This is a genomic window from Streptomyces sp. NPDC041191, from assembly GCF_055591945.1.
Window position 1 is genome coordinate 282,749 of sequence record NZ_JBVIZC010000001.1, and the last position, 105,427, is coordinate 388,175.

96 protein-coding genes and 2 riboswitches (1 of these 98 only partly in view) are annotated in these 105,427 nt (G+C 73.5%); of the genes, 45 read left to right on the forward strand and 51 right to left on the reverse strand.

Features of this window, described 5'->3' with window-relative positions; genetic code table 11:
- The 5 genes in view from ACZ6AQ_RS01245 to rsmH are tightly spaced (at most 16 nt apart) and all read right to left on the reverse strand, a layout consistent with a single transcriptional unit that may run on beyond the window.
- Nucleotides 1-16: the 5' portion of a UDP-N-acetylmuramoyl-tripeptide--D-alanyl-D-alanine ligase gene (locus ACZ6AQ_RS01245; RefSeq protein WP_468756585.1), read on the reverse strand. Its footprint begins 1,409 nt before the window's first position; 16 of the gene's 1,425 nt are visible here — the first part of the coding sequence; the start codon lies at nt 14-16; the stop codon falls past the left edge of the window.
- 4 nt (nt 17-20) lie between these two features.
- Entirely contained in the window at nt 21-1,721 is a 1,701-nt protein-coding gene (locus tag ACZ6AQ_RS01250) for a UDP-N-acetylmuramoyl-L-alanyl-D-glutamate--2,6-diaminopimelate ligase (RefSeq protein ID WP_468756586.1), read from the reverse strand.
- Between the two features lie 16 nt (nt 1,722-1,737).
- On the reverse strand, nt 1,738-3,726 hold the full coding sequence (locus ACZ6AQ_RS01255) for a peptidoglycan D,D-transpeptidase FtsI family protein (protein WP_468756588.1): 1,989 nt from the start codon (nt 3,724-3,726) through the stop codon (nt 1,738-1,740).
- A gap of 7 nt (nt 3,727-3,733) precedes the next feature.
- Nucleotides 3,734-4,198, reverse strand: coding sequence for a cell division protein FtsL (gene ftsL / locus ACZ6AQ_RS01260; protein WP_468756589.1), 465 nt, complete (start codon nt 4,196-4,198; stop codon nt 3,734-3,736).
- Nucleotides 4,195-5,151, reverse strand: a complete 957-nt coding sequence (rsmH, locus tag ACZ6AQ_RS01265; RefSeq protein ID WP_468756590.1) for a 16S rRNA (cytosine(1402)-N(4))-methyltransferase RsmH — start codon at nt 5,149-5,151, stop codon at nt 4,195-4,197. The genes ftsL and rsmH overlap by 4 nt, the downstream gene beginning before the upstream one ends.
- A 410-nt stretch (nt 5,152-5,561) precedes the next feature.
- Here rsmH and ACZ6AQ_RS01270 point away from each other — a divergent pair, with 410 nt between their 5' ends.
- The 4 genes from ACZ6AQ_RS01270 (at nt 5,562) to ACZ6AQ_RS01285 (ending at nt 11,055) form a co-directional block, all read left to right on the forward strand.
- Nucleotides 5,562-6,125 (forward strand): beta-class carbonic anhydrase, encoded by a 564-nt coding sequence (locus ACZ6AQ_RS01270; RefSeq protein ID WP_468756591.1) that lies wholly within the window; start codon nt 5,562-5,564, stop codon nt 6,123-6,125.
- Nucleotides 6,126-6,272: 147 nt separating this feature from the next.
- Complete coding sequence (locus ACZ6AQ_RS01275) at nt 6,273-7,292, forward strand: AAA family ATPase (protein WP_468756593.1); 1,020 nt, start codon at nt 6,273-6,275, stop codon at nt 7,290-7,292.
- Nucleotides 7,292-8,644: a DUF58 domain-containing protein gene (locus tag ACZ6AQ_RS01280; RefSeq protein WP_468756594.1), complete on the forward strand. Its 1,353-nt coding sequence runs from the start codon at nt 7,292-7,294 to the stop codon at nt 8,642-8,644. Before ACZ6AQ_RS01275 ends, ACZ6AQ_RS01280 begins: the two co-directional genes overlap by 1 nt.
- Nucleotides 8,641-11,055: a transglutaminase TgpA family protein gene (locus tag ACZ6AQ_RS01285; RefSeq protein WP_468756596.1), complete on the forward strand. Its 2,415-nt coding sequence runs from the start codon at nt 8,641-8,643 to the stop codon at nt 11,053-11,055. Before ACZ6AQ_RS01280 ends, ACZ6AQ_RS01285 begins: the two co-directional genes overlap by 4 nt.
- 353 nt (nt 11,056-11,408) lie before the next feature.
- Here ACZ6AQ_RS01285 and ACZ6AQ_RS01290 read toward each other — a convergent pair whose 3' ends face one another.
- The 3 genes from ACZ6AQ_RS01290 to ACZ6AQ_RS01300 all read right to left on the reverse strand — a co-directional run bounded on the left by ACZ6AQ_RS01290 (nt 11,409) and on the right by ACZ6AQ_RS01300 (nt 13,469).
- Nucleotides 11,409-11,813, reverse strand: a complete 405-nt coding sequence (locus tag ACZ6AQ_RS01290) for a DUF3040 domain-containing protein (RefSeq protein WP_388691387.1) — start codon at nt 11,811-11,813, stop codon at nt 11,409-11,411.
- A gap of 282 nt (nt 11,814-12,095) precedes the next feature.
- On the reverse strand, nt 12,096-12,884 hold the full coding sequence (locus tag ACZ6AQ_RS01295) for a class I SAM-dependent methyltransferase (RefSeq protein WP_468756597.1): 789 nt from the start codon (nt 12,882-12,884) through the stop codon (nt 12,096-12,098).
- 66 nt (nt 12,885-12,950) lie between these two features.
- A complete protein-coding gene (locus tag ACZ6AQ_RS01300) occupies nt 12,951-13,469 on the reverse strand; it encodes an SAV_6107 family HEPN domain-containing protein (protein ID WP_468756599.1) in 519 nt (172 codons plus the stop codon).
- Between the two features lie 141 nt (nt 13,470-13,610).
- Between ACZ6AQ_RS01300 and ACZ6AQ_RS01305 the strand changes: the two genes are divergently transcribed.
- The 4 genes from ACZ6AQ_RS01305 (at nt 13,611) to ACZ6AQ_RS01320 (ending at nt 19,195) form a co-directional block, all read left to right on the forward strand.
- Nucleotides 13,611-14,648: an ATP-binding cassette domain-containing protein gene (locus ACZ6AQ_RS01305; RefSeq protein WP_468756600.1), complete on the forward strand. Its 1,038-nt coding sequence runs from the start codon at nt 13,611-13,613 to the stop codon at nt 14,646-14,648.
- Nucleotides 14,620-16,707: a YhgE/Pip family protein gene (locus ACZ6AQ_RS01310; protein ID WP_468756602.1), complete on the forward strand. Its 2,088-nt coding sequence runs from the start codon at nt 14,620-14,622 to the stop codon at nt 16,705-16,707. Before ACZ6AQ_RS01305 ends, ACZ6AQ_RS01310 begins: the two co-directional genes overlap by 29 nt.
- Nucleotides 16,708-16,750: 43 nt before the next feature.
- Nucleotides 16,751-17,359, forward strand: a complete 609-nt coding sequence (locus ACZ6AQ_RS01315) for a TetR/AcrR family transcriptional regulator (RefSeq protein WP_388691373.1) — start codon at nt 16,751-16,753, stop codon at nt 17,357-17,359.
- A 399-nt stretch (nt 17,360-17,758) separates the two neighbouring features.
- Nucleotides 17,759-19,195 (forward strand): phytoene desaturase family protein, encoded by a 1,437-nt coding sequence (locus tag ACZ6AQ_RS01320; RefSeq protein ID WP_468756604.1) that lies wholly within the window; start codon nt 17,759-17,761, stop codon nt 19,193-19,195.
- A gap of 22 nt (nt 19,196-19,217) precedes the next feature.
- On the opposite strand, the gene ACZ6AQ_RS01325 is transcribed toward ACZ6AQ_RS01320, so the two are convergent.
- From ACZ6AQ_RS01325 to ACZ6AQ_RS01345, 5 genes are all read right to left on the reverse strand, one after another.
- On the reverse strand, nt 19,218-20,099 hold the full coding sequence (locus tag ACZ6AQ_RS01325) for a hypothetical protein (RefSeq protein WP_468756606.1): 882 nt from the start codon (nt 20,097-20,099) through the stop codon (nt 19,218-19,220).
- Nucleotides 20,100-20,153: 54 nt separating this feature from the next.
- Complete coding sequence (metF, locus tag ACZ6AQ_RS01330) at nt 20,154-21,071, reverse strand: methylenetetrahydrofolate reductase [NAD(P)H] (RefSeq protein WP_468756608.1); 918 nt, start codon at nt 21,069-21,071, stop codon at nt 20,154-20,156.
- 203 nt (nt 21,072-21,274) lie between these two features.
- Complete coding sequence (gene thiE, locus ACZ6AQ_RS01335; protein WP_468756609.1) at nt 21,275-21,952, reverse strand: thiamine phosphate synthase; 678 nt, start codon at nt 21,950-21,952, stop codon at nt 21,275-21,277.
- 95 nt (nt 21,953-22,047) lie between these two features.
- On the reverse strand, nt 22,048-22,413 hold the full coding sequence (locus ACZ6AQ_RS01340; RefSeq protein WP_388696615.1) for an Rv2175c family DNA-binding protein: 366 nt from the start codon (nt 22,411-22,413) through the stop codon (nt 22,048-22,050).
- A gap of 102 nt (nt 22,414-22,515) precedes the next feature.
- A complete protein-coding gene (locus ACZ6AQ_RS01345) occupies nt 22,516-23,736 on the reverse strand; it encodes an NAD(P)/FAD-dependent oxidoreductase (protein WP_468756611.1) in 1,221 nt (406 codons plus the stop codon).
- Between the two features lie 93 nt (nt 23,737-23,829).
- Nucleotides 23,830-23,942, forward strand: a riboswitch (TPP riboswitch).
- Between ACZ6AQ_RS01345 and thiO the strand changes: the two genes are divergently transcribed.
- From thiO to ACZ6AQ_RS01375, 6 genes are all read left to right on the forward strand, one after another.
- Complete coding sequence (gene thiO, locus ACZ6AQ_RS01350; protein ID WP_468756613.1) at nt 23,940-25,118, forward strand: glycine oxidase ThiO; 1,179 nt, start codon at nt 23,940-23,942, stop codon at nt 25,116-25,118. Its footprint overlaps the riboswitch before it by 3 nt.
- Nucleotides 25,115-25,375 carry a sulfur carrier protein ThiS gene (gene thiS, locus ACZ6AQ_RS01355; protein WP_468756615.1) on the forward strand — a complete coding sequence of 87 codons (261 nt, stop codon included), beginning with the start codon at nt 25,115-25,117 and terminating at the stop codon, nt 25,373-25,375. Before thiO ends, thiS begins: the two co-directional genes overlap by 4 nt.
- Nucleotides 25,376-25,380: 5 nt before the next feature.
- A complete protein-coding gene (locus ACZ6AQ_RS01360; RefSeq protein WP_388696603.1) occupies nt 25,381-26,175 on the forward strand; it encodes a thiazole synthase in 795 nt (264 codons plus the stop codon).
- An 88-nt stretch (nt 26,176-26,263) separates the two neighbouring features.
- Nucleotides 26,264-28,216, forward strand: coding sequence for a Stk1 family PASTA domain-containing Ser/Thr kinase (pknB, locus tag ACZ6AQ_RS01365; RefSeq protein WP_468756616.1), 1,953 nt, complete (start codon nt 26,264-26,266; stop codon nt 28,214-28,216).
- Nucleotides 28,217-28,223: 7 nt separating this feature from the next.
- Nucleotides 28,224-29,075 (forward strand): deoxyribonuclease IV, encoded by an 852-nt coding sequence (locus ACZ6AQ_RS01370; RefSeq protein WP_468756618.1) that lies wholly within the window; start codon nt 28,224-28,226, stop codon nt 29,073-29,075.
- A 68-nt stretch (nt 29,076-29,143) separates the two neighbouring features.
- The gene (locus ACZ6AQ_RS01375) at nt 29,144-29,767 is read left to right on the forward strand and encodes a DUF4396 domain-containing protein (RefSeq protein WP_468756619.1); all 624 of its coding nucleotides are present in this window, start codon (nt 29,144-29,146) and stop codon (nt 29,765-29,767) included.
- A gap of 20 nt (nt 29,768-29,787) precedes the next feature.
- Here the strand turns inward: ACZ6AQ_RS01375 and ACZ6AQ_RS01380 are convergent, their stop codons facing one another.
- Nucleotides 29,788-30,444 carry a sulfite oxidase-like oxidoreductase gene (locus ACZ6AQ_RS01380; RefSeq protein WP_468756620.1) on the reverse strand — a complete coding sequence of 219 codons (657 nt, stop codon included), beginning with the start codon at nt 30,442-30,444 and terminating at the stop codon, nt 29,788-29,790.
- Between the two features lie 183 nt (nt 30,445-30,627).
- Between ACZ6AQ_RS01380 and bfr the strand changes: the two genes are divergently transcribed.
- Nucleotides 30,628-31,104, forward strand: a complete 477-nt coding sequence (bfr, locus tag ACZ6AQ_RS01385) for a bacterioferritin (RefSeq protein WP_388696593.1) — start codon at nt 30,628-30,630, stop codon at nt 31,102-31,104.
- A gap of 42 nt (nt 31,105-31,146) precedes the next feature.
- On the opposite strand, the gene ACZ6AQ_RS01390 is transcribed toward bfr, so the two are convergent.
- Complete coding sequence (locus ACZ6AQ_RS01390; protein WP_468756622.1) at nt 31,147-31,404, reverse strand: (2Fe-2S)-binding protein; 258 nt, start codon at nt 31,402-31,404, stop codon at nt 31,147-31,149.
- Between the two features lie 122 nt (nt 31,405-31,526).
- Complete coding sequence (locus tag ACZ6AQ_RS01395) at nt 31,527-32,879, reverse strand: class II 3-deoxy-7-phosphoheptulonate synthase (protein ID WP_468756624.1); 1,353 nt, start codon at nt 32,877-32,879, stop codon at nt 31,527-31,529.
- A gap of 151 nt (nt 32,880-33,030) precedes the next feature.
- On the opposite strand from ACZ6AQ_RS01395, the gene ACZ6AQ_RS01400 reads away from it, so the two are divergent.
- From ACZ6AQ_RS01400 to ACZ6AQ_RS01410, 3 genes are all read left to right on the forward strand, one after another.
- Nucleotides 33,031-35,820: an N-acetylmuramoyl-L-alanine amidase gene (locus ACZ6AQ_RS01400; RefSeq protein WP_468756626.1), complete on the forward strand. Its 2,790-nt coding sequence runs from the start codon at nt 33,031-33,033 to the stop codon at nt 35,818-35,820.
- 90 nt (nt 35,821-35,910) lie between these two features.
- Entirely contained in the window at nt 35,911-35,967 is a 57-nt protein-coding gene (locus tag ACZ6AQ_RS01405) for a trp operon leader peptide (protein WP_468757054.1), read from the forward strand.
- A 101-nt stretch (nt 35,968-36,068) separates the two neighbouring features.
- Complete coding sequence (locus ACZ6AQ_RS01410) at nt 36,069-37,937, forward strand: anthranilate synthase family protein (RefSeq protein WP_468756627.1); 1,869 nt, start codon at nt 36,069-36,071, stop codon at nt 37,935-37,937.
- Between the two features lie 89 nt (nt 37,938-38,026).
- On the opposite strand, the gene ACZ6AQ_RS01415 is transcribed toward ACZ6AQ_RS01410, so the two are convergent.
- From ACZ6AQ_RS01415 to ACZ6AQ_RS01435, 5 genes are all read right to left on the reverse strand, one after another.
- The gene (locus ACZ6AQ_RS01415) at nt 38,027-38,821 is read right to left on the reverse strand and encodes a S1 family peptidase (protein ID WP_468756629.1); all 795 of its coding nucleotides are present in this window, start codon (nt 38,819-38,821) and stop codon (nt 38,027-38,029) included.
- A 53-nt stretch (nt 38,822-38,874) separates the two neighbouring features.
- Nucleotides 38,875-39,900, reverse strand: coding sequence for a 2-hydroxyacid dehydrogenase (locus ACZ6AQ_RS01420; protein WP_468756630.1), 1,026 nt, complete (start codon nt 39,898-39,900; stop codon nt 38,875-38,877).
- Nucleotides 39,901-40,079: 179 nt separating this feature from the next.
- Nucleotides 40,080-40,751: a response regulator gene (locus ACZ6AQ_RS01425; protein ID WP_468756632.1), complete on the reverse strand. Its 672-nt coding sequence runs from the start codon at nt 40,749-40,751 to the stop codon at nt 40,080-40,082.
- Nucleotides 40,748-41,959: a MacS family sensor histidine kinase gene (macS, locus tag ACZ6AQ_RS01430; protein ID WP_468756633.1), complete on the reverse strand. Its 1,212-nt coding sequence runs from the start codon at nt 41,957-41,959 to the stop codon at nt 40,748-40,750. The genes ACZ6AQ_RS01425 and macS overlap by 4 nt, the downstream gene beginning before the upstream one ends.
- 108 nt (nt 41,960-42,067) lie before the next feature.
- Nucleotides 42,068-42,814: a lysophospholipid acyltransferase family protein gene (locus tag ACZ6AQ_RS01435; protein WP_388696566.1), complete on the reverse strand. Its 747-nt coding sequence runs from the start codon at nt 42,812-42,814 to the stop codon at nt 42,068-42,070.
- Between the two features lie 200 nt (nt 42,815-43,014).
- Between ACZ6AQ_RS01435 and ACZ6AQ_RS01440 the strand changes: the two genes are divergently transcribed.
- Both ACZ6AQ_RS01440 and ACZ6AQ_RS01445 read left to right on the forward strand, forming a co-directional pair.
- A complete protein-coding gene (locus ACZ6AQ_RS01440) occupies nt 43,015-43,797 on the forward strand; it encodes an alpha/beta hydrolase (RefSeq protein WP_468756634.1) in 783 nt (260 codons plus the stop codon).
- Entirely contained in the window at nt 43,790-44,482 is a 693-nt protein-coding gene (locus ACZ6AQ_RS01445; RefSeq protein ID WP_468756636.1) for a hypothetical protein, read from the forward strand. The genes ACZ6AQ_RS01440 and ACZ6AQ_RS01445 overlap by 8 nt, the downstream gene beginning before the upstream one ends.
- 3 nt (nt 44,483-44,485) lie before the next feature.
- On the opposite strand, the gene ACZ6AQ_RS01450 is transcribed toward ACZ6AQ_RS01445, so the two are convergent.
- The 6 genes from ACZ6AQ_RS01450 to ACZ6AQ_RS01475 form a co-directional block, all read right to left on the reverse strand.
- A complete protein-coding gene (locus tag ACZ6AQ_RS01450) occupies nt 44,486-45,235 on the reverse strand; it encodes an endonuclease/exonuclease/phosphatase family protein (protein ID WP_468756637.1) in 750 nt (249 codons plus the stop codon).
- 87 nt (nt 45,236-45,322) lie between these two features.
- Nucleotides 45,323-46,264 carry an ROK family glucokinase gene (locus tag ACZ6AQ_RS01455; RefSeq protein WP_388696557.1) on the reverse strand — a complete coding sequence of 314 codons (942 nt, stop codon included), beginning with the start codon at nt 46,262-46,264 and terminating at the stop codon, nt 45,323-45,325.
- A gap of 66 nt (nt 46,265-46,330) precedes the next feature.
- Complete coding sequence (locus tag ACZ6AQ_RS01460; protein WP_468756639.1) at nt 46,331-46,771, reverse strand: DUF5304 domain-containing protein; 441 nt, start codon at nt 46,769-46,771, stop codon at nt 46,331-46,333.
- Nucleotides 46,772-46,847: 76 nt separating this feature from the next.
- Nucleotides 46,848-48,113 carry an ArsA family ATPase gene (locus ACZ6AQ_RS01465; RefSeq protein ID WP_468756640.1) on the reverse strand — a complete coding sequence of 422 codons (1,266 nt, stop codon included), beginning with the start codon at nt 48,111-48,113 and terminating at the stop codon, nt 46,848-46,850.
- A 77-nt stretch (nt 48,114-48,190) separates the two neighbouring features.
- Entirely contained in the window at nt 48,191-48,634 is a 444-nt protein-coding gene (locus ACZ6AQ_RS01470; protein ID WP_388696554.1) for an SRPBCC family protein, read from the reverse strand.
- Between the two features lie 115 nt (nt 48,635-48,749).
- Complete coding sequence (locus ACZ6AQ_RS01475; RefSeq protein ID WP_468756641.1) at nt 48,750-49,517, reverse strand: metallophosphoesterase family protein; 768 nt, start codon at nt 49,515-49,517, stop codon at nt 48,750-48,752.
- A gap of 324 nt (nt 49,518-49,841) precedes the next feature.
- On the opposite strand from ACZ6AQ_RS01475, the gene ACZ6AQ_RS01480 reads away from it, so the two are divergent.
- Nucleotides 49,842-51,638: an AMP-dependent synthetase/ligase gene (locus ACZ6AQ_RS01480; protein WP_388696552.1), complete on the forward strand. Its 1,797-nt coding sequence runs from the start codon at nt 49,842-49,844 to the stop codon at nt 51,636-51,638.
- A gap of 96 nt (nt 51,639-51,734) precedes the next feature.
- On the opposite strand, the gene ACZ6AQ_RS01485 is transcribed toward ACZ6AQ_RS01480, so the two are convergent.
- A complete protein-coding gene (locus ACZ6AQ_RS01485; protein ID WP_468756643.1) occupies nt 51,735-52,877 on the reverse strand; it encodes a glycosyltransferase family 4 protein in 1,143 nt (380 codons plus the stop codon).
- Between the two features lie 85 nt (nt 52,878-52,962).
- Between ACZ6AQ_RS01485 and ACZ6AQ_RS01490 the strand changes: the two genes are divergently transcribed.
- Nucleotides 52,963-54,249, forward strand: a complete 1,287-nt coding sequence (locus ACZ6AQ_RS01490) for a glycosyltransferase 87 family protein (RefSeq protein WP_468756645.1) — start codon at nt 52,963-52,965, stop codon at nt 54,247-54,249.
- Nucleotides 54,250-54,288: 39 nt separating this feature from the next.
- Here the strand turns inward: ACZ6AQ_RS01490 and ACZ6AQ_RS01495 are convergent, their stop codons facing one another.
- The 5 genes from ACZ6AQ_RS01495 to ACZ6AQ_RS01515 form a co-directional block, all read right to left on the reverse strand.
- Complete coding sequence (locus tag ACZ6AQ_RS01495) at nt 54,289-55,515, reverse strand: hypothetical protein (protein ID WP_468756647.1); 1,227 nt, start codon at nt 55,513-55,515, stop codon at nt 54,289-54,291.
- Nucleotides 55,516-55,645: 130 nt separating this feature from the next.
- Nucleotides 55,646-56,692: a C40 family peptidase gene (locus ACZ6AQ_RS01500; protein ID WP_468756648.1), complete on the reverse strand. Its 1,047-nt coding sequence runs from the start codon at nt 56,690-56,692 to the stop codon at nt 55,646-55,648.
- 195 nt (nt 56,693-56,887) lie between these two features.
- The gene (locus ACZ6AQ_RS01505) at nt 56,888-57,955 is read right to left on the reverse strand and encodes a C40 family peptidase (protein ID WP_468756649.1); all 1,068 of its coding nucleotides are present in this window, start codon (nt 57,953-57,955) and stop codon (nt 56,888-56,890) included.
- Between the two features lie 257 nt (nt 57,956-58,212).
- Nucleotides 58,213-59,577: an NYN domain-containing protein gene (locus ACZ6AQ_RS01510; RefSeq protein WP_468756651.1), complete on the reverse strand. Its 1,365-nt coding sequence runs from the start codon at nt 59,575-59,577 to the stop codon at nt 58,213-58,215.
- Between the two features lie 33 nt (nt 59,578-59,610).
- Nucleotides 59,611-59,853 carry a hypothetical protein gene (locus ACZ6AQ_RS01515; RefSeq protein ID WP_030205668.1) on the reverse strand — a complete coding sequence of 81 codons (243 nt, stop codon included), beginning with the start codon at nt 59,851-59,853 and terminating at the stop codon, nt 59,611-59,613.
- Between the two features lie 158 nt (nt 59,854-60,011).
- Here ACZ6AQ_RS01515 and ACZ6AQ_RS01520 point away from each other — a divergent pair, with 158 nt between their 5' ends.
- The gene (locus ACZ6AQ_RS01520) at nt 60,012-60,746 is read left to right on the forward strand and encodes a rhomboid family intramembrane serine protease (protein WP_468756653.1); all 735 of its coding nucleotides are present in this window, start codon (nt 60,012-60,014) and stop codon (nt 60,744-60,746) included.
- Entirely contained in the window at nt 60,743-61,024 is a 282-nt protein-coding gene (locus tag ACZ6AQ_RS01525; protein ID WP_468756654.1) for an Lrp/AsnC family transcriptional regulator, read from the forward strand. Before ACZ6AQ_RS01520 ends, ACZ6AQ_RS01525 begins: the two co-directional genes overlap by 4 nt.
- A gap of 70 nt (nt 61,025-61,094) precedes the next feature.
- On the opposite strand, the gene ACZ6AQ_RS01530 is transcribed toward ACZ6AQ_RS01525, so the two are convergent.
- The 6 genes from ACZ6AQ_RS01530 to ctaE form a co-directional block, all read right to left on the reverse strand.
- The gene (locus tag ACZ6AQ_RS01530; RefSeq protein WP_468756655.1) at nt 61,095-62,519 is read right to left on the reverse strand and encodes an aminotransferase class V-fold PLP-dependent enzyme; all 1,425 of its coding nucleotides are present in this window, start codon (nt 62,517-62,519) and stop codon (nt 61,095-61,097) included.
- A gap of 208 nt (nt 62,520-62,727) precedes the next feature.
- Nucleotides 62,728-62,844, reverse strand: a riboswitch (SAM riboswitch).
- A gap of 79 nt (nt 62,845-62,923) precedes the next feature.
- The gene (gene trpD, locus ACZ6AQ_RS01535) at nt 62,924-63,988 is read right to left on the reverse strand and encodes an anthranilate phosphoribosyltransferase (protein WP_468756657.1); all 1,065 of its coding nucleotides are present in this window, start codon (nt 63,986-63,988) and stop codon (nt 62,924-62,926) included.
- Between the two features lie 134 nt (nt 63,989-64,122).
- Nucleotides 64,123-65,748, reverse strand: a complete 1,626-nt coding sequence (gene qcrB, locus ACZ6AQ_RS01540; protein WP_468756658.1) for a cytochrome bc1 complex cytochrome b subunit — start codon at nt 65,746-65,748, stop codon at nt 64,123-64,125.
- Nucleotides 65,745-66,797, reverse strand: a complete 1,053-nt coding sequence (gene qcrA, locus ACZ6AQ_RS01545; RefSeq protein ID WP_388696523.1) for a cytochrome bc1 complex Rieske iron-sulfur subunit — start codon at nt 66,795-66,797, stop codon at nt 65,745-65,747. The genes qcrB and qcrA overlap by 4 nt, the downstream gene beginning before the upstream one ends.
- Nucleotides 66,794-67,603 carry a cytochrome bc1 complex diheme cytochrome c subunit gene (gene qcrC, locus ACZ6AQ_RS01550; RefSeq protein ID WP_468756659.1) on the reverse strand — a complete coding sequence of 270 codons (810 nt, stop codon included), beginning with the start codon at nt 67,601-67,603 and terminating at the stop codon, nt 66,794-66,796. The genes qcrA and qcrC overlap by 4 nt, the downstream gene beginning before the upstream one ends.
- 74 nt (nt 67,604-67,677) lie before the next feature.
- A complete protein-coding gene (ctaE, locus tag ACZ6AQ_RS01555; RefSeq protein WP_015033013.1) occupies nt 67,678-68,298 on the reverse strand; it encodes an aa3-type cytochrome oxidase subunit III in 621 nt (206 codons plus the stop codon).
- Nucleotides 68,299-68,500: 202 nt separating this feature from the next.
- On the opposite strand from ctaE, the gene ACZ6AQ_RS01560 reads away from it, so the two are divergent.
- The gene (locus tag ACZ6AQ_RS01560) at nt 68,501-68,902 is read left to right on the forward strand and encodes a hypothetical protein (RefSeq protein WP_468756660.1); all 402 of its coding nucleotides are present in this window, start codon (nt 68,501-68,503) and stop codon (nt 68,900-68,902) included.
- Between the two features lie 5 nt (nt 68,903-68,907).
- Here ACZ6AQ_RS01560 and ACZ6AQ_RS01565 read toward each other — a convergent pair whose 3' ends face one another.
- The 4 genes from ACZ6AQ_RS01565 to ctaC all read right to left on the reverse strand — a co-directional run bounded on the left by ACZ6AQ_RS01565 (nt 68,908) and on the right by ctaC (nt 73,365).
- Complete coding sequence (locus tag ACZ6AQ_RS01565) at nt 68,908-70,149, reverse strand: L,D-transpeptidase (protein ID WP_468756661.1); 1,242 nt, start codon at nt 70,147-70,149, stop codon at nt 68,908-68,910.
- A gap of 122 nt (nt 70,150-70,271) precedes the next feature.
- Nucleotides 70,272-70,670: a cytochrome c oxidase subunit 4 gene (locus tag ACZ6AQ_RS01570; RefSeq protein ID WP_388696513.1), complete on the reverse strand. Its 399-nt coding sequence runs from the start codon at nt 70,668-70,670 to the stop codon at nt 70,272-70,274.
- A complete protein-coding gene (gene ctaD / locus ACZ6AQ_RS01575; RefSeq protein ID WP_468756663.1) occupies nt 70,667-72,403 on the reverse strand; it encodes an aa3-type cytochrome oxidase subunit I in 1,737 nt (578 codons plus the stop codon). The genes ACZ6AQ_RS01570 and ctaD overlap by 4 nt, the downstream gene beginning before the upstream one ends.
- A complete protein-coding gene (ctaC, locus tag ACZ6AQ_RS01580) occupies nt 72,400-73,365 on the reverse strand; it encodes an aa3-type cytochrome oxidase subunit II (protein ID WP_388696508.1) in 966 nt (321 codons plus the stop codon). The genes ctaD and ctaC overlap by 4 nt, the downstream gene beginning before the upstream one ends.
- Before the next feature lie 429 nt (nt 73,366-73,794).
- Between ctaC and ACZ6AQ_RS01585 the strand changes: the two genes are divergently transcribed.
- Nucleotides 73,795-75,183 carry an aminotransferase class V-fold PLP-dependent enzyme gene (locus ACZ6AQ_RS01585; protein WP_468756665.1) on the forward strand — a complete coding sequence of 463 codons (1,389 nt, stop codon included), beginning with the start codon at nt 73,795-73,797 and terminating at the stop codon, nt 75,181-75,183.
- 52 nt (nt 75,184-75,235) lie between these two features.
- Here ACZ6AQ_RS01585 and ACZ6AQ_RS01590 read toward each other — a convergent pair whose 3' ends face one another.
- Nucleotides 75,236-76,210: a carbohydrate kinase family protein gene (locus ACZ6AQ_RS01590; protein WP_468756667.1), complete on the reverse strand. Its 975-nt coding sequence runs from the start codon at nt 76,208-76,210 to the stop codon at nt 75,236-75,238.
- A 130-nt stretch (nt 76,211-76,340) separates the two neighbouring features.
- Here ACZ6AQ_RS01590 and ACZ6AQ_RS01595 point away from each other — a divergent pair, with 130 nt between their 5' ends.
- Together ACZ6AQ_RS01595 and ACZ6AQ_RS01600 are read left to right on the forward strand one after the other, a co-directional pair.
- Nucleotides 76,341-76,547 (forward strand): hypothetical protein, encoded by a 207-nt coding sequence (locus ACZ6AQ_RS01595; protein WP_388696500.1) that lies wholly within the window; start codon nt 76,341-76,343, stop codon nt 76,545-76,547.
- A 74-nt stretch (nt 76,548-76,621) separates the two neighbouring features.
- A complete protein-coding gene (locus tag ACZ6AQ_RS01600; protein WP_468756669.1) occupies nt 76,622-78,133 on the forward strand; it encodes a hypothetical protein in 1,512 nt (503 codons plus the stop codon).
- A gap of 72 nt (nt 78,134-78,205) precedes the next feature.
- Here ACZ6AQ_RS01600 and ACZ6AQ_RS01605 read toward each other — a convergent pair whose 3' ends face one another.
- Nucleotides 78,206-78,562 (reverse strand): HesB/IscA family protein, encoded by a 357-nt coding sequence (locus ACZ6AQ_RS01605; protein ID WP_018848827.1) that lies wholly within the window; start codon nt 78,560-78,562, stop codon nt 78,206-78,208.
- Between the two features lie 235 nt (nt 78,563-78,797).
- Between ACZ6AQ_RS01605 and nadA the strand changes: the two genes are divergently transcribed.
- Nucleotides 78,798-79,997, forward strand: coding sequence for a quinolinate synthase NadA (nadA, locus tag ACZ6AQ_RS01610; RefSeq protein WP_468756670.1), 1,200 nt, complete (start codon nt 78,798-78,800; stop codon nt 79,995-79,997).
- Between the two features lie 111 nt (nt 79,998-80,108).
- On the opposite strand, the gene pspAA is transcribed toward nadA, so the two are convergent.
- Both pspAA and ACZ6AQ_RS01620 read right to left on the reverse strand, forming a co-directional pair.
- Nucleotides 80,109-80,387 carry a PspA-associated protein PspAA gene (pspAA, locus tag ACZ6AQ_RS01615; protein WP_468756672.1) on the reverse strand — a complete coding sequence of 93 codons (279 nt, stop codon included), beginning with the start codon at nt 80,385-80,387 and terminating at the stop codon, nt 80,109-80,111.
- Between the two features lie 61 nt (nt 80,388-80,448).
- Complete coding sequence (locus tag ACZ6AQ_RS01620) at nt 80,449-81,243, reverse strand: PspA/IM30 family protein (RefSeq protein ID WP_388696489.1); 795 nt, start codon at nt 81,241-81,243, stop codon at nt 80,449-80,451.
- A 271-nt stretch (nt 81,244-81,514) separates the two neighbouring features.
- Here ACZ6AQ_RS01620 and ACZ6AQ_RS01625 point away from each other — a divergent pair, with 271 nt between their 5' ends.
- From ACZ6AQ_RS01625 to ACZ6AQ_RS01635, 3 genes are all read left to right on the forward strand, one after another.
- Nucleotides 81,515-82,120 carry a DUF3043 domain-containing protein gene (locus ACZ6AQ_RS01625; RefSeq protein WP_388696487.1) on the forward strand — a complete coding sequence of 202 codons (606 nt, stop codon included), beginning with the start codon at nt 81,515-81,517 and terminating at the stop codon, nt 82,118-82,120.
- 107 nt (nt 82,121-82,227) lie between these two features.
- The gene (locus tag ACZ6AQ_RS01630) at nt 82,228-82,962 is read left to right on the forward strand and encodes a class I SAM-dependent methyltransferase (protein WP_468757056.1); all 735 of its coding nucleotides are present in this window, start codon (nt 82,228-82,230) and stop codon (nt 82,960-82,962) included.
- A 144-nt stretch (nt 82,963-83,106) separates the two neighbouring features.
- Nucleotides 83,107-84,186: a S1C family serine protease gene (locus ACZ6AQ_RS01635; protein WP_468756674.1), complete on the forward strand. Its 1,080-nt coding sequence runs from the start codon at nt 83,107-83,109 to the stop codon at nt 84,184-84,186.
- A 163-nt stretch (nt 84,187-84,349) separates the two neighbouring features.
- Here ACZ6AQ_RS01635 and ACZ6AQ_RS01640 read toward each other — a convergent pair whose 3' ends face one another.
- Complete coding sequence (locus tag ACZ6AQ_RS01640) at nt 84,350-84,556, reverse strand: hypothetical protein (RefSeq protein ID WP_388696482.1); 207 nt, start codon at nt 84,554-84,556, stop codon at nt 84,350-84,352.
- 91 nt (nt 84,557-84,647) lie between these two features.
- Between ACZ6AQ_RS01640 and ACZ6AQ_RS01645 the strand changes: the two genes are divergently transcribed.
- From ACZ6AQ_RS01645 to ACZ6AQ_RS01660, 4 genes are all read left to right on the forward strand, one after another.
- Complete coding sequence (locus ACZ6AQ_RS01645) at nt 84,648-85,850, forward strand: bifunctional adenosylcobinamide kinase/adenosylcobinamide-phosphate guanylyltransferase (RefSeq protein WP_468756675.1); 1,203 nt, start codon at nt 84,648-84,650, stop codon at nt 85,848-85,850.
- A 45-nt stretch (nt 85,851-85,895) separates the two neighbouring features.
- The gene (gene cobT, locus ACZ6AQ_RS01650; RefSeq protein ID WP_468756677.1) at nt 85,896-86,993 is read left to right on the forward strand and encodes a nicotinate-nucleotide--dimethylbenzimidazole phosphoribosyltransferase; all 1,098 of its coding nucleotides are present in this window, start codon (nt 85,896-85,898) and stop codon (nt 86,991-86,993) included.
- A gap of 107 nt (nt 86,994-87,100) precedes the next feature.
- Complete coding sequence (locus ACZ6AQ_RS01655) at nt 87,101-88,864, forward strand: phosphatidylglycerol lysyltransferase domain-containing protein (protein WP_468756679.1); 1,764 nt, start codon at nt 87,101-87,103, stop codon at nt 88,862-88,864.
- Nucleotides 88,861-89,586, forward strand: a complete 726-nt coding sequence (locus tag ACZ6AQ_RS01660; protein WP_468756681.1) for a hypothetical protein — start codon at nt 88,861-88,863, stop codon at nt 89,584-89,586. The genes ACZ6AQ_RS01655 and ACZ6AQ_RS01660 overlap by 4 nt, the downstream gene beginning before the upstream one ends.
- Here the strand turns inward: ACZ6AQ_RS01660 and ACZ6AQ_RS01665 are convergent.
- Entirely contained in the window at nt 89,526-90,293 is a 768-nt protein-coding gene (locus ACZ6AQ_RS01665) for a hypothetical protein (RefSeq protein ID WP_388696471.1), read from the reverse strand. The genes ACZ6AQ_RS01660 and ACZ6AQ_RS01665 overlap by 61 nt on opposite strands.
- 75 nt (nt 90,294-90,368) lie before the next feature.
- Here ACZ6AQ_RS01665 and ACZ6AQ_RS01670 point away from each other — a divergent pair, with 75 nt between their 5' ends.
- The 7 genes from ACZ6AQ_RS01670 (at nt 90,369) to ACZ6AQ_RS01700 (ending at nt 101,715) form a co-directional block, all read left to right on the forward strand.
- Complete coding sequence (locus ACZ6AQ_RS01670; protein ID WP_468756683.1) at nt 90,369-91,133, forward strand: adenosylcobinamide-GDP ribazoletransferase; 765 nt, start codon at nt 90,369-90,371, stop codon at nt 91,131-91,133.
- A 637-nt stretch (nt 91,134-91,770) separates the two neighbouring features.
- The gene (locus ACZ6AQ_RS01675; RefSeq protein ID WP_388696463.1) at nt 91,771-93,279 is read left to right on the forward strand and encodes a leucyl aminopeptidase; all 1,509 of its coding nucleotides are present in this window, start codon (nt 91,771-91,773) and stop codon (nt 93,277-93,279) included.
- A 338-nt stretch (nt 93,280-93,617) separates the two neighbouring features.
- The gene (gene lpdA / locus ACZ6AQ_RS01680; protein WP_468756684.1) at nt 93,618-95,006 is read left to right on the forward strand and encodes a dihydrolipoyl dehydrogenase; all 1,389 of its coding nucleotides are present in this window, start codon (nt 93,618-93,620) and stop codon (nt 95,004-95,006) included.
- A gap of 62 nt (nt 95,007-95,068) precedes the next feature.
- Nucleotides 95,069-96,883, forward strand: a complete 1,815-nt coding sequence (gene sucB, locus ACZ6AQ_RS01685; protein ID WP_468756685.1) for a 2-oxoglutarate dehydrogenase, E2 component, dihydrolipoamide succinyltransferase — start codon at nt 95,069-95,071, stop codon at nt 96,881-96,883.
- Nucleotides 96,884-97,015: 132 nt separating this feature from the next.
- Complete coding sequence (locus ACZ6AQ_RS01690) at nt 97,016-97,639, forward strand: GntR family transcriptional regulator (protein ID WP_467387057.1); 624 nt, start codon at nt 97,016-97,018, stop codon at nt 97,637-97,639.
- Between the two features lie 354 nt (nt 97,640-97,993).
- Nucleotides 97,994-100,708, forward strand: a complete 2,715-nt coding sequence (gene aceE / locus ACZ6AQ_RS01695) for a pyruvate dehydrogenase (acetyl-transferring), homodimeric type (RefSeq protein ID WP_468756687.1) — start codon at nt 97,994-97,996, stop codon at nt 100,706-100,708.
- A 41-nt stretch (nt 100,709-100,749) separates the two neighbouring features.
- Nucleotides 100,750-101,715, forward strand: coding sequence for a helix-turn-helix transcriptional regulator (locus tag ACZ6AQ_RS01700; RefSeq protein ID WP_468756689.1), 966 nt, complete (start codon nt 100,750-100,752; stop codon nt 101,713-101,715).
- Nucleotides 101,716-101,780: 65 nt separating this feature from the next.
- Here the strand turns inward: ACZ6AQ_RS01700 and ACZ6AQ_RS01705 are convergent, their stop codons facing one another.
- The gene (locus ACZ6AQ_RS01705) at nt 101,781-102,719 is read right to left on the reverse strand and encodes an SDR family oxidoreductase (RefSeq protein ID WP_468756690.1); all 939 of its coding nucleotides are present in this window, start codon (nt 102,717-102,719) and stop codon (nt 101,781-101,783) included.
- Nucleotides 102,720-102,899: 180 nt separating this feature from the next.
- Here ACZ6AQ_RS01705 and ACZ6AQ_RS01710 point away from each other — a divergent pair, with 180 nt between their 5' ends.
- A complete protein-coding gene (locus tag ACZ6AQ_RS01710) occupies nt 102,900-103,421 on the forward strand; it encodes a DUF4240 domain-containing protein (protein ID WP_468757057.1) in 522 nt (173 codons plus the stop codon).
- A gap of 150 nt (nt 103,422-103,571) precedes the next feature.
- Here the strand turns inward: ACZ6AQ_RS01710 and ACZ6AQ_RS01715 are convergent, their stop codons facing one another.
- The gene (locus tag ACZ6AQ_RS01715) at nt 103,572-104,366 is read right to left on the reverse strand and encodes an SDR family NAD(P)-dependent oxidoreductase (RefSeq protein ID WP_468756692.1); all 795 of its coding nucleotides are present in this window, start codon (nt 104,364-104,366) and stop codon (nt 103,572-103,574) included.
- A 118-nt stretch (nt 104,367-104,484) separates the two neighbouring features.
- On the opposite strand from ACZ6AQ_RS01715, the gene ACZ6AQ_RS01720 reads away from it, so the two are divergent.
- Nucleotides 104,485-105,183, forward strand: a complete 699-nt coding sequence (locus tag ACZ6AQ_RS01720) for a TetR/AcrR family transcriptional regulator (protein WP_468756694.1) — start codon at nt 104,485-104,487, stop codon at nt 105,181-105,183.
- The last annotated feature ends 244 nt before the right edge of the window (nt 105,184-105,427 follow it).

Here is a 105,427-nt window from a genome sequence, read left to right on the forward strand (position 1 = left end):
GGGAGAGGGCGATCACTGCTTCATCCCTGACTGTTCTGGTGAGTGGCTTCGGCGCCGCTGCCCGACGGAGCGGTCGGGGCGGGCGGGGCGTTCCGTTCGAGGATCGCGGCGCGCAGGACCTCGCGGTCGTCGAAGGGGCGGACGGTTCCGGCGGTCTCCTGGCCCTGTTCGTGGCCCTTGCCCGCGACCAGGACGGTGTCGCCCGGCCGGGCGCGGGCGACGGCGGCGGCGATCGCGGCGGCGCGGTCGGCGAGGACGAGCACCTCGCCGCGCTCGTCGGCGGGCACCTCCGCGGCGCCCGCGAGCATGGCGGTGAGGATGGCGAGGGGGTCCTCGGAGCGGGGGTTGTCCGAGGTGAGGACGGCGGTGTCGGCGAGCCGGGCCGCGGCGGCGCCCATCGGGCCGCGCTTGGTGGTGTCGCGGTCGCCGCCGCAGCCGATGACCACGTGCAGCCGGCCCTCGGTGACCTCGCGCAGGGAGCGCAGGACCGATTCGACGGCGTCCGTCTTGTGCGCGTAGTCGACGACCGCGAGGTACGGCTGGCCGGCGTCCACGCGCTCCAGGCGGCCGGGTACGCCGGGGACGGCGGCGACGCCCTCGGCGGCGGCCTTCGGGTCGAGGCCGGCGACGGCGAGGGTCGCGATCGCGGCGAGGGTGTTGGCGACGTTGAACGGGCCGGGCAGCGGGGCGGTGGCGGGAATCCGCTCGCCGCCGGGGCCGACGGCGGTGAACGTCGAGTCGTGGGAGCCCAGGACGAGGTCCTCGGCGCGCCAGTCGGCGTCGGCGCGGCCCTCGGCGGAGAAGGTGACGACCGGGACGCCGGCCTCCCCGGCGAGCCTGCGGCCGTACGCGTCGTCCAGGTTGACCACGGCCAGGCGGCTGCGGGCGGGCGTGAAGAGCCCGGCCTTGGCCCGGTAGTAGTCCTCCATGTCGGAGTGGAACTCCATGTGCTCCGGGCTGAGGTTGTTGAAGACGGCGACGTCGAAGACGCAGCCGTCGACCCGGCCGAGCACGAGGGCGTGGCTGGAGACCTCCATGGCGACGGCCTCCACGTCCCGCTCGCGCATGACGGCGAAAAGGGCCTGGAGGTCGGTGGCCTCGGGGGTGGTGCGCTCGGACTTGACGCGCTCGTCGCCGATCCGCATCTCGACGGTGCCGACGAGCCCGGTCCGCCGTCCGGCGCCGCGCAGTCCCCCCTCCACCAGGTAGGCGGTGGTGGTCTTGCCGGAGGTGCCGGTGATGCCGATCTTCAGGAGGCCGGCGCCGGGCCGTCCGTAGATCTCGGCGGCGAGTTCGCCCATCCGGCCGCGCGGGTCCTCGACGACCAGGACCGGCAGGCCGGTCGCGGCGGCGCGGTCGGCGCCCGCCGGGTCGGTGAGGATCGCGGCGGCACCGAGTCCGGCGGCCTGGGCGACGAAGTCGGCGCCGTGGGCGCGGGCGCCGGGCAGGGCCGCGTACACGTCCCCGGGGCGCACCGCCCGGGAGTCGTGCGTGATGCCCGTGACCTCGGCGGTCCCGGTGACGTCGGTCCCGAGCTGCGCGGCCAGGTCGCCCAGGGGTGTCGGGCGGACCCGTTCCGGCCGTGGCGGGGTGGTTCGGTACTGATCAGCGTGTGGCACGGCGGTGAGCGTACCGGGCGCACCCTGTGGGGGGCCAAAAGAGCCGGGGGTCTCGCCGGAGTTCGATTTCCGGTTCCCGGAATGGGGGGTGATCGTTGTCACTGGTGCTCCCGGAGTGTCACGGGGTGGGGTCGAAGGTGACCGGCAGTCGGGCGGGGGCGTCGCCGGTGGGGGCGACGTGGAGGGTCTTGAGGGAGAACTCCATGACCTTCTTGTAGACGGGTCCGCAGATCTGGCCGCCGAAGTGGCTGCCCCGGGTGGGGTTCTGGACGGCGCAGTAGACGGTGATCCGCGGTTTGTCGGCGGGGGCGAAGCCGGCGAAGGAGGCGGTGTAGCCCTTGTACCGGCCGAGTTCGGGATCGACCCGGTTGGCGGTGCCGGTCTTGCCCGCGACGCGGTATCCGGGGATGGCGGCCTTGGTGCCGGTGCCCTCCCGGTCCTCGACGACGGACTCCAGCATGGTGGCGAGGGTCCTGGCGGTCTTCTCGCTGACGACCCGTGACCGCTCGGGCTCGGGCGCCCGGGCGAAGCGTCCGTCGGGCCCCCTGGTGCCGCGGACGAGCGTCGGGGCGATCCGCACGCCTCCGTTGGCGATGGTGGAGTACACGGATGCGGCCTGGACGGCGTTGACGGAGAGTCCCTGGCCGAAGGGGATCGTGTACTGCTGCGAGGTCGACCAGTCCTGGGGTCTGGCGAGGATGCCGGAGGTCTCCCCCGGATAGCCGAGGCCGGTGGGGCTGCCGATGCCGAACCTGCGCAGGTAGGAGTGGAGGACCTTGTTGGACTCGGCCTGGGTGGGGCCGAGCCGGCCGGTGGCGAGGATGGTGCCGATGTTGCTGGACTTGGCGAGGACGCCGTTGAGGGTCAGGTACCAGGTGTCGTGGTCGACGTCGTCCTTGAAGAGCCGGTCGCCGCGGTGGAGCCGGTTGGGGACGGTGACGTGGGTGTCGGGGGCGGCTTTCCCCTCCTCCAGGACGGCGGCCATGGACATGACCTTGCTGGTGGAGCCGGGCTCGTAGGCGTCCTGGAGGGCGGCGTTGCCCATGGCGGCGGAGTTGGCGGCGGAGAGGTCGTTGGGGTCGAAGCCGGGGGCGTTGGCCAGGGCGAGGATCTCGCCGGTCGCGGTGTCCTGCACGACGACGTAGCCGCGGTCGGCCGCGGACTTCTCCACCTGTTCGGTGATGGCCCGCTGGGCGGCCCACTGGATGTCCCGGTCGATGGTCAGCTCGATGTCGGAGCCGGGGACGGCGGGGGTGCCCCGGGAGCCCGCGGTGGGCACCTGGCGGCCACCGGACTGGGTGAACCGGATGATGCCGTCCTTGCCGGCCAGCTCCGGGTCGAGCATGGACTCCACGCCGCCGGCGCCCCGGCCCTCGGCATTGACGTATCCCAGTATCCCGGCGGCGAGTCCGCCGTTCGGGTAGACGCGCTTGCTGCTGGGCTCGCTGAGGACGCCGCCGAGGAGGTTGACCCCCTTGCCGCCCGCGGAGGTCTGGGCCTTCTGGCCGTAGAACCTCTTGAGGTCCTTGATCTGGTTCCAGACCTGCGGGGTCTGCTTGCGGGCCAGCAGGGTGTAGCGGGACTTGGGGGTGCGGAGCTTCTTCGCCAGTTCGGCGGGCCGCTTGCCGAGGATCGGGGCGAGGAGGGCGGCCGCCCGCTCGGGGGCGTCCGCGGTTCCGCTCTCCTCGGGGGTGAAGAGCTTGGGGTCGGCGGTGATGTCGTACGCGTCGACGCTGGCGGCGAGGGCGATGCCGTTGCGGTCGGTGATCTCGCCCCGTTCGGCGGAGAGCGTGTACTCCTGGAAGCGGTACTTGTCGGCCTTGGCGGCGTACGCGCCGGCGTCGACGGCCTGGACCTGGAGCAGCCGGACGACGAAGACCAGCATGACGAGGGTCAGGCCCAGGGAGACCAGGCGCAGCCGGGGCCGGGGGTTGCCGAGCCGGATGGTGCGGGGCCGCCGGGCCGGGGGGCGGGGCGCGGTCCGGCCGGCGGCCGGGCGCGGCGCGGGGCGGGGTGCGCGGGTCCCGCCGGAGGCCGCGGCGGGCCGTGGCCGGGCGGGCCGGGCGGGGCCGGGGACACGGCGGCGCGGGGGCTCCTTGGGGGGCACTGCTCGGTCACCTGCCGGAGGTCGTCGGAGCGGTTGCGGGCGCGGTCGTCGTCGGGGCGGCGGGGGACCCCGCGGTGGGCGGGACCGTCGGGGCGGAGGTCGGCGCGGGGGCGGCGGAGGGCCTGCCGAGCACCTTGCCGTCCGGGCCGAGGAAGGCGGGGCTGCCGCCCGGGACCATGCCGAGTTCGCGGGCGCGCCGTTCCAGGGCGTCGGGGGCCGCGTAGTCGTCCACGGCCCGCTGGAGGGCCTGTTCCTCGTCGGTCAGTTCGGTGGTCTCGTTCTTCAGCTCGTTCAGCCGGAAGGAGCCCTGGTTGAGCGCCGAGTTCAGCAGGAGGAGGCTGATCAGGCCGCCGCCGAGCAGCACCACGACGAGCAGGACGAAGGGGGTGCGGGCGGGCGTGCCGGGCTCCGACGGCATGAGCCGCCCGAGCCGTTCGGCGCGCCCTTTGAGCGGCCCCTTCGCCGGGCTCACGGGACGTCTTTCCGGATGCGCTCGGCGCCCCGCAGCCGGGCCGGGGCGGCGCGCCGGTTCTCGGCGACCTCCTCCTCGGTGGGCAGCTCGGCGCCGCGGGTGAGCAGCTTCAGGCGGGGCTGGTACTTCTCGGGGACGACCGGCAGGCCGGGCGGGGCGGTGGTCGCCGCACCGGCCGCGAAGACCTGCTTGACGATGCGGTCCTCCAGGGACTGGTACGAGAGGACGGCGATCCGGCCGCCGAGGGCGAGGGCCTTCACGGCCGCCGGGATCGCCCGCTCGACGCTCTCCAGCTCGTGGTTGACCTCGATGCGCAGGGCCTGGAAGGTGCGCTTGGCCGGGTTGCCTCCGGTGCGCTTGGCGGCCTGGGGCAGGGCGTCACGGATGAGTTCGACCAGCCGGGCGCTGGTGGTGAACGGTTCCCGCTCGCGCTCGCGCACGATCGCGGAGACGATCCGCTTGGCCTGCTTCTCCTCGCCGTACGCGCGCAGGATGCGGACCAGTTCGCCGGGCGGGTAGGTGTTGAGGACCTCGGCCGCGCCGATGCCGGTCGACTGGTCCATGCGCATGTCGAGCGGGGCGTCCTGGGCGTAGGCGAAGCCCCGGTCGGTCTCGTCGAGCTGCATGGAGGAGACGCCCAGGTCGAACAGGACGCCGTCCACCTCGGCGATGCCGAGCCGGTCGAGGACCTCGGGCAGTTCGTCGTACACCGCGTGGACGAGGGTGGCGCGGTCCCCGTGGGGGGCGAGCCGTTCGCCGGAGAGGCGCAGGGCCTCCCTGTCCCGGTCGAGGGCGACGAGCCGCACCTCGGGGAACCGTTCCAGGAGGGCCTCGCTGTGGCCGCCGAGCCCCAGGGTGCAGTCGACGACGACCGCGCCGGGGCGCTCCAGGGCGGGGGCCAACATGTCCAGGCACCGCTGGAGCATCACCGGGACGTGTCGGTCGTTGCTCAACGCACCTTCTCGGGTCGGGCACGGGGCACGTACCGCCGGGTCCCCGCCCGCTCGCCGCCGGGGCGCCCCGGCTGAAGGGGAGGGTCGCCCGGCGCCGGAAGGGCGCGTCGGCCGACCGGCGAGCGGGAGGAGGCCGAGCCGTAGGTACCGCCGCACACACGGGGGAGAAACAGCGGAAACCGCTCGTCTTCTCCGTGAACTTCGCGTCACTTTAGTCCACCGGACCCGCCGGTCAATCAACCGGCTGGCGCGTCGCACGGCTCCGGTGCGCCGGAGGGACATTCCGGACGGGTCACCCGTTCGGGACGCGCCCCTCACCCTTGTGGATTACCTCACAACAAGGTTCATTGACGTTCTTTGTCCCTTGTCACGACGGGCCCCGGCGACCCGTGGCCGATAACGTCTGAACCATGTCGACCTCCGCACACCACTCCGCCGACGCCGTACGGACCGGCTCCACGGTCACCGACCGTCTCGTCGAGGCGAACGAACGCTACGCCGCCGGCTTCACCGATCCCGGAATGGACGCGCGCCCCGTGCTGGGCGTCGCCGTCGTCGCCTGCATGGACGCCCGTCTCGACCTGCACGCGGCCCTCGGCCTCGAACTCGGCGACTGCCACACCATCCGCAACGCGGGCGGCGTGGTCACCGACGACGTGATCCGCTCGCTCACCATCAGCCAGCGCGCCCTGAAGACGCGCAGCGTGGTCCTGATCCACCACACCAACTGCGGTCTGGAGTCCCTCACCGAGGAGTTCCGGCACGAGCTGGAGATGGAGGTCGGCCAGCGGCCGGCCTGGGCGGTCGAGGCGTTCCGCGACGTGGACCAGGACGTCCGGCAGTCGATGCAGCGGGTGCGGACCTCCCCCTTCCTGCTGCACACCGACGACGTGCGGGGCTTCGTCTTCGACGTGACGACGGGTCTGCTGCGCGAGATCGACCCGTCGGACGGCTCCCCCTCCGACCAGGTTTAACGGTCGAAACCCCGGCATATCCTCCGCACTTGCCGGCAGCCGAGTGACACGACCCGGCCGGGCCCACGAGAATGCCCGGGTGGACACCCCCCGAAGATCCCGCCGGGGGCAGGTGTCCGTGTGTTCCGGAAGGCCGAGGAGGGCCGGGTGACGACCTATGACGATCGAGCGAGCCTCACTGATCTGACCACCACCGTGGAGCGAATCCGCGGGTCGGTGGAGAGTGTGATCGAGGGCAAGCCCGAGGTCGTACGGCTTTCGCTGACCGTGCTGCTCGCCGAGGGGCACCTCCTCATCGAGGATGTCCCCGGCGTCGGCAAGACCATGCTGGCCAAGACGCTGGCCCGGTCCATCGACTGCTCGGTGCGCCGCATCCAGTTCACCCCCGACCTGCTGCCCTCGGACGTCACGGGCGTGTCGGTCTTCGACCAGCAGCGGCGGGAGTTCGAGTTCAAGCCCGGCGCGATCTTCGCCCAGATCGTGATCGGCGACGAGATCAACCGCGCCTCGCCGAAGACCCAGTCCGCGCTCCTGGAGTCCATGGAGGAGCGGCAGGTCACCGTCGACGGCCGGACGTACGAGCTGCCCGGTCCGTTCATGGTCGTCGCCACCCAGAACCCGGTCGAGATGGAGGGCACCTACCCGCTGCCCGAAGCCCAGCGCGACCGCTTCATGGCCCGGGTCTCCATCGGCTACCCGAGCGCCGAGGCCGAGTTCCGGATGCTCGACGCGCACGGTTCGGTCTCCCCGCTGGACGGGCTCCGGCCGGTGGCCCACGCCCACGACGTGCTCAAGCTGATCGAGGCGGTGCGCGCGGTGCACGTCGCCGACGCCGTGCGCCGGTACGCGGTCGACCTCGTCGCCGCCACCCGCGCCCATCCCGACCTGCGGCTCGGCGCCTCCCCCCGGGCCACCCTCCACCTGCTGCGGGCCGCCCGTGCCTCCGCCGCGCTCGACGGACGCGAGTACGTCCTGCCGGACGACCTCCAGGCCCTCGCCGCGCCCGTCCTCGCCCACCGGCTGCTGCCGACGGCGCAGGCCCGGCTGAACCGCCGCACCGCCGAGCAGGTCGTCCACGACATCCTCCAGAGCACCCCCGTCCCGGCCTCGGCCCCGTCCGCCGTCCCGCTCCACGGCGGGCAGCGGCCCGGCACCCGGCAGCCGTGATGACGGACACCGCCGTGCCGGACGGGCGGCGGGGCGAGGACGACCGGGGCGGGCTGCGGACCGCCCTGGGCGGCCTCACCACCCGGGGCCGTTCCTTCCTCGCCGCCGGGGTGGCCGCCGCCGTCTGCGCGTACGTCCTCGGCCAGGCCGACCTGCTGCGCGTCGGACTGCTGCTCGCCGTCCTGCCGCTGCTCTGCGTCCTGGTGCTGCACCGGACCCGGTACCGGGTCGCGACCTCGCGCCGGCTCACGCCCCGGCGCGTGGAGACGGGCACCGAGGCCCGGGTCGGGCTGCTGATGGAGAACGTCTCCCGGCTCCCCACCGGTCTGCTCATGCTCCAGGACCACGTGCCCTACACACTGGGCTCCCGTCCCCGCTTCGTCCTCGACCGGGTCGAGGCCGGCGGGCGGCGCGAGGTGTCCTACCGGGTCCGCTCCGACCTGCGCGGCCGCTTCCCGCTCGGGCCGCTCCAGATGCGGCTGGCCGACCCGTTCGGGCTGTGCGAGCTGACCCGCTCCTTCAGCTCGTACGACACCCTCACCGTCGTGCCCAGGACCGAGGCCCTGCCGCCGGTCGGGCTCCTCGGCGCGGCCGGCGGGTACGGCGACGGACAGCAGCGCTCGCTCGCCCTCGCGGGCGACGACGACATCATTCCCCGCGCCTACCGGCACGGCGACGACCTGCGCCGGGTGCACTGGCGCTCCACCGCCCGCTACGGCGAGCTGATGGTCCGCCGCGAGGAGCAGCCGCAGCGTGCCCGCTGCACCGTCCTCCTCGACACCCGCGAAGTCGCCCACCAGGGCGCGGGACCCGACTCCGCCTTCGAGTGGGCGGTCTCCGGCGCCGCCTCCGCGCTCGTCCACATGCTGGAGCGCGGCTACGCGGTCCGGCTGCTCACGGACACCGGCAGCGCCGTCCCCGGGGAGGGCTCCGAGGGCTTCGGCGGCCCGATGCAGGACCCGGCGGACTCGGCCGGGCTGATGATGGACACCCTCGCCGTGATCGGCCACTCCGAGGGCGCCGGCCTCTCGCGCGCCTCCGACGTGCTGCGGGCGGGCGGCGACGGGCTGCTCGTCGCCTTCCTCGGCGACCTGGACGAGGAGCAGGCCGCCCTGGTCGGCCGGATGCGCGGGCGCACCGGTGCGGCCGTCGCCTTCCTCCTGGACTCCGGCGCCTGGCTCACCGGCGGTTCCGTCTCCGGGGCGGTCGGGGACCGGGTGCGGCAGCTCCGCGAGGCGGGCTGGACGGCGCTGGCCGTGCCGCCCGGCGCACGGCTCGCCGATCTGTGGCAGCAGGCGGCCGGGGACGGCGCGGAAACCACCGCCGACACCCCTTACGGAGGATGGTCATGAGCGGGCCCGCACGGCTGGCGCTGGCCTCGTGGGCCGCCACCCTGATGGCGGCCGGGGCCCTGCTCCCGCTGGTCAGACCGGCGACCTGGATCTTCACGGCGGCCTTCGTGCTCGCCCTGGTGGGCGGAGCGGGCGCGCCGGCCCGGCGGATGCCGTCGGCCCGGTGGCCGGTCCTGGCGGTCCAGACCGCCGTCGCGCTGCTCGCGCTGACCGTGATCTTCGCGCGCGAGCGGGCGGTGCTGGGGCTGTTCCCCGGGCCTGCGGCGTTCGCACACGCCGCCGGGCTGTTCCGGGCCGGTGCCGAGGACGTCGGCCAGTACGCCGTTCCCGCGCCGGACACCGAGGGCATCCGGCTGATGCTGGTCGGCGGGGTGGTGGTGATCGGGCTCCTGGTGGACGCCCTCGCCGTCACCTTCCGCAGGGCGGCGCCGGCCGGTCTGCCGCTGCTCGCCCTGTACTCGGTGGCGGCCGGCCTCTCCGGCGGCGGCGCGGGGTGGCTCTGGTTCCTCCTCGCGGCCACCGGTTATCTGCTGCTCCTCCTCTCGGAGGGCCGCGACCGGCTCTCCCGGTGGGGGCGGGTCTTCGGCGGCGCCCGGCGTTCCGGCCGGCCCGGCTCCCCCGTCGGCGACGGCCCGTCCTTCGCCCCGACCCGGACCGGCCGCCGCATCGGGGCCGCGGCCATGGGGGTCGCGCTGGTGGTGCCGTTCGTGCTGCCCGGCCTGGACGGCGGCCTCCTCGGTGGCACCGGTGGGGGCGAGGGGACCGGGGGCACCGGCAAGGGCGGCACGATCTCCGCCGTCAATCCGCTGGTCTCCCTCCAGGACGACCTGCGCCAGCAGGAGGACCGGGAGGTCCTGCGCTACCGGACCAACGCCCCCGACAACAGCGGCATGTACCTGCGGCTCGTCGCGCTCGACCGGTTCGACGGCGTCTCGTGGAAGTCCTCGGTCCGCCCGATCGAGGACGTGCCCGAGCGGCTGCCGTGGCCGGAGGGGCTCGCGCAGGGCGTCCGGGTCACCGAGGTGACCACCAACCTCGTCGCCTCCGACGCGTACGAGCAGAAGTGGCTGCCGATGCCGTACCCGGCCGCCCGGGTGGACATCGACGGGCGCTGGCGCTACGAACCGGCCGGCCGGATGCTGGTCGGCGACGACGGGCAGACCACCCGGGGCGCCCGCTACCAGGTCACCAGCCTGGAGACGGAGCCGACGGCGGAGCAGCTCGCCGCCGCCCCGGCCGCCCCGGAGAAGCTGCGCCACGAGTACACCAGGGTGCCCGCGTCGCTGCCGCCCGACGTGCGGAAGACGGCCCTGGCCGTCACCGCGGGCGCGCGCAACGACTACGAGCGGGCCGTACGGCTCCAGGACTGGTTCGCGCGGGACGGCGGCTTCCGCTACGACGTCGACGTGGAGTCCGGCACCGGGGTGCAGGCGGTCTCCCGCTTCCTGAAGGACAAGGAGGGCTTCTGCGTCCACTTCTCCTTCTCGATGGCGGCGATGGCCCGGTCGCTCGGCATTCCGGCCCGGGTGGCCGTGGGCTTCATGCCGGGCACGACGCAGACCGACGGATCGGTGTCGGTCGGCATCCGGGACGCGCACGCGTGGCCCGAGCTGTACTTCGAGGGAGCGGGCTGGACGCGGTTCGAACCGACCCCGTCGCGGGGCTCCACCCCGTCGTACGCCCGGGAGGCCGCGCCGACGGGCGCCGCCACCGGGCCCGCCCAGCCGGGGCCGAGCGCGTCCGAGGCGCCGTCGGCCGCGCCGAGCGCGTCGGAGAGCTGCACGCCGCAGATGCGCCGGCTCGGCGACTGCGACCCGAAGGCGATGGCGGCCGGGGCGACCCCGGGCGGCTCCGGGCCGGACCCGCTGACGGTGGTGCTGCTGTCCCTGGCCGTGGTGGCGGTCCTCGTTCTGCCGCTCCTGCCGCTGTTCTGGCGGTCCCGGGTCCGTGCCCGGCGGCTCGGCTCCGCCGGGACGCGCGGCGCCGGGGAGACCGCGGCGCGGACGCTCGCGGTCTGGCGGGAGATCAACGACACCGCCTGGGACTACGGGATCGAGCCGGACGGCTCGCGGACGCCCCGGCGGACGGCGGAGCGGATCGTGCGTCTGGGCGGGCTGCGGGACGGGGCCGCGGAGGCGGTGCACCGGGTGGCGGGGGCGGTGGAGGAGGCGCTGTACGCGCCCCGGCCGCGGCCGGCCGCGGGCCTGGCCGAGGAGGCGGGCCGGGTCCGGGCGGGCTTCCACGCGGGTGCGAACCGCCGCACCCGTCTGCGCGCCCTCCTCGTCCCGCGCTCGGCGGCCCGGATCCGCCGGGCGGCCTCGGCCCGCTGGACGTCGACGGCGGCCGGGTGGTCGGACCGCCGCCGGGCGCTGACGTCCCGCCTGCGCCGGGCACCGCAGGGGACGGGCTGAGGGACGGGCGCGGGACCGGGGCCGGGCCCTGGTCCCGGTCCCGCGCCCGTCCGGTCCCGCGCCTGCCCGGTCCGGTCCTGCCCGGTCCGGTCCTGCCCGGTCCGGGACTCCCGGGCTGCGGGTTCCCGGGGGCGTGGACCAGGGGGCGGGGCCATGAGCAGGGGGCGTGATCCGGAGACCGTGGGAAGAAGGTCGTGAACCGGAGACCGTAAACCGGAGACAGTGAGCCGTGAGCCGTGAGCCGTGAGGAGCGTGGCCGCAGAACCTCGAACCCCGCGAGGCCGGCGCGCTCGGGGTGCGCGGCCTCGCGGGGTTCGGGTGCGGAAGGAGCGGGGGCGCCGCTCAGGAGGCCGTCAGTGGCCGCCGCCCTGCTGTTCGTCGCGGCGGCGCTGCCACCGCTCTTCCATCCGGTTCATCATGGAGCGTCGCTGCCGGGTCCGGCGGCCGACGGCCGCCGTTCCAGCCCCGGCCTGCTGCTCGCCCGGCTTCGGCGCCCTGCGCCAGCCGGTGACCGCCAGGACCGCGCAGCCCAGCATGACGAGGAACCCCACCACGCTGATCCAGATCTGCTGTGCGACCATTCCGGCCATGAGGAGCGCGATACCCACCAGGAAGCCGGCGACTGCCTGGTAGACCCGTCGCCGGGTGTACGTACGCAGTCCGCTTCCCTCGAGCGCTGTCGCGAACTTGGGATCTTCGGCGTACAGCGCTCGCTCCATCTGCTCGAGCATGCGCTGCTCGTGCTCCGAGAGCGGCACGGAGTCCTCCTAGTCGTCGGTCGCGGGGGCGACCGGTATGCGGCCCTTTCAGAATAGGCAGGGAATCGCCCCCGTGAAACCCGCCCACCATGCCGAGTAGCCAATCCTGCAACCGATCCGGGCCGCCGTGCGGATGGGTCGCCGAGTCGTTGATTCCCCGGCCCCCCGTCCGTCATGCCGGATGGTGTCCCTCGATCATACGGGGCCCGGGGCCGTGCCGGGCGGGCTGTGGCGTACTCCATGGAGCACGCCGGTCCGGGCCGCCGGACGGGTGGCCCCGGCTCAGTCCCGCTTCTCGCCGAGAACGTGCAACTGGGTGGCGACGGCGTGGAAGGCGGGCAGCTCGGCGGCGGCGGCCTCCAGCCTGAGCAGGGCCTCTGCGGCGTCCGGCTCGGTGTCCACGAGGACGCCGGGGACGAGGTCGGCGAAGACCCGGACGCCGTGCACGGCGCCGACGGCGAGACCGGCCCCGGTGGCCAGTCCGGCGAGCTGCTCGGCGGTGAAGCGCCGGGGCACGGGGTCGCCCGCGCCCCAGCGGCCCGCCGGGTCGGTGAGCGCGTGCCGGGCCTCGGTGAAGTGCCCGGCGAGGGCGCGGGCCAGGACCGCGCCGCCGACCCCGGCGGCGAGCAGGCTGAGGCTGCCGCCGGGGCGGAGCGCCGCGACCGCGTTCCGCACGCCCTCGGCGGGGTCGTCCACGTACTCCAGGACGCCGTGGCAGAGCACGGCGTCGTACTCCTCGCGCCCGACCACGTCGAAGAGGCCGCGGGCGTCTCCCTGGACGCCGGTGACGAGGTCGGCGACGCCGGCCTCGGCGGCCCGGCGCTCCAGCGCGAAGAGGGCGTTGGGGCTGGGGTCCACGACGGTGACCCGGTGGCCGAGGCCGGCCACCGGCACCGCGAAGTTCCCGGAGCCGCCGCCCGTGTCGAGGACGTCGAGGACGTCCTTCCCGGTGGCCTCGACCCGGCGGTCCAGGGCGTCCTTGAGGACGTCCCAGACGACGGCGGTGCGCAGGGAGGCGCGCGACGGGCGTGAGGTCGCCTCTCGTCCGAAGGCGGGGGAAGGGTCCGGCACGGCTGTTGACTCCTCGGTGACGGGTACGGACCTCCCCACCCTATGGCCTCGGTCCCGCCTTTCGGATCACCCGTCCGTGCCGCCGTCCGCAGGGTCGCGGGGCCGCACCGGCCGGAGGGCGAGCAGGCGCTCGACCAGCCGCAGGAAGTGCGCGGCGTCCCGGAGGAGGTCCTCGGCCTCCCGCCGGGTGACGGCGCTCGTGATGCCCGCCTCGGCGCGGGCCCTGCGCGGTGCGCCGGCGGCGAAGTGGTCGCCCCACTCGGCCAGCTCGGGCGCCAGTTCGGCCAGGAGCTCCCAGGCGCTGCGTATCCGCTCCCGCCGGGGGGAGCCGCTCTCGGGCCTGCCCCGGGCGGCGAGCACGGCGGCGGCCGCGCGCAGGGCGGCGAGGTGGGCGGTGGCGTACCGCTCGTGGGGGCGGTCGAGCGCGGCGGCCTCGTCGAGCCCGGCGCGGGCCTTGGCGAGGAGGTCGAGGGCGGCGGGCGGGGCGGCGGTGCGGCGGGAGACGGGGTGGATGTCGGACGCGGGTCCGGAGTGCGCGGGGACGTGGTGGCGCCGGGGCGTGGCTGCTGCGGATGGACGTGCCATGACGAGCCTCCTGTCGTCGCGTGACGGCACTGCTGCCGTATGTGTTCATCGTGCCCACTGCCACTGACAATCACGCTGACCTGCTCTTTTGCGAAGGCTCTGGCTCAGGGGTAGCTTTTGCACTGACTGGTCAGTTCAAAAATGGGGAATGGGGGTGGGTCCGTGGACGCGGAAACCGGGCGGCGGCCGCACGGCGCCGCCGTCGTCGCGGACGGCTTCGGAGTGAAGGGGCCCCGGGGCTGGGCCTTCCGGGAGGTCTCCTTCCGGGCGGAGCCGGGCGCGCTGGTGGCGATCGAGGGACCGTCGGGCTCGGGGCGCACCTGTCTGCTCCTCGCGCTCACCGGCCGGATGAAGGCCGCGGAGGGGCGCGCCGAGGTCGGCGGCCTCCCCCTGCCCCGGAAGATGGCCGCGGTGCGCCGGATCAGCGCGCTGGGCCAGGTGTTCGGCGTCAACGAGCTGGACCCCGCCCTCACGGTCGCCGAGCACCTGCGCGAGCGGGCGCTGCTCCAGCGCCGCTTCGACGGTTCCGTACGGTCGCTCCTGCGGCGCCCCGGTACGCGGGCGGCGGAGGCCCGGACCCGGATCGCGGAGGCCGTGGCCGGCGCGGGGCTCGACCTCGACGCCCTGCCCAGGGGCGAGCGGACCGCCGTGCGGGACCTGGAGCGGCCGGCGGCGCTGCGGCTCTCCCTCGCCCTCGCCCTGATCGGCCGCCCCCGGCTGCTCGCCGTGGACGACGTCGACCTGAAGCTCTCGGACGCCGACCGGGCCGGGACATGGGCGCTCCTGCGCTCCCTGGCCGCGTCCGGGACGACCGTCCTCGCCGTCTGCAGCGAGTCCCCCGCGGACGCCCTGCGGGTCCGCACCCTCCCCGTACCGGAAGAGACGCCGGAAAAGGAGAAGGAGGAGGAGGAGGAGGACGCAGCGGTGACGGCGGAGGAGCCGGAGGGGCCCGTGGAGGCGGCGGCCTCCCCCGGCGCCGGGCCCGGGGACGCGAAGCCCGGAGCCGCCGCGTCCGGGGACACCGGAAGCGCCCGGCCGAAGACCACCGCGGCCAAAAGCGCCGCCGCCGGGAACCCCGCGGACGGGGAGACCGGAACCGACCGCACCGAGACGGACACCACCGCGTCCACGACCGAGGAGGGGGCGGCCGATGCGCTCGCCGAAACTGGCCGCGCTTGAGCTGAGGCGCTTCGGCAGGGGGAAGCTGCCGCGCGCCGCGCTCGTCGCGATCCTGCTGCTGCCCCTGCTCTACGGCGCCCTCTACCTGTACTCGTTCTGGGACCCGTACAGCAGGCTCGACAGGATCCCCGTGGCCCTGGTCAACGAGGACCGGGGGGCCACCGCCGACGGCAGGGCGGTCAACGCCGGCGACGAACTCACCAAGGGCCTCCTGGAGAGCAGGACCTTCGAGTGGCACCGGGTGAGCGACGCGGAGGCGCGCCGGGGCGTCGAGGACGGGAAGTACTACCTGTCCCTGACGATGCCCCGCGACTTCAGCTCCCGCATCGCCTCCAGCTCCGGCGACTCCCCCGAGACCGGGGCCCTGCGGGTGCGGACGAACGACGCCAACAACTACATCGTCGGCCAGATCTCCCGGACCGTCTTCGCCGAGGTGCGCAGCGCGGCCTCGACCAAGTCCTCGCGCACCTTCCTCGACAAGATCTTCATCTCCTTCTCCGACATCCACGACGCCACCGAGAAGGCCGCCAAGGGCGCGGCCGACCTGAAGCAGGGCGTGGACAAGGCGAAGAAGGGCTCCGAGAGCCTGGAGAACGGCCTCACGAACGCGAAGACCGGCAGCGGCGACCTGGCCGCCGGCCTGAAGAAGCTCGACAAGGGCGCCAAGGACCTGGAGAGCGGCTCCCGCAAGGTCGCCGACGGCACCCAGGCCCTCGCCGACAAGGTGAACGGCACCGCCGACAAGATCCGCCCCTACCTGGCGAACAACGGCAGGTCGATCCGCGACACCGCGCGGCTGGTCTCCGACTCGGCCACCGCCGTCCGCCACAACCTCGACGTCCTGGTCGAGCGGGCCCCGCTGGTCCGCACCGCCGCCCACAAGGCCGACACCGACATGACCGCGCTGCACCGCGAGGCGTGCCTGGAGAACCCGGCGCCGGACGCCCGGACGTGCGAGGTCCTGAAGAGGGCCGCGGTCACCGCCGACGACGTGGCCGCCGTCGCGGACGACGTGCACGAGCTGACCAAGGACAGCGGGGGCGACCTGAAGACCCTGGACGCGCGGCTCGTCACGCTCAAGAAGCAGGCCGACGAGCTGGCCGCCCGCGCGCCGCACCTGGACGAGGACGTCGAGAGCGCCGTCCGGAAGATCAACGAGCTCAACGCGGGCGCCAAGAAGGTCGCGGCGGGCGCGGACAAGCTGCACACCGGCATCACCGGGGCGAAGAGCGGTTCGGTGAAGCTCGACACCGGGATCGGCAAGCTCAGGAAGGGCGCGAGCGACCTGGACGGCGGTCTGTTCAAGCTGGCCGACGGCTCCGGGGAGCTGGCCGGCGGGCTGCGCGACGGCGTCGGCCGGATACCGGACTACGACCAGCAGGACCGCGAGCGGCGCACGGAGGTCATGGCCGACCCGGTGCGGCTCGCCTCCCAGTCGATGCACAAGGCGCCGAACTACGGCACCGGTTTCGCCCCGTACTTCATCCCGCTCTCCCTCTGGGTCGGCGCGATGGTCGCGTACATGATCATCCAGCCGTTGAACCGGCGCGCCCTCGCGGCGGGCGGCTCCGCCTGGCGGATCGCGTTCGCGGGCTGGCTGCCGGTGGCGGCGATCGGCGTCCTCCAGGTCGCGGCCCTGATGTCGGTGCTGCACTGGGGGCTCGGCCTCCAGATGGCGCGGGCCGCCGGAACGGTCGGCTTCCTCACCCTGGTCACCTGCTGCTTCACCGCGATCGTGCAGTGGCTGAACGCCCGTTTCGGCGCGGCGGGACGCATCCTGGTGCTCGCGCTCCTGATGCTCCAGCTCACCTCGGCGGGCGGCACGTACCCCGTACAGACCAGTCCGGCCTTCTTCAACGCCGTCCACTCCTTCCTGCCGATGACCTACGTGGTCGAGGCGCTGCGCCGGCTGATCACGGGCGGCGGGACCGAGCCCGTCTGGCAGGCGTGCGCGGTCCTGGTCGCCTTCACCGCGGGCGCGCTGGCCCTGACGGCCCTCTCGGCCCGCAAGCGCCAGGTCTGGACGCTGGACCGGCTCCACCCCGAACTGACCCTGTGAGGCGGGACCGGTGCCGTCCGTCACACCTGTGAGAATCGACCCCATGGACAGCAGCAGCACCCGACGCCGGGCCACGCGCGCGAAGCTCTACGAGGCGGCCGTCACCCTCATCGCGGAACAGGGCTTCTCCGCGACGACGGTGGACGAGATCGCCGAGCGGGCGGGCGTGGCCAAGGGCACGGTCTACTACAACTTCAAGAGCAAGACCGAGCTCTTCGAGGAGCTGCTGCGGCACGGCGTGTCGCTGCTCGCCGCCTCCCTGCGCACGGCGGCCGAGGAGACCGCCGCGCGCGGCGGGAGCCGGGTCGACGCGCTGGACGCGATGATCCGGGCGGGCCTGGTCTTCATCGACCGCTATCCGGCCTTCACCCAGCTGTACGTGGCCGAACTCTGGCGCACCAACCGGGCCTGGAACTCCACGCTCCTGGTGGTCCGCCAGGAGGCGGTCGCGGTGGTCGAGGGCGTCCTGCGCGAGGGGATCGCGGCCGGGGAGCTGAACGAGGAGATCGACGTCCAGCTGACGGCGGCGGCGCTCGTGGGCATGGTCCTCGTGGCGGCGCTCGACTGGCAGGCGTTCCAGAGCGAGCGTTCGCTCGACGACGTCCACGCGGCGCTCTCCCGCCTCCTCCACGGCCGGGTGGGCGGCCGCTGACGCGGCGCGCGCACGGCAAGGCCCGCTCGCGCACGCGGTAGGGCTCCCGCACGCGGTGGAGCCCGTCCGCCGGACAGCCGTGCGCGCGAGGACGCGGAGAAGCCGGTGCGGAGAAGCTCGATCCCCCCGAGCCTCGCCGCACCGGCCTTTCACGCACCCCCGTACCGGTGAGGCGCGCGGTCCCGTTCCGCCGCCCCGTGCCGGCGGTCCGGGGCCGCGCCCCTTTCCGTGGACTCCACTCTCCCGTCCGGAGCGTGCCGGGCCCATCCGTGCGCCTACTCATCCCGGCGTCTGGGTACGGGTACTCAGTCCTGGTGCCGATCGCGGGCGTGTCCGCACCGTTCCCGGCTCCTCCCCGCGCGGCCGGCGGCGCCGCGGGGGCCGGATAGGCTCGCCGGCATGGCACGGATTGTGGTGATCGGCGCGGGACTCGGCGCCATGGCGGCGGCGGCCCGGCTGGCGGTGGCGGGCCACCGGGTGACGGTGTACGAGCGGGGGGCGACGTACGGCGGCGCGGTGGGCCGGTTCGCGCGCGACGGCTTCGCCTTCGACACGGGTCCGGGACTGCTGCACCTGCCCGCCGTGTACCGGGACCTGTTCGTGAAGACGGGCAAGGAGCCCCTGGAGGAGTGCGTCGCGCTGACGCAGGTCGATCCGGCGGGTCGTCACGTCTTCGCCGACGGCACGCGCGTGGACCTGCCGAACGCCTCCCGGGCCGGCACGGTCGCCGCCCTGGACGCGGCGCTCGGCGCGGGCGCGGGCGAGCGCTGGGGCGACTTCCTGACGCGGGCCCGCGAGGCGTGGGACCGCACCCGCCGGCCCCTCCTGGAGGAGCCGCAGCCGGCCGATCCGGCGCCGCTCGCCCGCGAGCCCTACCCGGCCCCGAGGGCCGGCCTGCTGCGGCGCCCGACGACGACGCTGGCGCAGGTGGGGGCGCGGGAGCTGCGCGATCCCCGGCTCGCCGCCCTCCTCGACGCGTACGCGTGGTCGTACGGCTTCGACCCGGCGACGGTCCCGGCCTCGGCCGCCGTCCTGCCGTACATGGAGCAGACCTTCGGCAGCTGGTACGTGGCCGGGGGCCTGCGCGCGCTCGCCGACGCGGTGTACGAGCGGTGCCGGAAGCGGCGGGTGGAGTTCGTCTTCGACGCGCCGGTGGTGGACGTCCTGGAGGAGGACGGCCGGGCGGCCGGCGTGCGGCTGGCCGGGGGCGAGGAGGTGGCGGCCGACCACGTGGTCTCCGGGGCGCCGGTGCCCGCGCTCCACCGCGAGCACGTCGTCGCGTGGGAGCGGAGCGACGGCGACGTGCCGCGCTTCCAGGACCTCGGCACCGGCCGGGTGACGGTCTGTCTGGCCCTGCGCGGGGCCCGGGAGGCGGACGCGGTCCACCGGACCGTCGTCCACGCGGAGGGCGGCCGGCCCCCGGTGACCGTGCTGCGGCCGGACGACCCGGCGCTGCGCCCGGACGCGGACCACGAGTCGGTGACGGTGACGGCGACCGTGCGGACCGGGCCCGGCCAGGACTGGGAGTCCTTCGCCGGCCGGATGGTGGAGGCGGCCGGGCGGGCGGTGCCGGACCTGCGCGAACGGCTGCTGTGGCGGCACGTCCGCACCCCCGAGGACGTACGGCGGGACACCGGATCGGCCGAGGTGCCGGGCCCGGCGCTCGCCGGGGCCGGGGGCCGGCTGCTCCCGGCCGCCAACCGCACGCCGCTCCCCGGCCTCCACTTCGCCGGCGGCTGGTCGCACCCGGGCGGCGGGCTCGCCCACGCGGGCATGTCGGGCGCGCTGGTGGCGGGGCTGATCGTGGAGGGCACGGACTTCCGCGGCTCGCGGTGAGCCCCCGGAGGTCCCGTGCGCCTCAGTGGCGGTACTGCCGGTCGTCCGGGTGCGGCTCGTGGCCGTACGGGCCGGGGACCCGCGGCTCCGGCTCGGTGTCGCGCTGCTGCGGGACCCAGACCCCGCCGGGCGGGGTGTCGTAGGCGTACGAGGGCGCGGAGGGGTCGCCGTAGTACGAGGTGTACTGCTGGCCGTCCGTGCCCGGACCGATGTACGGGTCGGAGTAGGCGGCGTACTGCTGCTGTCCGGCGCCGCCGTAGTCGTACGCCTGCTGGGGGGCGGGCTGCTCGTACCCGGCCCCGTACCCGGGCTGGTACACCGCCCCGTGCTCCGGCGCGTGTCCCTGCCCGTAGGGGTCGTGGAGCGGGTCGTATCCGGTGTCGGCGGCGTGGTGGCCGGCGTCGTGGACCCCGTACCGGCCGGTGTCGCCGGGTACCGGCAGGGGCTCGTGGACCGCCGTGGTCCCGAGGGCCGTCTCCGGATACGCCTCCGGTCCGTGCCCGGTGCCTGCCGCGTCCCCGGCCTCCTCGGGGTTCCTTGCGTCCCTCGCGTCTTCGGGGTTCTCGGTGCCGTACGCGAGCCCGGTGACCTCCAGGGTGGGACCGGACCGGTCCGGCGCGCCGGACCGGCGGCGGCGGCTCGCCCCGGGGTTGCCGCCGATCGCCCAGCCCGTGGAGAAGCCGCGGCGGAACGAGAGCGTCACACAGGTCTGGCCGACGGCGAAGGCGACCGCGCCGGCGATGATCACCGGGACCGAGGGGGCCAGGACGCCGAGGACCACGCCGAGGAAGCCGCAGAAGGCGAGCAGGCGCCAGCGCAGCCGCGCCTTGTACTGGAGGAGCACCTCCCCCAGCAGCCACAGCGCGACCACGCCGAACGCGATGTAGAGGACCGTCCACCCCATGCCCCGCCGCCCCTCTCCACGGTCACCGCCGCGGGTCGGGGCGGGTACGACCGGTCACGACTGCTGGTGCAGTCCGAGATTCTCGTAGATCTCGAGCGTCGCGGTGGAGTTGTTGAGCGTGATGAAGTGCAGTCCGGGGACGCCCTCGGACAGCAGACGCGCGCAGAACTCCGTCGCGAACTCGATACCGATGGAGCGTACAGCGGCGGGATCGTCCTTGACGGCGTGGATGCGGTCTTTCACGCGCGCCGGGAACGCGGCGTTGCTCAACTGGGGCAGCCGGCCGAGGGTCTTGACGTTCACGACGGGCATGACCTCGGGGATGATCGGGGTTTCGCAGCCCGTCTTCGCCACGCTGTCGCGCAGCCGCAGGTAGTTCTCCGGGTCGAAGAACATCTGGGTGATGGCGTAGTCGGCGCCCGCGCGGCACTTGTCCACGAAGTGCCGGACGTCGGTGTCCCAGTCGGTGGAGCGGGGGTGCATCTCCGGGAAGGCGGCGACGCCGACGCAGAAGTCTCCCGACTCCTTGATCAGCCGGACCAGGTCGGCGGCGTACCGGACCCCCTCCGGGTGCTCGACCCACTCGCCCAGCGGGTCGCCGGGCGGGTCGCCGCGGACGGCGAGCATGTTGCGGATGCCGGCGTCGGCGTACTGGCCGAGGACGTTGCGCAGTTCGGCGACGGAGTGGTCGACGGCGGTGAGGTGCGCGACGGGGGTGAGGGTGGTGTCGGAGGCGATCTTCTGGGTGGCCCTGACGGTGCCGCCCCGGGTGGAGCCGCCGGCGCCGTAGGTCACGGAGACGAAGCTGGGGCCGACCGCCTCGACGCGGCGCATGGTGTTCCAGAGGGCCCGTTCGCCCTTCTCGGTCCGGGGCGCGTAGAACTCGAAGGAGTACGACGTGCCGCCGGAGGCGAGGATCTCGCGGACCGTGCGCGCGCGGTCCGAACGGACGGAAGCGGTACCAAGGGCCATACGGGCAGGTTAGACGGGGGGCGACGGGCCGCGTACCCGGCGTCCGCGTACTGGACAGCTTTTCGGACACGCGGCGGAGGCCCGGGGCCGCTCCCGGAGACCGCCGGGGCGCTCCGGTCCCCGGTCCGGGCGCGTCCGGTTCCGGCCGGTCCCGGGTGTCCCGCTCCCCCGGCCGGACCGGGGCCTCCCGTGCCCGGCCGGGCTCAGGCGTCCGCGCGCTCGCGGACCCGCTCGGCGAGGGCGGCGGTCGCGGCGGCCGGGTCGTCGGCCTCGGTGATCGCCCGGACGACGACGATCCGGCGGGCGCCGGCGTCCAGGACCTCGTCCAGATTCGACTCGTCGATGCCGCCGATCGCGAACCAGGGCCGGTCCTGGGCCAGGCCGGCCGCGTACCGCACGAGGCCGAGCCCCGGCGCGTGCCGTCCGGGCTTGGTGGGGGTGGGCCAGCAGGGCCCGGTGCAGAAGTAGTCCACGCCCGGTTCGGCCGCCGCCGCGGCGACCTCGGCCTCGGCGTGGCAGGAGCGGCCGATCAGGACCCCGTCGCCGAGGATCGCGCGGGCGGCGGGGACGGGCAGGTCGCCCTGGCCGAGGTGGAGGACGTCGGAGCCGGTGGCGTGGGCGACGTCGGCCCGGTCGTTCACGGCGAGGAGTGCGCCGTGCCGGCGAGCGGCGTCGGCGAAAACGGCGAGGTGGTCCAGCTCCTCGGCGGCCTCCATGCCCTTGTCGCGCAGCTGCACGACGTCCACGCCGGAGGAGAGCACGGCGTCGAGGAAGTCCGGCAGGTCGCCCTGGCGTCTGCGGGCGTCGGTGCACAGGTAGAGCCGGGCGTCGGCGAGCCGCTCACGGAGTGTGAGCGTGGGTATGGGCGCGGGCGCGGTCATGCGGGGGTCCCCCGTCGTTGTCGCCGGCGTCGCGGCGGCCGGTCCGTGGGGACCGGCCGCCGCGACGCCGGCTGGTGGTGTCTTCGGTGTCCGCGTCAGACGGCGAGCGCCTGGGCGCGGCGCTTCACCTCCGTGCCGCGGTTCTCGCCGAGGGCCTGCGCGGGCGTGCCCGGCAGGCTCTCGTCCGGAGTGAACAGCCACTCCAGCATCTCCTCGTCGGTGAAGCCGTCGTCCCGCAGCAGCGTCAGGGTCCCGACGAGGCCCTTGACGATCTTGTCGCCCTGGATGAAGGCGGCGGGCACCTGAAGTGCGTTGTTCTCTCCGCGGCGCACGGCGACGAGCTGGCCCTCCTTGACCATCTGCCGCACGCGCGTCACCTCGACATCGAGCATCTCCGCGATGTCGGGCAGGTAGAGCCAGGCGGGGACGAGAGCATCGATCTTTGCGTCAATCTCGGTCACGGGACAAGCCTGCCATCCCGGACCGACAGCCGGTAGTCGGGTCCGCCGGACTGCCGCCTTCAGGGGGACGGGAACGCCCCCGGACCTGCCGGAACGCGGCCCTCACGCCGCCCGGACGGCCGCCTTCAGCGGTACGGACGGGTCGGCCGCCAGGGCCGGGTCGACCGGGACGGCGGCCTCGATCAGCTTCCGGCCCTGGGCCAGGTCGCGGGGGCGCCCGACCGCGAGGAGCGCCACCGGCACCCCGGCGCGCAGCCAGAGCACCGACCACGCCTCGTCCGCCGGGTCGCCGCGCCACAGCAACTCGTCCGCGCCCGCGTGGTGCCCGGCGTACTGGACGAAGCGCCCGAACTGCTCGGACCAGAAGTACGGCACGGGGTCGTACGGTCCGGTGCCGGCGCCCGTGATCGCCGCGGCGACCGCGCGGGGCCCCTGGAGGGCGTTGTCCCAGTGGTGGACGAGGAGCCGTTCGCCGTAGCGGGCGGAGGGGAAGGAGGCGCAGTCCCCCACCGCGTACACGTCGGGCAGGGAGGTGCGCAGCCGGTCGTCGGCGGCGACGGCGCCGTCCGGGCCGAGAGCGATGCCGGAGCCGGCGAGCCAGTCGGTGGCCGGGCGCGCGCCGATGCCGACGACGACGGCCCCGGCGGGCAGTTCGCGGCCGTCGGCGAGGACGACGCGGCCGGGTTCGACGGTCGCCACGCGTGCGCCGGTGAGGAGTTCGGCGCCGCTCCGTCCGTACCACTCGGCCATGGGGGCGGCGACCTCGGCGGGCAGGGTGCCGGCGAGGGGCAGGTCCGCGGCTTCCAGGACGGTGACGGCGCAGCCGGCGCCGAGCGCGGCGGTGGCGAACTCGGCGCCGATCCAGCCGGCGCCGACGACCACGACGGAGCGGCGGTGCTCCAGGACGGCACCGAGGCGCACGGCGTCGTCCAGGGTGCGGAGCAGGTGGACGCCGGGGACGCCCTCGGAGCCGGGCAGGGTGACCGGGTGGGCACCGGTGGCGATCACCAGGGTGTCGTACGGGACGGGTCCGGCCCCGGTGTCGATCTCGTGGTCGGCGGCGCGCAGTCCGGTGACGGCGACGCCGAGCCGGAGTTCGACGTCCAGCGCCTCGAAGTCGACCTCGAAGGCGGAGCCCTCGGCCTTTCCGAGGAGGACCGCCTTGGAGAGCGGGGGCCGGTCGTAGGGCTGGTGGGGTTCGGCCCCGATGAGGGTGACGGGGCCGGTGAAGCCCTGTTCCCGCAGGGCGACGGCGGTCTGCACGCCCGCCATTCCGGCGCCGACGACCACGACCTGCCGCTGGGTCTGCTGCTGCTCGCTCACCCGTCCACCTTACGCACCTGACGGAGCGTCAGGGCAGGGGGTGGCGGTGGCCCCCTCGTGGCGGGGACCGGGCGGAAGCTAGTCTGGCGGGCGTAAGGCACTCGCGGGAGTCCGGACGCACCGGACTGAGAGGGAGGCTGGGCGGCCTCCGACCGTACGAACCTGATCCGGGTCATGCCGGCGAAGGGAGGGGCTGGACGCCCATGCGTTCTTCCGGGGCCCGAGGGGCCGACGTCCTCGTGGTCGGGGGCGGTGTCATCGGCCTGGTCACGGCCTGGCGGGCCGCGCTGCGCGGACTGCGCGTCGCCGTCGCCGACCCCGAGCCGGGCGGCGGGGCCGCGCGGGTCGCGGCCGGGATGCTCGCCGCCGTCACCGAGCTGCACCACGGCGAGGAGACCCTGCTCGGTCTCAACCTCGCCTCCGCCGCGCGCTACCCGGCCTTCGTCGCCGAGCTGGAGGAGGCCACCGGCCTCGACGTGGGCCACCGCGCCTGCGGCACCCTCGCCGTCGCCCTCGACGCCGACGACCGGGCGCACCTGCGCGAACTGCACGCCCTCCAGTCCCGCTGCGGACTCGCCTCGGAGTGGCTGAGCGGCCGCGAGTGCCGCCGCCTCGAACCGATGCTGGCGCCCGGGGTGCGCGGCGGCCTCCGGGCCGACGGCGACCACCAGGTGGACCCGCGCCGGCTCGCCGCCGCCCTCGTCGTCGCCTGCGAGCGGGCCGGGGTGGTCTTCCACCGGGCCCTCGCGGAACGCCTGACGGTGGTGCGGGGCCGGGCGCGGGGCGCCCTCCTCGCCGGGGGCGAGGAGGTGGCCGCCGGGCAGACCGTGCTCGCGGCGGGCAGTCTCAGCGGACGGCTCGCGGGGGTGCCGGAGGAGGTGCTGCCGCCCGTACGGCCCGTGAAGGGGCAGGTCCTGCGGCTGCGGGTGCCGCCCGCGTACGCCCCCTTCCTCTCCCGGACCGTCCGGGCCGTCGTGCGCGGCAGCCAGGTCTACCTGGTGCCCCGCGAGAACGGCGAGCTGGTCGTCGGTGCCACCAGCGAGGAGCTGGGCTGGGACACGACCGTGACGGCGGGCGGGGTGTACGAGCTGCTGCGCGACGCCCACGAGCTGGTCCCCGGGATCACCGAGCTGCCGCTCACCGAGACCCTGGCCGGGCTGCGCCCCGGCTCCCCGGACAACGCGCCGCTGCTGGGCCCCAGTGCCCTGCCCGGCCTGCACCTGGCCACCGGGCACCACCGCAACGGGGTGCTGCTCGCCCCGGTCACCGGCGACGTCCTGGCGGACGTGCTCACCACGGGCGTGCTGCCGGACGAGGCGCGCCCCTTCTCCCCCCGCCGCTTCTCCCCCGCCCCTCCCGTACGACAGGAGCAGCCCGTATGAACGTGCCCGCCGACGTACCCGCGCGCAGGCCCGCCGACGTGTCCGCGAACGCGTGCGTGAACGTGTTCGTGAACGGGGAGCCGCGCGCACTGTCCGGCCCCGTCTCCCTCGACGCCCTCGTCGCGACCCTCACCACCGCCCGCTCGGGCGTCGCCGCCGCCGTCAACGAGGTGGTCGTGCCGCGCGGCGAGTGGGCCTCGACGCCCCTGGGCGACGGGGACCGGGTGGAGATCCTCACCGCGGTGCAGGGGGGCTGAGCGCGATGTCCGACGACGTGTTCGTCCTCGGCGGCGCGGAGTTCTCCTCCCGCCTGATCATGGGGACCGGCGGGGCGCCCAGCCTCGACGTCCTGGAGCGCTCCCTGGTCGCCAGCGGCACGGAGCTGACCACGGTCGCCATGCGGCGCCTGGACCCGACCGTGCGGGGCTCGGTCCTCTCCGTCCTGGAACGGCTCGGCATCCGGGTCCTGCCCAACACGGCGGGCTGCTTCACGGCCGGGGAGGCCGTCCTGACCGCCCGGCTCGCCCGCGAGGCGCTCGGCACCGACTGGGTCAAGCTGGAGGTCGTCGCCGACGAGCGGACCCTGCTGCCCGACGGGGAGGAGCTCCTGAACGCGGCGGAGACCCTGGTGGACGAGGGCTTCACCGTCCTGCCGTACACCAACGACGACCCGGTCCTCGCCCGGAAGCTGGAGGACGTGGGGTGCGCGGCGATCATGCCGCTCGGTTCCCCCATCGGCTCCGGGCTCGGCATCCGCAACCCGCACAACTTCCGGCTGATCACGGAGCGGGCCGGGGTGCCGGTGATCCTGGACGCGGGGGCCGGCACGGCGTCGGACGCGGCCCTCGCGATGGAGCTGGGGTGCGCGGCGGTCATGCTGGCGTCGGCGGTGACCCGGGCGCGGGAGCCGGTCCTCATGGCCTCGGCGATGCGGCACGCGGTCGAGGCGGGCCGGCTCGCCCACCGGGCGGGCCGCATCCCGCGCCGCCACTTCGCGGAGGCGTCGTCCCCGGCGGAGGGCCTCGCGCACCTGGACCCGGAGCGCCCGGCGTTCTGAGGACGGGCGCCCCGCCGCACGTCACAGGTCTGCTGCGGTGCGGGACGACCGGGCGGGGCGCCCGTCCGCGGCTCGTAGACTCGACGCCGTGGACACGACCCTTCAGGACCCCCTCGTCGGGCGGCTGCTCGACGGCCGCTACCGCGTCGACGCGCGCATCGCCGTCGGCGGGATGGCCACGGTCTACCGGGCCCTCGACACCCGCCTCGACCGCGTCCTCGCGCTCAAGGTGATGCACCCGCAGCTGGCGGCGGACGCCGCCTTCGTCGAGCGGTTCATCCGCGAGGCGAAGTCCGTCGCCCGGCTCGCCCACCCCAACGTGGTCGGCGTCTTCGACCAGGGCGCCGAGGGCGCGTACGTCTACCTGGCGATGGAGTACGTCGCCGGCTGCACCCTCCGCGACGTGCTGCGCGAGCGCGGCGCCCTCCCGCCCCGCGCGGCCCTCGACATCCTGGAGCCGGTGCTCGCCGCGCTCGGCGCCGCCCACCGGGCCGGGTTCGTGCACCGGGACGTGAAGCCGGAGAACGTCCTGATAGGGGACGACGGCCGGGTGAAGGTCGCGGACTTCGGCCTCGTGCGGGCCGTGGGCTCGGCGACCGCCACCACCGGCTCGGTCCTCGGCACGGTCTCCTACCTGGCGCCGGAGCAGATCGAACACGGCACCGCCGACACCCGCGCCGACGTGTACGCCTGCGGCGTCGTCCTGTACGAGATGCTGACCGGCGGCAAGCCCCACTCCGGCGACACCCCCGCCCAGGTCCTCCACCAGCACCTGAACACGGACGTGCCCGCGCCCTCGGCCGCCGTCCCCGGGCTCGCCCCGGAGCTGGACGGACTGGTCGCCGCCGCCGCGTCCCGCGACCCCGAAGCCCGCCCGCACGACGCCGTCGCCCTGCTCGGCCTGGTCCTGGAGGCCCGTGCCGCGCTCGGCGAGGAGCAGCTGGACGCGACGCCCCCGGGGGCCCTGTCCGGCGACCGGGACACCGCCGGGGACCGCACGAGCGTGATCGCCCGCGCCGTGCCGCCCGCCGGGGAGCACACCGGCGCGGCCGGCCCGCCCGTACCGGCGGGGGCCGTCGACCGGCAGGTGTCGCACACGAGCCGGCTGCCCGTGCCCGGGGCGCCGGCCGCCCCCGCGGCCGGCCGGCGCAGGCCCCCGCGCGGGCCGCTGCTCGTCGTCGCCGCCGTCCTGCTCGCCCTCGGCCTGGGCGCCGGGGTCTGGTACATCAATTCCGGCCAGTTCACCCGGGTCCCGGCCGTCCTCGGCCAGACCGAGGCCGTCGCGTCGAAGCGCATCACCGACGCCGGCCTGGCGGTCGGCACGACGGAACGCGCCTTCAGCGACGTGTACGAGCGCGGCACCGTCATGGCCGCCGATCCCGCCCCCGGCGAGCGCCTGCGGGGCAACGGCACGGTCACCCTCACCCTCTCCCGGGGCCCCCGGATCGTGAAGGTGCCCCGCCTGCGGGACAGGCCCCTCGCGGAGGCGAAGCGCGCCCTGGAGAAGGAGGGGCTGGTCGTGGGCGTCGTCACCCGCGAGTTCAGCGACTCCGTCGCCCGGGGGTCCGTGATCGGCTCCGATCCCGAGCCCGGCACCGAGCGGAGTCCGGACTCGGCCGTCGCCCTGGTCGTCAGCAAGGGGGCGCCCGTCGACGTGCCCGACGTCACCGGCGACGCCGTGCCCGACGCCACGGCCGCGCTCCAGGAGGCCGGGCTCACCGTCCGGGTCGCCCCGGAACGGGTCCACTCCCCCGAGGCCGCCGGCACGGTCGCCGCCCAGTCCCTCGCGCGGGGCAGCCGCGCCGCCGAGGGCGACACCCTCACCCTCACCGTCTCCAAGGGGCCCCGGCAGGTCGAGGTCCCGGACGTCACGGGCGAGTCGACGGCGGACGCGCGGGCGGCCCTGGAGGACGCGGGCTTCGAGGTGAAGGTGGACAAGACCTTCCCGTACCTCGGCGACACGGTCGCGGCCCAGTCCGTGGAGGGCGGCTCCACCGCGCCCGAGGGCTCCACGATCACCCTCACGATCAAGGGACTGTAGGGAACCGATGCGCAATCCCGTCGGCGGTCACGTCCCGGTGGCCGGTGGCCTCGCCAGGACCGGCCTCGCCTACGCCCGTGACCTCGGCGCCGAGGCCGTCCAGGTCTTCGTTGCCAACCCGCGCGGCTGGGCCACCCCGGTCGGCAACCCGGTCCAGGACGAGCGGTTCCGGGCCGGGTGCGCGGACGCCTCGATCTCGGCCTGGGTCCACGCCCCGTACCTGATCAACTTCGGCTCGGACACCGAGGCCACGGCGGAGAGGTCGGTGGAGTCGCTGCGGCACTCGCTGCGGCGGGCCCGGGAGATCGGCGCGAAGGGCGTGGTGGTGCACACCGGCTCCGCGACCGGGGGCCGCCCGCGCGAGGTGGCGCTCGCCCAGGTGCGGGAGCGGCTGCTGCCGCTGCTCGACGAGCTGACGCGGCCGGACGACCCCGACCTGCTCCTGGAGTCGACCGCCGGCCAGGGCGCCTCGCTCTGCTCGCTGACCCGGGACTTCGGCCCGTACTTCGACGCGCTCGACCACCACCCCCGGCTGGGCGTCTGCCTGGACACCTGCCACGTCTTCGCGGCCGGGCACGACCTGGCGGACCCGCGGGAAGCGGCGCGGACGCTCGACCTGCTGGTGGGGACGGTCGGCGAAGGACGGCTGAAACTGATCCACGCCAACGACTCGAAGGACGTCGTGGGCGCCCACAAGGACCGGCACGCGAACATCGGTTCCGGCCACATCGGTGAGGGCGCCTTCCGGGCGCTGCTGCGCCACCCGGCGACGGAGGGGGTACCGCTGGTCATCGAGACGCCCGGCGGCAAGGAGAAGCACCGGGCGGACGTGGACCTGCTGAAGGGACTTCGCCCTTGAGGAATACCCCTGGGGGGTATACGGTTCCTGTATCGACAGGAACCGTCACCTGACGTTGGGGGCCCCTCATGCGCCACGAAGCACACTCCCGTCACGAGCACGGGCACGGCGGGCACGGGCACGAAGAACACGGGCACGGCGAGCACGGAGAACACGCCGGGCACATCGGGCACTCCGGGCACTCCGGGTACGAGAAGCACACGGAGCACGGGACGCACGCCGGGCGCGGCCACGGACACCACGGCTCCCCCGGCGGGGTCACCTGGTCCGCCGCCGCCAGGGCGACCCTGCACTGCCTCACCGGCTGCGCCATCGGCGAGGTCCTCGGCATGGTCGTCGGGACCGCGCTCGGCTGGGGCAACACGCCGACGATGATCCTCGCCGTCGTCCTGGCCTTCTTCTTCGGCTACGCGCTCACGCTGCGCGGCATCCTGTCCGCCGGCGTCGACTTCCGGACGGCCTTCCGGGTCGCCCTCGCCGCCGACACGCTCTCCATCGCCGTCATGGAGGTCATCGACAACGGCGTCATCGCCCTCTGGCCCGGCGCCATGGACGCGCACCTCTCCGAGCCGCTCTTCTGGATCACCCTCGCACTGGCCCTGGCCGCCGCCTTCGTGATCACCACACCGGTCAACAAGTGGATGATCGGCCGCGGCAAGGGCCACGCGGTGGTCCACCAGTACCACCATTGAACGCCCCGGTCCGGCCCCGGTCAGAGCTCGGGGCCGTCCCCGGGCTCCTCCTGGTACGAGTAGCGCTGCTCCCGCCACGGGTCACCGAGGTTGTGGTAGCCGCGCTCCTCCCAGAACCCCCGCCGGTCGGCGGTCATGTACTCGACGCCCCGGACCCACTTCGGGCCCTTCCAGGCGTACAGGTGCGGGACGACCAGCCGCAGCGGGAAGCCGTGCTCGGCGGTGAGCAGCTCCCCGTCCTTGTGGGTGGCGAAGATCGTGCCCTCCGCGGCGAAGTCGGCGAGCCGCATGTTGGCGCTGTAGCCGTACTCGGCCCAGACCATCACATGGGTGACCCGGGGCGCGGGCGGGGCCAGCTCCAGGAGCGTACGGGCGGCGACACCGCCCCACTCGGCGCCGATCATGCTGAACTTGGTGACGCAGTGCAGGTCGGCCACGACCGTGGAGAACGGGAGGGCCGAGAACTCCTCGTGGTTCCAGCACCGCTTGTCGCCGTCGGCCGTCGCGCCGAAGACCCGGAACTCCCAGCGGTCCGGCTTGAACTTGGGTACGGGGCCGTAGTGCGTGACCGGCCAGCCGCGTTGGAGCCGCTGCCCCGGCGGAAGATCCGCCGGGAGGTCCGGCGTACGATCCGGCCGACCCTCTTCCCGGTGTGCTCCGCTCTCCGGCTGACCCATGTCGTCCATGGTGACAGACCGCAAGGGGTGGTCGCGACCAGGTGACCTCTCCGGCGCCGCCACGGGGACAACTCCCACTAAGCCTGCACTTACTGGACGCCCCCCATCACGGGTGCGAGGATGCGGCCATCCTGCCCAGTCATGGCGTAGACACCCAGCGTGGAAGTGGAAGGAGCCTTTGCGATGCAGGGCGACCCCGAGGTCCTCGAGTTCCTGAACGAGCAGCTGACCGGTGAGCTCACCGCCGTCAACCAGTACTGGCTGCACTACCGCATCCAGGACAACAAGGGGTGGACGAAGCTCGCCAAGTACACCCGTGAAGAGTCCATCGACGAGATGAAGCACGCGGACAGGCTGACCGAGCGCATCCTGATGCTCGACGGCCTGCCCAACTACCAGCGGCTCTTCCACGTACGGGTCGGCCAGACCGTCACCGAGATGTTCCAGGCGGACCGGCAGGTCGAGGTGGAGGCGATCGACCGCCTCCGGCGGGGGATCGAGGTCATGCGCGCCAAGGGCGACGTCACGTCCGCCAACCTCTTCGAGGAGATCCTCGCGGACGAGGAGCACCACATCGACTACCTGGACACGCAGCTCGAACTGATCGAGTCCCTGGGCGAGGCGCTGTACATCTCGACGCTGATCGAGCAGCCGAGCTAGACGCTTCCGGGCCGGACGGTCCTCCGGGCCGGGCCTTCCGCCCTAGGCGGCTTCCCCGAATCCGGCGACGGGCGCGGTGGTGACGGCCGCCGACGCGGGGGCGCCCCGGTCCGCGAGTGCGCGGCGGGAGCAGTCGCCGCGTCCGAGGAGGGCCTGGATGCGGCGGACGCAGGAACCGCAGTCCGTGCCGGCCTTGCAGGCGGAGGCGATCTGGCGGGGCGTGCAGGCGCCCGCGTCCGCGTGGGCCCTGACCTGCTTCTCCGTGACACCGAAGCATGAGCAGACGTACACGCGGCTCACCTCCCGCCGAGATCCATTAGGTTAACCTAACCTTACCCGGCGGGCCGGGGCCGTGAAAGGCCCGGAAACGACGATGGGGCGCGGATCACAGGAATCCGCGCCCCGCCGTCGTAGGAAGGCACCTACTGATCGCGGTACATCTCCGCCACCAGGAACGCCAGGTCGAGCGACTGGCTGCGGTTCAGACGCGGGTCGCAGGCCGTCTCGTAGCGCTGGTGCAGGTCGTCGACGAAGATCTCGTCGCCGCCTCCCACGCACTCGGTGACGTCGTCGCCGGTGAGCTCCACGTGGATGCCGCCGGGGTGGGTGCCCAGCGCCTTGTGGACCTCGAAGAAGCCCTTGACCTCGTCGAGCACGTCGTCGAAGCGGCGCGTCTTGTGGCCGGAGGCGGCCTCGAAGGTGTTGCCGTGCATCGGGTCGGTGACCCAGGCGACGACCGCGCCGGAGGCGGTGACCTTCTCGACCAGCTCGGGGAGCTTGTCGCGGACCTTGTCGGCGCCCATGCGGACGATGAAGGTCAGCCGGCCCGGCTCGCGCTCCGGGTCGAGGCGGTCGACGTACGTCAGGGCCTCGTCCACCGAGGTGGTCGGACCCAGCTTGATGCCGATCGGGTTGGCGATCCGCGAGGCGAACTCGACGTGCGCGTGGTCGAGCTGGCGGGTGCGCTCACCGATCCAGACCATGTGGCCGGAAGTGTCGTACAGCTTGCCGGTGCGCGAGTCGGTGCGGGTCAGGGCGCCCTCGTAGTCGAGCAGCAGCGCCTCGTGGGAGGCGTAGAACTCGACGGCCTTGAACTCGGCCGGGTCGGTGCCGCACGCCTTCATGAAGTTCAGGGCGTTGTCGATCTCGCGGGCGAGCGCCTCGTAGCGCTGGCCCGACGGGGACGACTTCACGAAGTCCTGGTTCCAGGCGTGCACCTGGCGCAGGTCGGCGTAGCCGCCGGTGGTGAAGGCGCGGACCAGGTTGAGCGTGGAGGCGGAGGCGTGGTACATCCGCTTCAGGCGCTCGGGGTCCGGAACGCGGGACGCCTCGTTGAACTCGAAGCCGTTGACGGAGTCGCCGCGGTACGTCGGCAGGGTCACGCCGTCGCGGGTCTCGGTCCCCTTGGAACGGGGCTTGGAGTACTGGCCGGCGATGCGGCCGACCTTCACCACGGGCACCGAGGCCGCGTAGGTGAGGACGGCGCTCATCTGGAGCAGCGTCTTGAGCTTGGCCCTGATGTGCTCGGCGGACACGGCGTCGAACGCCTCGGCGCAGTCACCGCCCTGGAGCAGGAACGCCTCGCCACGGGCGACGGCTCCCATCCGGGCGCGCAGCTGGTCGCACTCGCCCGCGAAGACGAGCGGAGGATACGACTCGAGGTCCGCGATCACATCGCGCAGAGCCTCGGCATCGGGGTACTCGGGCTGCTGCGCCGCGGGCAGGTCTCGCCAGGTCGCCCCGGCGACGGCGTGGGAATCAGCGTTCACGGTCACACCGACAACATTACGGGGTTCTTCGTCCGGTCCTGTCCCACCGACCAATGGCTGAGACGGCGACCGGTATGTCCGCCGCCGATCTTCACGCCGTCGGGTGGTGTTACCCTCAGCCCCGTTTCACAACATCACAGCGAACACAGGGGTGGGCGTGACGCAGGGACACCGCAGGGACCGCAAGAAGAAACGACTCCTGTACGGAGCGACGACCGCGGTCGTCGCCACGGCCACGATCGGCACCATCGCGGTCGCCTCGCCGGGTCTCCTCGGCGCGGCGGGGAGCGACGGGCCTGTGAGGGACGCTTCCCTCCAGGCCCAGTTCGCAAACGCGGCGCGCGAGTTCGACGTGCCGCAGAGCGTGCTGATGGCGGTGTCGTACCAGCAGACCCGCTGGGAGTCGCACGACGGCGAGCCGAGCACGAGCGGCGCGTACAACGTCATGGGGCTCACGAAGGTCGACCCCGAGGACGTCGAGCGGAAGGTCACCGACGAGCAGATCGACCACTTCAACGGCAGCGGGCGGCCGGAGGTCGAGAAGACCTTCGACCGCGAGAAGGTCCGCCGCATCCTGGAGAAGACGGTCGTCGACACCGACGACCCCCGGCTCCACACCCTGGACAAGGCCGCCGAGCTGATCGGCAGCTCCACCGAGACCGTGCAGAACGACACCGCGGCCTCGGTCCGGGCCGGCGCCGCGCTGCTCGCCGAGTACCAGAAGCAGGCGGGCGCCGAGCTGTCCGACGACCCGGGCGACTGGTACCCGGCCGTGGCGCGCTACAGCCAGTCCCCCCAGAAGTCGGGCGCCGACCTCTTCGCGAAGCGCGTCTTCGAGTCGATCAAGGAGGGCGAGCGGGCGGTCACCCTCGACGGCGAGCAGGTCGCCCTCCCGGCCGACCCCTCGGTCGAGCCGGTCAAGCCGTCGAACGTGCCGCTGGCCGCGACCCCCGCGAGCACCACGGCCGTCCCGGCCCCCGAGTGCCCCTCGGGCCTGAACTGCAACTTCGTGCCGGTCCGCACGGACCCCGCGAACCCGAACAAGCGCAACTACACCCTCGGCGACCGCCCCAACCAGGGCGTGGACATCCGCCAGATCGTCATCCACGACACCGAGGGCGGCTACGACGGCTCGCTCGCCGCGCTCACCAACCCGAACGTGCCGGGCAGCGCCCACTACCTGATCCGCGCCACGGACGGTCAGGTCACCCAGATGCTCGAGAACAAGCAGCTGGCGTGGCACGCGGGCAACTGGACGCACAACATGCACGCCATCGGCGTGGAGCACGAGGGCTTCGCCATGAAGGAGGGGAGCTGGTACACCGAGCCGCAGTATCGTTCCTCCGCGGCGCTGGTGAAGTTCCTGGCGAACAAGTACGGCGTGCCGATCGACCGTGAGCACATCATCGGCCACGACGAGGTGGCGCTCCAGACGGACGGCAGCCTCGACAAGCTCCACTGGGACGCGGGCCCGTACTGGGACTGGAACTACTACATGTCGCTCCTGGGCGCCCCCCAGGGCGACAAGGGCCCGGGCGGCCTGCTCCGGGCCGGCCAGGTGGTCCGGGTGGTCCCGCCGTTCACCACGGCGAACCAGCCGAAGCTGACCGTCGGCGGCACGGCCGCCTCCCCGCGCCCGTCGAACTTCGGCTACCTGTACACGTCGCCCTCGACGACCGCCACGATGCTGAAGGACCCCTACTTCAGCTCCCTCTCGACCGAGGGGTCGAACTACGGCAACAAGGTCCGCGCCGGCGGTCTCTACGTCGTCGCCGAGGCGCGGAACGACTGGACGGCGATCTGGTACGCGGGCCAGAAGGCGTGGTTCCAGAACCCGGGCGGTCAGTACACCGTGCCGGTGAACGGCGCCACGACCGTGAAGGTGAAGTCGGGGCTGACCTCGGCCAAGGTCTTCGGGCGCTCCTTCCCGGAGACCGCCGCCTACACCGCCGCCGGTCTCGAGGCCCCCGGTGACGAGAACGCCCCCCTGTCGAAGTTCTCGCTCGCCGCCGGCCAGGCGTACGTGAAGGCCGGCCCGGCGGTGAAGGGCGACGACTGGTTCGGCTCCGCCCAGAGGAACGTCGTCGGCAGCACGCTCTTCGTGCCGATCCGCTTCCACCACAAGATCACCTGGGTGAAGCAGTCCGACATCGTGGAGGCGCCCGGCGCCACGCCCGTCCCCACGGACAACCGCTACAACCTCCTCGCCCGTGACACCTCCGGCGTCCTCTGGCAGTACCAGGGCACCGGCAGCGCCGGCGCGCCGTTCCTGGCACGGTGGCGGGTCGGCGGCGGCTGGGGCGCCTACAACCTGATCACGCCCCTGACCGCGCTCAGGGCCGACGGCACGGGTGACGCCATCGCGCGGGAGCCCGGCGGCGCGCTCTGGTACTACTCGGGCAGCGGGAACCCCTCGACGCCGTTCAAGCCGCGTGTGAAGGCGGGCACCGGCTGGGGGATCTTCAACCAGGTGGTCGGCGTGCGGGACCAGACCGGCGACGGCAGGCCCGACGTGATCGGCCGGGAGAGCTCGGGCGTGCTCTGGCTGTACCCGGGCACCGGCAACCCGAGCGCCCCGCTCGGGCCGCGGCTGCGGGTCGGCGGGGGCTGGCAGGCGTACAACATGATCGTCAGCACCGGTGACCTCACCGGTGACGGCAAGGCCGACCTCATCGGCCGGGAGCCGTCCGGCGCGTTCTGGCTGTACAAGGGCACCGGCAACGCGGACGTGCCGTTCGGTCCCCGCGTCAGGATCGGCACGGGCTGGCAGACGTACAACAGCGTCGTCGGTCCGAGCGACCTGACGAAGGACGGCCGGGGCGACCTGATCGGCCGTGACGGCAACGGCGACCTGTGGTTGTACAACGGCACGGGCGCCGCGACCAAGCCGTTCGGCGACCGCGTCAAGGTCGGCGGCGGCTGGCAGATCTACAACATGGTCTTCTGATCGGATCACGGCTCCGTCGGGGCCCCGTCCGCACCGTCCACGGTGCGGACGGGGCCCCGTTTCCGTGTCCGGCCGGGTTACAGTGCTCACGTGCACGCGCCCCTGAACCAGAACTGGTGGTGGACCGCTCATCCGGCGGCCCACTGACCGCGTGTACACCGACACACGCGAAGGCCGCCCGAGGGGCGGCCTTTCCCGTATCCGGGGCCGTTCCTCTCCGCATCATCACGGAAGGAACGACGGACCCCATGGACCTCTCCCGTCTGCTCGACGACTCCTGCCCTCCCTTCGCCCTGCTGCGCAGGCGCACCCCGGGCCGTGACCACGACGCCGTCGAGGTGCTGATCGGCCCGGTCCACGAGGCCGAGCGCCTCGCGGACCTGCCCGTGGGCCCGGCCCCGGCGCTCGCGCTCGTGCCCTTCCGGCAGATCCGGGAGCGCGGCTTCGACGTGCGCGACGACGGCACGCCGCTCTCCGTGCTCGTCGCCGACGAGACGTACGAACTGCCGCTCGCCGACGCCCTGGAGCAACTGCCCGCGCACGCCGTGACCGTCGAGGGCGGCGGGTTCGACGTCTCCGACGAGGAGTACGCCGGGACCGTGCGACGGGTGATCGACGAGGAGATCGGTTCCGGCGAGGGCGCGAACTTCGTCGTCCGGCGCACCTACACCGGGGAGATCCCGGGCTTCGGGCGCGCCGACGCGCTGGCCCTGTTCCGGCGGCTGCTCGCGGGCGAGCGGGGCGCGTACTGGACCTTCGTCGTGCACACCGGGGAGCGGACGCTCGTCGGGGCCAGCCCCGAGGCGCACGTGCGGATGGCGGGCGGGACGGTCGTGATGAACCCGATCAGCGGCACGTACCGCTACCCGGCCGGCGCCGCCCCCACTCCGGAGGACCTGCTCGCCTTTCTCGGCGACCGCAAGGAGACCGAGGAGCTGTCCATGGTGGTGGACGAGGAACTGAAGATGATGTGCACGGTCGGGGACCGGGGCGGGGTGGTGATCGGCCCGCGCCTGAAGGAGATGGCGCACCTCGCCCACACCGAGTACGAGCTGCGCGGCCGGTCCTCGCTGGACGTGCGGGAGGTGCTGCGGGAGACGATGTTCGCCGCGACCGTGACCGGCTCGCCGGTGCAGAACGCCTGCCGGGTGATCGAGCGGCACGAGACCGGCGGGCGGGGCTACTACGCGGGCGCGCTGGCGCTGCTCGGCACGGACGGGAACGGCGCCCAGACCCTCGACTCCCCCATCCTGATCCGCACGGCCGACATCTCCCCCGGCGGGCGGCTGCGGGTGCCGGTCGGCGCGACGCTGGTGCGGCACTCCGACCCGGCGGGCGAGGTGGCCGAGACCCACGCCAAGGCGGCCGGCGTCCTCACCGCGCTCGGCGTGCGGGAGGGCAGGCCGGCGGCGGAGGCCCCGGCCGCGCCCCGGCTCGCCGACGACCCCCGGGTGCGGGCCGCCCTGGACGCGCGCCGGGCGGACCTCGCGCCGTTCTGGCTGAAGATGCAGGTCCGCTCGGCGGAGCTGTCGGGGCACGCCCTGGTGATCGACGCCGAGGACACCTTCACGGCGATGCTGGCGCACGTCCTGCGCTCCTCGGGCCTGGAGGTGTCGGTGCTCCGGTACGACGAGCCGGGGCTGCGGGAGCTGGCCCTCGCCCACGAGGGGCCCGTCGTCCTCGGCCCGGGGCCCGGCGACCCGTCGGACGCGTCCGACCCGAAGATGCGCTTCCTGCGCGGCCTGACCGCCGAGCTGGTCCGGGACCACCGGCACGGCCTGCTGGGCGTCTGCCTGGGCCACGAGCTGATCGCCGCCGAGCTGGGCCTGGAGATCGTCCGCAAGCGGGTCCCCTTCCAGGGGGCCCAGCTGCGGATCGACCTCTTCGGGCAGGAGCGGACGGTCGGCTTCTACAACAGCTTCACCGCCCGCTGCGACGACCGGACCGCGACCGAACTCGCGCTGCACCGGGTCGAGGTGAGCCGCGACCCGGAGACCGGCGAGGTGCACGCGCTGCGCGGGCCCGGGTTCGCGGGGGTGCAGTTCCACCCCGAGTCGGTCCTCACGACGGAGGGCGCGGAGCTGACGGCCTCGCTCCTCGCGGGCGTCCTGGTCTGAGCGCCGCACGCCGGTGCGGGTGCCATGGACCGGTGCGGGTGCCGCGCGCCGGCGCGGGTGCCATGAGCCGGTGCGAGCGCCGCGCGCCCTCACCCCACCGGCAGGCCCAGGTCCTTCGCGACCGCGCTCGCCCGGGTGAAGACGGAGACCGGGAACGTGTCGTCGCAGTACTTGTTGCCGGTGGAGACGATGCCGATGAGCTTCCCTCCGGCGGTCAGCGGGCCGCCGGAGTCGCCCTTGCAGACGCTGTCGTGGGCGCCCGGCGCCGGGATCCCGCACACCCGCAGGGCGGTGGTGTCGGTGGGGAAGGTGAAGGGGTCGCACTTCTTGAGCGGCGCGAGGCGCAGTTCGGCCGACTTGAGGCGGGTGGCCAGGCTGTCGGGGCCGGTGCGGCCCCAGCCCGTGATCGTCGCCTTCGTGCCGGAGGCGTACAGGGCCGTGTCCTTCGGTCCCGCGATCGGCAGCGGCTTGTAGGGCATGGCCCGGTCGAGGGTGAGGACCGCCGCGTCGCGGCCGAGCGTGGCCTGGTCGAACTTCGGGTGGACCTTGATCGAGGAGATGTGCCGGACCGTCCCCTTCCCGCTGCCCAGGGTGGTGCGACCGCCGATGACGACCAGCTCGCGCGGGTTCTCGGCGTCGGCCACGCAGTGCGCGGCGGTGAGGACCTTGGTGGGCGCCACCAGGGTGCCGCCGCAGAACTGCGTGCCGTCCGGGGTCTCGATGAGCATGGCGTACGGGTGGTCCGTCACGGAGGCGGAGCGGCCCCCGTGGACGGCGGCGGCCGGGGTCGCCACGGCCGCCACGCCCCCGGCGGCGGCGAGGACGGAGGCGGCGAGCGCGGCGGCGGCGCGGCGCCCGGCGGACGAGAACGGGTGATTCCCCACGGAAACGATTCCCCCACTGAGAAGGCGCGCGGCCCGGTGGCCGCGCGTACCGGTCACGCCTGAGGATGCGCGGACCGGCCGGACGGTTCCCGGGGGATCAGGACGTTCTCGCTGTGCCGGCCCGCCGTGAAGTCGTGGACGTTGCGGAGCGTGGCGTCGATGATCTGGCCGACCGCGTCCACGGTGTAGTACGCCTGGTGGGAGGTGACCAGCACCTGGGGGAAGGTGACCAGACGGGCCAGGGTGTCGTCCTCGACGGCCTCCAGCGACTTGTCGAGGAAGAAGAGTCCGGCCTCCGCCTCGTACACGTCCAGGCCGACGCCGGTGAAGCGGCCGGCACGCAGTTCGGCGACCAGGGCGTCGGTGTCGACCAGCCCGCCCCGGCTGGTGTTCACCAGGATGGCGTCGTCCTTCATCGCCCGGAGGGCGGCGGCGTCCACGAGGTGCCGGGTGGCGGGGAGCAGCGGCACGTGGAGGCTGATGAGGTCGGCCTCCGCGAAGAGGCGTTCCTTCTCGGCGTACGTCATGCCGAGGGCGGTGCAGGCCGGGTTCTCCACGGCGTCCCAGCCGAGCAGCCTCATGCCGAAGCCGTGGGCGATCCGGGTGAACGCCTCGCCGATCTTTCCGGTGCCGAGGACTCCGACGGTACGGCCCCGCAGGTCGCGGCCCATCAGCCCGTCGAGCCGGAAGTCGAAGTCGCGGGTCCGGTTGGAGGCGCGGACGATCCGGCGGTTGACGGCCGTGGCGAGGGTCCAGGCGAACTCGGCCACGGAGTGGGGCGAGTAGTGCGAGACCCGGGCGACGGTGAGGCCGAGCCGCTCGGCCTCCTCCAGGTCGATGTTGTTGAAACCGGTGGAGCGCTGGGCGATCAGCCGGGTCCCCCCGGCGGCGAGGATCCGCAGGACGCCCCGGTCGAGGACGGCGTTGACGCTGGTGGAGACGGCCTCGTGGCCGGCCGCGAGGGGGGCGGTGTCCTCGGTGAGGAAGACGTCCAGGCAGCGGAGGGCGTGACGGCCCCGGAACGCCTTCTCGAGGAGGGGCTTCTCGTCCGCCTGCACGCCGAATGCCAGGATTTCCACGAATGCTCCCTCATTGCGGTGAAGGGCCGCACAAGTGCGCCTCTGTGTACATACGTGCCTCTTGGGCGCGAATATACGGCCCTTCCCGGCGCCGCGCCGGGCGTCCACGGCCCGGAACGCGACCCCGAACGCGGCCGGAACGCGGCCGGAACGCGGCCGGGAACCGCACCCGCCGGGGCTCAGGCGTCGTCGAGACCGCGCTCGATGGCGTACCGGACCAGCTCCACCCGGTTGTGCAGCTGGAGCTTGCCGAGGGTGTTCTGGACGTGGTTCTGCACCGTGCGGTGCGAGATCACCAGGCGCTCCGCGATCTGCTTGTAGCTCAGGCCCTTGGCGACGAGCCGCAGGACCTCGGTCTCGCGCTCGGTCAGCCGCGGGGCCTTCGGCTCGTCCGCGCCGGCGGCCGGGACGGGCTCGGAGGCGAGACGGCGGTACTCGCCGAGGACCAGCCCGGCCAGGCCGGGGGTGAAGACGGGGTCGCCGACGGCCGTCCGCCGCACGGCGTCGATCAGCTCCTCCGTACTGGCGGACTTGAGGAGGTAGCCGGTGGCCCCGGACTTCACGGCCTCCAGGACGTCGGCGTGCTCGCCGCTGGCCGAGAGGACGAGGACCCGGAGGTCCGGCCGGACGCCGACCAGCTCCTTGCAGACCCGGACGCCCGGCTTGACCGGCAGGTTCAGGTCCAGGACGAGGACGTCCGGGCGGGCCGCCGCCGCGCGGCGCACGGCCTGTTCGCCGTCCCCGGCGGTGGCGACCACGTCGAAGCCCGCCTCCGCGAGGTCGCGGGCGACCGCGTCCCGCCACATCGGGTGGTCGTCCACGACCATCACCCTGATCCGCTGCTCGTTCATCTCTTCCCTGCCTTCCCCCGTGGAACCGTCAACTCGACCTCCGTGCCCTGCCCGGGGACCGAGATCACCTCGGCCGTACCGCCCAGGTCCCGCAGTCTCCCCCGGATGGAGAGGGCGACGCCCATCCGGCCCTCGTCCTCCGCCTGCGCGAGGCGGCCCTCCGGTATGCCCGGACCGTCGTCCCGCACGGTGACGACCACCTCGTCGGGCCAGTCCTCGATCAGGATCCAGGCGTGGGCGCCCTCGCCCGCGTGCGCCCTCACGTTGTCCAGGGCGGCGCCGACGGCGGCGGCCAGCTCACGGGCGGCGGGCGGCGGCAGCAGGACCGGGGCGCCCGGCTCGGAGAGGGTGGTCCGGGACCCGGCGCGCGGGGCGAGGAGCGCGCGCAGGTCGACGGGGGCGGAGGCACCGGCCCCGTCGTCCTCCTCCACGACCCGGACCACGGCGCCCTCGGAGGCGTCCTCGGACACCAGGCTGGGCCGGGCGATCCCGCCCGCCACCAGGGTGCGCAGGGCCACCTCCTGCTCGCCCGCCATCCTGCCGAGTTCGGCGGCCTCGCCGCCGAGCGCCGTGCCGCGCCGCTGCACCATGGCGAGGACCTGGAGGACGCCGTCGTGGATGTCGCGGGCGAGCCGTTCCCGCTCCCGGGTGGCGGCCTCGATCTCCAGGGCGCGGGCGAGGGTGCGCTCGGAGGCGCGGGCCACCTCCACGACGTATCCGATGGCGATGGAGGCGACCCAGACCAGGATCACGTTGTGGACGGTGTCCCGGGAGGGGTGGCCGCGCTCGACGATGTTGGCGACGGCGACGAGCGAGGAGGCGACGCCGGCCCAGCGCCAGCCGCCCTTGATGGCGTACGCGAGGACGGAACCGGCGGTCCATATGGAGGGCAGGGTGGGGCCGTCGACGGACTGGGCCTGGGCGTCCGCGAGCGGGGTGAGGAGGATGCCGGCGAGGGCGACGGTGAGGTCGGCGCCGAGGAAGCGCCGGGTGCAGCCGGCCTCGTTCGCCACCCTGGGGAGGGTGGCGAGGGTCCAGACGCACAGCACCGCCAGGTAGACGACGCCGATCCAGGGACGCTCGTACCGCTCCCGCCCGAAGGCGAAGACCAGGACCGCGTAGACCATGGTCAGGATGCGGTAACCGGTCAGCGCCCGCCACAGCGGCTGCTCGACCGACATGCGCACGACGCGCTCGCGCCCGGCCATCTCCCCCACCTCCGTACGCCCCTGACGGGACGTCTCCCCTCCCGGGGCCCCGTGCCCCGGCCCCTCCGCGGACCCGTGTTCCGGGCCCCCGCACCGGCCCCGCGGGACCTACGCCCCGGCCTCCTCGCGGGCGGCGATCTCGGCCCTGACGGCCTCCTTGGCCGCCTTCTCCGCCTCCGCGATCTGCCGCTTGGCCGCGGTCGCGTAGATGTCCACGTACTCCTGGCCGGACAGCTTCATGATCTCGTACATGACCTCGTCGGTCACCGAGCGGAGGATGAAGCGGTCGCCCTCCATGCCCTGGTAGCGGGTGAAGTCCAGCGGCTTGCCGATCCGGATCCCCGGGCGCATCAGCTTGGGGACGACCTTGCCGGGCGGCTGGATCTTCTCGGTGTCGATCATGGCGACCGGGATCACGGGCGCGCCGGTGGCCAGGGCGACCCGCGCCAGGCCGCCGGGCTTGCCCCGGTAGAGGCGCCCGTCCGGCGAACGGGTGCCCTCCGGGTAGATGCCGAAGAGGCCGCCGCCCTCGATGACCTCGATGCCGGCCCTGATGGCGGCCTCGCCGGCGCCCCGGGCGCCCGAACGGTCCACCGGGAGCTGGCCGACGCCCTTGAAGAAGGCGGCGGTGAGCTTGCCCTTCACCCCGGGCGTGGTGAAGTACTCGGCCTTGGCGATGAAGGTGACCTTGCGGTCCAGGACGGCCGGAAGGAAGAAGGAGTCCGAGAACGACAGGTGGTTGCTCGCCAGGATCGCGGGGCCCTTGGCGGGAATGTTCTCCAGGCCCTCCACCCAGGGCCGGAAGGCGAGCTTCAGAGAGCCCCCGATGGAGAACTTCATTGCGCCGTAGATCAACTCGCCATGCCTTCCGTGTGCCGTGGCCATGACTTTATCCCGTACCGGCGCACGCCCCCCGTTACGGCCCTGGTCGGTGTCGGCCCGGTCGCGTACGGTGAAGGTCCTTCCCCAACCTTTCCGTCGCTTCGGCGCACCGAGGGCGCACCCCGGGGCGCACCCGAAGACGGACGCGAAGCCGAGCGAACAGGAGACCCCCGGTGCCGGTCCTTCCCGGAGCCGAGCCGTACCGCCGCGAGGGCGGAGACGTCGGCGTCCTTCTCTGTCACGGATTCACCGGTTCCCCGCAGTCGATGCGCCCGTGGGCCGAGTACCTGGCGGAGCACGGCCTGACGGTGTCGGTGCCGCTGCTGCCGGGGCACGGGACCCGCTGGCAGGACATGCGGCTCACCACCTGGCACGACTGGTACGCCGAGGTGGACCGGGCGCTGCGCGAGCTGCGGGAGCGGTGCGGGACCGTCTTCGTCTTCGGCCTCTCCATGGGCGGCGCGCTGGCGCTGCGGCTCGCCGCCCGGCACGGGGACGCGGTGCGGGGGCTCGTCCTCGTCAACCCGGGCAACAAGGTGCACGGCCTGGCCGCGCACGCGCTGCCGGTCGTCCGGCACCTGGTCCCCACCACGAAGGGCGTCGCCAACGACATCGCCAAGGAGGGCGCGACCGAGGTCGGCTACGACCGGGTGCCGCTGCACGCGGCGCACTCCCTGCGCCGGTTCTTCCGCCTGGTCGACGGGGAGCTGCCGCAGGTCACGCAGCCGCTGGTGCTCCTGCACAGCACGCAGGACCACGTGGTGCCGCCCGCCGACTCGGCCAGGATCCTGAGCCGGGTCTCCTCGACGGACGTCCGGGAGGTCCTGCTGGAACAGAGCTACCACGTGGCGACGTTGGACCATGACGCGGAGCGGATCTTCGACGAGAGCCTGGCCTTCGTCGAGCGTCTCGCCCCGGAGACGGCCGGCGGGAAGGGAAGCAGGAGCGGTGGCTGAGCAGCAGGACGGCGGAGAGCGGGAGCCCCGGCCCGTCGACGAGGAGGCGGCCTGGGCCGCGATCGTCGCCGGGTACGGCGAGGAGCCCGCGGACCCCCCGGGGACGAGACCGTTCCGGACCGTCGAGAACCTGTCCCTGCCGGAGCCGGAGGACGGCGGGAGCGGCGGGCCCGGGAGCGACAAGGGCGACAAGTTCCGGCCCGGCGGCGCCTCCGCCCCGGTGGCGGACGGCGGCCCGGGGACGGGCGGGAGGCCCGCGGCGGACGGGGGCCCGGAGGCCGGGCCCGAAGCGGACGGGGGGTCCGGGCCGGGTCCGGAGGGGCCCGCGCTCGGCAGCTCGATCGTGTTCGCGCCCGGGGTGCGGCCCGCCGGGCCCCGGGACTACTCCCCCGCCGAACCCGACGCCCCGGACGGACCCGGCGACTCCGAGGAGGGCCACTTCGTCCCGCCGGAGCCGCCCCCGCTGCCGGAGGCGGACGCGACGGCCAAGTTCGCCTGGCTCGGCGTGGTCGGCGGCCCGGTGCTGCTGCTCCTGGCCGTCCTGCTCCGGTGGGACATGACCTGGTGGCTGACGACGCTGTGCGTGGGCGGTTTCCTGGGCGGTTTCGCGACCCTGGTCGCGCGCATGAAGCACGACGACGAGGACGACGGCTTCGACGACCCGGGTCGCGGGGCGGTCGTGTAGGGCTCAGCCGGAGGAGGCGGGCACGCGGACCGCCGCGAGCACCGGAAGGTGGTCGGTGGCGGCCCGCAGGTCCGCCGGGTCCGGGTCCGGCGGGACGCCGCAGCCCAGGAACTCGACGCCCGGGGTCGCGAGGACCGCGTCGATGCGCTGGTGCGGATCGCCGGGGGTGGAGGTGAACTCGCCGCCCCACGGGGCGACGGCCCAACCGTCCCGCAGCTCTCCGGTGAGCCGGGTGAAGGCGGGGCCGCCGGGACGCTCGTTGAGGTCGCCGGCGACGAGGACGTGCGGGGTGCCGAGCGCGGCGACCCGGTCGAGGACCATGCCCGCCTGGGCGTACCGCTCGTCCTTCCGCAGGCTCAGGTGACAGCTGATCAGCCCGACCCGGGCCCCGGCGAAGCGGACGACCGCGGTCGCCAGACCCCGGCGGTGCAGCCCCGGGGTGAGCGGCAGCAGGACGTCCTCGGTGCGTTCCACGGTGGCCCGCAGGGAGCAGAGGAGCAGCGGTCCCGCCGCGGTGGCGCCGCCGCTCAGGACGACGAGGTCGCTCCGGGCGGCGAGCCGGGCGGCGTGCTTGCGCCAGCGGAAGAAACGCGGGGCCTCCTGGACGAAGACGACGTCGGGGGCGCAGGCCCGGATCACCCGGACGAGGGCGTCCTCGTCGTCGCGCATCGAGCGGACGTTGTAGCTCAGCACCCGGAGGACGGCCGAACCGTCCTCCTCGGTGCGGGAGTTGGGCAGCTCAGTGATCGCCATGCCGGTCAACGTACGACAACCGCCCGCCGTGCCCCGGGGGGACGCGGCGGGCGGGCGTCGTACGGCCTTCACATGCCTTCGTACGGGTCAGCCCTGGCGGGCCAGGTCCGCCGCGCCGACCAGTCCGGCCTTGTTGCCGAGCCGGGCCGCGAGGACCTGCGCGTGCGGGCGCCACTGACCGCCGATCAGCCAGCGGCGGAAGGACTTGCGGATCGGGTCGAGGACGAGGTCGCCCTCGTCCGAGACGCCGCCGCCGACGATGAACGCCGAGGGGTCGAAGAGCGAGGCCAGGTCGGCGAGACCGGCACCGGCCCAGCGGGCCAGCTCGCGGAAGGAGTCCACGGCGACCGGGTCGCCGGCGCGGGCGGCCTGGCTGACGTGCCGTCCCTCGATGCCCTCGGGGGTGCCGTCGCCGAAGCCCAGCAGGAGTTCGGCGTTCTCCGGGGTGGCCGCGGCGCGCTGCCGGGCGTACCGGACGAGGGCGCGCCCGGAGGCGTACTGCTCCCAGCAGCCCTGGCTGCCGCAGCCGCACAGCAGGCCGTCCGGGACGACCCGGATGTGGCCGAACTCGGCCGCCACGCCGAAGCGTCCGCGGCGCAGCTTGTTGCCGATGATGATGCCGCCGCCGAGGCCGGTGCCGAGGGTGATGCAGATGACGTCCTCGTGGCCCTGGCCCGCGCCGAACCGGTACTCGCCCCAGGCGGCCGCGTTGGCGTCGTTCTCGACCACGACGGGCAGGCCGACGCGCTGCTCGACCTTGTCCTTCAGCGGCTCGTGCCGCCAGTCGATGTTGGGCGCGAAGAGGACGGTCGCCCGCTTGTCGTCCACGTAACCGGCGGCGCCGATGCCCACGGCCTCGATCGGGTGGCCCTTGCCGGCCTCGGAGACCGCCGTGCTGATCGCGTCGACGATGCCTTCGGGGGTCGGCGGGGTGGGCACCTTGTGCGTGTCGAGGATCGTGCCCTCCTCGTCGACCACGCCGGCCGCGATCTTCGTGCCGCCGATGTCGACGCCGATGGTGAGTCCCATGTGTCCCTCAGTTTTCGGTCGAGCCCCGCTAGGGCCCACCGTACCCGAGGGCGGGGCGCGCCCCGGTCAGTCCAGGTCGATGTGCTGCCCGGTCCCCGGGCCCCCGCCGTCCTCGCGGGGAGCCCCGGAATTCCGGGGCGGGGGGTCCGCGGGGGCGGCTGAGCCCCGGGTCCAGCGGCTCTCGTGGCCCTCCACGGCAGAGCGGTAGGCGGCGAGGAGTTCCCCGCCTGCGGCGGCGAGGTGGTCGAAGACCTGCGGGTTGCGCTCGACGACGGGTTCGACGGCGGCCTTCGCCCGGTCGACGAACCGCCGGACGGTCTGCTCGGCCCCGGCCGCGAGGAGCGGGTTCCCGATGCCTTCGGAGACCTTGTCCGCGACGGCCTCGAAGAGCCTGCGGAACTCCTCGGCGGCCGATCCGGGTCCGGCTCCCCGCTCGGCCCGGCGGCGGGCCTTCTCCGCCTCCAGGTCCTCGGCGCACGCCTCGGCCCAGGCGTCGGGATCGCTCATGGGGCACTCCTCGGTCGGCTGGTACTTCGACGGTACACGGGCGCGGGCGGGCGCGGGTGCCGTCGGCGGGCGCGCCTCACGGGGTGCGGGGCCAGAGTCCGGGGTCGGGCGTGAAGCGGACGCGGAGGTACCCGTCCACGAGCCCGGCGCCGGTGACGGAGCAGCGGCGCAGGACGGCGGGCAGGGGGACGTTGCGGCGGAACGGTCCCGCGCCCAGCAGCAGCTCGTCGCCGCGCCGGACGAGGGAGAGCTCCTCCTTGACGGCGCCGGGCAGGGCGAGGTGCCAGACGAGGACGCCGTCCTCCTCCCGCCGGTCCTCGACGTCCCACGCGGGTACGGGCATGGGCGCGGTACCGGTCGCGGCGGGGGCGAGGAGGGCGAGGTCGCCGGCCCCGCGCGGCGTCCGGCCGAGGTGCGGGAGTTCGTGCAGGACGTCGCCGGCGGCGGCGCGCAGCTCCTCCAGGTGCCGGTGCCGTTCGGCGGCCAGTCCGGCGAGCCAGGGGTCCCGGGAGCCGGCGGGCGGCAGCCGGTTGGCGACGACGGCTTCGAGGGGGAGCCGGTGGAGGGCGAGGCCGAGCCGGGCGGTGCGCAGGGCGCGGGTGGCGGCGGGTCCGGGTTCGAGGACGATCCGGACGGTGGTGGCGGGGTCCTCCACGACGGCCTGGACCGCGGCGAGTCCGGCCTCCCAGCGGGCGGTGGTCCCGTACAGCCACTGCGCGGGCATGGGGACCCCGGCGAGCTGGGCGAGCATCGGGCGCAGGGCGCGGGCGGCCTGCCGTTCCGGGGGCAGCAGCCGGCGCAGGTAGCGGCGGAGCTGTTCGGGCAGGGCGAGGGCGGCGAGGGCTTCGGGGAGCGGGGGCAGGTCGACGACGGCGAGGTCGTGGTCGCCCTCGGCGGCCTCGCGGAGGGAGCGGAGCAGGGCGAAGGCGCGGCTGCCGGGGAGTTCGGTGAGTTCGGCGTCCTCGAAGGGCGCGGCGCCGAGCAGGTCGAGGGCGGCGCCGGAACGGGCCTGGAGGGCGAGGAACTCGCGGCGGAAGTCGGCGGCGGGCGCGGGCCGCAGGACGCGGAGGCTCCCCCCGCCCGGAAGCCGCCCGGTCGGGAGCCCTCCGTCCGGGAGGCCGTCGTCCGGAAGGTCCGAGGTCCGGAACTCCACGGGCTCCGCAGGCTCCGCGGATTCCACGGGCTCCACGGCCTCCCCGTGCCCTCCGGGTCCCACGGCCTCCCCGGCGTCTTCGGAGACGAGCAGGACCCGGCGCCCGGCCCGCGCCTCGGCGAGGGCGGTCGCGGCGGCGACGGTGGTGCGCCCGGCGCCGCCGAGGCCGGTGACAAGGATGATCCGCATGCGAAGGACGCTACCGCCCGCCCGGACCGGCGGACGCCGGGGGCCGCGCCCCGCCGTACTCCCCCGCCGCGCGGCCCCTACGCGCCGGTCTCGACGCGCTTCTTCAGGCCGGCCAGGGCACGGTCGATGATGACCTTCTCGGCCTTGCGCTTGATCATGCCGAGCATGGGGATCTTGACGTCGACGGTCAGCTGGTAGGTGACCTCGGTGCGCCTGCCGCCGTCGAGCGGGGCGAGCCGGTAGGAGCCGTCGAGGGAGCGGAGCATCTGGGACCTGACCAGCGTCCAGTCGACCTCGTCGTCACCGGTCCAGGTGTAGGCGAGGGTGTGGTCGTCCTTGATCGCGCCCGCGTCGAGGAGCAGCCGGACCTTCTCCGCGCGGCCGGCGGCGTCCGTCTCCAGGACCTCGGCCTCCTTCACCTCGCCCGTCCACTCGGGGTAGCGGGCGAAGTCGGCGATCACGCCCATGACGTCGGCCGGCGCCGCCTCGATGGTGATGCTCGAGCTGGTGTGTTCGGCCATCGCGGTGGCTCCTCCACTGTGCGGTCCGGCGGAAGTCAGGGGCACAGACGTGCCGACGGAAGGCTATCGCGCCCGGGGCCGGGCCCGGCACGGGAAGAGGCGGGGCCGGGCGGGGTCACCACTCCAGGACGAAGGGCCGGCCGGTCGAGGCGAAGTGGCCGACGTTCACGCACTCGGTGGCGGCGATCCGCATCCGCCGGACCAGCGGCTGGTGGACGTGGCCGAAGAGGGCGTAGCGGGGCCGGGTGCGCCGGATCGCGTCGAGCAGGGCCCGGCTGCCGCGCTCGAAGCGGCGGGCCACCGTGTCGTAGGTCAGCTCGGCCACGTCCGGCGGTATGTGGGAGCAGAGGACGTCGACCTCGCCGAGGGCCTCGACCTTCGCCGCGTACTCCTCGTCGGAGATCTCGTACGGGGTGCGCATCGGGGTGCGCAGGCCGCCGCCGACGAAGCCGAAGACGAGGCCGCCGATCTCGGCCCGCCGCCCGTCGAGGACGGTCGTCCCGGGGCGGGCGAACTCGGGCCAGAGCCGGGGGAGGTCCACGTTCCCGTAGGTGGCGTACGTGGGGGTGGGGAAGGCCGCGAAGAGTTCGGCGTACTGGCGGCGCACGGCGGCCTCGACGGCGGTCTCGCGGTCGACGTCGAGCCCGGCCCAGAGGCGGCGGCCGAACGCGCGCGCCTCGTCGAAGCGGCGGGCGGTGCGCAGCTCGACGATCCGGTCGGCGTTCTCGGTGCCGAACAGGTCGGGGAAGATCCCCCGGGCGTGGTCGGCATAGTCCAGGAAGAGGACCAGGTCCCCCAGGCATATCAGGGCGTCGGCACCCTCTCCCGCCACGGCGAGGTCTGCGGAATTGCCGTGTACGTCACTGACCACGTGGACTCGCATGGACCCACCTTAGGGGGGCGTCCCGCGCAGCGGGCGGGGTCCGGCCGGACCCGGCCCGATCCGGTCAGCCGCACGGCTTCCGGCCGCCCTACCTGCGGTTACTTCCGAGTCGGGAACGCGGTGGATTACTGTGCGCAGAGCACCGTCACGGGTGTGTGACGCAGGGAACATCTGGCCGGGACCCCCTATCGGGAACCATGTACTGGTGGGTAACGTCCGGGCAGTCCAGTCGTGCTCACCCCCACTGAGCACCCGCCCGGACATGGACTACACCGGTGCATCACACAGAGCCGTGGCGCCGGCGCCCGATGAGGAGCAGCAGTCTTGCGCGAGTTCAGCCTTCCGGCCCTGTACGAGGTCCCCACGGACGGCAACCTGACGGATCTCATCCGCCGCAACGCCTCCCAGCACCCAGACGTCGCCGTGATGGGGCGCAAGACCGACGGCGTCTGGACGGACGTCACCGCCACGGAGTTCCTCGCCGAGGTCCGGGGCGCCGCCAAGGGACTGATCGCCGCCGGCGTGGAGCCGGGCGACCGGGTCGCGCTGCTCTCCCGCACGCGGTACGAGTGGGTGCTCCTGGACTTCGCGATCTGGAGCGCGGGCGCGGTGACCGTGCCGGTGTACGAGACCAGCTCGCCGGAGCAGATCCGGTGGATCCTGGGCGACTCGGGCGCGAAGCTCGTCCTGGTGGAGAGCGCGGCCCACGAGGAGGCGGTGGCCTCCGTCCGGGAGTACCTGCCGGAGCTCACGGGCGTGTGGCGGATCGAGGACGACGCCGTCGCGCGGCTCACCGCCGACGGGGCCGGCGTCTCCGACGAACTGCTGGACGGGCGCATGTCGGCGGCGACCGCCGACGACCCGGCGACGATCGTCTACACCTCGGGCACGACGGGCCGTCCCAAGGGCTGCGTCCTGACCCACCGGGCCTTCTTCGCCGAGTGCGGCAACGTGGTGGAGCGGCTGAAGCCCCTCTTCCGCACGGGCGAGTCCTCGGTGCTGCTCTTCCTGCCCGCCGCGCACGTCTTCGGCCGGCTGATCGAGGTGGCCTCGGTGATGGCCCCGATCCGCCTGGGCTGTCTGCCCGACATCAAGACCCTGACGGACGAGCTGGCCTCGTTCCGGCCGACGCTGATCCTGGGCGTGCCCCGGGTCTTCGAGAAGGTCTACAACTCGGCGCGGGCGAAGGCGCAGGCCGACGGCAAGGGCAAGATCTTCGACAGGGCCGCGCACACGGCCATCGCGTACAGCCGGGCGCTGAGCACCCCGCAGGGCCCCTCCTTCGGCCTGCGGCTGAAGCACGGGCTCTTCGACAAGCTGGTGTACGGGAAGCTGCGGGCGGTGCTCGGCGGGCGCGGGGAGTACGCGATCTCGGGCGGCGCGCCGCTGGGCGAGCGGCTCGGCCACTTCTTCCGGGGCATCGGCTTCACGGTCCTGGAGGGCTACGGCCTGACGGAGTCGTGCGCGGCGACCGCGTTCAACCCGTGGGACCGCCCGAAGATCGGCACGGTCGGCCAGCCGCTGCCCGGTTCCGTGGTGCGGATCGCCGACGACGGCGAGGTGCTGCTGCACGGCGAGCACGTCTTCTCGGGGTACTGGAACAACGAGGCGGCGACGGCCGAGGCGCTGGCGGACGGCTGGTTCCACACGGGCGACATCGGCACCCTCGACGAGGACGGCTACCTCGCGATCACCGGCCGGAAGAAGGAGATCCTGGTCACGGCGGGCGGCAAGAACGTCGCCCCGGCGGTCATCGAGGACCGCATCCGGGCGCACGCCCTGGTCGCGGAGTGCATGGTGGTCGGCGACGGGCGCCCGTTCGTGGGCGCGCTCGTCACGATCGACGAGGAGTTCCTCGGCCGCTGGGCCGCCGAGCACGGCAAGCCGGCCGGTTCGACGGCGGCCTCCCTGTGCGAGGACGCGGAGCTCCTGGCGGAGGTCCAGCGGGCGGTCGACGACGGCAACGCGGCGGTCTCCAAGGCGGAGTCGGTCCGCAAGTTCCGCGTCCTGCCCGCCCAGTTCACGGAGGAGGCGGGTCACATCACCCCGTCCCTGAAGCTGAAGCGGAACGTGGTGGCGAAGGACTTCGCGGACGAGATCGAGGCGCTCTACCGGGGCTGAGCCCGGACGCGACGCGGAGGAGGGGCCCGGGGCGAACGTTCGCCCCGGGCCCCTCCTCCGCGTGGTTCGCGCGCTTCTCGTGAGTTCGCGCCCGTCTCAGAGCAGCTCGCGCAGCCGCTCCGCCAGCAGGTCCCAGCGCCACCGCTCCTCGACCCAGGCCCGGCCCCGCTCGCCCATGCGGGCGCGCAGGCCGGGGTCGAGGAGGAGGGTGGTGACGCGGTCGGCGGTGTCCTCGGGGGAGCCGCCCCGGACGACCCAGCCGGTCTCGCCGTCGAGAACGGCGTCGGGGGCGCCCCCGGAGTCGCCCGCGACGACGGGCAGGCCGGTGGCGGACGCCTCCAGGTAGACGATGCCGAGGCCCTCGACGTCCAGACCGCCGCGCCGGGTGCGGCAGGGCATGGCGAAGACGTCGCCGGCGCCGTAGTGGGCGGGCAGCTCCGACCAGGGGACGGCCCCGGTGAACCGTACGGATCCGGCCACGCCCGTCTCGGCGGCGAGACGGCGCAGGTCCTTCTCGTACGGGCCGCCGCCGACGATCAGGAGGACGGCGTCCGGAACCCCGCTCAGGATCCGCGGCAGGGCCCTGATCAGCGTGTCCTGGCCCTTGCGGGGGACGAGCCGGGAGACGCAGACCACGACGGGGCGGTCGCTGAGCCCGAGCCGGGCGCGGACCTCGGCGCCGCCCGAACCGGGGTGGAAGGTCTTCTCGTCCACGCCGGGCGGAAGCTGGACCATCCGGCCGGCGGCGGCGGGCGTGAGGGCCGCCGCGATCCGGGACCGGGTGTACTCGCCGAGGTAGGTGACCGTGTCCGTGCCCTCGCCGATGCGGCGGAGCAGCTGCCGGGAGCCGGGGAGCTGGGCCCAGCCGGCCTCGTGGCCGTGGGTGGTGGCGACCAGGCGCCGGGCGCCCGCCCGCCGCAGGGCCGGGGCCATCAGGCCGAGCGGGGCGGCGGCGCCGAACCACACGGACTCGCAGCCGTGCTCGCGCAGCAGCGCGGTGGCGCGGGCGGTGACCCGGGGGGTGGGCAGCAGCATGGTGGTGCGGTCCCGGACGACCGTGAAAGGCTGTTCGGCGTCGAACGCGGCCGTCGCCTCGGCCCCCTCGCGGCCGTGTTTCCAGGTGGAGGCGTAGACCACGACCCGCCGGGGGTCCAGGCGCAGGGCCATGTTGTGCAGGAAGGCCTGGATTCCCCCGGGACGCGGCGGGAAGTCGTTGGTTACGATCAGGGTCTTGTGCATCGGGGCCGACAGTACGCGATCACATCCTCCGCCCGGCACCACCACCCCTCCCGCGCCAGCGGGCCGACAGAACAAGGACGAGACAGTGACGACGGGCGCAGCGGGCAACGGATCACGCGCGGACCTGCGACTTCCCCTCGGGCTCTGGGGCCTCAGCCGGACGCTCCTCCTGCTGGTCGTGTTCAAGGTCGTGGTGATCCCCGGCCCGGACATCACCTTCGACATCGAGGACATCTACCAGGGCTGGTACAACGTCCTGCGGACCGGCACGTACCCGCTGGACGACGTCACCTGGCAGTACCCGCCGGCCGCCGCGTTCGCGGTCCTCTCCCCCGCGCTGCTGCCGTTCCTCGGCTACTCGGCCGCCTTCTTCGTCCTCGCGCTCCTCTGCGACGCGCTGGTCTTCGGCCTGCTGCTCCACACCGGCCGCCGGGCAGGCCGGACGACCCGGGGCGCCTGGTTCTGGCTGGCGGGCGTCCCGCTGCTCGGCCCGATCACCTACGCCCGGTACGACGTGATGGTGACCGCCGTCGCGGTGGCGGGCCTGCTCGCGGCCGGCCGGAGCCCGCGCGTGCTCGGCGCGCTGGCCGGCTTCGGCGCGGTCCTGAAGGTGTGGCCGGTGCTGATCCTCGCGGGCACCCCCAAGGGGCGGGCGACGTTCCGCTCCTGGCCGGCGGCGGTGGGCGCGGCGGCGGCGGTGCTGGCGTTCTGCGTGCTGTGGATGCCGGGGGCGCTGGCCTTCCTCTCCTTCCAGCGGGACCGGGGCACCGAGGTCGAGTCCCTGGGCTCGATGGTCTTCCACGTCGCCCGGCACTTCGGCTGGGAGGGCGAGGCGCGGATGAACTACGGCTCGATCGAGTTCCTCGGGCCGTACGTGTCCACGGTCTCCACGGCCGCGATGGTGCTCACGTTCGCCGCGTTCGGCTGGCTGCTGCTGTGGCGGGTCAGGGCGCGCCGCTTCACCTCGTCGACGGTGGCGGACGCGGCCTTCGTGGCGGTGCTGCTGTTCACGCTGACGAGCCGGGTGCTCTCCCCGCAGTACATGCTGTGGCTGGTCGGCCTGGCGGCGGTGTGCCTGGCCTTCCGGTCGAGCCGGATGGAGCGGCCCGCGCACCTGGTGCTCCTGGCGACGGCGGTGACGCAGTTCGAGTTCCCGGTGTGGTTCTCGCACGTGACGCGGAGCGACCCGCTGGGCATGGCGGTGCTGTTCACGCGGAACGGCCTGCTGATCGCCGCCGCCGCCCTCGCCTGCCGGATCCTGTGGCGGGAGACGGTCACGGAGCCGCGCCCCGCCGGTGTCCCGGCCATCCCCGCGCAGGCGGGCCACCCGGACCGCGAGAGGACCGGGAAGACCCTGACCGGCTCGCGCTGAGGCCGGTCGTCCCCGGCCCTCGGGAAGCCGGGTCCAGGTCTAGTCGAGCTGCTCCTGGACGTACACGCGCCACTCCCGCGTGAAGTCCTCCGGCGTGGTGCCCAGGACCTCGTGGAGCGCCTTCTCCACGGCGCCCTTGCGGCCCGGGTGCGCGCCCACCGCCCGGTAGAAGGCCGTCAGCTTCTCCTCGCTCCAGCGGTCCGCGATCATCCGGCAGGCCAGCCAGCCGCCCTCGTACGCCCGCGCCAGGGCCTCCGCGTCGCCGCCGAAGGCGAAGTCGGCGTCCTCCGGAAGCCGGGCGGGCGGGCCGTCGTCGTGGACCGCGCGGGTCAGCTCGGGGGCGGCCTGGACGGGGGTGCGGTCGGCGTCCCGGTAGGCGATCCAGTCGGCGAAGCCCTCGGAGAGCCAGACCGGGGTCGAGGGGGTGGTGTGGGCCCGGGTGGCGACGTGGACGGTCTCGTGGGTGAGGACGAGCTGCCGGCCGAAGTCGCCGAGGACGCCGTACGCCTCGGGGTTGACGATCACCCGGTCCGCGGGCGCGTCCGTCCCGCCCGCCGTCTCGCCGGTGGTGACGGCCGCTATGCCCCGGTAGGAGCTTCCCGGCTCCCCCAGCAGCTCCCCCATCGCGTTCAGCGAGCCGGGGACGAGGACGACCACGCGGCGGGCCCAGTCCGGGTGCCAGGCCCCCGCGACGGCGGGGACCGCCCGGTCGGCCGCCGCGGCGATCTCCCGGAGCCGGGCCGGTTCCTGGCCGACGCCGAGGACGAGGGAGCGGGCGCCCCGGACGGCGGCGACGTCCCCCTGCTCCCACAGCTGCCGGGGCGTGCCCTTCGCGGGCCGCTCGCCGGTCACGTACCAGCGTCCGTCCCGCTCGGCGAGGTCCAGGACGCGGGCGCCGGTGACGGGCCGCCGGTCGTAGCCCCGGAGCCGGTGGCCGAGCTCCGCACGGACGGTGGCCCGGCCGGGGGCGGCGCGGTCGACGCCGGTGACCCGGTACGACCAGCCCTCCAGCGGCACCGCCGCCAGCCGCCGGTAGAGGACGAGGCCGGCCGGGGCGTACGCGGGGTCGAGGGCGGCTCGGTATCCGGGCTCGTCGCGGTCCAGGAGGGCCCTGGCGTGCCGGTCCAGGAGCGTCTGGATCTCCCGGGCGGCCGTGTCGGTGGGCCCTCCGGTCCTCGCGCAGCCGACCAGGCCCGTCAGGGCGAGCAGGAGGACCGACAGACAGAGAGCTGTCGGCCGTCGCGTTCCGCACCTCTGACCTGCCACGCATCCGATCGTACGATCCGAACGGCCGTCGCGGGGTCCGGCCGGGCGGCACGGCCCCGGACGGGACCCGGCACGGCCCCGGGCGGGACGGGGCCGGGACCCGGCGCGGGACGGGGCCCGTGCGCCCGGCTCAGACCCGGGTCACCGTCGCGTGCGACATCATGCCCACCGGGTCGTAGCGCACCCGCGCGCCCGGGTAGGGAGCGTGGATGACCTGCCCGTTCCCGGCGTAGAGGGCCACGTGGCTGGCGTCGCCCCGGTACGTGACGAGGTCACCGGGCCGTGCCTCCGAGAGGGGGACCCGGCGGCCCGCGTACCGCTGCGCGGCGGAGGTGCGCGGCAGGCCGACGCCGGCCTGCCGGTACGCCCAGACCGTCAGGCCCGAGCAGTCGAAGGCGGAGGGGCCGGTCGCGCCCCACACGTACGGCCTGCCGATCGCGCTGCGGGCGGCGGCCAGCGCGGCGGCGGCCCGGGAGGAGACCGGGCCGGAACCGGCGGGGAGCGGCCCGTCGGCGGGGCCGCTCCCGGCGCTCTCCCCGCCGGGGCCGGTCCCGCGGCCGCCGTCGCGGGAGGCGCGGTCGAGGCCGGCGCGCTCCACGGGGGTGAGGGAGGCGAGCACCCGGCGGGCCTCGGCGAGCTTCCCCTCCACGGCGCGCTTGTGGCGGGCGACCTCGTCCCGGCCGCGCTCCAGCTCGGCGAGGGCCGCGCGGCCCTCGCTCCGCAGCTGCTCCAGGCGGCGCTGTTCCCGCCGGAGGGCGCCGAGCGCGTCGTTCTGGCGGTCGGTGGCCCGGTCGAGGGCGGAGGCCCGTTCGAGGTAGCTGTCCGGGTCGGAGGAGAGCAGCAGGGCGAGGGCGGGGTCCATGCCCCCGGAGCGGTACTGGGCCCCGGCGACCGCGCCGAGGACGCTCCGCATGCGGTTGACCCGCTCCTGGCCCCGGGCGAGGCCGTCCTGGGCCCGGGAGACCGTCCGGCGCAGCGCGTCCGCCTTCTCGTCCGCCCGGTGGTAGGCCTCCGTGGCCCGTTCCGCCTCCGCGAAGAGGCGGTCGACCGCGGCCCGGGCGGTCTCGGTGCCGGCCCCCGGGTCGGCGCTCGCGGGGACGGCCCCGAGGGACGCCGCGGCGGTGGCCGCGGCGGCGGTGAGGACGGTGACCCTGGCGGATCGGCGGTGGGACGCCACGGATCGCGCTCCGTTCGGCTCGATGCGGACTGGCGCGGCAGACAGTAGCCGCTGCCACGACCGCGTCCAACGAGCGCGACGGGCACGCACAGTGACGCCCCGCCGGAGACCACAGGTCACCGGCGGGGCGTGGGGTCGGTTCCGTTCGCGGCGAACCACCCGTTCGGGCGGCATGCCGCGCGGGTCGGCGGGGGATCAGCCGCCGACGCGGACGCCGAACTGGAAGGTGCCCATGTAGTCCATGGACTCGTAGCGGACGTAGGCGCCCGGCTTGGGGGCGTGCAGGATCGTGTTGTTGCCCGCGTAGAGGCCCACGTGCGACAGGCCGTTGAAGAAGACCAGGTCGCCCGGCTGGAGCTGGCTGCGGCCGATCTTCGTGCCGTCGTTCTGCTGGGTGTAGGTGACGCGGCTGATCCGGGCGCCCGCCTGGCGGTAGGCCCACTGGGTCAGGCCGGAGCAGTCGTACGAGCCGGGGCCCTCCTCGCCGGAGGCGTACGGCTTGCCGATCTGGGTGGCGGCGGCGGCGAGCGCCTTGCCGGCGAGGCCGCTCACGTTGCTCACGTCGACCGGGGCGCCGCCGCCGGTCAGGTCGGTGCGCCGGCCGGCGTCGCGGCTGGCCCGCTCCTCCTTCTCCCGCTCCTCCTGCTTCAGCCTGGCCTGCTCGGCCGCCGTGAGGGTGTCGAGGAGCTTGCGGGCCTCGGCGAGCTTGCCCTGGAACTTCTGCTTCTTCTCGCCGAGGGTCTTGCGGACGTCCTCGAGGTCGGCGAGCTTCGCGGTGGCCTCGGCGCGCTGCTGCGCGAGCGTGCGCTGCTTGGCCTGGATCGAGGTGAGCACGTCGGCCTGCTGGGCGCTCAGCTGGTCGATCGCGGACGCCTTGTCGAGATAGGTGTCCGGGTCGGCGGAGAGGAAGAGCTGGAGCGCCGGGTCGATGCCGCCGGAGCGGTACTGGGCGCTGGCGACCGAACCGATCTGGTCGCGCAGGACGTTGAGCTCCTGCTGGCCGCGGGCCACCTTGTCCTGGAGGTCCCCGACCTCCTTCTGCAGCTCGCCGCGGCGCTCGTCGGCCTGGTTGTACTGCTCCGTGGCCTCCTCGGCCTCGTGGTGCAGCTTGTCGACCTTCGACTTGACCTCGTCGATCTTGGGCTTGGCTGGGGCCGCCTGGGCGCCGGACTGGGCGGTGAAGGCGACGGCCGCGGCCGCGGTCACCGTGAGCACGGTCACGCGGGTGCGGCTCGGCTGCTTGGGTCGACGGTGGGACGCCACGAAGGCGAGCTCCTTCTTCCTCAGAGCCGCCCGGCCGGTCAGGGGCGGGCGGTTCCTCCGCCGTCACCCCGGATGGGTGATCAACCGCGCGAAGGTTCGAGCCCTGACCCTAGTGACCAAGTTGTGATCAGTTCAAATCCCGACGGCAAAAATCTCGCCCACCCGGCACTTTGTTCACACCCACCGTACGGGCAGTGAGGGGTACTTGACGGTGCGCCGTCCAGAAACCGGTCATAAGGTCCACGAGTTGACACAGGTCACGAGAGCCGCGAAAGCCGCTTCAGCAACAAGGCGGACGGCACCGGCCGCGCACCCGCCTTCGCCACCCCGTCGGCCACCTCGCGGTCCGTGGAGACCACCACCACCGGCCGGCCGGGCGGCTCCGCCCGCACCAGCTGCCGGATCAACTCGTCCGCCGTGACCCCGGCCTTGGAGAACAGCACCCGCACCCCGCGCGGCGGCGCCAGCAGCACCGGGGCCGCCAGCTCCGCCCCGTCGAAGACACAGGTGACCTCGGCGCCCGAACGGGCCGCGAGGGCCGAGAGCCCGCCGAGCAGCCGCAGCCGCTGCTTCTCCAGCGGCATCGTCGGATAGCCGGTCTTGGTGACGTTGTAGCCGTCGACGACCAGATGGGTCTGCGGCAGCGTCAGGAGCTGGTCGAGCAGGGCCGGGTCGGTCTCGGAGAGCGCCCGCGCCGCGATGTCCTTCGGGGACATCCGCCCCGGCTCCACCGCGTCCACGGTGTCCGCCGGATGCGTCGAGACGGGCGGCAGCGCGAGTTCGCGGCGCAGCCCCTGTGCCGCGTCGAGGACCGTGTCCAGGAGGAGCCGCAGCCGCATGTCCTCCACCGAGCGGCCCTCGCGGGCGCTCCTGCGGCTCGCCTCCAGGGCCGCCTCGACCTCGCCGAGCCTGGCCCTGAGCCGCCGGCTCTCGCTCTCGGCGGCCGACACCCGGGCCGCCGCCTCCGCGCGCGCGGCCTCGATCTCGCCCTGGACCCTGCGCAGCGCCGCCTCGCCGCGCTTGACGTCGCTCAGGGCGCTGCGCAGCTTGCGGTGGTAGGACTCCGCCTCCCTGCGGGCCGCGTCGAGGTCGTGCCTCAACTGCTCGGTCTCGTCCCGGGAGCGGTCCCTGGCCGCGGCGAGTTCCCCGCGCAGCCGCTCCAGTTCGCGCCGGCCCGCCTCGTCGGCCCGCTCGGCGTCGGCCCGCTCGGCCTCCTCGCCCGCGGCGGCGACCAGCTTGACCCAGCCGGGCGGGCGCAGCACGTAGGCGGCCGCCGCCACGTCGACGGGGTCGGCCGCCGCCGGCGGGGTGCCGCTCTCCAGGGCTCCGGTCAGCTCGGGCTGGTCCTGCCGGAACCGTTCGCCGATCCGCTGCCGGAAGACCGGGTCGCCCTCCAGGGCCGCCGCCATCGCGTTGCCGGCGAACTTGGCCCGCCGGCTCGCGGTGAACCGGGCGTACTGCCGCAGGGGCGCGGGCAGCTCCGTGACGGTCAGTCCGCCGAAGGCGTCCGCGACCAGCGCGACGACCTTCCGCCGCACGGCCTCCGGCAGTGGGTGGTCGAGCGTCTCGGCAGCGTCACCTGCCGCGCCGGCCGGCTCTCCACCGTGCGCGGGCTGCTCCACGATCCGTCACCCCTATGTCGTCCGCGCCGTCCTTCAGGAAGCGGCGCCCGGCCTGTCCACCAGTTCGATCCGGTCCACCGCGTTGCACCAGCGGCAGCGGACCGACTCGATGGTCTCACTGACCACCTGCCGCTCCTCGACCGTCGGTTCTCCGGCGAGGTCCAGATGGACGTACTCGACCACCTTGGACGAGCGGGTCACGTCGAAGCGGGTGAGGTTGCCGCAGAGCGTGCAGCGCCAGCGGGTCTCGGCGGTCGGCAGGGGAACCGTCGTCATCGTGCCGTCCTTCTTCCTGTTGCGGGATACCAGGTGCGGGAGCCGCGGTGCGCCGTCGAACTGCGGTCGTACTGTCCGCCACACTACGGCCTCGCGGGAAGGCCGGAACACGGCGAGGCACTCTGTCCCCTTCGCCCCCGGTACGCGATGATCTGTCCGTGATCGAATGGCGAAGCGCGGCCCGCGGCGTCCTGCGGGGCGTCCGCGGCGGTCCCGTGGTGACGTACGGGCTGATCGCCGCCTGCTGCCTCCTCTTCGCGATCGGCCCGGTCTCCGGGCTCCACCCGGCGCACGGCACGGGCGACGCCCTCCTCGCCGCCCAGGGCTCCCACTTCCGCCGCTGGGGCGTCGTCCCCGCCGAGCTGGTGAGCGGCGATCCGCGCGCCCTGCTCACCCCGCTCACCGCGCTCTTCGTCCACGGCGGCTGGCTCCACCTCCTGGGGAACATGCTCTTCCTCCACGTCTTCGGCGCGATGGCCGAGGAGCGCATGGGGTCGGTCGAGTACGCCCTCTTCTACCTGGGGACCGGCTGCCTCGCCCTCGTCGGCTACGCGATGGCGCACGCGGACAGCGAGCAGACCCTGGTGGGGGCGTCGGGGGCGATCTCCGGTGTGCTCGGGGCCTTCCTCTTCCTCTTCCCGCGCTCGCGGGTCACCAGCCTCTTCCCCTTCCTCTTCTTCCTGCCGCTGCGCTTCCCCGCGTGGATCGTGCTGGTCTTCTGGTTCGCGCTCCAGTGGCTGGCCGCGCGGACGGCGGGGGCCGGTCCCGGCGTCGCGTACCTGGCCCATGTGGTGGGCTTCTCGCTCGGCTTCCTCTACGCCTGGGTGCGCCACCGGGGTGGGGATAGAGTGAAGGCCACAGCCGCGGCCACCGAGGGAGAAAGCCAGCCGTGATCAGCGCGATCGTGCTCATCAAGACCAGCGTGGACCGCATCCCCGAGATCGCCGAGTCGATCGCGGCGCTCGACAGCGTCAGCGAGGTCTTCTCGGTGACCGGCACGTACGACCTGATCGCCATGGTCCGGGTGCCCCGCCACGACGACCTGGCGGACGTGATCCCCGGCAGCATCAGCAAGATCCCGGGCGTCGAGGCGACGGACACGCACGTCGCGTTCCGCACGTACTCGCAGCACGACCTGGAGGCGGCCTTCGCCATCGGCCTGGAGTCCTGAGGCGCTTCACGGCGGCAGACGGAGGGGGCCTCCCGGGCGGGAGGCCCCCTTCACCCGTACGAGTGAGTACTCAGCCGCGGTCCGGGACGCAACGGCCGTCCTCGGTGCGGTACTTCCACCGGGCGCCGTCCCGGACCAGCTCCTTCACGGCGCCGACGAACCGCTCCACGTGCTCGTCGGGGGTGCCGGCGCCGAAGCTGACCCGTACGGCGTTGAGGGACCTCTCCCCCGGCGCCGCCTCGGGGGCGCCGCACTCGCCCGGGTCCCGCGGGTCGCCGCCGAGCAGGGTGCGGACCAGCGGGTGGGCGCAGAAGAGGCCGTCGCGGACGCCGATGCCGTACTCGGCGGAGAGGGCGGCGGCGAAGTGGGAGCTGTTCCAGCCCTCCACGACGAAGGAGATGACGCCGACGCGCGGGGCGTCGTCGCCGAAGAGCGAGAGGACCCTGACCTCGGGGACCTCCGCCAGGCCCGCGCGGACCCGGGCGACCAGGCGGTTCTCGCGCTCGACGAGGGCGTCGAAGCCGGCCTCGTCGAGCGCCTTGCAGGCGGAGGCGATCGCGAGGACGCCGATGACGTTCGGGGAACCGGCCTCGTGGCGGGCCGCGGTGGTGTGCCACTCCACGTCCACGCCGCCGTCGGCCCGGCGCGTCACCGTGCGGGAGGCGCCGCCGCCCGCGAGGTAGGGCTCGGCGTCCTGGAGCCAGTCGGCGCGGCCGGCGAGGACGCCGGAGCCGAAGGGCGCGTACAGCTTGTGCCCGGAGAAGGCGACCCAGTCCACGTCGAGGTCCGCCACGGAGACCGGGTGGTGGGGCGCGAGCTGGGCGGCGTCGAGCACGATCCGGGCGCCGTGCGCGTGGGCGGCGGCGGCCAGCTCCCGCACCGGCCACAGCTCGCCGGTGACGTTGGAGGCGCCGGTGACGCAGACCAGGGCGGGGCCGTGGGGGTCCCGTTCCGCGAGGGCGCGCTCCAGGGTCCCGACGGCCTGCTCGGGGGTGCGCGGCGCGTCGAGGTACGTCACCCGGGCGTCGCCCCAGGGCAGGAGCGAGGCGTGGTGCTCGGTCTCGAAGACGAAGACCTGGCAGCCGGCGGGGAGGGCGGCGGCGAGCAGGTTGAGCGAGTCGGTGGTGGAGCGGGTGAAGACGACCTGGTCGCCGGGGCGGCAGCCGAGGAACTCCGCCACGGTGGCGCGGCTGTTCTCGAAGAGGTCGGTGGAGAGCTGGGAGAGGTAACCGGCGCCGCGGTGGACGCTGCCGTAGTACGGGGCGTACGCGGCGACGTCGTCCCAGACCCGCTGGAGGGCCGGGGCGCTGGCCGCGTAGTCGAGCGCCGCGTAGGTCACCTCGCCGCCGGTGACGAGCGGGACGGTGACGTCCCGGCCGAGGACGGGCAGCGGGGCGGGGCGGCAGGGACCGGCGGACTCGGTGGCGGCGGGCCCGGTGACGGCGGAATCTGCGGCGGACTCGACGACGGTGGCAGCGTGCGGGCGTGCGGACATGGCGGTATCTCCCGGCGGGCGGTGCGGAACGGCTTCGGTGGATCCCGTACGCGGCCGGACACGGCGGGGCACGGGGGACGCCTCGGAGGACACGGGGGTACGCGGAAGGGACCCTGTTCCGAGGGTGAAGAAGGGGCGGACTCGCCCTATCGCATTCGCTTGCTCACGGAAAAAACTCCTCGGTGACCAGGACCCCTGGTGTTCGAGGGATCCGCGCTTGCCGCAGACCTCGCTGCCTGCGGCCTGGTCATCACCCGGGGCACCCCGCCACGGAAGGAGGGTTGCCGGACAGCGAGCCGGGGCCAAAACGCTGTCACTCGTGACCTGGAGAGCATCCTGCCACATGATCGCCGCGGCGCAAGACCCCGGTCCGCATGGTGGACCGGGGCCGTACGGCGCGGGGGCTACGCGTTGCTGGCGGCGATCCAGCGCTCCAGGGCCCGCCGGGCGGCACCGGAGTCGATCGCCTCGGCGGCCTTCTCCATGCCCGCGCGGATCCGCTCCGCGAGGGTGCCCTCCCCCGGTTCGAGCGCCGTCAGCGCCGCCGCCGAGTTGAGCAGCACCGCGTCCCGCACCGGCCCGGTCTCCCCGGCGAGCAGCCGGCGGGCCACGTCGGCGTTGTAGGAGGCGTCGGCGCCGCGCAGCGCCTCCACCGGCACGAGGTCGATGCCGACGTCACGGGGGTCGAAGGTCTCCTCCCGCACCGCGCCGTCCCGGACCACCCAGACCCGCGAGGTGGCGGTGGTGGTCAGCTCGTCGAGCCCGTCGTCACCGCGGAAGACGAGCGCGGAGGAGCCGCGCCCGGCGAGCACCCCGGCGACGATGGGGGCCATCCGGGGGTCCGCCACCCCGGTCGCCTGGGCCCGCACCCGGGCCGGGTTGGTGAGCGGACCGAGGAAGTTGAAGACGGTGCGGATGCCGAGTTCCCTGCGGGCCGTCGCGACGTGGCGCAGCGCCGGATGGAACCTCACGGCGAAGCAGAAGGTGACGCCGGCCTCCTCGGCGACCTCGGCGACCCGCTTCGGGGCCAGGTCCAGGTTGACGCCGAGCTTCTCCAGGACGTCGGAGGCCCCGGAGGCGGAGGAGGCCGCGCGGTTGCCGTGCTTGACGACCTTGGCCCCCGTTCCGGCGACCACGATCGCGGACATGGTGGAGATGTTGACGGTCTTGGCGCCGTCGCCGCCGGTGCCCACGATGTCGACGGTGGCGCCGGGCACCTCGATGGTGTGGGCGTGCTCGTACATCGTCCGGACGAGGCCGGTGATCTCCTCGACGGTCTCGCCCTTGGCGCGCAGGGCCACGACGAACCCGGCGATCTGCGCGTCGGTGGCCTCGCCGCGCAGGATCCGGTCCATGGCCCAGGCGGTGTCCTCGGCGCTCTGGTCGCGGCCGCTCAGCAGGCCGTCCAGGACGACGGGCCAGGAGCGGCCCGCCGTGGTGGGTCCTCCAGCGGGGGTCACAGCGCCCATGGCAGCTCCCGGTCATCATCGCGTGACGGATACGGGCCCACCCTATCGACCCCCGGGGACGGCGAAGAGCCCCGTCCGGCGTGTGGACGGGGCTCTTGCCGTGGCGACTTCAGGGCGTCGGGAGCGTCAGGTGATCAGTGGTGGCCGTGGCCGCTCTGGATCTCCTTGTACTCCTCGACGGTGGGCTTGGGGATCTGGCTGTCCCCGCCGTAGTAGCCCCTGTTGAGCTTGATCCGCAGCTTCTCCATGCGGCCGATCTTCCGCTCCACGCCGTTCTCGTCCACGGCCGGCGGCAGTGCCGCGGGCTCGTACTGCTCGTGCGCCGTGAGGCGGTGCAGCTCGCCCTGGCTGAGCGGCTCGTGGATCTCGACGAACTCACCGTGCGGCAGGCGCTTGATGATGCCCGACTCGCGGCCGTGCAGCACCTTGTCCCGGTCCCGGCGCTGGAGGCCGAGGCAGATCCGCTTGGTGACGATGAACGCGATGACCGGGCCGACGAAGAAGAAGATCCGCACGAACCAGGTGATCGAGTTGATCGACAGGTGGAAGTGGGTCGCCCAGAGGTCGTTTCCACCGCCCACGAGCATGATCATGTACGCGGTGATCCAGGCGACGCCGAAACCGGTGCGCGTCGGAGCGTTGCGCGGGCGCTGCGCGATGTGGTGCTCGCGCTTGTCGCCCGTGATCCAGGACTCGATGAACGGGTAGACCGCGATCGCGCCGAGCACCGCCGGGAAGATCGCCAGCGGGATCATCACGCCCAGGACGAGCGTGTGGCCCCAGAGGTTGATCTCCCAGCCCGGCATGACGCGGATCAGGCCCTCGGCGAAGCCCATGTACCAGTCGGGCTGGGCGCCGGTGGACACCTGGTCCGGACGGTACGGGCCGAGCGCCCAGATCGGGTTGATCGAGGCGATCGCCGCGATGACCGCGATGACGCCGAAGACCAGGAAGAAGAAGCCTCCGGCCTTCGCCATGTACACGGGCAGCAGCGGCATGCCGACGACGTTCTTGTTCGTGCGGCCGGGACCCTCGAACTGCGTGTGCTTGTGGACGAACACCAGGATGAGGTGGGCGACCACGAGGCCCAGCATGATGCCGGGCAGCAGCAGGATGTGCGCCGAGTAGAACCGGGCGACGAAGTCGCCGCCGGGGAACTCCCCGCCGAACAGGAACATCGAGAGGTACGTGCCGACGACCGGCACGGACAGGATCGCGCCCTGCATGAAGCGGACACCGGTGCCGGAGAGCAGGTCGTCCGGGAGCGAGTAGCCGGTGAAGCCGGTGAACATGCCCAGGAAGAACAGCAGGAAGCCGAACAGCCAGTTGATCTCGCGCGGCTTGCGGAACGCGCCGGTGAAGAACACGCGCATCATGTGCACGAACATGCCGGCGAGGAAGATCAGCGCCGCCCAGTGGTGGATCTGCCGGATCAGCAGGCCACCGCGCACCTCGAACGAGATGTGCATGGTCGAGTTGAACGCCTCGGACATCAGCTGTCCCTGGAGCGGGACGTACGGTCCGGCGTACTCCACCTCGTTCATCGACGGGTGGAAGAACATCGTCAGGTAGACGCCCGTCAGGATGATGATGAGGAAGCTGTAGAGGCAGATCTCGCCCAGCATGAAGGACCAGTGGTCCGGGAAGATCTTCCGCATGTTGGCCTTGGCCAGCGTGTAGATCCCCAGGCGTCCGTCGGCCCAGTCGGCGACCCGCTCACCCGCGGGCGCCTTCTTTTCGGTATCGGTCACGGTGCTCATCCGCGCTCCCAGAAGGCAGGGCCGACGGGCTCGTCGAAGTCGCCGAGCGCCTCCAGGAAGCCCTTGTCGTTCACGCCGATCCGCAGCTGCGGAAGGGCGTGACCGGCCGGGCCGAAGATGACGCGGGCGCCGTCGGAGAGGTCGAAGGTGGACTGGTGGCACGGGCAGAGGACGTGGTGCGTCTGCTGCTCGTACAGGGAGATCGGGCAGCCCACGTGGGTGCAGATCTTCGAGAAGGCGACGATGCCCTCGTGCGACCACTCGAGCTCGCGCTTGTCCTTGATGTCGTCCGGCTGGATCCGGACGATCATCAGGGCGGCCTTGGCGATCTCGGTCTGGAAGTGGTGGTCGTGCTCCGAGAGGCCCTCCGGCATCGCGAAGGTCAGCGAACCGACCGCGACGTCCTCGGGACGCAGCGGCTCGTGCGTGTTCATGTTGATGAGCTGCTTGCCCTTGGCCCACAGGGTGGTCCGGAGCTTCTTCTCGGGCAGCGGGCCCATGTCGCGCAGCAGCACGATGCTGGAGAGCGGCATGAGCGCCAGCGCGCCGAACATCGTGTTGCGGATGAGCTTGCGGCGGCCCATGCCGGACTCGGCGGCACCGGCCGCGAAGTCCGCCATGACCTTCGCCTTGACCTCGGGCGACGCCTCGATCGGGTGCCGCTCGTCCGCCACCTCGACGTCGGACATCAGGGTGCGGGCCCAGTGGACCGCGCCCGCGCCGATGAAGAAGAGGGAGGCGCCGAGGGTCAGGCCCAGGGAAAAGTTGAGCGCGGACACCCGGCCGAAGGGCCAGATGTACACGATCTTGTCGACCGGGAAGATCACGTACGAGGCGATGAAGCCGATCGTGGCCAGCATCGACAGCGTGAACATGAAGGCGACCGCGCGCTCGGACCGGCGGGCGGCCCGCTCGTCGATGTCCTGGATGCGGGGCTTGTGGGGCGGGAGGCCCGGGTCGGCGAACGGGTCGTCGGCGACCTTCACCGCGCCGTGCGCGGTGTCCTGCACTGCCGGCAGGTTCTCTTCTGGAATCTCTTGGCTACTCATGACTTCTTGGCCTTAGCGGTGTGGGCCGCGACCCAGATGGCAACTGCGATGAGCGCACCCAGACCGAAGATCCAGGCGAACAGGCCCTCGCTGACGGGACCGAGTCCACCGAGGGAGAGACCGCCCGGGTTGTCGGCCTCGTCGCTGTTGACGGCCTGGACGTACGCGATGATGTCCTTCTTCTCCTTCTCCGGCATGGTCGTGTCGGGGAAGGAGGGCATGTTCTGCGGGCCGGTCTGCATGGCCTCGTAGAGGTGCTTCGGGCTCACGCCTTCGAGGCTCGGGGCGTACTTGCCGTGGGTCAGCGCGCCGCCCTCCCCGGTGAAGTTGTGGCACTGGGCACAGTTGGTGCGGAACAGTTCGCCGCCCCGGCCCTTGTCGGCGCCCGCGGGGTTGTACTGCTGCTCGGTCGGCGTGATCGGGCCGGCTCCGAGGGAGGCCACGTACGCCGCGAGCCGGTCGATCTCGGCCTGCGTGTAGATGACCTTCTTCTTCGGGACCTGGGCGCCCGGCTGCTGGGCCGGCATGCGGCCCGTGCCGACCTGGAAGTCCACGGAGGCCGAGCCCACGCCGACGAGGGAGGGGCCGTCAGTGGTGCCCTGACCGCCGGTTCCGTGGCAGCTGGCGCAGCCGACGGAGTAGAGCTTCTTCCCCTCCTCGATGGCGAGGGACTGGGCGGTCTCGTCGGCCTTCGCCGTGCCCGCGGGCGCGAACGCGGCGTACAGCCCCCCCGTGGCCGCCAGCGCGAGAAGTAGGACGACGACCGCCGCCAGCGGATGGCGTCGTCGTGCGGAGAGCTTTTTCACGGATTACCCCGGTGTCAGGATCTTCTGCGTCGGTGCTTGCTGGATGTCTCGGTCCGCCGTGGTGGCGGATCCGATTACTTGATCATGTAGATCGTGGCGAAGAGGCCGATCCAGACGACATCGACGAAGTGCCAGTAGTAGGACACGACGATGGCGGCGGTTGCCTGCTCGTGGGTGAACCTCTTGGCGGCGTACGTCCGGCCCAGGACCAGCAGGAAGGCGATGAGACCGCCTGTCACGTGCAGGCCGTGGAAGCCGGTGGTCAGGTAGAACACCGAGCCGTACGGGTCCGACGAGAGGGAGAGCCCCTCGTGCTTGACCAGCTCGGTGTACTCGAAGACCTGTCCGCCGATGAAGATCGCACCCATCACGAACGTGATGATGAACCACGTCCGGAGCTTCTTCACATCGCCCCGCTCGGCGGCGAAGACGCCGAGCTGACAGGTGAGGGAGGAGAGCACCAGGATCGTGGTGTTGGTCGCCGAGAACGGGAAGTTCAGCGCCGAGGCCTTTTCTGCCCAGAACTCGGCACCCGTCACCGATCGCAGGGTGAAGTACATCGCGAAGAGGGCCGCGAAGAACATCAGCTCGGAGCTCAACCAGATGATGGTTCCGACGCTGGTGAGGTTCGGTCGATTGACCGACGGGTGCGCGTGCCCTGTTTCTACTGTCGTTACTGTCGCCACGACCGACATTATGTCGGTCGCTTATCCCGCCCTCACTCCGGGGGGTGCCGTTCGGAGTGTCAGAGGGGTGTGTCCAGCCCGAACGGCCCAGTGGAGGGGGCGGGAACCACCCTTCGAACGGTCGGCGAACGGGTGTTGACGGGCAGTGGAGCGGAGTAGCATCCGCCGCATCGGTCGACGACCGTCCCACGGACTTCCCCACGGAGGAACGATGCAGTCGAGTGCCACGGTCCTGGTCTACAGCGACGACGCGAACACCCGCGCGCAGGTCCGGCTGGCGGCCGGGCGCAGGCCCGCGGCCGACGTCCCCCCGGTCGAGTTCGTGGAGTGCGCCACGCTGCCCGCCCTCCTCGCCCGCCTGGACGAGGGCGGCGTCGACGCCTGCGTCCTGGACGGCGAGGCCGCCCCGGCCGGCGGCATGGGCGTCTGCCGGCAGATCAAGGACGAGGTCTTCCACTGCCCGCCCGTCCTGCTCCTCATCGGACGCCCCCAGGACGCCTGGCTGGCCACCTGGAGCCGCGCGGACGCCGCGGTCACCCTCCCGGTGGAACCCGTCGAACTCGCCGCCTCCCTCGCCGCCCTGCTGCGCGCCCGGCTCCCGGTCGGCGCGTGAGCTGATCAGAGCGAGGGCCGCAGGCGGGCCTTCTGGGTGGAGACCACCGGTTCCCCGGCGGTCTCCACCAGCGCGCTGCCCTGGCGCCACTTGTCCCACGTCAGGTTCCAGTCGCCGAACCCGTTGCCGAAGGGCTCCATCGTGTCGCCGTCGCTGTTGACGGTCCTGACGACGTCGCCGGGGCGCACGTTCTCGAAGAACCAGGCCGCGTTCCCGGTCGACATGCCGACACAGCCGTGGCTGACGTTCGCCACGCCCTGCGAGCCGACCGACCACGGCGCGGCGTGCACGTATTCGCCGCTCCAGGTCACCCGGGTGGCGTAGTACACGGGCAGGTCGTACGACTCCGAGCTGCCCTCGGAGATCCCGACGGTGGTGCCGCGCATCCGGACGTAGTACTCCTTGCCGAGCACCACCTTGGTGCCGTTGCGGGTGGAGAAGCCGGGCTTGCCGGTGGTCACCGGAATGGTGTTGATCACTTCTCCGTTGCGCTTCACCGTCATGTGGTGCGACCCGGCGTCCGCGATCGCCTCGACCCGGTCGCCGATGGTGAGCTTCAGCGGCGCGGAGGCGCCGCCGTAGAGCTTGTCGCCGATCTTGAGGCCGTCCAGGTTGCCGCTGACCGTGACGCGCGCGCCGGCGGGCCAGTACTCCTTCGGGCGGAAGTGCAGCTTCTTGTCGTCCACCCAGTACCAGGAGCCCTCGACGGAGGGCGTGGAGCGGACCTTGAGGGCCCGTTCGACGACCGCCCGGGAGGCCCTGTCCTTGACGGGGAGGCTGAGGTCGGCGGTGATGGGCTGCCCGACGCCGTACGTGCCCGCCTCCGGCCCGAAGTCGGCGGTCAGGGCCCGTTCGGCCGGGGCCGTCTCGAACGTGAACGTACGGACGCCCGGGGCGCCCTCCCCGTCCTCCGTGGCCACCCGGACCGTGTAACGGGTGCCGGCCGCCAGGGAGGCCGTGGAGCGCCAGCGCCGTCCGTCCGCCGTGAGCTCGCCCGCCAGGTGGCGTCCGGCGGCGTCGAGGGCGGTGACGTCGGCGATCCGGTCCCCGTCGCCCTTGGCGGTGATCTCCAGGGGCTTCTCGGGGTCGGCCCTGGTCCCGTCGGCGGGGGCGCTGACGGTGAGCGGACCGGCCCCGTCGTACGCCTTCGGCGTCGGCGGGCGGTCGTTCCGGGCCGTGCACGCGGTGACGGCCACGGCCAGCAGGGCACAGCTCACAACAATCCGGATGCGCGGCGTGTCGTTCATGGACTCACCGTAAGAACAATCCCCGGGCCGGGCGCGCCGAGTGCTGCAAAAGAGGGGCCCGGGCGCTTCGGTGACGAAGCGCCCGGGCCCCTCGGTGTGCTCCGGTGCGGAGCGGGATACCGCTACTGGTTCTGGTTCTCGCCGCGGTAGAACTCGAAGACCCAGCCGAAGAGGCCGACCAGGATCAGCGGGGCGGAGAAGTACAGCAGCCACCAGCCCATCGCGATGGCGAGGAAGGCGAACGCGCCGCCGATGGCCAGCGAGAGCGGCTGCCAGCTGTGCGGGGCGAAGAAGCCCACCTCACCGGCCTCGTCCGCGACGTCGGCCTCCTTGTCGTCCTGCGCCATCGCGTCGACACGCTTGGCCGTGAAGGCCAGGTAGTAGCCGATCATGAGGGCCAGGCCGAACGCCAGGAACAGCGCCGTCGTGCCGGCGGGCTCCTTGGACCAGACGCCGTAGAGGATCGCCATGCCGAGGATGAAGACGCTCAGCCAGATGAACATCTTGCCCTGGATCTTCACTTGCCGGCCTCCTTGCTGCCCGTGAGGGCCTCGGCCTCGTGCGGCTTGTTCTCGAGCTGGTCGAGAGCGGCGATCTCAGGGTGGTGCAGGTCGAACGCCGGGGATTCGGAGCGGATCCGCGGCAGGGTGAGGAAGTTGTGCCGCGGCGGCGGGCAGGACGTCGCCCATTCGAGCGAACGGCCGTAGCCCCACGGGTCGTCGACCTCGATCTTCTTGCCGTACTTGGCGGTCTTCCAGACGTTGTAGAAGAACGGCAGGATCGACAGGCCCAGCAGGAAGGAGGAGATCGTCGAGATCGTGTTCAGGGCGGTGAAGCCGTCGGCGTCGAGGTAGTCCGCGTAACGGCGGGGCATGCCCTCGGCACCGAGCCAGTGCTGCACCAGGAAGGTGCCGTGGAAGCCCACGAACAGCGTCCAGAACGTGATCTTGCCCAGGCGCTCGTCCAGCATCTTGCCGGTGAACTTCGGCCACCAGAAGTGGAAGCCGGAGAACATCGCGAAGACCACGGTGCCGAAGATGACGTAGTGGAAGTGCGCCACGACGAAGTACGAGTCGGAGACGTGGAAGTCCATCGGGGGCGAGGCCAGGATGACGCCGGTCAGACCACCGAAGGTGAAGGTGATCAGGAAGCCGACGGCCCAGAGCATCGGGGTCTCGAAGGACAGCGAGCCCTTCCACATCGTTCCGATCCAGTTGAAGAACTTCACGCCGGTCGGTACGGCGATGAGGAACGTCATGAAGGAGAAGAACGGGAGGAGCACGCCACCGGTGACGTACATGTGGTGCGCCCACACGGTCACGGACAGGCCGGCGATCGCGATGGTCGCGGCCACCAGGCCGATGTAGCCGAACATCGGCTTGCGGCTGAAGACCGGGATGACCTCGGAGATGATGCCGAAGAACGGCAGGGCGATGATGTACACCTCTGGGTGTCCGAAGAACCAGAAGAGGTGTTGCCACAGCAACGCGCCGCCGTTGGCCGCGTCGAAGACGTGGGCACCGAACTTCCGGTCCGCCTCCAGGGCGAACAGCGCGGCCGCCAGGACCGGGAAGGCGAGCAGGACCAGGACACCGGTCAGCAGCACGTTCCAGGTGAAGATCGGCATGCGGAACATCGTCATGCCCGGAGCGCGCATGCAGATGATCGTGGTGATGAAGTTGACCGAACCGAGGATCGTGCCGAAGCCGGAGAAGGCCAGACCCATGATCCACATGTCGGCGCCGACGCCCGGCGAGCGGACGGCGTCCGACAGCGGGGAGTAGGCGAACCAGCCGAAGTCGGCCGCACCCTGCGGGGTGAGGAAGCCGGCCACCGCGATGATCGACCCGAAGAGGTACAGCCAGTAGGCGAACATGTTCAGCCGCGGGAACGCCACGTCGGGCGCGCCGATCTGCAGCGGCATGATCCAGTTCGCGAAACCGGCGAACAGCGGCGTCGCGAACATCAGCAGCATGATCGTGCCGTGCATCGTGAACGCCTGGTTGAACTGCTCGTTCGACATGATCTGCGTACCCGGACGGGCCAGCTCGGCGCGCATGAAGAGCGCCATGAGTCCGCCGATGCAGAAGAAGACGAACGACGTGACCAGGTAGAGCGTGCCGATCGTCTTGTGGTCCGTGGTGGTCAGCCACTTGACCACGACATTGCCGGGCTGCTTGCGGCGTGCCGGAACCTCGTTCTCGTAAGGCTCCTCAGCCGCGGCCGCACCCTGGGGTTCGTTGAGGATGCTCACAGTTGCTTCTTCTCCGCGTTCCTGGCCGGGGCCGTCTGGTCGATGCCCGACGGGATGTAGCCGGTCTGCCCCTTCTCCGCCAGCTCCTTCAGGTGCTGCTGGTAGCGCTCCGGGGAGACCACCTTGACGTTGAAGAGCATCCGGGAGTGGTCGACACCGCACAGCTCGGCGCACTTGCCGAGGAACGTGCCTTCCTGCGTCGGAGTGACCTCGAAGGCGTTCGGGTGCCCCGGGATGACGTCCTGCTTCATCAGGAAGGGCACCACCCAGAAGGAGTGGATGACGTCGCGGGAGGTCAGGACGAACCGGACCTTCTCACCCTTCGGCAGCCACAGGGTCGGACCCGGGTTGCCGGTCTGCGGGTTGCGGTCGCCCGGGATGCCCGCGTCGTAGACGCCGCCGGCGTTGTCCGGGAACTGGTTCTTGTACCGCTCCGGCACCGTCTCCAGGTTCTTGTCCGTCTTGGCGTCGCCCTTCACTCCGGGCACGTTCTCGACGTAGTTGAAGCCCCAGCTCCACTGGTAGCCGACCACGTTGATGGTGTGGGCCGGCTTCGGGGAGAGCTCGAGGAGCTTCGACTCGTCGCGCGCGGTGAAGTAGAAGAGCACCGAGACGATGATGAGGGGAGTGACCGTGTACAGCGCCTCGATGGGCATGTTGTAACGGGTCTGCGGAGGTACCTCGACCTTGGTCCGGCTGCGCCGGTGGAAGATGGTGGCCCAGAGGATCAGGCCCCACACCAGGATGCCGGTGACGAGTGCGGCCGCCCACGAACCCTGCCACAGGGAGAGGATACGAGGCGCCTCTTCCGTGACCGGGGTGGGCATACCAAGGCGGGGGAAGTCTTCCCAGTTGTACGAGCAGCCGGTGGCTGTCGCCAGGATCAGGCCCGCAGTCAGCACCTGCGGCAGCTTCCGCCGCATCGGGCGCCGCGACGAGCGGTCGGAGCCGTTGGGACTCACGTAGCGCCTTCCCGAGAGTCTCGGCCCGCGTTGGTCGGCCACGGCCGTCCGTCTCGCTGGTCGGTCGCCGCCCCGTGCCGCGGGCAGGGGTTTGGATGTTTATGCGGACCAAACCCTACTGGACGCTATTTGGGGTCGCGCGGGGAGGGTGCCCAACGCGCCGTCCGACTCCCCGAAGGGGTGGAGTCCGGGGTTCCGGAGGGGGGTCCGGCTCACCCGTTCGGCGCCCTGGGGCCGGGGCGGGCGGGGGTTCTGACGGGAGTTCACGGGAACGGCCGCGGGGGGGGGCGGGCGACACGCCGGGCACGGGCCGGGGCGAGCCGGGCGGGGCGGAGGCCGGGACCGGGACCGGGACCGGGCCAGGTGGGGGGCCGGGGCCGGAGCGGGGCCGGACGGGGCCGGGGCCCCCGCACGCTCTACCGTGGGCGGATGCCGTACTTCGACGCCGCGTCCGCCGCTCCGCTGCACCCCGTCGCCCGCCAGGCGCTGCTCGCCTCCCTGGACGAGGGCTGGGCCGATCCGGCCCGGCTGTACCGGGAGGGGCGGCGGGCCAGGCTGCTGCTCGACGCGGCGCGGGAGGCCGCGGCGGAGGTCGTGGGCTGTCGTCCGGACGAGCTCGTGTTCACTCCTTCGGGGACGCGCGCGGTTCACGCGGGAATCTCCGGCGCGCTCGCGGGCCGTCGGCGTGTCGGGAACCGGCTCGTGGTGTCGGCGGTCGAACACTCCTCCGTCCTGCACGCGGCCGAAACACACGCGGCGGCGGGCGGGACGGTGACGGAGGTGCCGGTGGACCGGTCCGGGGCGGTGGACGCGGCGGGCTTCGCGGCGGCCCTGGACGGGGGAACGGCCCTGGCGTGCCTCCAGTCCGCCAACCACGAGGTGGGGACCGCGCAGCCGGTGGCGGAGGTGGCCGGGGCCTGCCGGGCGGCGGGCGTACCGCTCCTCGTGGACGCGGCCCAGTCGCTCGCCTGGGGCCCGGTGGAGGACGGCTGGTCGCTGCTCGCGGCGAGCGCCCACAAGTGGGGCGGTCCGGCGGGGGTGGGGCTGCTGGCCGTGCGGAAGGGGGTGCGGTTCGCTCCGCGGGGACCGGCGGACGAGAGGGAGTCGGGCCGGGCGCCGGGCTTCGAGAACCTGCCGGCGATCGTGGCGGCGGCGGCCTCGCTGCGGGCGGTCCGGGCGGAGGCGGCGGCCGAGGGGGCGCGGCTGCGGGGCCTCGTGGACCGCCTCCGGGCGCGGGTGCCGGAGCTGGTGCCGGACGTGGAGGTGGTGGGCGACCCGGTGCGGCGCCTCCCCCACCTGGTCACCTTCTCCTGTCTCTACGCCGACGGGGAGACGCTGCTGCACGAGCTGGACCGGGCGGGTTTCTCCGTCTCGTCCGGTTCCTCGTGCACGAGTTCGACGCTGACGCCCAGCCATGTGCTGCGGGCGATGGGGGTGCTGAGCGAGGGGAACGTCCGGGTCTCCCTGCCGCCCGGCACGGCGGAGGAGGACGTGGACCGCTTCCTCGACGTGCTGCCGGGAGTGGTGGCGGAGGTGCGGGCGCGCCTGGGCGCCCCGGACGCGCGGGCCGCCGCCCCCGCGGCCGGCCCCGCCGCGCCGGTTGTGGACGCGCGCGGCCGGCGCTGCCCGGTCCCGGTGATCGAACTGGCGAAGGCGATCGGCGACGTCCCGGTCGGCGGCACGGTGACGGTCCTCTCGGACGACGAGGCGGCCCGGCTGGACATCCCGGCGTGGTGCGAGATGCGGGGGCAGGAGTACGTGGAGGAGAGAGGCGCGCCGGGGGGCGGCAGCGCGTACGTGGTGCGCCGGCTGGCGTGAGGCCGCCCCTGTACGGGACCCCCGCGCGGGCCGGGCGGGGGTCCCGTACGGGTCAGACCAGGTGCGACCGGACCTCGGCCGCCGCGTCCTCGCCGTACGCCTTGGTGAAGCGCTCCATGAAGTGGGCGCGCAGCAGGGTGTACTCCTGGGTGCCCAGGGTCTCGATGACCAGGGTGGCCAGCATGCAGCCGACCTGCGCGGCGCGCTCCAGGCCGACGCCCCAGGTCAGGCCGGTGAGGAAGCCGGCGCGGAAGGCGTCGCCGACGCCGGTCGGGTCGACCTTGGCCGTCTCCTCCGGGCAGCCGACCTCGATCGGGTCCCCGCCGGCGCGCTCGATGCGCACGCCCCGCGAGCCCAGGGTGGTGACGCGGTGGCCGACGCGGGAGAGGATCTCCTCGTCGGTCCAGCCCGTCTTGGACTCGATGAGGCCCTTCTCGTACTCGTTGGAGAAGAGGTAGGTGGCGCCGTCGAGGAGGGTGCGGATCTCCTGCCCGTCCATGCGCGCGATCTGCTGCGAGAAGTCGGCGGCGAAGGGGATCGACCGGGCCCGGCACTCCTCGGTGTGGCGGAGCATCGCCTCGGGGTCGTCGGCGCCGATCAGGACCAGGTCGAGCCCGCCCACCCGGTCGGCGACGGCCTTGAGCTCGATCAGCCGGGCCTCGCTCATCGCGCCCGTGTAGAAGGAGCCGATCTGGTTGTGGTCCCGGTCCGTGGTGCAGACGAAGCGGGCGGTGTGCAGGACCTCGGAGATCCGCACCGACTCGGTGTCGACGCCGTGCCGGTCGAGCCAGGCCCGGTACTCGTCGAAGTCGAAGCCCGCGGCGCCCACCAGGAGCGGGCGGCTGCCGAGCTGGCCCATGCCGAAGCAGATGTTGGCGGCGACGCCTCCCCGGCGCACGTCCAGGTTGTCCACGAGGAAGGAGAGGGACACCGTGTGGAGCTGGTCGGCCACGAGCTGGTCGGCGAACCGTCCCGGGAAGGTCATGAGGTGGTCGGTGGCGATGGAGCCGGTGACTGCGATACGCACGGCGGGGCGCTCCTGCGGGAAGGCGGTAATGACAGTTCACGCTACCCGTTGCCGCTCCCCCTGCCGAACAGACGAAACTACCCCAGAGTAGGTCTTTTCCCCGGGGGCGCGAGGTGCGTACGGTGCGCCCATGAGTCTCTTTCCCGCTCCTGGTGAGCGATACGAGTCCGAGTCGAGCCTCGCCCGGCTGTGCGGCGACGGCGCGCGGATGGCGCCCCACTGGGTGACGCCGGCCGCCCCCGCCCCCGCCCCGGTCTCCCCCGCGCTGATCGTCGGGGTCGACGTGCCGGCCGCGTCGGCCCGGCTGATCGACGCCACCGCCGAGTACGGCGCCTGACGGAACCGTACGGGCGCCCGCCCCGTCCCACCCCCGTCCTCCACGAGGAGGACGGGGGCCGAAGGAGCGATGCCGTGAGCGGTACGGAGAACGGTCGGAGGCGGCGGACCCTGCTGACCGCCTCGGTGGCGGCGGGCGTGCTGCTCGCCGGGGGCGGCGGGGTGTACCTCGCCACCGCGGCGTCCGGCGACGGCGGTACGGACGGCGCGAGCCGGGCCGCCCCGGCCGGATCGCCCCCGTCGACGCGCCCGGGGAGCGGTGGCGGCGGCACGGGCGGCGCCCCGGGGATCGCGCCCGGCGAACCCGATCCCGGCGGTCGCGCCGGGATCGTCTACCGGGCCGAGGTCCCGCTCCCCCGGGGTCCCGCCTCGGCCGCCGTCCACCGGCCCGGGGGCACGGTCACCCCGGCGGAGGTGGCCGTGCTGGCCGAGGCGCTGGGCGTCACGGGCCGCCCCGTGGCGGAGGGGGACGTCTGGACGATCCGTCCCGGGAAGGACGATTCGGGACCGCGCCTCGACGTGTCCCGGAAGGCCCCGGGGGACTGGACGTACTCCTGGTACGACGGCGGTCCGGTCGGCGACACCTGCCTCAAGGGCAAGGCGTGTCCGCCGCCGGGAGGGGCGAAGCCCCCGCGCGGCGGCTCGCCGGTGAGCGAGGCGGCGGCGAGGGCCGCGGCCGCCCCCGTCCTGAAGGCGCTGGGCCAGGACGACGCGAAGGTGACCGCCGGCCGGGTGACGAACGGGTCCGTACGGGTGGTCGACGCCGATCCGGTGGTGGGCGGGCTCCCGACCCACGGCTGGTCGACGGAGCTGCGGGTCGGACCGGACGGCCTGCCGGTCTCCGGGAGCGGGACGCTCAAGGAGCCGGTCGCGGGCGCCGCGTACCCCGTGCTGGGCGCGGAGAAGGCGCTCGCCGCGCTGAACGAGGAGGCGGGGAGGGGCACGGGCCCGGCCGGCACCGGCGGTTGCGGTCCGGGCGCCCCGGCGGAGGACGGGGCCGGGAAGCCGGACGCCGGGCTCCCCGGTTCCGGGAAGCCGACGGGCGGGGTCCCCGGTTCCGGGAAGCCGACGGGCGGAACCGTTCCGTCCTGCCCGCCGGCCGGAGGGCCGGCCGCGCCGGTCGAGGTGCCGGTGACGGGCGCGGTGTTCGGGCTGGCCGCGCAGGACGCGGACGGCGAGCGGCAGCTCGTACCGGCGTGGCTGTTCACGGCGGACCCGGTGGACGCGGCGCCGTACACGGTGGCGCGGGCGGCGGTGGAACTCCCCCGGCCGGCACCGTCGGCGACGGTCCCGTCGTCGCCCGGCGAGGACACGGCGGTGCCCCGGCGCATCCAGTCGTACCGGACGGAGGACGGCGGACGGAAGCTGGCGGTCACCTTCTGGGGCGGGGTGTGCAGCACGTACGCGGTCACGGCGGAGGAGGACGCGGAGCGGGTCGCCGTCCGGATGGAGGAGGCCCCGGTCGATCCCGGCCGGGTGTGCGTCCTCACGGCGGTGGAGGTCACCAGGACGGTGACCCTGGACGCCCCGCTCGGCTCCCGGCCGGTGGTGGACGCGGCGAGCGGCGGGGCGGTGCCGCGCCGCTGACGTCCCCCGCGCACGCCGGAGGGCGGCGGCCCGGGAGGAAGTCCCGGGCCGCCGCCCTCCGGTGCGTACGGACTAGCTGAACGAGTCGCCGCAGGCGCAGGAGCCCGTGGCGTTCGGGTTGTCGATGGTGAAGCCCTGCTTCTCGATGGTGTCGACGAAGTCGATGGAGGCGCCGCCCAGGTACGGGGCGCTCATGCGGTCGGTGACGACCTTGACGCCGTCGAAGTCCTTCACGACGTCGCCGTCGAGCGAGCGCTCGTCGAAGAAGAGCTGGTAACGCAGGCCGGAGCAGCCGCCGGGCTGAACGGCGACGCGCAGGGCCAGGTCGTCACGGCCTTCCTGGTCGAGGAGGGCCTTCACCTTGGCCGCGGCGGCGTCGGACAGGAGGATGCCGTCGCTGACAGTGGTCTTCTCGTCCGATACGGACATCTGCTTCTCTCCCGGTGTGTACGGAGACTGCTTGCCGCCGGTTGCAACCGGCGGTGCCCCGGATTCATTCCGGGTCGAGTGTGTCTTCCTCCTTCATGCTCGCACACCGCGCGCCGGGCACGGGGGCGGCGAATTCGTCACATGGACACTATGGCCGTCGTCAAGGTGACGTGAAGAGGCTATGATAGATAGCGTCATTTAGACGAAAAGGTTCCCCGAAGAAAGGGTGCGTGACGTGACCACGGCCCAAACCCGTCATGAGCTCGACGTCCAGCCGACGCCGCTCGCCCTGCTCCTGCTCGGCCGCGAGGCCGACCCGAAGAGCGAGCGCGGCGTCGAGTGTCCGGGCGACCTGCCGTCGCCCTCCGACCCGGACCTCGTGGAGCGCGCCCGCGCCGCCAAGGAGAAGCTCGGGGACAAGGTCTTCGTGCTCGGCCACCACTACCAGCGCGACGAGGTCATCCAGTTCGCCGACGTCACCGGCGACTCCTTCAAGCTCGCGCGCGACGCGGCGGCCAGGCCGGAGGCGGAGTACATCGTCTTCTGCGGCGTCCACTTCATGGCGGAGTCGGCGGACATCCTGACCGGCGACGACCAGAAGGTCGTCCTGCCCGACCTCGCGGCCGGCTGCTCGATGGCCGACATGGCCACCGCGGAGCAGGTCGCCGAGTGCTGGGACGTGCTGACCGAGGCCGGCGTCGCCGAGCAGGTCGTACCCGTCTCGTACATGAACTCCTCGGCCGACATCAAGGCGTTCACCGGCAAGCACGGGGGCACCATCTGCACCTCGTCCAACGCGGAGCGGGCCCTGAACTGGGCGTTCGAGCAGGGGGAGCCCGGCACGACCAAGGTGCTCTTCCTGCCGGACCAGCACCTGGGCCGCAACACCGCCGTCCGCGACATGGGCATGTCCCTGGACGACTGCGTGCTCTACAACCCGCACAAGCCGAACGGCGGGCTCACCGTCGAGGAGCTGCGCGCCGCGAGGATGATCCTGTGGCGGGGTCACTGCTCGGTGCACGGCCGCTTCTCGCTGGACTCGGTCGACGACGTGCGCGAGCGCATCCCGGGCGTGAACGTCCTCGTCCACCCCGAGTGCCGGCACGAGGTCGTCGCCGCCGCGGACTACGTGGGCTCGACCGAGTACATCATCAACACCCTGGAGGCGGCCCCGGCCGGTTCCAAGTGGGCCATCGGCACGGAGCTGAACCTGGTCCGGCGGCTGGCGAACCGATTCGCCGACCAGGGCAAGGAGATCGTCTTCCTCGACAAGACGGTCTGCTTCTGCTCGACCATGAACCGCATTGACCTGCCGCACCTGGTGTGGGCCCTGGAGTCGCTGGCCGAGGGCAAGCTCGTCAACCGGATCCAGGTCGACCAGGAGACGGAGAGCTTCGCGAAGCTGGCCCTGGAGCGGATGCTGGCGCTGCCGTAACGATTCTCCGTCCGGGCGACCGGAAGGCCGGAGAACGCGGAGGTCCCGCCACCCCGAGGGGTGGCGGGACCTCCGCGCGACATCCGTGCCGAAGGAGCCGGTCCGGCCGGATCAGTTCGGGATGAGACCGTCGTCGGAGAGCATCGCCCGGACCTCTTCGAGCCGCGCGTCCGGGGCCGGGAGGATCAGCTCCGAGGGCTCCAGGGCGTCGTCCGGGAGCGGCTCGCCGAGCCGCCGGACGGCGTCGAGGAGGGCGCCGAGCGTCCGCCGGAAGCCGTCCGCGTCGCCGCTCTCCATCTCCGCGAGCAGTTCGTCGTCGAGCCGGTTCAGTTCGGCGACGTGGCTGTCGGCCAGCTTCCGCTGGCCCTCCCCCATGATCCGTACGATCATGACGCGTCCTGTTCTCCCGAGGGGCCGCCGGGAACCGCCGGCCGTTCTCCCGCTTCTGCTTCTACTTCTCGAAGCGCGGGTGGGACTGGTTCTGGTGCCGCGGCGCCGCCGTGCCGTCGCCGCCCTCGATCGCCTGCTGCTGCGCCGACGGTCCGCCGGCCAGCTCGGCCTTCATCCGCTGGAGCTCCAGCTCGACGTCCGTACCGCCGGACAGCCGGTCCAGCTCCGCCTGGATGTCGTCCTTCGCGAGCCCGGACTGGTCGTCCAGGGCGCCGGAGGCGAGCAGTTCGTCGATCGCTCCGGCCCGCGCCTGGAGCTGGGCGGTCTTGTCCTCGGCCCGCTGGATCGCCAGGCCGACGTCGCTCATCTCCTCCGAGATGCCGGAGAACGACTCCGCGATCCGGGTCTGGGCCTGGGCCGCCGTGTAGGTCGCCTTGATCGTCTCCTTCTTGGTGCGGAAGGCGTCGACCTTGGCCTGGAGACGCTGCGCGGCGAGGGTGAGCTTCTCCTCCTCGCCCTGGAGCGTCCGGTGCTGCACCTCCAGGTCACCGACCTGCTGCTGGAGCGCGGCCCGCCGGGACAGCGCCTCGCGCGCCAGGTCCTCGCGACCGAGCGCCAGCGCCTTGCGGCCCTGGTCCTCCAGCTTGGCGGACTGGCCCTGCAGCTGGTTCAGCTGGAGTTCGAGCCGCTTGCGGGAGGTGGCGACGTCGGCGACGCCCCGCCGCACCTTCTGGAGCAGCTCCAACTGCTTCTGGTAGGAGTAGTCGAGCGTCTCGCGAGGGTCCTCGGCCCGGTCAAGGGCCTTGTTCGCCTTCGCGCGGAAGATCATCCCCATACGCTTCATGACACCGCTCATGGGCTTCGCGCGCCCCCTTCTGACGGACTCGGCCGACTCTTCCAACAAGGTCCACAGTACGGGCCCCGACTCCATTACCGCACTGTCCGGAGCGGGATGCGCTCCTCCCCAAGGACGACTGCGCGCGGCGCTCCCTCCCGCGCAGGGAGTAGACGGCTCCCGGGGAGACCCGCACCCGTCCCCGCCCCGTACCGTCCAGGACGCGGTCCGTTAGCGGATCGTTCCCGACCGGCATGGGGTTCATGCCCCCCACCCCGTACCCTTGGGTTTTGTGTTCCGTAGCCGTTCGAAGGAAGAGAAGGCCCCCACCGGCAAGGTGACGGCGGACCTCTCCACCCCGCAGCCCCGCGACCCCCAGGCCCCCAAGGGCCGCCCGACCCCGAAGCGGAGCGAGGCGCAGTCCCAGCGCCGTCGCGCCGCGACGGTGCCGACCGACCGCAAGGAGGCCGCCAAGCGCCAGCGCGAGGCACGCCGCTCGGACCTGGCCCGTCAGCGCGAGGCGCTGGCCAGTGGCGACGAGCGTTATCTGCCGGCCCGCGACAAGGGTCCGGTCCGCCGCTTCGTGCGCGACTTCGTGGACTCGCGGTTCGCGATCGCCGAGTACTTCCTGCCGATGGCCGTGGTGATCCTCGTGCTCTCGCTGTTCGGCAACGCCAACCGGGGGCTGCAGAACATCTCCCTGCTCCTCTGGCTCGGCGTGATCGTCCTGATCGTCATCGACTCGATCGGCATCTGGCTCCGGCTGCGGAAGCAGCTCAACGAGCGGTTCCCGAACGAGCCGAAGCGCGGGGCCGTGGCCTACGGCCTGATGCGCACGCTCCAGATGCGCCGACTGCGGCTGCCGAAGCCGCAGGTCAAGCGCGGGGAGCGGCCCTGAGCGCCGACGGTCCGGAAGTCGGCGGTCCCGTGCCCGGCACAGCGACACCGGGGACGGGCGGCTCCGTCCTGCCCGTCGTCACGCACTGGCCCGCCGGGACCGGCGGGCTGCGCGACACCATCCGCCAGGAGATCGTCGCCCGCCAGCTCGACGAGCAGATAACCGGCCGGTACCCCGTGGGGCAGCGGCTGCGGATCCTCGACGCGGGGATGGGGCAGGGCGTACAGGCCCTGCGCCTGGCGCGGGCCGGGCACACGGTGACCGGCCTGGAGGCCGATCCCGAGTCGCTGAAGGCGGCCCGCGAGTCGCTGTCGACCGAGCCCGCCGGCATCCGCGAGCGGGTCCGGCTGGTCGAGGGCGACGGACGCGAGACCGGGGTGCACTTCCTGCCCGGCAGCTTCGACGTGGTCCTCTGCCACGGCGTGCTCATGTACGCGGACGAGCCGGACGCGCTGCTCGCGGGTCTGGCCCGGATGCTGGCCCCCGGGGGCCTGCTCTCCCTGGTGGTGCGGAACGCCGACGCCCTCGCCATGCGGCCGGGGCTCGCCGGGGACTGGACGGGGGCGCTCGCGGGCTTCGACTCGGACGTCTACACCGACGACGACGGCGTGAAGGTGCGGGCCGACCGGCTGGACGCGCTGACCTCGACGCTCTCGGGGATCGCGGCGCCGCTGCACGCCTGGTACGGGGTGCGGGTCTTCACCGACGGCGTCCCGGCCGGGGTGGGCCTGCCGGCCGCCGACGAACTGGACCGGCTGTTCGCCGCCGAGGAGCGGGCCGGCCGCACGGACCCGTACCGGCGGATCGCGGCGCTGCTGCACCTGTGCGGGGTGCGGGGCTAGAGCGTGTGCCGTCCGCCCCCGGGCGGACGGCAGTCGCGGGGCCGTGGCCCCGGTTCCGCGCCCGGAGGTGCCGCGCCGTCTCCGGGGCCCCTGATCGGGTGCGCTCGCCGGGCCCGGGGACGGGAGGGAACGGATACTCCGGACATGGACGTATCCCGTGCCCACGCCCGTGTCCGCGCCCGCCGCCGCCTCCTCCCGCTGGCCGCCGGGGCCTGTGCCGCCGCGCTCGTCGGGGCCTGCTCCGCCCCCGGGGACGCCCCCGCGCCGGAACGGCTCGCCCGGGCGGCGGCGCCACTCGCCGCCAACGGGCTCCAGGACGACTACCGGGCCGTCATCAAGGACGTCCTGCCGTCCGTCGTGCAGATCGACGCGTCGGACAGCCTCGGCTCCGGGGTCGTCTACGACAGCAAGGGGCACGTCGTCACCAACGCGCACGTGGTCGGCCGGGAGAAGAGCTTCAAGGTCACGGCGGCCACCGGCGGGCAGCCGGTGACGGCGCGGCTCGTCGCCTCGTACCCGGAGCAGGACCTCGCGGTGATCCGGCTGAGCACCGTGCCCCAGGGGCTGAAGGCGGCCAGGTTCGGCGACTCCTCGACGGTGGACATGGGGCAGATCGTGCTCGCCATGGGTTCTCCGCTGGGACTGTCCGGCAGCGTGACCCAGGGCATCGTCTCGGCCACCGGCCGGACGGTCAGCGAGGGGCAGGCCGGCGGCGGCACGGGCGCGACCATCGCGAACATGATCCAGACGTCGGCCGCGATCAACCCCGGGAACAGCGGGGGCGCCCTGGTGAACCTCGACAGCGAGGTCATCGGCATCCCGACCCTCGCGGCGTCCGACCCGGAGCTGGGCGGCGGCGCGGCGCCCGGCATCGGCTTCGCGATCCCGGCCTCGACGGTGCGGACGATCGCGGACCAGATCATCAAGGACGGCAGGGTGACGGACTCGGGCCGGGCGGCCCTGAACATCACCGGCCGTACGGTCCTGAGCGACGACTACGAGCCGGCGGGCGTGGCGGTGGTGGAGGCCCCCGCGAACGGGGCGGCCGGCAGGGCGGGCCTGAAGCCGGGCGACGTGATCACGCGGCTCGGCGACGACGAGATCACGACCATCACCTCCCTGGCGGAGGCCCTGGCCTCGCGGAAGCCGGGCGAGAAGGTGACGGCGACGTACGTGCGGGGCACGGAGACGAAGAAGACCGAGGTCACGCTGGGCGAGACGTAACCGGTCCGGGCGGGGGCGCGGGGACCGGCCCGGACGGGGCACGGGAATCCGCTCCGGAAGGGGCGCGAGGCCCTGCCCCGGAAAGGGGCGCGGACTCTCCGGTCCGGAAGGGACGCGGGGCTCCGGCCCCGCGCCCCGGTCACCGGACCGGACCGGACCGTTCCTAGCCCTCCGCGTCCAGGGGCATCGGGCCGTAGACCTTCGTGCCGTCCTCCGAGAGGGTCACCTGCTCGGCGCCGCCGCCCAGGAGGTCACGCCAGTGCTCTCCGATCCAGCTCTCCGCGTCGCCCTGGGTGGTGAACTCCTCGGGAGTCACCACCGGCTCGACCTCCGTGCCGTCGGCCTTCTCGAACCGCCACGTCCATGCCATGCAAGCCTCCTGGAGCTCACCGGATGATCGGTTTCCTGCCCGCAGCGTAGCCGGGCGCGCACGCCTCGCGGTGGCGCGGGAGGATCTGAGGGTGGAACTGACTCTGCTCGGCACCGGCGCCCCGCGCGGGCTGCCTCGCCCCGACTGCCCCTGCGCCGTGTGCGCGCTCTCCCGGGGCCCGCGCGCGCGGGCCGCGACCGCGCTGCTCGTGGACGGGGCCCTGCTGCTCGATCTCACCCCGGGGGCCGCGCTCGCCGCCGCCCGGTCGGGCCGTTCGCTCGTGGGCGTCCGGCAGGTGCTGCTCACGCACCCGCACGACGGGCCGCCCGTGGAGCTGCCGCCGGGGCTTCCGACGGCCGGGCGGGTGCCGGACGGGCGGGAGCTGGCGCTCATCAGTGGGCACCGGGTCCGGGCGGTGTCGATGGACTCGCCCGGGACCGGGTACGAGGTGACCTCGGCGGACGGCGAGCGGCTGCTCTACCTGCCGCCGGGCGGGGCTCCGGCGGGGCTCCCGGAGGACCACCGGACGCCGTACGACCTGGTGGTGGCCGACGTGACGGGCCGTCCGGACGCGCTGGCCCGGCTGCGGGCGACCGGGGCCGTGGGCCCGGCCACCGACGTGGTCGCGGCGCACCTGGACCACGACGCGCCGGCGGGCGCCGAGCTGGACCGGCGGCTCGCGGCGGCGGGCGCGCGGGCGGTGCCGGACGGGACGACGCTGTACGTGGGCGAGTACCACGAGGTGCCGGACGCGCCGCGGCGGACCCTGGTGACCGGCGGGGCCCGGTCGGGGAAGTCGGTGGAGGCCGAGCGGCGCCTGGAGACCTTCCCCGAGGTGGTGTACGTGGCGACCGGTGGCGGCCGGGAGGGCGACCAGGAGTGGGCGGAGCGGGTGGGCCTGCACCGGGAGCGGCGGCCCGCCTCGTGGCGCACCGTCGAGACCTGCGACCTGGTGCCCCTGCTCGCGGAGGACGGTCCGGCGCTCCTGGTCGACTGCCTGTCGCTGTGGCTGACGGACGCCATGGACCGGGTGGGCGCCTGGGACGACGGGGAGTGGGAGGCCCGGGGGCGGAAGGCGCTGCGGGAGCGGACGGCGGAGCTGGTGGCGGCGGTGCGGGCGACGCGCCGCACGGTCGTGGCGGTGACGAACGAGACCGGGTCGGGCGTGGTGCCCGCGACGGCGGCGGGGCGGCGGTTCCGGGACGAGCTCGGCCGGCTGAACGCGGCCTTCGCGGACGAGTGCGAGCAGGTGCTGCTCGTGGTCGCGGGGCAGGCGCTCGTCCTGCGCGGGTAGGGTGCGAACACCTGTGGACCTCGCTGATTGTCACAAGGCGGAACCGTGAACCTGGACGACTTCTCCGATCTGATCGAGCGCCCCGACGGGGGGATACGGCGGGACGCCGAGGAGCGCCGGGAGCGGCTCGTCGTACCGCCGGGAGCACTCGGCCGGCTGGACGAGCTGGGCGAGTGGCTGTCCGCCGCGCAGGCGTCGGCCGTGGTGCGGACGATCCGGCAGCCGAAGGCGGTCCTGTTCGCGGGCGACCACGGGGTGGCCTCGCTCGGCGTGTCGGGCCGCGCGGCCGGTACCGCGCACGAGCTGGTGCGGGCGGTCCTGGACGGGGCGAGCCCGGTGGCCGTGCTCGCCCGTTCCCTGGAGGTGCCGGTGCGGGTCGTGGACGCCGGTCTGGACTGCGACCCCGGGCTGCTGCCCGCCGAGGTGGTGCGGCACCGGATCAGGCGCGGCAGCGGCCGGATCGACGTGGAGGACGCGCTGACGGCGGAGGAGGCCGGGGCGGCGGTCCGGCTCGGTGTCGCGATCGCGGACGAGGAGGCGGACTCGGGCACCGACCTGGTGGTGCTCGGGGACCTGAGCGTCGGCGGGACGACCCCGGCGTGCACCCTGATCGCGGCGCTGTGCGGGACGGACGCCTCGGTGGTGACCGGCCGGGGCGGCGCCGGGATCGACGACCTGGCGTGGATGCGCAAGTGCGCGGCGATCCGGGACGCGCTGCGGCGGGCCCGGCCGGTCCTCGGCGACCAGCTGGAGCTGCTCGCGGCGGTGGGCGGCGCGGACCTGGCGGCGATGACGGGTTTCCTGCTCCAGGCGTCGGTGCGGCGGATGCCGGTGATCCTGGACGGGGTGGTGGGCGCGGCCTGCGCGCTCGTGGCGCAGCGGGCGGCCTTCCGGGCCCCGGACTGGTGGCTGGCGGGTCAGGTGAGCGGCGAGCCGGCGCAGGCGAAGGCGCTGGACCGGATGGCGCTCAACCCGCTGCTCGACCACGGCGTCCATGTGGGTGAGGGAACCGGGGCGCTGCTCGCGCTTCCCCTGGTCCGGGCCGCGGCGGCGTTCGCCGCGGAGCTGCCCGAGCGTCCGGACCCGTCCTCCCCGGACGGCGGGGACGGCGGGGACGGCGTACCGGAAACGCCGGGGGCCTGACGGGGACGCGACGGACCCACATCGGCTCCGGACGGCCGCACGCGACGCGTGTGCGGCCGTCTTCGGCGTCGCCGCGCGGCAAGCGGTGCCCCATATGATCATGTTTCATGGGAGAGGTCCGCTTGGCCACCGAAGGAGCGCCCCGGGGCACCACCGCCCGTTCCCGGCGCGGCGCCGCGTTCGCCGTCTGGTACCTGCGCGTCGTCACGTTCGTCGATTTCCTGGGTGCCGTCTGGGTCTCGTTCGGGCAGGACCTGCGCCGGCACAACGTGGACGACCACTTCACCCCGTACCTGCTCACGGCGGGCTTCGCGTCGGGGCTGTTCACCTTCTTCCTGGCGGTCACCATGCGCCGCCGCAAGCGGGCCGCGTGGATCCTGAACCTGGTGCTCGGCGGGATCTTCCTGCTGCTCTTCGCGCTGGTGATGCTCTTCCCCGAGGTCCGGGGGCACGCCCAGAACTGGGTCTCGCTGGGGCTGACCGCCGCCTTCGTCGCCGCGCTGCTCCTCGGCCGCCGGGAGTTCTACGCGAAGGGCGACCGCTCCAACCCGCTCCTCGCGACGGCCGTGGCGGCGGGCGGGCTGCTCGTCACCTCGCTGCTCGCCGCCGTCCTGGTCACCGTCACCGACACCTCCCCGGCCCCCTCCACCTTCCCGGAGCGCTGGCGGTACGGCGTGACGCGGCTGATCACCCTCGCCTCGGACGACACGCGCTCCACCGGGATCTCCACCCCGGGCTGGGTGGACGTCACCATCAACGTCCTGTCCACGCTGCTGCTGGTCGCGGTGCTCTACGCCGCCTTCCGCTCCCGCCGGGCCGTCGATCCGCTGACCGAGGAGGACGAGGAGCGGCTGCGGGCCCTGCTGGACCGGTACGGGGATCGCGACTCGCTCGGCTACTTCGCCCTGCGCCGCGAGAAGAGCGTGGTGTGGTCCCCGAGCCGGAAGGCGGCCGTCGTCTACCGGGTGGTCGGCGGGGTGTCGCTGGCCTCCGGCGACCCGATCGGGGATCCCGAGGCGTGGCCCGGCGCCATCGGGCCGTGGCTCGCCGAGGCCCGTGAGCACGGCTGGGTCCCGGCGGTGATGGGCGCGGGCGAGGAGGCCGGGACGGTCTACGCCCGGCACGGCCTGGACGCCCTGGAGCTGGGTGACGAGGCGATCGTGGAGACCGGCGAGTTCACCCTGGAGGGCCGGGCCATGCGGACGGTCCGGCAGGCGTACAACCGGGTGAGGCGGGCCGGGTACGAAGTCCGCGTCCGGCGCCACGAGGACATTCCCGCCGAGGAGATGGCCGCGCTGGTGCGCAGGGCGGACGACTGGCGGGACGGGGCGACGGAGCGGGGCTTCTCGATGGCGCTCGGCCGGCTCGGCGACCCCCGGGACGGGCGCTGCGTGATGCTGGAGTGCACCGACGGGCGGGGGGAGCCGCGGGCCCTGCTGTCGTTCGTGCCGTGGGGGCCGGAGGGGCTCTCGCTGGACCTGATGCGGCGTGACCGGGACTCCGAGAACGGTCTGGTGGAGTTCATGGTCATCGAACTCCTGCGGCGGTCCGGGGAGATCGGGATCACTCAGGTCTCGCTGAACTTCGCGATGTTCCGCTCCGTCTTCGAACGCGGCTCGAAGCTCGGGGCGGGGCCGGTGCTGCGGATGTGGCGTTCGCTGCTCGGTTTTTTCTCCCGGTGGTGGCAGATCGAGTCGCTGTACCGTGCCAACGCCAAGTACCGACCGATCTGGGAGCCCCGATTCATGCTCTTCGAGAAGGGCGCGGACCTGCTGCGCATCGGTCTCGCCGCCGGGCGGGCCGAAGGGTTCCTGGAGGCGCCCGGACTCCCGAAGTGGCTGCACCGCGGACATCTGGGGGGCGGGCGTTGAACGGCCCCTCCCGGGGAGGCGGTGTCCGGGGGTTCGCCCGCCGCGAGTGGGGGCCGCTGTTCACCACCGTGCGGACGGCGCTCGTCGCCAGGGGGTGGCGGGCGGTCCCGATGACGCTGGCGTCGGTCTGCCTGACGGCGCTGTTCCAGCTCGTGCAGAACCAGGACTGGGGGTACCGGCCGGTCCACGACATCGGTTTCGTACGGGCCGAGGACCCGCTCTGGCTCGCGCTGCTGCGGACCCCGCTCTCGCTCTTCGTGCCCGCGCTCGACCTGCCCGTCTGGGGGGCCCTCGCGCAGGTCCTGCTGGTGTTCGGGCTCGCCGAGATCTGTCTCGGCCGGTGGCGGACGCTCGCCGTCGCGTACCTCTCGACCCTCGCGGGCACGCTCTACGCGCGCGTGGGCGTCGCGCTCGGTCCGGACGGCCCGTTCGGCCTCCCGGCCTCCGACGCGCGGGTGGTCGACACCGGGCCCTCGGCGGCCGTGGTGGGTCTCGCCGTGTACGTCTGCTGGCGGTACCGGGCCTGCCTCACCGGGGGGCTGGTGGTCCTCGCGATGGTGGTGGAGGTGGTGGTCAAGCCGAACCTGGCGGGCAAGGAGCACCTGGCGGCGATCGTCGCCGTCCTCGTCCCGATCGTCTTCCTGGCCCGGCGCGAGCGGCGTCAGGGCGGGGGGTCGCCGGGGCCCTGGACGCGCTCCTGGAAGCCGCCGATCAGGTCCTGAAAGCGCCGCCGCACCTTGGTCCAGCGCATGTCGTGGCGGTACGCGCGGACGCGGGCCCTGGCCCGGGCCCGGGGGCGGCGGCGGTAGAGGTGCCGGGACCACCAGGAGTCGGGGCGGGCGAGGCGGGCGGCCCCGACGATCGCCACGAACGGGACGAGGATCCCGATCACGGCCGTCCGGAACTTCCCCTTGACCAGGGTGATCAGGGCGAGGAGGAAGTTGAGCGCGGTGGTGAGGACGAAGGCGGTCCGGTCCTGGCGTTCGCCGGCGGACACGTCGTCCACGCCGAGCGGCGAGAAGCCGCTCAGGGCGAGCAGGACCAGGGCGGCGGTGAGGACGACCACCTCGACGCTCTTGCGGCCCTCCTCGCTCCAGTACACGTCGTCGAGGTGGAGGATCAGCGCGAACTCGTCCAGGACGAGTCCCGCGCCGATCCCGAAGACGACGGCGGAGACGGCGGCGCCGACGCCGTGCCGGCCGCTGCCCACCGCGCCGAAGCCGCCGACGACGGAGAGGACGACCCCCGGCACCACGTGGTGGATGTGGAGGCCGCCGGAGCCGGAGACGTTCCGGAAGGGGCCCTTCCCCGCCCGGATCAGGCGGGTGACGGTCCGGGTGGCCAGGAAGGTCAGGACGAACGAGGCCAGGGCGAGGAGCATCGGGAGCTTGCCCGGTTCGAGGACGTTCCGCGAGAACCAGTGACCCATGCCACCCCGTCCGTAATGTACGTGATGCGTCTGATGCGCAATCTACCGTCCGGAAGCGGCGACTACCCTGCCCGGATGGACGGCCTGCGTTTCGCCTTCGGCACCCTCACGGTGCTCCCCGCCCGCATCACCCGCTGGGACCGGGACGCGGCGCGGGCCGGCATGCTCTGCGCCCCGCTCGCCGGCCTGGTCGTCGGTCTGGCCTCCGCCGCCCTTGGTGGAACGTTTCTGCTGCTCGGCTCGGGCCCGCTGCTCGCGGCCGTCGTCACCGCCGCCGTCCCCGCCGCGCTCACCCGGGGCCTCCACCTGGACGGCCTCGCGGACACCGCGGACGGCCTCGGCAGCGCCAAGCCCGCCGAGGACGCGCTGCGCGTCATGAAGCGGTCGGACATCGGCCCGTTCGGCGTGATCGCCGTGGTCCTCGTCCTGTTCGCCCAGGTCGCCGCCCTCGTCCGGCTGTACGAGGAGGGCTGGGCCCGCGGCGTCGCGGCCACCGTCCTCGCCGCCACCGTCGCCCGCCTCGCCCTCACCCACGCCTCCCGCCACGGCGTCCCGGCGGCCCGCCCCGAGGGCCTCGGGGCGATCGTCGCCGCGACGGTCCCGGTCCGCTCCGCGACCCTCACCACGGCCGCCCTCCTGGTCCTGTGCGCGGCGACGGGCCTGCTCTTCTCCCCGTACGACGCGATCCGCCACGTCCTGGCGGCCGGCGCCGCCCTGGGCGCGGCGGCGCTGCTGCTGCGCCGGTGCGTACGGCGGTTCGGCGGGGTGACGGGAGACGTGTTCGGCGCGGTGGAGGAGACGGCGGCGACGGCGGCGCTGGTGGCGCTGACCCTGGGGTGACCGTTCCGTGACCGGCGGCGGGCGGGTCCTGGACGGCGCCTCGGCGGTCGTCGCCCTCCCCGCGGCCCGGCCCGGGGAGTGCCTGGACTTCAACACGGGCATGCGGCACGGGAGGCTGGTGGTCCGGGTGCCCTGCACCGGTCCCCACGACGGCCGGGTCGTCGCACAGCACACGCTGCCCGGTGCCTTCCCCGGAAGGGTGGAGGCCGCCGAACGGGCCGCGCGGGCCTGCGCGGAGGCCGGGGAGCGCCCGGGGCCCGGGGCCCCCGGCGCACCTGGTCGGCCGAGGACGAGTGGACGGAGGGGGCGGGGGCACGGCCACCTGCTACACGGTCGGCGGGGCCCCGGCCCGTACCGCTCACGCGCCGGGCTGAGGCCCGGGGCGTACCGCTCACGCGCCGGGCTGAGGCCCGGGGCGTCCTCGCGGGAACGAGGGCGCGTGCGGGGAAGGGGCCCCCGGGCCGGTGGCCGGGAAGGAGACACCACCGACGGGTGAACCAGCGCCGCCGTGAGCGAACCGGACGAGCGAGCGTAGGCTCGTTCCCGGCGCTCTCCGGGCCGAAATACGATGCGGCGGGCACGGTCGGCCCATCCCCCGACCGACACAGAACTCACATGGAAGCGAGATTTCACCACCGTGACTGCTCTCACTCTCAGCACTGCCGGCGCGGCGACGCTGCGCGCGGACGCCCTCGTCGTCGGCGTCGCGAAGTCCGGGAAGGAGCTGATCGTCGCCCCGGGCGCCGAGGCCGTCGAGAAGGCCTTCGAGGGACGGCTCGCCGCCGTCCTGGAGACCCTGGGCGCCTCGGGTGCCGAGGGTGAGGCGACGAAGCTCCCCGCCCCCGCCGGTCTCAAGGCCCCCGTCGTCCTGGCCGTCGGCCTGGGCACCGCGCCCGCGGACGGCGAGGCGTTCGGCACCGAGACCCTGCGCCGCGCCGCCGGCACCGCGGCCCGGACCCTGTTCGGCACGAAGAAGGCCGCGTTCGCGCTGCCCGTCGACGGCGCCGGTGCCGTCACCGCCGTCGTGGAGGGCGCCCTGCTCGGCGCGTACGCCTTCACCGCGTACCAGGAGAGCGGCAAGGACGCCAAGAAGCCGCTCGCCGAGGTGGTCCTGCTCGGCGCCAAGCCGCGCGACAAGGCCCACAAGGCCGCCGCCGACCGCGCCCAGGCCGTCGCGGAGGAGATCAACCGCGCCCGCGACCTGATCAACACCCCGCCGAACGACCTGACGCCGGCCGCCTTCGCCGCCGCCGCGCAGACCGCCGGCAAGGAGCACGGCCTCAAGGTCCAGGTCCTCGACGAGAAGGCCCTCGCCAAGGGCGGCTACGGCGGCATCCTCGGCGTCGGCGCCGGCTCCGCCAACCCGCCGCGCCTGGTCCGCGTCGCGTACACCCACCCGAAGGCGCAGCGCACCCTCGCCCTGGTCGGCAAGGGCATCACCTACGACTCGGGCGGCATCTCCCTGAAGCCGGCCGGCCACAACGAGACGATGAAGTGCGACATGAGCGGCGCCGCCGCCGTGTTCTCCGCCGTCGTCGCCGCGGCCCGCCTCGGCCTGGAGGTCAACGTCACCGGCTGGCTGGCGCTCGCGGAGAACATGCCGTCCGGCTCCGCCACCCGCCCCGGCGACGTGCTGCGCATGTACAGCGGCAAGACCGTCGAGGTCCTGAACACCGACGCCGAGGGCCGTCTGGTCCTCGGCGACGCGCTGACCAAGGCGTCCGAGGAGAACCCGGACGCGATGGTCGACGTGGCGACCCTGACCGGCGCCATGGTCCTGGCGCTCGGCAACCGCACCTTCGGCATCATGGCCAACGACGACGAGTTCCGCTCCACGATCCACGAGGTCGCGGAGGAGGTCGGCGAGGCGTCCTGGCCGATGCCGCTCCCGGCGGACCTGCGCAAGGGCATGGACTCCCCCACCGCCGACATCGCGAACATGGGCGAGCGGATGGGCGGCGGCCTGGTCGCCGGCCTCTTCCTCCAGGAGTTCGTGGGCGAGGGCATCACCTGGGCCCACCTGGACATCGCGGGCCCGGCCTTCCACGAGGGCGCCCCCTACGGCTACACCCCCAAGGGCGGCACCGGCTCCTCGGTCCGCACCCTGGTGCGCCTGGCCGAGCGTCTGGCCGAGGGCGAGCTCTGATCCTCGTCCGATCCGGTACGGCGGCGACGGCCCCGGGCTCCGCGCCCGGGGCCGTCGCCGTCGCCGTTCGCCCGTGACGGAATCCGGGCCGGGGCCGCGGGCGGACGGCGGCGGGAGGACGACGAAATCCGCATGTCCGGGCGCCCTCCGGTCCTCCCGTACGGTCGATCGGCCGTCCCGGAGCACGGCCCCGCGTCCCGTCGCCCGCCAACAAGTGCGAAGATGGGTTCCCGGCAGGACAGGGCCCCTCTCACAGGGCCGAAAATAAGCGGCCGAACACCAGCCGCCGCCCGGTCATGGACGACCGGCGACGAGCGCACATGCATGGAGGACGTGACGTGGCGAACGACGCCAGCACCGTTTTCGACCTAGTGATCCTCGGCGGCGGCAGCGGCGGTTACGCCGCGGCGCTGCGCGGAGCGCAGCTGGGCCTGGACGTCGCACTGATCGAGAAGAACAAGCTCGGCGGCACCTGCCTGCACAACGGCTGCATCCCGACGAAGGCCCTGCTCCACGCCGGTGAGATCGCCGACCAGGCGCGCGAGGCGGAGCAGTTCGGTGTCAAGGCGTCCTTCGAGGGCATCGACATCAAGGGCGTGCACAAGTACAAGGACGACGTGATCTCCGGGCTCTACAAGGGTCTCCAGGGTCTCGTCGCCTCCCGCAAGGTGACCTACATCGAGGGCACCGGCCACCTCTCCTCCCCGACCTCCGTCGACGTGGACGGCCGCCGCGTCGAGGGGCGTCACGTCCTCCTCGCCACGGGCTCCGTGCCGAAGTCGCTGCCGGGCCTGGAGATCGACGGCAACCGGATCATCACCTCGGACCACGCGCTGACCCTGGACCGGGTCCCGGAGTCCGCGATCATCCTCGGCGGCGGCGTCATCGGCGTCGAGTTCGCCTCCGCGTGGAAGTCCTTCGGTACCGACGTCACCGTCATCGAGGGCATGAAGCACCTCGTGCCGGTCGAGGACGAGAACAGCTCGAAGCTCCTGGAGCGCGCGTTCCGCAAGCGCGGCATCAAGTTCAACCTCGGCACCTTCTTCCAGTCCGCCGAGTACACCGACAACGGCGTCAGGGTCACCCTGGCCGACGGCAAGACCTTCGAGGCCGAGGTCCTCCTGGTCGCCATCGGCCGCGGCCCGGTCTCCACCGGTCTCGGCTACGAGGAGCAGGGCGTCGCGATGGACCGCGGCTACGTCCTGGTCGACGAGTACATGCGCACCAACGTGCCGACGATCTCGGCCGTGGGCGACCTCGTCCCGACCCTCCAGCTCGCGCACGTCGGCTTCGCCGAGGGCATCCTCGTCGCCGAGCGCCTGGCCGGTCTCAACCCGGTCCCGGTCGACTACGACGGCGTGCCGCGGGTGACGTACTGCCACCCCGAGGTCGCCTCCGTGGGCATCACCGAGGCCAAGGCCAAGGAGATCTACGGCGCGGACAAGGTCGTGGCCCTGAAGTACAACCTCGCGGGCAACGGCAAGAGCAAGATCCTGAAGACCGCGGGCGAGATCAAGCTCGTCCAGGTCAAGGACGGTGCCGTGGTCGGCGTCCACATGGTCGGCGACCGCATGGGCGAGCAGGTCGGCGAGGCGCAGCTGATCTACAACTGGGAGGCGCTGCCGGCCGAGGTCGCGCAGCTCATCCACGCCCACCCGACGCAGAACGAGGCGCTCGGCGAGGCCCACCTGGCCCTGGCCGGCAAGCCCCTGCACTCCCACGACTGACGCTGACGTCATCACAGGGCGCGACGACCACTTTCCGCAATTCGTTAGGAGCAACTGAAACCATGTCGGTTTCCGTAACCCTGCCGGCGCTCGGCGAGAGCGTCACCGAGGGCACCGTCACCCGCTGGCTCAAGGCCGAGGGCGAGCGCGTCGAGGCCGACGAGCCGCTGCTCGAGGTCTCGACCGACAAGGTCGACACCGAGATCCCCTCCCCCGCCTCGGGCATCCTGGCCTCCATCAAGGTCGCCGAGGACGAGACGGTCGAGGTCGGCGCCGAGCTGGCCGTCATCGACGACGGTTCCGGTGCCTCCGCCGAGGCCCAGGCCCCGGCCGCCGAGGCCGCCCCGGCGCAGGAGGCCCCCGCGCAGGAGGCCGCCGCCCCGGAGGCCCCGCAGGCCCAGCCGTCCACCGAGACCGAGCAGCCCGCCCCGGCCCCGACCGCCGAGGCCGCCTCCGGCGGCGGTTCCGCCGAGGGCACCGACGTCGTGCTGCCCGCGCTCGGCGAGTCCGTCACCGAGGGCACCGTCACCCGCTGGCTGAAGTCGGTCGGCGAGACCGTCGAGGCCGACGAGCCGCTGCTCGAGGTCTCCACGGACAAGGTCGACACCGAGATCCCGGCCCCGGCCTCCGGCGTCCTCCTGGAGATCGTCGTCAACGAGGACGAGACCGCCGAGGTCGGCGCCAAGCTGGCCGTCATCGGCGCCGCGGGCTCCGCCCCGGCCGCCGAGACCCCGGCCCCGGCCGCCGAGGCCGCTCCGGCCCCGCAGGCCCAGGCCGCCCCGGCTCCCGCCCCGGCCGCCCCGGCTCCGGCCCCCGCGCCGGCTCCGGCCGCTCCGGCCCCGGCTCCGGCTCCGGCCGCCCAGGCTCCGGCCCAGGCCGCGCCCTCCATCGCCCCGGCCGTGGTCACCCCGGTCCCGTCCACCCCGGCGCCGGCGGCCCCCGCCGCCCCGGCGGAGGACGGCGCCTACGTGACCCCGCTGGTCCGCAAGCTCGCCACCGAGAACGGTGTCGACCTGGGCTCCGTCAAGGGTTCCGGCGTCGGCGGCCGCATCCGCAAGCAGGACGTCCTCGCGGCCGCCGAGGCCAAGAAGGCCGCCCCGGCCCCCGCCGCCCCGGCCGCCGCCGCGAAGACCCCCGCTCCGGAGGCGTCCCCGCTGCGCGGCCAGACCGTCAAGATGACCCGCATGCGCAAGGTCATCGGCGACAACATGATGAAGGCGCTGCACGGCCAGGCCCAGCTCACCTCGGTCGTCGAGGTGGACATCACGAAGCTGATGAAGCTGCGCGCCCGCGCCAAGGACGCCTTCGCCGCCCGTGAGGGCGTCAAGCTCTCCCCGATGCCGTTCTTCGTGAAGGCGGCGGCCCAGGCGCTGAAGGCCCACCCGGTCATCAACGCCCGGATCAACGAGGGCGAGGGCACGATCACCTACTTCGACACCGAGAACATCGGTATCGCGGTGGACTCCGAGAAGGGTCTGATGACCCCGGTCATCAAGGGAGCGGGCGACCTCAACATCGCCGGCATCTCCAAGAAGACCGCGGAGCTGGCCGGTGCCGTGCGCGCCGGGAAGATCACGCCGGACGACCTGGCGGGCGCGACCTTCACCATCTCCAACACCGGTTCGCGCGGCGCGCTGTTCGACACGATCATCGTGCCCCCGAACCAGGTCGCCATCCTGGGCATCGGCGCCACCGTGCGCCGTCCGGTCGTCGTCGACCACCCGGACCTGGGCGAGACGATCGCGATCCGCGACATGACCTACGTCGCGCTCTCCTACGACCACCGTCTGGTGGACGGCGCCGACGCCGCCCGCTACCTGACGGCCGTCAAGGCGATCCTGGAGGCCGGCGAGTTCGAGGTCGACCTCGGCCTGTAGGCGCGGGTGCGGGAGGGCTCCGGCCGGACCGCAACGTAACGAGCCTCACCTGCGGCGCCCCCGCCCGGAAGTGTTTCCGGGCGGGGGCGCCGCCGTATTGTCTTAGGGTCGATACTCCCCGAGGAGCCCTTCATGACCGTCCCCGTCGTCCACTCGCTGCGCGAACAGATCCGCGAGCACATCGTGGAGGGGATCGTCAGCGGCCGCTGGAAGCCGGGCGAGCGGATCGTGGAGCGCCGGATCGCGACCGAGCTGGAGGTCAGCCAGACCCCGGTCCGCGAGGCGCTGCGGGAGCTGGAGTCGCTGCGCCTGATCGAGTCGGCGCCCAACAAGGGCGTCCGGGTCCGCAACCTCACCGCGGCCGACCTGGAGGAGAGCTACCCCGTACGGGCCGGTCTGGAGCAGATCGCGGCCGAGCTGGCGGCGGGACGGCTCGCGGCCGACTGCTCGGCCCTGGAGCCGCACGTGGCGGCCCTCTACGAGGCGGACGCGGCCGCGGACGGGACCGCGCAGGTGCGGCACACGGTGGCCTTCCACCGGGAGCTGGTGAAGGCGGCCGGGAACGCCGTGCTGCTGCACACCTGGGAGACGCTGGGCATCGAGGTCTTCACGGCCCTGTCGATCCGCTGGCTGGGCACGGTCCAGAAGTCGTACGCGGAGGAGCACCAGGACCTCGTGGAGGCGTTCCGGCGGGGCGACCCGAACATCGGGGCCCTGGTGAAGGCGCACGTCCTGGGCTGCGCGCCGCGCGCCTGACCGTACGGGAACACGAGCGGGTCCGTCCTCCGGCGGGCCCGCTTCTTCGTGCCCGTACGTCCGTCCCCTCCTGCCCTCCTGCCCGTACCGGCGTCCCCTCCCGCCCGTACGCCCGCTCATCCGTGCGCGCGCCCCCTCAGGGAAACGCCCTCACCTGCGAAAACAAGGCACCGGGTGCCCTTTTCCGCGGCACCCTGTGCCTACTTTCTCGATCTGAAGAGGTTTTCTGCTTCAACCCTTTGATCGATCATCGATCGTCGGTTTACAGTCGTCGGCGGGCCGTACCCGGCCCTCCGCCCTGTCCTGCCAGACAAGGGCCCCATCTCCACCCCACCTGTCCGGAAGGCGGCGATCATGACCGATCCCGTAGGCAAGACTCCGAGCGAGCTCGACCAGCTCCCGGACCGTGACACCGAGGAGACCGCCGAGTGGGCGGCCTCCCTGGACGCCGTCACCAAGGCCGCCGGCCCCCACCGGGCCGCCTACCTGATGCGCCGCACCCTCCAGCACGCCGAGGGCGCGGGCCTGGCCCTCCCCAAGCTCCTGGAGACGGACTACGTCAACACCATCCCCACCGCCGCCGAGCCCTCGGTCACCGAGACCGGCGGCGACGAGGAGATGGAACGCAGGATCACCGCCTGGAACCGCTGGAACGCGGCCGCGATGGTCACCCGCGGCTCGAAGTACGGCGTCGGCGGCCACATCGCCACCTTCGCCTCCGCCGCCTGGCTGTACGAGACGGGCTTCAACCACTTCTTCAAGGGCAAGGAGTCCCCCGAGGCCCCCGGCTCGGGCGACCAGCTCTACATCCAGGGCCACGCCTCCCCCGGCATCTACGCCCGCGCCTTCCTCGACGGGCGCCTGAACGAGGCCCACCTCGACAACTTCCGGCAGGAGTCCGGCGGCAACGGCCTGCCCTCCTACCCGCACCCGCGCCGCCTCCCCTGGCTGTGGGAGTTCCCGACCGTCTCCATGGGTCTGGGCCCGCTCTCCGCGATCTACCAGGCGCGCTTCAACCGCTACCTCACCCACCGCTCCATCAAGGACGTCTCCGCCTCGCACGTGTGGGCGTTCCTCGGCGACGGCGAGATGGACGAGCCCGAGTCGACCGCCGCCCTCGCCCTCGCGGCCCGCGAGGGTCTGGACAACCTGACCTTCGTCATCAACTGCAACCTGCAGCGCCTCGACGGCCCGGTCCGCGCCAACTTCAAGATCGTGCAGGAGCTGGAGGCCCAGTTCCGCGGCGCCGGCTGGAACGTCGTGAAGTCGCTGTGGGGCAACGCCTGGGACGAGCTGTTCGCGCTCGACACCACCGGCGCCCTGGTCCGCCGCCTCCGCGAGGTGCCGGACGCGCAGGTCCAGACGTACCAGACCCGCGACGCCGCCTACATCCGCCAGGACTTCTTCGGCAAGGACCCGGCGCTCGTCGAGATGGCGAAGCTGCTGAGCGACGACAAGATCCTGGAGTGCTTCCACCTCTCGCGCGGCGGTCACGAGCCGCGCAAGGTGTACGCCGCGTACAAGGCCGCCCTGGAGTTCAAGGGCGCGCCGACGGTCATCCTCGCGCAGACCGTCAAGGGCTTCACCCTCGGTGAGGGCTTCGCGTCGAAGAACGCGAACCACCAGATGAAGAAGCTCTCCACGGACGAGTTCAAGAACATGCGCGACCTCCTCGAACTCCCCATCTCCGACGCGCGGTTCACCGACGGCCAGGTGCCCTACGGCCACCCCGGCGCCGACTCCCCCGAGGTCCGCTACCTCCAGGAGCGCCGCGCGGCCCTCGGCGGTCCGGCCCCGGCCCGCCGCGTCCACCCGCTCGCCCCGCTGCCCGCCCCGGCCGAGAAGGCGTTCACCGCCTTCGACAAGGGCTCCGGCGCGCAGTCGATGGCCACGACCATGGCCTTCGTCCGCCTGGTGAAGGACCTGATCCGCGACAAGGAGACCGGGAAGCGCTGGGTCCCGATCGTCCCGGACGAGGCCCGCACCTTCGGCATGGAGAGCCTCTTCCCGTCCCTCGGCATCTACTCGCCGAAGGGCCAGACGTACGAGCCGGTCGACCGCGACCAGCTGATGTACTACAAGGAGGCCACGAACGGCCAGATCCTCAACGAGGGGATCACCGAGGCCGGTTCGATGGCCGACTTCATCGCCGCTTCCACCGCGTACTCCACGCACGGCGAGGCGATGATCCCGTTCTACATCTTCTACTCGATGTTCGGCTGGCAGCGGACCGCCGACCAGATGTGGCAGCTCGGCGACCAGCTCGGCCGGGGCTTCCTCGTCGGCGCGACCGCCGGCCGCACCACCCTGACCGGCGAGGGCCTCCAGCACGCCGACGGCCACTCTCCGGTGATCGCGGCCACCAACCCGGCGGCGCTCACCTACGACCCGGCGTTCGCCTACGAGGTCGCGGCCATCGTCAAGGAGGGTCTGCGCCGGATGTACGGCGAGGCCGCCGAGGGCGAGGACCGGGACGTCTTCTACTACCTCACGGTCTACAACGAGCCGATGCCGCAGCCCGCCAAGCCGGCCGGGATCGACGAGGGCATCGTCAAGGGCCTCTACCGCTTCAACACGGCCGAGTCCGCCGGGGTCGACCTGCCCGCGAACCCCTCCCGGATCCAGCTCCTCTCCTCCGGCACGGCCATCCACTGGGCCCTGGAGGCGCAGAAGCTGCTCGCCGCCGAGTGGGGCGTGGCCGCCGACGTGTGGTCCGCGACCTCCTGGACGGAGCTGCGGCGCGACGCCCTGGAGGCGGACGCGGCGCTGCTGCGCGGCGAGGAGCGGGTGCCGTACGTCCGCGAGGCCCTGGCGGGCGCCGAGGGCCCGGTGCTCGCGGTCTCCGACTACATGCGCCAGGTCCCGGACCAGATCGCGCAGTGGGTCGAGCAGGACTGGTCCTCGCTGGGCGCCGACGGCTTCGGCCTCTCGGACACCCGTGACGCGGCCCGCCGCCACTTCGGCGTCGACGCGCAGTCGATCGTCGTCGCGGCGCTCGCGCAGCTCGCGCGGCGCGGCGAGGTGCGGGCGACGGCCGTGAAGGAGGCGCGCGAGCGCTACGGCCTGTAGGGGCCCGTTCCCGGGAGGCGGGCGGCACGCATGATGGAGTCATGCGTGCCGCCCGCCTCATCAAGTTGGTCCTGCTGCTCCAGTCCCGCCCGTCGATGACGGCGGCCGAACTCGCCGCCGAGCTGGAGGTGTCGGAGCGGACGGTCGCCCGGGACGCGCTGGCCCTCTCGGAGGCGGGGGTGCCGGTGTACGCGGACCGGGGCAGGTCCGGCGGGTACCGGCTGGTGGACGGCTACCGCACACGGCTGACCGGGCTCGCCCGGGGCGAGGCGGAGGCGCTGTTCCTGTCCGGGCTGCCGGGCGCGCTGCGGGACATGGGCCTGGAGGACGCGGCCTCGGCGGCCCGCCTGAAGGTGTCGGCGGCGCTGCTCCCGTCGCTGCGGGACGCTCCCCGTACGGCGGCGCAGCGCTTCCACCTCGACGCGCCCGGCTGGTACCAGGAGCCGGTGACGCCGGAGCTGCTGCCCGCGCTCGCGGAGGCCGTCTGGGACGACCGGTGCGCCCGGGTCCGCTACCGGCGCGGGGACGGCACGGAGGTGGAGCGGGAGCTGCGGCCGTACGGGCTCGTCCTGAAGGCGGGCGTCTGGTACGCGTGCGCGTGGACGGACGGCTCGTTCCGCACGTACCGGGTGGACCGCTTCACGGCGGTGGCGGTGGGCGGGGAGCGCTTCGAGCGGGACCCGGAGTTCGACCTGCCCGCGTTCTGGTCCGGGCGGGCCCGGGAGTTCGCGCGGGGCCTGCTGCGGGCCGAGGCCGTCCTGCTCCTCACGGAGGCGGGGGCGCGGCGGCTGCCGTACGTGACGGACCGGGCGGCGGCCGGGGAGGCGCTCGCGGCGGGCACGGCGGAGGCCGACGGCCGGCTCCGGGTGACCCTCCGCGTCGAGAGCGAGGACGTCGCCCTCGGGCAGCTCCTCGGTCTGGGCCCGGAGGCGGAGGTGGTGGCCCCGGCCGCGCTCCGGAAGAGGTTCGCGGAGGCGGCGCGGGGGCTGGGGCGGCTGTACGGATGAGGCGCGGGGCCCGGGGCGGCCGCCCCGGTGGGGCGCGGGGCCCGGGGCGGCCGTACGGGTGCGGGCTACCGGTAGTCGTCCACGGACGCGTTCGCGTCCGTCTCCTTGGCGACGACGAACCCCCACGCGTCCGGCCGGGAGCCGTCCGCGTCGGTGAAGCCGTACTCCTTCGCGAGCTGTCCGCTGGAGAGCGAGCGGCCGTTCCAGCGGGCCCGGTCGGGGTCGGCGGCGAGGGCGGCGACCGCGCGGCCGACGTAGACCGGGGACTCGGCGACGGCGAAGTCGGGCAGCTTCTCGGCGGCGTCGCGCCAGTTGTCCTCGGTCACGCCGAAGTGGTCCAGCATCTGCTCCGAGCGGAGCCAGCCGGGGGTGAGCGCGACCGCCGCGCAGCCGGACGGCTCCAGCTCGCGCGCGAGGCCGAACGCCATCCGGATCGGGGCGTTCTTGGCGAGGTCGTAGTAGATGTTCTCGCGGTAACGGGTGCCGTTGTACTCCTGCGTGCCGTCGGTGACCTCCACGAGGAGGCCGCCGGGATGCCGGGTGAGCAGCGGGGTGGCCGCCGCGCTGGTGATCAGGTGGCTCTTCACGCCCAGCTCCAGCATGCGCAGGCCGTCGGCGAGGTCCATCTCCCAGATCTTCTTGTCGAAGCCGGCGACGACCAGGTGTTCGCCGCCCCAGATGTCGTTGACGAGGACGTCGAGGCGGCCCCGTTCGCGGTCGATCCGGTCGATCAGGGCGCGGACCTGATCCGGTTCCAGGTGGTCGGTGGGGACGGCGACGCCCTCGCCGCCGGCGGCCGTCACCAGTTCGGCGGTCTCCTCGATGGTCTCGGTGGCCCGGCCGACCTCGCTGAGCTTCTCGCGGGTGGTCCGCCCGGTGACGTAGACGGTGGCCCCGGCGGTGCCGAGCTGGACCGCGATGGCCCGGCCGGCGCCCCGGGTGGCCCCGGCGACCAGGCAGATCCGTCCGCGCAGGGGTGTGTTCTCGGTTGTCTCGGTCGTCATGGAACCCAGGCTGGCAGGAAAACAGGACATCTTCTGTCTGGTTTCGTTCCGGTCTTTCCGAACTTTCCCGGCTTTCCGAGCTTCCCTGGCTTTCCGATCTTTACGAGCTTTCCGGTCTTTACGAGCTTTCCGGCCTTTCCGGGTGCGGCGCGTCCGCCGGGGCAGGATGCTGGTCCCGTGATGGACGAGACCGAGTTCTGGAAGATCGTCGACGCCGCCCGGGAGGACGCCGAGGGCGACGCGGAGGAGCAGGCGGAGCTGCTGGTGGAACGGCTGACCCGGCTGGACCCCGACTCGGTGCTCGACTACGCGCGCCATTTCGAGGCCCGTTACCACCGCGCGCACCTCTGGGACCTGTGGGGCGCGGCGGCCGTGCTGTTCGACGGGGCGAGCGAGGAGACCTTCGACTCCTTCCGGTGCTGGCTGATCGGCCGGGGCCGGGAGGTCTACGAGGGCGCCGTGCACGATCCGGACGCGCTCGCGGAGCTGCTCGGCGACTTCGACGTGGAGATCGACGGGGACGGCGAGGAGATCGGTTTCGCGGCGGACGAGGCGTACGAGCGGCTGACCGGCTCGGAGACCCCGGACCTGGGCATTCCGATGCCGGACGGGGAACCGCTCGGAACCCCCCTGGACCTGGAGGACGACGAGGCCCTGGCGGCCCGCCTCCCCCGGCTGTGGGAGCGCTTCGGGGCGGGGTGACGCACCGGGCGCTCCGGGGCCGGGCGGGGCCTTCCCGCCGCGGCCGCCGGGGGTTCCGCCCCCTCCCCGGAGCCCGGCGGCGGGCCCCACGGGGCTGGGCTGCGGGTTTCCGGGGCCGGGCGACGGGTTTCCGGGGGCCGGGCGGCGGGCTCAGAAGTGGGTGCCGCCGTCGACGCGGACCTCGGTGCCCGTGATGAACTTCCCGTCCTCGCTCGCCAGCATCGCGACGACGCCGGCGACGGTCTCGGGGCCCGCGAAGCCCTGGCCGAGGGCGGGGGCGAGCTTCGCGAAGAGCGCCATGTCGGCGTCGGCGGGGAGGCCGGGGCCCGTGCTGCGGCGGCTGGCGCCGGAGCCGTCGGTCATGCCGGAGGAGATGGAGCCGGGCTGGACGGCGGTGAAGCGGACGCCCCGCCCGGCGTACTCGGCGGCGAGCGCGTGCGTCATGGACTGGATGCCGCCCTTGCTGGCCGCGTAGGCCGCCATGTACGGGTGGGCGAACACGGCGGAGGTGGAGGAGAAGTTCACCACGGCCGGTCCGTCGCCCTCCAGGAGGGCCGGGATCGCCTCGCGTATCACCAGGAAGGTGCCGGTCAGGTTGGTCCGGATCACCCGCTCGAAGGCGTCGAGGGTGGTGTCCGAGGTGTGCGACGAGCGCAGGACGCCGGCGGCGTTGACCAGGACGTCCAGGCCGCCGAGCGCCGTGACGGCGGCGGCGACGCCGGCCCGTACGGAGTCCTCGTCGGCGACGTCCAGGAGGACGGTGGTGAGGCGGACGGCGGCGTCGCCCGCCTTGTCGGCGGTGTCCTTCAGCCCTTCCTCGCTGATGTCGGCGGCGACGACCCGGCCGCCCTCGGCGAGCAGACGCAGGACGGTGGCCTGGCCGATGCCGGAGCCGCCGCCGGTGATGAGGGCGCGGCGCCCCTCGTAACGGGTGAGCTGGTTCATGGGAACGCCTCTCGGTGTCGGTTGTTCCGAACGTACTGCCACGGTACGCCCAGGTGGCACGTTTTGCCACACCTGCACGTTGCGCACTCGTGGCAGCCGGAGGCGTACGCTGAGTGGCGTGAGCGACAAGACATCCCCGCGGACGCCCTCCCCGGCGCCGTCCCGGGCCCCCTCCCTGACGGAGCGCCGCAAGGCCGCCACGCAGCTGGACATCGCCCGCGCGGCGGCCGAGCTGTTCACCGAGCGCGGCCCGGACGACACCACGGCCGAGGACATCGCCCTGCGGGCCGGGGTCGCGCTGCGCACCTTCTACCGCTACTTCCGCTCCAAGCAGGAGGCCGTCGCCCCGCTCCTCGCGGGCGGCGCCGACCGCTGGCGGGCCGAGCTGGCCGCGACCGCGCCGGGCACGCCGCCGGCGGCCGCCCTGGAGCGTTCCGTCGCCGCCGCGCTCACCCCGGAGGACGCGGAGGCGGAGGAGGGCCTGCGGCGGACCCGGGGGCTGCTCCGCGCGGCGGCCGGGGACCCCGCCCTGCGGGCCGTCTGGTACCGGGTCAACCAGGAGTCCGAGGAGCGGCTGCGCGAGGTCCTCGCCGGACTCGCCGGGCCGGACGCCGACCCGCTGGAGGTGCGGATCGCGGCGGCGGCGGCCACGGGCGCGATCCGGATCGCGCTGGAGAGCTGGGCGGAGGCGCGCCCGGACGCGCCGCTGCGCGGCGAGGGTGCCCCGGCGGGCCTCGCGGTGCGCTGCCTGCGGGGACTGACGGGTGGGGGGCCGCAGGCGCCGGGGAGCGGAAGGGGCGGGTCCGGCGCGGACTGACGGGCCGGGGCGGCGGCCGGAGAGGACGGAGGGGGCGGGTCCGGCGCGGACCGACGGCCGGGGCCCCGGGCGCCGGGGGCCCGGAAGGGGCGGGCCCCGCACGTGATGCCTCAGGCCGTCAGCGACCGCCCCACGCACAGGCCGTCAGGCCGTCAGGCCGTCAGGCCGTCAGGCCGTCAGGCCGTCAGGCCGTCAGGCCGTCAGGCCGTCAGGCCGTCAGGCCGTCAGGCCGTCAGGCCGTACG

Coding starts and splice junctions, on each gene's coding strand:
- ACZ6AQ_RS01325 (WP_468756606.1), bottom strand. CDS start 20,099: ATGGGGTGGACGGTCCTCTACATCGCGTTCGGCGTGGTCGCGCTGTGG.
- ACZ6AQ_RS01370 (WP_468756618.1), top strand. CDS start 28,224: ATGCGCAATCCCGTCGGCGGTCACGTCCCGGTGGCCGGTGGCCTCGCC.
- ACZ6AQ_RS01690 (WP_467387057.1), top strand. CDS start 97,016: ATGACCGTCCCCGTCGTCCACTCGCTGCGCGAACAGATCCGCGAGCAC.
- ACZ6AQ_RS01425 (WP_468756632.1), bottom strand. CDS start 40,751: ATGAACGAGCAGCGGATCAGGGTGATGGTCGTGGACGACCACCCGATG.
- ACZ6AQ_RS01375 (WP_468756619.1), top strand. CDS start 29,144: ATGCGCCACGAAGCACACTCCCGTCACGAGCACGGGCACGGCGGGCAC.
- ACZ6AQ_RS01450 (WP_468756637.1), bottom strand. CDS start 45,235: ATGGCGATCACTGAGCTGCCCAACTCCCGCACCGAGGAGGACGGTTCG.
- trpD (WP_468756657.1), bottom strand. CDS start 63,988: ATGGGCGCTGTGACCCCCGCTGGAGGACCCACCACGGCGGGCCGCTCC.
- ACZ6AQ_RS01530 (WP_468756655.1), bottom strand. CDS start 62,519: ATGTCCGCACGCCCGCACGCTGCCACCGTCGTCGAGTCCGCCGCAGAT.
- ACZ6AQ_RS01665 (WP_388696471.1), bottom strand. CDS start 90,293: ATGGGTCACTGGTTCTCGCGGAACGTCCTCGAACCGGGCAAGCTCCCG.
- qcrB (WP_468756658.1), bottom strand. CDS start 65,748: ATGAGCACCGTGACCGATACCGAAAAGAAGGCGCCCGCGGGTGAGCGG.
- ACZ6AQ_RS01655 (WP_468756679.1), top strand. CDS start 87,101: ATGGGAGAGGTCCGCTTGGCCACCGAAGGAGCGCCCCGGGGCACCACC.
- ACZ6AQ_RS01705 (WP_468756690.1), bottom strand. CDS start 102,719: ATGACGACCGAGACAACCGAGAACACACCCCTGCGCGGACGGATCTGC.
- ACZ6AQ_RS01605 (WP_018848827.1), bottom strand. CDS start 78,562: ATGTCCGTATCGGACGAGAAGACCACTGTCAGCGACGGCATCCTCCTG.
- ACZ6AQ_RS01620 (WP_388696489.1), bottom strand. CDS start 81,243: ATGAGCGGTGTCATGAAGCGTATGGGGATGATCTTCCGCGCGAAGGCG.
- ACZ6AQ_RS01515 (WP_030205668.1), bottom strand. CDS start 59,853: ATGACGACGGTTCCCCTGCCGACCGCCGAGACCCGCTGGCGCTGCACG.
- pspAA (WP_468756672.1), bottom strand. CDS start 80,387: ATGATCGTACGGATCATGGGGGAGGGCCAGCGGAAGCTGGCCGACAGC.
- ctaE (WP_015033013.1), bottom strand. CDS start 68,298: ATGTCGGTCGTGGCGACAGTAACGACAGTAGAAACAGGGCACGCGCAC.
- sucB (WP_468756685.1), top strand. CDS start 95,069: ATGTCGGTTTCCGTAACCCTGCCGGCGCTCGGCGAGAGCGTCACCGAG.
- ACZ6AQ_RS01280 (WP_468756594.1), top strand. CDS start 7,292: ATGACGGACACCGCCGTGCCGGACGGGCGGCGGGGCGAGGACGACCGG.
- ACZ6AQ_RS01270 (WP_468756591.1), top strand. CDS start 5,562: ATGTCGACCTCCGCACACCACTCCGCCGACGCCGTACGGACCGGCTCC.
- ACZ6AQ_RS01700 (WP_468756689.1), top strand. CDS start 100,750: ATGCGTGCCGCCCGCCTCATCAAGTTGGTCCTGCTGCTCCAGTCCCGC.
- ACZ6AQ_RS01585 (WP_468756665.1), top strand. CDS start 73,795: ATGCCGTACTTCGACGCCGCGTCCGCCGCTCCGCTGCACCCCGTCGCC.
- thiS (WP_468756615.1), top strand. CDS start 25,115: ATGAACGTGCCCGCCGACGTACCCGCGCGCAGGCCCGCCGACGTGTCC.
- aceE (WP_468756687.1), top strand. CDS start 97,994: ATGACCGATCCCGTAGGCAAGACTCCGAGCGAGCTCGACCAGCTCCCG.
- ACZ6AQ_RS01565 (WP_468756661.1), bottom strand. CDS start 70,149: ATGAACGACACGCCGCGCATCCGGATTGTTGTGAGCTGTGCCCTGCTG.
- ACZ6AQ_RS01710 (WP_468757057.1), top strand. CDS start 102,900: ATGGACGAGACCGAGTTCTGGAAGATCGTCGACGCCGCCCGGGAGGAC.
- ACZ6AQ_RS01310 (WP_468756602.1), top strand. CDS start 14,620: ATGCGCTCGCCGAAACTGGCCGCGCTTGAGCTGAGGCGCTTCGGCAGG.
- ACZ6AQ_RS01475 (WP_468756641.1), bottom strand. CDS start 49,517: ATGCGAGTCCACGTGGTCAGTGACGTACACGGCAATTCCGCAGACCTC.
- ACZ6AQ_RS01305 (WP_468756600.1), top strand. CDS start 13,611: ATGGGGAATGGGGGTGGGTCCGTGGACGCGGAAACCGGGCGGCGGCCG.
- ACZ6AQ_RS01360 (WP_388696603.1), top strand. CDS start 25,381: ATGTCCGACGACGTGTTCGTCCTCGGCGGCGCGGAGTTCTCCTCCCGC.
- ACZ6AQ_RS01300 (WP_468756599.1), bottom strand. CDS start 13,469: ATGGCACGTCCATCCGCAGCAGCCACGCCCCGGCGCCACCACGTCCCC.
- ACZ6AQ_RS01455 (WP_388696557.1), bottom strand. CDS start 46,264: ATGGGACTCACCATCGGCGTCGACATCGGCGGCACGAAGATCGCGGCC.
- thiO (WP_468756613.1), top strand. CDS start 23,940: ATGCGTTCTTCCGGGGCCCGAGGGGCCGACGTCCTCGTGGTCGGGGGC.
- ACZ6AQ_RS01715 (WP_468756692.1), bottom strand. CDS start 104,366: ATGAACCAGCTCACCCGTTACGAGGGGCGCCGCGCCCTCATCACCGGC.
- macS (WP_468756633.1), bottom strand. CDS start 41,959: ATGGCCGGGCGCGAGCGCGTCGTGCGCATGTCGGTCGAGCAGCCGCTG.
- ACZ6AQ_RS01410 (WP_468756627.1), top strand. CDS start 36,069: ATGGACCTCTCCCGTCTGCTCGACGACTCCTGCCCTCCCTTCGCCCTG.
- ACZ6AQ_RS01595 (WP_388696500.1), top strand. CDS start 76,341: ATGAGTCTCTTTCCCGCTCCTGGTGAGCGATACGAGTCCGAGTCGAGC.
- ACZ6AQ_RS01460 (WP_468756639.1), bottom strand. CDS start 46,771: ATGAGCGATCCCGACGCCTGGGCCGAGGCGTGCGCCGAGGACCTGGAG.
- ACZ6AQ_RS01670 (WP_468756683.1), top strand. CDS start 90,369: ATGGACGGCCTGCGTTTCGCCTTCGGCACCCTCACGGTGCTCCCCGCC.
- ACZ6AQ_RS01315 (WP_388691373.1), top strand. CDS start 16,751: ATGGACAGCAGCAGCACCCGACGCCGGGCCACGCGCGCGAAGCTCTAC.
- ACZ6AQ_RS01560 (WP_468756660.1), top strand. CDS start 68,501: ATGCAGTCGAGTGCCACGGTCCTGGTCTACAGCGACGACGCGAACACC.
- ACZ6AQ_RS01635 (WP_468756674.1), top strand. CDS start 83,107: ATGGACGTATCCCGTGCCCACGCCCGTGTCCGCGCCCGCCGCCGCCTC.
- bfr (WP_388696593.1), top strand. CDS start 30,628: ATGCAGGGCGACCCCGAGGTCCTCGAGTTCCTGAACGAGCAGCTGACC.
- ACZ6AQ_RS01470 (WP_388696554.1), bottom strand. CDS start 48,634: ATGGCCGAACACACCAGCTCGAGCATCACCATCGAGGCGGCGCCGGCC.
- ACZ6AQ_RS01465 (WP_468756640.1), bottom strand. CDS start 48,113: ATGCGGATCATCCTTGTCACCGGCCTCGGCGGCGCCGGGCGCACCACC.
- ACZ6AQ_RS01380 (WP_468756620.1), bottom strand. CDS start 30,444: ATGGGTCAGCCGGAGAGCGGAGCACACCGGGAAGAGGGTCGGCCGGAT.
- ACZ6AQ_RS01640 (WP_388696482.1), bottom strand. CDS start 84,556: ATGGCATGGACGTGGCGGTTCGAGAAGGCCGACGGCACGGAGGTCGAG.
- ACZ6AQ_RS01285 (WP_468756596.1), top strand. CDS start 8,641: ATGAGCGGGCCCGCACGGCTGGCGCTGGCCTCGTGGGCCGCCACCCTG.
- metF (WP_468756608.1), bottom strand. CDS start 21,071: ATGGCCCTTGGTACCGCTTCCGTCCGTTCGGACCGCGCGCGCACGGTC.
- ACZ6AQ_RS01320 (WP_468756604.1), top strand. CDS start 17,759: ATGGCACGGATTGTGGTGATCGGCGCGGGACTCGGCGCCATGGCGGCG.
- ACZ6AQ_RS01485 (WP_468756643.1), bottom strand. CDS start 52,877: ATGCACAAGACCCTGATCGTAACCAACGACTTCCCGCCGCGTCCCGGG.
- thiE (WP_468756609.1), bottom strand. CDS start 21,952: ATGACCGCGCCCGCGCCCATACCCACGCTCACACTCCGTGAGCGGCTC.
- qcrA (WP_388696523.1), bottom strand. CDS start 66,797: ATGAGTAGCCAAGAGATTCCAGAAGAGAACCTGCCGGCAGTGCAGGAC.